90 protein-coding genes, 1 tRNA gene and 3 pseudogenes (1 of these 94 running past the window's edge) are annotated in these 115,343 nt (G+C 65.9%); 41 read left to right on the plus strand and 53 right to left on the minus strand.

Translation table 11 applies throughout. From position 1 onward, the window contains the following. Positions 1 to 24: 24 nt before the first annotated feature. The 3 genes from NBRGI_RS45215 to NBRGI_RS15675 are packed head-to-tail and all read right to left on the minus strand — an operon-like array spanning position 25 to position 3,220. Positions 25 to 1,170 carry a lipase family protein gene (locus NBRGI_RS45215; RefSeq protein WP_051727803.1) on the minus strand — a complete coding sequence of 382 codons (1,146 nt, stop codon included), beginning with the start codon at positions 1,168 to 1,170 and terminating at the stop codon, positions 25 to 27. After that, positions 1,170 to 2,408 (minus strand): cutinase family protein, encoded by a 1,239-nt coding sequence (locus NBRGI_RS15670; protein ID WP_235210970.1) that lies wholly within the window; start codon positions 2,406 to 2,408, stop codon positions 1,170 to 1,172. Before NBRGI_RS15670 ends, NBRGI_RS45215 begins: the two co-directional genes overlap by 1 nt. Continuing rightward, complete coding sequence (locus NBRGI_RS15675; protein WP_051727804.1) at positions 2,405 to 3,220, minus strand: hypothetical protein; 816 nt, start codon at positions 3,218 to 3,220, stop codon at positions 2,405 to 2,407. Before NBRGI_RS15675 ends, NBRGI_RS15670 begins: the two co-directional genes overlap by 4 nt. Positions 3,221 to 3,950: 730 nt before the next feature. Between NBRGI_RS15675 and NBRGI_RS15680 the strand changes: the two genes are divergently transcribed. Beyond that, positions 3,951 to 4,745 (plus strand): MmyB family transcriptional regulator, encoded by a 795-nt coding sequence (locus tag NBRGI_RS15680; RefSeq protein WP_081878088.1) that lies wholly within the window; start codon positions 3,951 to 3,953, stop codon positions 4,743 to 4,745. A 477-nt stretch (positions 4,746 to 5,222) separates the two neighbouring features. Here the strand turns inward: NBRGI_RS15680 and NBRGI_RS15685 are convergent, their stop codons facing one another. The 3 genes from NBRGI_RS15685 to NBRGI_RS15695 form a co-directional block, all read right to left on the minus strand. Continuing rightward, positions 5,223 to 6,194, minus strand: coding sequence for an MmyB family transcriptional regulator (locus NBRGI_RS15685; RefSeq protein WP_158439885.1), 972 nt, complete (start codon positions 6,192 to 6,194; stop codon positions 5,223 to 5,225). Positions 6,195 to 6,589: 395 nt separating this feature from the next. Next, complete coding sequence (locus NBRGI_RS15690) at positions 6,590 to 7,942, minus strand: cytochrome P450 (protein WP_029896955.1); 1,353 nt, start codon at positions 7,940 to 7,942, stop codon at positions 6,590 to 6,592. 333 nt (positions 7,943 to 8,275) lie between these two features. Continuing rightward, positions 8,276 to 9,160 (minus strand): class I SAM-dependent methyltransferase, encoded by an 885-nt coding sequence (locus tag NBRGI_RS15695; protein WP_029896957.1) that lies wholly within the window; start codon positions 9,158 to 9,160, stop codon positions 8,276 to 8,278. A 642-nt stretch (positions 9,161 to 9,802) separates the two neighbouring features. Between NBRGI_RS15695 and NBRGI_RS48710 the strand changes: the two are divergent. Next, positions 9,803 to 10,702: pseudogene (locus tag NBRGI_RS48710) on the plus strand (recombinase family protein); the annotation flags it as partial. Between the two features lie 748 nt (positions 10,703 to 11,450). On the opposite strand, the gene NBRGI_RS15710 reads toward NBRGI_RS48710, so the two are convergent. Further along, a tRNA-Leu gene (locus tag NBRGI_RS15710) sits at positions 11,451 to 11,535 on the minus strand. A gap of 114 nt (positions 11,536 to 11,649) precedes the next feature. Next, entirely contained in the window at positions 11,650 to 12,519 is an 870-nt protein-coding gene (locus NBRGI_RS15715; protein ID WP_029896961.1) for an NAD(P)-dependent oxidoreductase, read from the minus strand. A gap of 145 nt (positions 12,520 to 12,664) precedes the next feature. Between NBRGI_RS15715 and NBRGI_RS15720 the strand changes: the two genes are divergently transcribed. Further along, positions 12,665 to 13,024, plus strand: coding sequence for a winged helix-turn-helix transcriptional regulator (locus NBRGI_RS15720; RefSeq protein WP_029896964.1), 360 nt, complete (start codon positions 12,665 to 12,667; stop codon positions 13,022 to 13,024). Between the two features lie 60 nt (positions 13,025 to 13,084). Here the strand turns inward: NBRGI_RS15720 and NBRGI_RS15725 are convergent, their stop codons facing one another. Next, entirely contained in the window at positions 13,085 to 13,477 is a 393-nt protein-coding gene (locus NBRGI_RS15725; protein ID WP_029896966.1) for a hypothetical protein, read from the minus strand. 147 nt (positions 13,478 to 13,624) lie between these two features. On the opposite strand from NBRGI_RS15725, the gene NBRGI_RS15730 reads away from it, so the two are divergent. The 3 genes from NBRGI_RS15730 to NBRGI_RS47460 all read left to right on the plus strand — a co-directional run bounded on the left by NBRGI_RS15730 (position 13,625) and on the right by NBRGI_RS47460 (position 16,967). Beyond that, positions 13,625 to 14,320: a response regulator transcription factor gene (locus NBRGI_RS15730; protein WP_029896968.1), complete on the plus strand. Its 696-nt coding sequence runs from the start codon at positions 13,625 to 13,627 to the stop codon at positions 14,318 to 14,320. Between the two features lie 194 nt (positions 14,321 to 14,514). Further along, positions 14,515 to 16,482 carry an ATP-binding protein gene (locus NBRGI_RS15735; RefSeq protein WP_235210971.1) on the plus strand — a complete coding sequence of 656 codons (1,968 nt, stop codon included), beginning with the start codon at positions 14,515 to 14,517 and terminating at the stop codon, positions 16,480 to 16,482. 176 nt (positions 16,483 to 16,658) lie between these two features. Beyond that, positions 16,659 to 16,967, plus strand: a complete 309-nt coding sequence (locus tag NBRGI_RS47460; protein ID WP_148310832.1) for a hypothetical protein — start codon at positions 16,659 to 16,661, stop codon at positions 16,965 to 16,967. 73 nt (positions 16,968 to 17,040) lie between these two features. Here the strand turns inward: NBRGI_RS47460 and mug are convergent, their stop codons facing one another. The 3 genes from mug to NBRGI_RS48715 all read right to left on the minus strand — a co-directional run bounded on the left by mug (position 17,041) and on the right by NBRGI_RS48715 (position 20,293). Next, positions 17,041 to 17,706 carry a G/U mismatch-specific DNA glycosylase gene (gene mug, locus NBRGI_RS15740; RefSeq protein WP_235210972.1) on the minus strand — a complete coding sequence of 222 codons (666 nt, stop codon included), beginning with the start codon at positions 17,704 to 17,706 and terminating at the stop codon, positions 17,041 to 17,043. A gap of 63 nt (positions 17,707 to 17,769) precedes the next feature. Next, entirely contained in the window at positions 17,770 to 19,917 is a 2,148-nt protein-coding gene (locus NBRGI_RS15745; RefSeq protein ID WP_148310833.1) for a hypothetical protein, read from the minus strand. A gap of 37 nt (positions 19,918 to 19,954) precedes the next feature. Next, positions 19,955 to 20,293, minus strand: a complete 339-nt coding sequence (locus NBRGI_RS48715) for a hypothetical protein (protein ID WP_029896975.1) — start codon at positions 20,291 to 20,293, stop codon at positions 19,955 to 19,957. 506 nt (positions 20,294 to 20,799) lie between these two features. On the opposite strand from NBRGI_RS48715, the gene NBRGI_RS45220 reads away from it, so the two are divergent. Both NBRGI_RS45220 and NBRGI_RS43840 read left to right on the plus strand, forming a co-directional pair. Continuing rightward, entirely contained in the window at positions 20,800 to 21,405 is a 606-nt protein-coding gene (locus NBRGI_RS45220; protein WP_051727805.1) for a TetR/AcrR family transcriptional regulator, read from the plus strand. A gap of 400 nt (positions 21,406 to 21,805) precedes the next feature. Continuing rightward, a complete protein-coding gene (locus tag NBRGI_RS43840; protein ID WP_036559342.1) occupies positions 21,806 to 23,368 on the plus strand; it encodes an alpha/beta hydrolase in 1,563 nt (520 codons plus the stop codon). A gap of 41 nt (positions 23,369 to 23,409) precedes the next feature. Here the strand turns inward: NBRGI_RS43840 and NBRGI_RS15770 are convergent, their stop codons facing one another. Next, positions 23,410 to 24,522, minus strand: coding sequence for an alkaline phosphatase PhoX (locus NBRGI_RS15770; RefSeq protein ID WP_235210973.1), 1,113 nt, complete (start codon positions 24,520 to 24,522; stop codon positions 23,410 to 23,412). Between the two features lie 437 nt (positions 24,523 to 24,959). On the opposite strand from NBRGI_RS15770, the gene NBRGI_RS15775 reads away from it, so the two are divergent. Both NBRGI_RS15775 and NBRGI_RS15780 read left to right on the plus strand, forming a co-directional pair. Next, positions 24,960 to 25,295: a histone-like nucleoid-structuring protein Lsr2 gene (locus NBRGI_RS15775; RefSeq protein WP_029896981.1), complete on the plus strand. Its 336-nt coding sequence runs from the start codon at positions 24,960 to 24,962 to the stop codon at positions 25,293 to 25,295. Positions 25,296 to 25,697: 402 nt separating this feature from the next. Further along, entirely contained in the window at positions 25,698 to 26,705 is a 1,008-nt protein-coding gene (locus NBRGI_RS15780; protein WP_051727806.1) for a methyltransferase, read from the plus strand. Positions 26,706 to 26,792: 87 nt separating this feature from the next. On the opposite strand, the gene NBRGI_RS47465 is transcribed toward NBRGI_RS15780, so the two are convergent. Further along, positions 26,793 to 27,308 carry a hypothetical protein gene (locus tag NBRGI_RS47465; RefSeq protein WP_148310834.1) on the minus strand — a complete coding sequence of 172 codons (516 nt, stop codon included), beginning with the start codon at positions 27,306 to 27,308 and terminating at the stop codon, positions 26,793 to 26,795. Between the two features lie 198 nt (positions 27,309 to 27,506). Between NBRGI_RS47465 and NBRGI_RS15790 the strand changes: the two genes are divergently transcribed. The 3 genes from NBRGI_RS15790 (at position 27,507) to NBRGI_RS15805 (ending at position 32,187) form a co-directional block, all read left to right on the plus strand. Then, on the plus strand, positions 27,507 to 28,061 hold the full coding sequence (locus tag NBRGI_RS15790; protein WP_051727807.1) for a GNAT family N-acetyltransferase: 555 nt from the start codon (positions 27,507 to 27,509) through the stop codon (positions 28,059 to 28,061). 468 nt (positions 28,062 to 28,529) lie between these two features. After that, positions 28,530 to 30,683: a DUF6461 domain-containing protein gene (locus NBRGI_RS15795; RefSeq protein WP_036559345.1), complete on the plus strand. Its 2,154-nt coding sequence runs from the start codon at positions 28,530 to 28,532 to the stop codon at positions 30,681 to 30,683. A 508-nt stretch (positions 30,684 to 31,191) separates the two neighbouring features. Then, positions 31,192 to 32,187 (plus strand): aldo/keto reductase, encoded by a 996-nt coding sequence (locus NBRGI_RS15805; protein WP_029896992.1) that lies wholly within the window; start codon positions 31,192 to 31,194, stop codon positions 32,185 to 32,187. A 17-nt stretch (positions 32,188 to 32,204) separates the two neighbouring features. Here NBRGI_RS15805 and NBRGI_RS15810 read toward each other — a convergent pair whose 3' ends face one another. Further along, the gene (locus NBRGI_RS15810; protein ID WP_081878090.1) at positions 32,205 to 33,767 is read right to left on the minus strand and encodes a condensation domain-containing protein; all 1,563 of its coding nucleotides are present in this window, start codon (positions 33,765 to 33,767) and stop codon (positions 32,205 to 32,207) included. Between the two features lie 192 nt (positions 33,768 to 33,959). On the opposite strand from NBRGI_RS15810, the gene NBRGI_RS15815 reads away from it, so the two are divergent. Continuing rightward, positions 33,960 to 35,741, plus strand: a complete 1,782-nt coding sequence (locus tag NBRGI_RS15815) for a non-ribosomal peptide synthetase (protein WP_029896996.1) — start codon at positions 33,960 to 33,962, stop codon at positions 35,739 to 35,741. On the opposite strand, the gene NBRGI_RS43845 is transcribed toward NBRGI_RS15815, so the two are convergent. The 5 genes and pseudogenes from NBRGI_RS43845 to NBRGI_RS15835 all read right to left on the minus strand — a co-directional run bounded on the left by NBRGI_RS43845 (position 35,716) and on the right by NBRGI_RS15835 (position 40,957). After that, positions 35,716 to 36,414, minus strand: a complete 699-nt coding sequence (locus NBRGI_RS43845; RefSeq protein ID WP_036559348.1) for a hypothetical protein — start codon at positions 36,412 to 36,414, stop codon at positions 35,716 to 35,718. The genes NBRGI_RS15815 and NBRGI_RS43845 overlap by 26 nt on opposite strands. Beyond that, positions 36,401 to 37,642 (minus strand): condensation domain-containing protein, encoded by a 1,242-nt coding sequence (locus tag NBRGI_RS15825; RefSeq protein ID WP_029897001.1) that lies wholly within the window; start codon positions 37,640 to 37,642, stop codon positions 36,401 to 36,403. Before NBRGI_RS15825 ends, NBRGI_RS43845 begins: the two co-directional genes overlap by 14 nt. Positions 37,643 to 37,693: 51 nt before the next feature. Continuing rightward, positions 37,694 to 38,047, minus strand: a complete 354-nt coding sequence (locus NBRGI_RS15830; protein ID WP_029897003.1) for a thioesterase II family protein — start codon at positions 38,045 to 38,047, stop codon at positions 37,694 to 37,696. Between the two features lie 31 nt (positions 38,048 to 38,078). Further along, positions 38,079 to 38,444 (minus strand): annotated as a pseudogene (locus NBRGI_RS49905) (thioesterase II family protein); the annotation flags it as partial. Further along, positions 38,441 to 40,957 carry a type I polyketide synthase gene (locus NBRGI_RS15835; RefSeq protein WP_081878093.1) on the minus strand — a complete coding sequence of 839 codons (2,517 nt, stop codon included), beginning with the start codon at positions 40,955 to 40,957 and terminating at the stop codon, positions 38,441 to 38,443. The pseudogene NBRGI_RS49905 and the gene NBRGI_RS15835, both read right to left, overlap by 4 nt. A gap of 374 nt (positions 40,958 to 41,331) precedes the next feature. On the opposite strand from NBRGI_RS15835, the gene NBRGI_RS15845 reads away from it, so the two are divergent. From NBRGI_RS15845 to NBRGI_RS15855, 3 genes are read left to right on the plus strand one after another with little or no spacing between them, the layout of a single operon-like run. After that, a complete protein-coding gene (locus tag NBRGI_RS15845) occupies positions 41,332 to 42,042 on the plus strand; it encodes a thioesterase II family protein (RefSeq protein ID WP_029897008.1) in 711 nt (236 codons plus the stop codon). Next, positions 42,033 to 42,857: an SDR family oxidoreductase gene (locus NBRGI_RS15850; RefSeq protein WP_029897010.1), complete on the plus strand. Its 825-nt coding sequence runs from the start codon at positions 42,033 to 42,035 to the stop codon at positions 42,855 to 42,857. The genes NBRGI_RS15845 and NBRGI_RS15850 overlap by 10 nt, the downstream gene beginning before the upstream one ends. Before the next feature lie 15 nt (positions 42,858 to 42,872). After that, a complete protein-coding gene (locus NBRGI_RS15855; RefSeq protein WP_029897011.1) occupies positions 42,873 to 45,617 on the plus strand; it encodes an amino acid adenylation domain-containing protein in 2,745 nt (914 codons plus the stop codon). Between the two features lie 27 nt (positions 45,618 to 45,644). Here the strand turns inward: NBRGI_RS15855 and NBRGI_RS15860 are convergent, their stop codons facing one another. Together NBRGI_RS15860 and NBRGI_RS15865 are read right to left on the minus strand one after the other, a co-directional pair. After that, positions 45,645 to 46,826 carry an MFS transporter gene (locus tag NBRGI_RS15860; RefSeq protein WP_029897013.1) on the minus strand — a complete coding sequence of 394 codons (1,182 nt, stop codon included), beginning with the start codon at positions 46,824 to 46,826 and terminating at the stop codon, positions 45,645 to 45,647. Between the two features lie 213 nt (positions 46,827 to 47,039). After that, positions 47,040 to 48,350 (minus strand): helix-turn-helix domain-containing protein, encoded by a 1,311-nt coding sequence (locus tag NBRGI_RS15865; RefSeq protein WP_029897015.1) that lies wholly within the window; start codon positions 48,348 to 48,350, stop codon positions 47,040 to 47,042. 246 nt (positions 48,351 to 48,596) lie between these two features. Between NBRGI_RS15865 and NBRGI_RS15870 the strand changes: the two genes are divergently transcribed. Beyond that, a complete protein-coding gene (locus NBRGI_RS15870; protein ID WP_029897018.1) occupies positions 48,597 to 49,421 on the plus strand; it encodes a hypothetical protein in 825 nt (274 codons plus the stop codon). Positions 49,422 to 49,635: 214 nt separating this feature from the next. Here NBRGI_RS15870 and NBRGI_RS15875 read toward each other — a convergent pair whose 3' ends face one another. Beyond that, the gene (locus tag NBRGI_RS15875; RefSeq protein ID WP_036559383.1) at positions 49,636 to 50,499 is read right to left on the minus strand and encodes a helix-turn-helix transcriptional regulator; all 864 of its coding nucleotides are present in this window, start codon (positions 50,497 to 50,499) and stop codon (positions 49,636 to 49,638) included. Positions 50,500 to 50,641: 142 nt separating this feature from the next. Between NBRGI_RS15875 and NBRGI_RS15880 the strand changes: the two genes are divergently transcribed. The 4 genes from NBRGI_RS15880 to NBRGI_RS15895 all read left to right on the plus strand — a co-directional run bounded on the left by NBRGI_RS15880 (position 50,642) and on the right by NBRGI_RS15895 (position 55,128). After that, positions 50,642 to 51,127, plus strand: a complete 486-nt coding sequence (locus NBRGI_RS15880; RefSeq protein ID WP_148310836.1) for an acyl-CoA thioesterase — start codon at positions 50,642 to 50,644, stop codon at positions 51,125 to 51,127. Positions 51,128 to 51,147: 20 nt separating this feature from the next. Continuing rightward, a complete protein-coding gene (locus tag NBRGI_RS46430; RefSeq protein ID WP_081878096.1) occupies positions 51,148 to 53,367 on the plus strand; it encodes an alpha/beta fold hydrolase in 2,220 nt (739 codons plus the stop codon). A gap of 87 nt (positions 53,368 to 53,454) precedes the next feature. Then, positions 53,455 to 54,033, plus strand: coding sequence for an NADPH-dependent FMN reductase (locus NBRGI_RS15890; protein ID WP_029897027.1), 579 nt, complete (start codon positions 53,455 to 53,457; stop codon positions 54,031 to 54,033). A gap of 447 nt (positions 54,034 to 54,480) precedes the next feature. After that, positions 54,481 to 55,128, plus strand: a complete 648-nt coding sequence (locus NBRGI_RS15895) for a TetR/AcrR family transcriptional regulator (RefSeq protein WP_029897029.1) — start codon at positions 54,481 to 54,483, stop codon at positions 55,126 to 55,128. Between the two features lie 273 nt (positions 55,129 to 55,401). On the opposite strand, the gene NBRGI_RS15900 is transcribed toward NBRGI_RS15895, so the two are convergent. The 6 genes from NBRGI_RS15900 to NBRGI_RS46435 form a co-directional block, all read right to left on the minus strand. After that, entirely contained in the window at positions 55,402 to 56,772 is a 1,371-nt protein-coding gene (locus NBRGI_RS15900; protein ID WP_029897031.1) for a cytochrome P450, read from the minus strand. A 23-nt stretch (positions 56,773 to 56,795) separates the two neighbouring features. Next, a complete protein-coding gene (locus NBRGI_RS15905) occupies positions 56,796 to 57,908 on the minus strand; it encodes a terpene synthase family protein (protein ID WP_235210977.1) in 1,113 nt (370 codons plus the stop codon). Between the two features lie 473 nt (positions 57,909 to 58,381). After that, positions 58,382 to 59,797 (minus strand): family 2B encapsulin nanocompartment shell protein, encoded by a 1,416-nt coding sequence (locus NBRGI_RS15910; RefSeq protein WP_148310838.1) that lies wholly within the window; start codon positions 59,795 to 59,797, stop codon positions 58,382 to 58,384. After that, positions 59,794 to 60,843, minus strand: coding sequence for a terpene synthase family protein (locus NBRGI_RS47470; RefSeq protein WP_148310839.1), 1,050 nt, complete (start codon positions 60,841 to 60,843; stop codon positions 59,794 to 59,796). The genes NBRGI_RS15910 and NBRGI_RS47470 overlap by 4 nt, the downstream gene beginning before the upstream one ends. Before the next feature lie 219 nt (positions 60,844 to 61,062). Continuing rightward, positions 61,063 to 62,493 (minus strand): family 2B encapsulin nanocompartment shell protein, encoded by a 1,431-nt coding sequence (locus NBRGI_RS15925; protein ID WP_029897041.1) that lies wholly within the window; start codon positions 62,491 to 62,493, stop codon positions 61,063 to 61,065. A 78-nt stretch (positions 62,494 to 62,571) separates the two neighbouring features. After that, the gene (locus NBRGI_RS46435; protein WP_081878098.1) at positions 62,572 to 63,612 is read right to left on the minus strand and encodes a polyprenyl synthetase family protein; all 1,041 of its coding nucleotides are present in this window, start codon (positions 63,610 to 63,612) and stop codon (positions 62,572 to 62,574) included. Positions 63,613 to 64,090: 478 nt separating this feature from the next. On the opposite strand from NBRGI_RS46435, the gene mvk reads away from it, so the two are divergent. The 3 genes from mvk to NBRGI_RS15945 all read left to right on the plus strand — a co-directional run bounded on the left by mvk (position 64,091) and on the right by NBRGI_RS15945 (position 67,507). Continuing rightward, complete coding sequence (gene mvk / locus NBRGI_RS15935; RefSeq protein WP_051727811.1) at positions 64,091 to 65,080, plus strand: mevalonate kinase; 990 nt, start codon at positions 64,091 to 64,093, stop codon at positions 65,078 to 65,080. 127 nt (positions 65,081 to 65,207) lie between these two features. After that, positions 65,208 to 66,269 carry a hydroxymethylglutaryl-CoA reductase gene (locus tag NBRGI_RS15940; protein WP_029897045.1) on the plus strand — a complete coding sequence of 354 codons (1,062 nt, stop codon included), beginning with the start codon at positions 65,208 to 65,210 and terminating at the stop codon, positions 66,267 to 66,269. Between the two features lie 2 nt (positions 66,270 to 66,271). Further along, the gene (locus tag NBRGI_RS15945; RefSeq protein WP_063726277.1) at positions 66,272 to 67,507 is read left to right on the plus strand and encodes a hydroxymethylglutaryl-CoA synthase; all 1,236 of its coding nucleotides are present in this window, start codon (positions 66,272 to 66,274) and stop codon (positions 67,505 to 67,507) included. Positions 67,508 to 67,674: 167 nt separating this feature from the next. Here the strand turns inward: NBRGI_RS15945 and NBRGI_RS15950 are convergent, their stop codons facing one another. After that, positions 67,675 to 68,856, minus strand: coding sequence for a helix-turn-helix domain-containing protein (locus NBRGI_RS15950; RefSeq protein WP_029897049.1), 1,182 nt, complete (start codon positions 68,854 to 68,856; stop codon positions 67,675 to 67,677). 489 nt (positions 68,857 to 69,345) lie between these two features. On the opposite strand from NBRGI_RS15950, the gene NBRGI_RS15955 reads away from it, so the two are divergent. Both NBRGI_RS15955 and NBRGI_RS15960 read left to right on the plus strand, forming a co-directional pair. Beyond that, positions 69,346 to 70,056: a creatininase family protein gene (locus NBRGI_RS15955; RefSeq protein WP_029897051.1), complete on the plus strand. Its 711-nt coding sequence runs from the start codon at positions 69,346 to 69,348 to the stop codon at positions 70,054 to 70,056. Between the two features lie 244 nt (positions 70,057 to 70,300). Next, positions 70,301 to 71,407: a terpene synthase family protein gene (locus NBRGI_RS15960; protein WP_148310840.1), complete on the plus strand. Its 1,107-nt coding sequence runs from the start codon at positions 70,301 to 70,303 to the stop codon at positions 71,405 to 71,407. A 90-nt stretch (positions 71,408 to 71,497) separates the two neighbouring features. On the opposite strand, the gene NBRGI_RS15965 is transcribed toward NBRGI_RS15960, so the two are convergent. From NBRGI_RS15965 to NBRGI_RS15975, 3 genes are all read right to left on the minus strand, one after another. After that, the gene (locus tag NBRGI_RS15965) at positions 71,498 to 71,956 is read right to left on the minus strand and encodes a helix-turn-helix domain-containing protein (protein ID WP_148310841.1); all 459 of its coding nucleotides are present in this window, start codon (positions 71,954 to 71,956) and stop codon (positions 71,498 to 71,500) included. A gap of 69 nt (positions 71,957 to 72,025) precedes the next feature. Then, on the minus strand, positions 72,026 to 73,609 hold the full coding sequence (locus NBRGI_RS15970; RefSeq protein WP_029897058.1) for a fatty acyl-CoA synthetase: 1,584 nt from the start codon (positions 73,607 to 73,609) through the stop codon (positions 72,026 to 72,028). A 7-nt stretch (positions 73,610 to 73,616) separates the two neighbouring features. After that, a complete protein-coding gene (locus NBRGI_RS15975) occupies positions 73,617 to 75,047 on the minus strand; it encodes an aldehyde dehydrogenase family protein (RefSeq protein WP_228832380.1) in 1,431 nt (476 codons plus the stop codon). Between the two features lie 282 nt (positions 75,048 to 75,329). Between NBRGI_RS15975 and NBRGI_RS43850 the strand changes: the two genes are divergently transcribed. Continuing rightward, on the plus strand, positions 75,330 to 75,623 hold the full coding sequence (locus NBRGI_RS43850; RefSeq protein ID WP_370627768.1) for an EthD family reductase: 294 nt from the start codon (positions 75,330 to 75,332) through the stop codon (positions 75,621 to 75,623). 72 nt (positions 75,624 to 75,695) lie between these two features. Here NBRGI_RS43850 and NBRGI_RS15985 read toward each other — a convergent pair whose 3' ends face one another. Then, positions 75,696 to 77,300, minus strand: coding sequence for a sigma-54-dependent Fis family transcriptional regulator (locus tag NBRGI_RS15985; RefSeq protein ID WP_029897061.1), 1,605 nt, complete (start codon positions 77,298 to 77,300; stop codon positions 75,696 to 75,698). 124 nt (positions 77,301 to 77,424) lie between these two features. On the opposite strand from NBRGI_RS15985, the gene NBRGI_RS15990 reads away from it, so the two are divergent. Then, a complete protein-coding gene (locus NBRGI_RS15990) occupies positions 77,425 to 78,414 on the plus strand; it encodes an amidohydrolase family protein (RefSeq protein WP_029897063.1) in 990 nt (329 codons plus the stop codon). 45 nt (positions 78,415 to 78,459) lie between these two features. On the opposite strand, the gene NBRGI_RS15995 is transcribed toward NBRGI_RS15990, so the two are convergent. Further along, the gene (locus NBRGI_RS15995) at positions 78,460 to 79,611 is read right to left on the minus strand and encodes a hypothetical protein (protein WP_148310842.1); all 1,152 of its coding nucleotides are present in this window, start codon (positions 79,609 to 79,611) and stop codon (positions 78,460 to 78,462) included. Between the two features lie 218 nt (positions 79,612 to 79,829). Further along, the gene (locus NBRGI_RS16000) at positions 79,830 to 81,668 is read right to left on the minus strand and encodes an FAD-dependent oxidoreductase (RefSeq protein ID WP_158439887.1); all 1,839 of its coding nucleotides are present in this window, start codon (positions 81,666 to 81,668) and stop codon (positions 79,830 to 79,832) included. 544 nt (positions 81,669 to 82,212) lie between these two features. Here NBRGI_RS16000 and NBRGI_RS16005 point away from each other — a divergent pair. Continuing rightward, the gene (locus tag NBRGI_RS16005; protein WP_148310843.1) at positions 82,213 to 83,136 is read left to right on the plus strand and encodes a hypothetical protein; all 924 of its coding nucleotides are present in this window, start codon (positions 82,213 to 82,215) and stop codon (positions 83,134 to 83,136) included. A gap of 168 nt (positions 83,137 to 83,304) precedes the next feature. On the opposite strand, the gene NBRGI_RS16010 is transcribed toward NBRGI_RS16005, so the two are convergent. Genes NBRGI_RS16010 through NBRGI_RS16020 form a run of 3 tightly spaced genes read right to left on the minus strand, consistent with a single transcriptional unit; the run spans position 83,305 to position 87,220 of the window. Beyond that, positions 83,305 to 84,741 carry an aspartate ammonia-lyase gene (locus NBRGI_RS16010; protein WP_029897072.1) on the minus strand — a complete coding sequence of 479 codons (1,437 nt, stop codon included), beginning with the start codon at positions 84,739 to 84,741 and terminating at the stop codon, positions 83,305 to 83,307. Beyond that, the gene (locus NBRGI_RS16015) at positions 84,738 to 85,778 is read right to left on the minus strand and encodes an asparaginase (RefSeq protein ID WP_081878101.1); all 1,041 of its coding nucleotides are present in this window, start codon (positions 85,776 to 85,778) and stop codon (positions 84,738 to 84,740) included. Before NBRGI_RS16015 ends, NBRGI_RS16010 begins: the two co-directional genes overlap by 4 nt. Continuing rightward, entirely contained in the window at positions 85,775 to 87,220 is a 1,446-nt protein-coding gene (locus NBRGI_RS16020) for an amino acid permease (RefSeq protein WP_029897075.1), read from the minus strand. Before NBRGI_RS16020 ends, NBRGI_RS16015 begins: the two co-directional genes overlap by 4 nt. 168 nt (positions 87,221 to 87,388) lie before the next feature. On the opposite strand from NBRGI_RS16020, the gene NBRGI_RS16025 reads away from it, so the two are divergent. Further along, positions 87,389 to 88,066, plus strand: a complete 678-nt coding sequence (locus tag NBRGI_RS16025; RefSeq protein WP_029897077.1) for a FadR/GntR family transcriptional regulator — start codon at positions 87,389 to 87,391, stop codon at positions 88,064 to 88,066. Positions 88,067 to 88,192: 126 nt separating this feature from the next. Here the strand turns inward: NBRGI_RS16025 and NBRGI_RS16030 are convergent, their stop codons facing one another. Beyond that, positions 88,193 to 89,368 (minus strand): ROK family protein, encoded by a 1,176-nt coding sequence (locus tag NBRGI_RS16030; RefSeq protein WP_029897079.1) that lies wholly within the window; start codon positions 89,366 to 89,368, stop codon positions 88,193 to 88,195. Between the two features lie 58 nt (positions 89,369 to 89,426). Beyond that, positions 89,427 to 90,608 (minus strand): xylose isomerase, encoded by a 1,182-nt coding sequence (gene xylA, locus NBRGI_RS16035; protein ID WP_029897081.1) that lies wholly within the window; start codon positions 90,606 to 90,608, stop codon positions 89,427 to 89,429. Between the two features lie 184 nt (positions 90,609 to 90,792). Between xylA and NBRGI_RS16040 the strand changes: the two genes are divergently transcribed. After that, positions 90,793 to 91,353 carry a hypothetical protein gene (locus NBRGI_RS16040; RefSeq protein WP_029897083.1) on the plus strand — a complete coding sequence of 187 codons (561 nt, stop codon included), beginning with the start codon at positions 90,793 to 90,795 and terminating at the stop codon, positions 91,351 to 91,353. 418 nt (positions 91,354 to 91,771) lie between these two features. Here the strand turns inward: NBRGI_RS16040 and NBRGI_RS16045 are convergent, their stop codons facing one another. From NBRGI_RS16045 to NBRGI_RS16060, 4 genes are all read right to left on the minus strand, one after another. Then, positions 91,772 to 92,650 carry an alpha/beta fold hydrolase gene (locus NBRGI_RS16045; RefSeq protein WP_081878102.1) on the minus strand — a complete coding sequence of 293 codons (879 nt, stop codon included), beginning with the start codon at positions 92,648 to 92,650 and terminating at the stop codon, positions 91,772 to 91,774. Positions 92,651 to 92,792: 142 nt separating this feature from the next. Beyond that, positions 92,793 to 93,764, minus strand: a complete 972-nt coding sequence (locus NBRGI_RS16050; RefSeq protein WP_029897087.1) for a helix-turn-helix transcriptional regulator — start codon at positions 93,762 to 93,764, stop codon at positions 92,793 to 92,795. 113 nt (positions 93,765 to 93,877) lie between these two features. Continuing rightward, positions 93,878 to 95,005: an FAD-dependent oxidoreductase gene (locus NBRGI_RS16055; RefSeq protein ID WP_029897089.1), complete on the minus strand. Its 1,128-nt coding sequence runs from the start codon at positions 95,003 to 95,005 to the stop codon at positions 93,878 to 93,880. A gap of 278 nt (positions 95,006 to 95,283) precedes the next feature. Continuing rightward, on the minus strand, positions 95,284 to 96,915 hold the full coding sequence (locus tag NBRGI_RS16060) for an alanine--tRNA ligase-related protein (RefSeq protein WP_235210974.1): 1,632 nt from the start codon (positions 96,913 to 96,915) through the stop codon (positions 95,284 to 95,286). Between the two features lie 72 nt (positions 96,916 to 96,987). Between NBRGI_RS16060 and NBRGI_RS46440 the strand changes: the two genes are divergently transcribed. The 3 genes from NBRGI_RS46440 to NBRGI_RS45230 all read left to right on the plus strand — a co-directional run bounded on the left by NBRGI_RS46440 (position 96,988) and on the right by NBRGI_RS45230 (position 99,158). Beyond that, positions 96,988 to 97,404, plus strand: a complete 417-nt coding sequence (locus tag NBRGI_RS46440) for a hypothetical protein (RefSeq protein ID WP_235210975.1) — start codon at positions 96,988 to 96,990, stop codon at positions 97,402 to 97,404. Positions 97,405 to 97,639: 235 nt separating this feature from the next. Continuing rightward, positions 97,640 to 98,092: a hypothetical protein gene (locus tag NBRGI_RS16075; protein ID WP_029897096.1), complete on the plus strand. Its 453-nt coding sequence runs from the start codon at positions 97,640 to 97,642 to the stop codon at positions 98,090 to 98,092. 418 nt (positions 98,093 to 98,510) lie between these two features. Further along, positions 98,511 to 99,158 (plus strand): TetR/AcrR family transcriptional regulator, encoded by a 648-nt coding sequence (locus tag NBRGI_RS45230; protein WP_051727817.1) that lies wholly within the window; start codon positions 98,511 to 98,513, stop codon positions 99,156 to 99,158. Positions 99,159 to 99,285: 127 nt separating this feature from the next. On the opposite strand, the gene NBRGI_RS16085 is transcribed toward NBRGI_RS45230, so the two are convergent. Beyond that, positions 99,286 to 99,957 carry an SDR family NAD(P)-dependent oxidoreductase gene (locus NBRGI_RS16085; protein WP_051727818.1) on the minus strand — a complete coding sequence of 224 codons (672 nt, stop codon included), beginning with the start codon at positions 99,955 to 99,957 and terminating at the stop codon, positions 99,286 to 99,288. Positions 99,958 to 100,359: 402 nt separating this feature from the next. Here NBRGI_RS16085 and NBRGI_RS16090 point away from each other — a divergent pair, with 402 nt between their 5' ends. Both NBRGI_RS16090 and NBRGI_RS16095 read left to right on the plus strand, forming a co-directional pair. After that, positions 100,360 to 100,911, plus strand: a complete 552-nt coding sequence (locus NBRGI_RS16090) for a hypothetical protein (protein ID WP_029897102.1) — start codon at positions 100,360 to 100,362, stop codon at positions 100,909 to 100,911. Continuing rightward, positions 100,874 to 105,238, plus strand: a complete 4,365-nt coding sequence (locus tag NBRGI_RS16095; protein WP_029897104.1) for an AAA family ATPase — start codon at positions 100,874 to 100,876, stop codon at positions 105,236 to 105,238. The genes NBRGI_RS16090 and NBRGI_RS16095 overlap by 38 nt, the downstream gene beginning before the upstream one ends. Positions 105,239 to 105,329: 91 nt before the next feature. On the opposite strand, the gene bfr is transcribed toward NBRGI_RS16095, so the two are convergent. From bfr to NBRGI_RS16110, 3 genes are all read right to left on the minus strand, one after another. Next, on the minus strand, positions 105,330 to 105,812 hold the full coding sequence (gene bfr, locus NBRGI_RS16100) for a bacterioferritin (protein ID WP_014985862.1): 483 nt from the start codon (positions 105,810 to 105,812) through the stop codon (positions 105,330 to 105,332). Positions 105,813 to 105,871: 59 nt separating this feature from the next. Next, positions 105,872 to 106,063: a (2Fe-2S)-binding protein gene (locus tag NBRGI_RS16105; protein ID WP_029897107.1), complete on the minus strand. Its 192-nt coding sequence runs from the start codon at positions 106,061 to 106,063 to the stop codon at positions 105,872 to 105,874. Between the two features lie 119 nt (positions 106,064 to 106,182). Further along, the gene (locus NBRGI_RS16110; RefSeq protein ID WP_029897109.1) at positions 106,183 to 107,634 is read right to left on the minus strand and encodes an FAD/NAD(P)-binding protein; all 1,452 of its coding nucleotides are present in this window, start codon (positions 107,632 to 107,634) and stop codon (positions 106,183 to 106,185) included. 150 nt (positions 107,635 to 107,784) lie between these two features. Here NBRGI_RS16110 and NBRGI_RS16115 point away from each other — a divergent pair, with 150 nt between their 5' ends. Both NBRGI_RS16115 and NBRGI_RS16120 read left to right on the plus strand, forming a co-directional pair. Then, positions 107,785 to 108,930 carry a LuxR C-terminal-related transcriptional regulator gene (locus NBRGI_RS16115; protein ID WP_036559360.1) on the plus strand — a complete coding sequence of 382 codons (1,146 nt, stop codon included), beginning with the start codon at positions 107,785 to 107,787 and terminating at the stop codon, positions 108,928 to 108,930. A gap of 68 nt (positions 108,931 to 108,998) precedes the next feature. Then, positions 108,999 to 109,916 carry a hypothetical protein gene (locus NBRGI_RS16120; protein WP_029897113.1) on the plus strand — a complete coding sequence of 306 codons (918 nt, stop codon included), beginning with the start codon at positions 108,999 to 109,001 and terminating at the stop codon, positions 109,914 to 109,916. On the opposite strand, the gene NBRGI_RS16125 is transcribed toward NBRGI_RS16120, so the two are convergent. From NBRGI_RS16125 to NBRGI_RS16135, 3 genes are all read right to left on the minus strand, one after another. Continuing rightward, positions 109,917 to 112,925 carry an MMPL/RND family transporter gene (locus NBRGI_RS16125; protein WP_029897115.1) on the minus strand — a complete coding sequence of 1,003 codons (3,009 nt, stop codon included), beginning with the start codon at positions 112,923 to 112,925 and terminating at the stop codon, positions 109,917 to 109,919. Beyond that, complete coding sequence (locus NBRGI_RS16130) at positions 112,922 to 113,335, minus strand: MmpS family transport accessory protein (protein ID WP_029897117.1); 414 nt, start codon at positions 113,333 to 113,335, stop codon at positions 112,922 to 112,924. Before NBRGI_RS16130 ends, NBRGI_RS16125 begins: the two co-directional genes overlap by 4 nt. Positions 113,336 to 113,642: 307 nt before the next feature. Then, entirely contained in the window at positions 113,643 to 114,299 is a 657-nt protein-coding gene (locus NBRGI_RS16135; protein WP_029897120.1) for a hypothetical protein, read from the minus strand. Between the two features lie 18 nt (positions 114,300 to 114,317). Here NBRGI_RS16135 and NBRGI_RS16140 point away from each other — a divergent pair, with 18 nt between their 5' ends. Further along, a complete protein-coding gene (locus NBRGI_RS16140) occupies positions 114,318 to 114,554 on the plus strand; it encodes a hypothetical protein (protein WP_029897122.1) in 237 nt (78 codons plus the stop codon). Positions 114,555 to 114,631: 77 nt separating this feature from the next. Here NBRGI_RS16140 and NBRGI_RS45235 read toward each other — a convergent pair whose 3' ends face one another. Beyond that, on the minus strand, positions 114,632 to 115,084 hold the full coding sequence (locus NBRGI_RS45235) for a hypothetical protein (protein ID WP_148310845.1): 453 nt from the start codon (positions 115,082 to 115,084) through the stop codon (positions 114,632 to 114,634). Positions 115,085 to 115,188: 104 nt separating this feature from the next. Between NBRGI_RS45235 and NBRGI_RS43860 the strand changes: the two are divergent. After that, positions 115,189 to 115,343 (plus strand): annotated as a pseudogene (locus tag NBRGI_RS43860) (bifunctional salicylyl-CoA 5-hydroxylase/oxidoreductase); it runs 2,184 nt beyond the window's last position.

Here is a 115,343-nt window from a genome sequence, read left to right on the forward strand (position 1 = left end):
TTGCGGTGGGTGCGGGCAGGCGATTCAGGTGGTCTCGGGTGCAGCGGACGCGGGCGTCGTCGCTCGGCCGGGCGGTGTGGGCCGTCGTTGCAGGTAACTGGCCAGGCGGGAGATCGCTTCGCCAGCGCCGTCGGCCGCGGTCCCGAGGTGGCTGTTGTGGTACTCGCGCCAGCTCAGGTCGACACCGAGTGTGCGGTAGGCGCCGAAAAGTTCTCGTCCCATCGCGACGGGAACGAGGGCGTCTTGCGTGCCGTGGTAGAGGTGCACCGGCACTCGTGGTGCCACACGGGCGCTTTGCTCGTTGGCCAGGACGTACCGCCACATCGCGTCGTTCCAGGGGTCGGGGCGTTCACACCACTGGCCCAGCGGCTGATGGCGGTAGTCGACCTGGATATCGGCCGCGTCCAGCTTCGAGGCCCGCTTGATAACCTCGCGCCCCGATGCGAGCAGGATGTGGTCGACCGGCAGGTGCCGGTAGGCGCGCCCGAGCCCAATCAAGCCAGCCAGGGCGAGCCCCGCCCACGGGCCACCGTCGATCTCGGAGATCAGCGCGCCAGGGTCGGCGACCACGGCACCGGCGGCCACGCCGCGCAGATCCAGCTCCGCGGCATAGTCGAAGTGGGCCTCCCCAGTCCAGATCGCCGTACGACCGCCATCACCGAATCCCCACACCGCAAAGGGGCTCTCGGTCGCCTCCAGCTCCGGCATATCACGGACTGCGCGCGCCAGGTCCAGCACAGCTCGCGCGCCCGCGTGACCCGCCAGGAACTGGTAGGGGCCGAGGTCGGTCATGCCCAGGCCCGGACCGTCCGGTACCGCGACGGTCCAGCCGCGCTGCAACCCAGCGGTAATGAATCCGGCCTCGGGCTCCTCACCACGCACCAGCAGTTGCGACGGCGCGCACGGTCCGGCAAGGCCATGAAAACGCGGGCAGTACACCAGGGTTGGGCCGGCCCCGGCTATCTCAGTGGTTGACGGGGTGATGACGATCCCTGAGGCCGGCAGCGGCGCGCCGAGGCCGGTGCGGGTGGCGTAGACGATCTGCCAGGCGCTACCGGCACCTTCTAGTCCCGCCAGGTCCACTTCTCGTCGGCGCAGGATCGTTCCAGGAAGATGCTCGATTCCGACTCTGCCGCTGTAGAATTCGTCGCGCATGTTCGGTGTGCTCATCATCGGCTCCCGGCGATGTCGTGGGCGAGGGCGATCATCCAGGCGATGCCCGAGTTGAGTTGGCCGCTGGAGGCGTAGCCGGTGTGGCGGGCCACGGTGTCGGCGTAGCGCAGCCAGACCGCGGGGTTGACCAGGTCGGCGTTGTCGGCGACGAGTTGTCCCCAGGCTGTAGATAGTTGACCGGCGAGTTTGGGAATCAACGCGATCGGATTCGCCGCGATGGTCGCGGTGATCTCGGTCCACCGTGCCTCGGCAGCACCGCGTTCGGCCGGTGCGGACAGGCGCGGGTCGGCGGCTTCGATCAGCCGGTCCGCCAGCGACAACTGCGGGACGTAGTCGACATTGCCGCCGCCGACCTGAAAATCGTCAAGGACGACCGTGGTCCAGGCATCACCGAGCGCGGCGGAAAACACCGCTTGCAGCGAGCCCAGAGCGGCAACGGGGTCACGCAGATCGGCCTGGGCCGCGATTTCCGCGCCGACCCGCAGCAACGTCGCCCGGCCGGGGGCCGAGCACGCGAGGTCGCCATCGGTGCAGATGTCGGCCACACGGCCGGACAGCGCGCCGTAGCCAGTGTGGCCCTCGGAGATTCCGCCGCCACCGGCGGGGGGATTGGTGATCTGCACGCCCGCGACCGCTTCACCGCTGGTACCAGGCGCAGGGTCCGGTGTGATCTGGCCGGGACGGCCAGGAAAGATCGGGGCGTCGGGGGCGCGATCGGGGCTCGAGTACAACGCGATACCCGCGATCTTCTCCGGCGCGATCGCTCCCGCACCGGCGCCGACGTCGGCGGCGAAGCTCGATATCGCCTGCGCCCCTTGCGAGTATCCGATTCCGGCAATCATCGTCGCCGGGCAGGTCTCGGCGATCTGGGTCACTGCCGCGTCGACCTGACGGCGGGCTTCGGCGACCGACACCGCATATGGAGCCGAGCCGCCACCGGGGACCGCGCCGCCGAAACCAGCCGGATAGCCGATATAACTACGCTGCACCAGATCCGGGACAGCGGCCAGCACCGGAGCCACCAGCGAGCCGAGCATTCCGGTGTCGGCCAGCGGATCCGCCCCCGGCGAGGATTGCCCGGTCCCTTGGACTCCCAGCACGTACAGCGCAGGGCAACCTGGCCCGATCGGCACCGCCGAACTCACCGGTGCCCACATGGTGGCGGCGACTCCGGCAGCCGCCATCGCCGCCACCGCGTAGGCCGTACTGCGCCTTTTCGTTGCAGTCGCGGTCATGGTTGCCCAACCCCTACGCCTGCACCGAAGCCCGCGCCGACCGTGCCACCGGCGACTGCTCCGACAGCGGCGGCTGGGATGCCGACGACTGCTGCTCCGGCCGCGGCACCCGCCGCAGCCCCGAGGGCGGTGCCGGCGACTCCGGAAGTGACTGTGCCGATCACCGGTACGGGGATGACGGTGCCCAGGGCGGCGCCCGCGATGCCACCGATCGTGCCACCGATCAGTCCGCCGACAACCGCGCCCGCGGCGGCGACCGGTACACCAGCGATCGCCGCGCCCGCCGCACCGCCGATACCCGCACCGGCCAACGTCGCGCCCCCGACACGATCCGAACGTCCTGCCTCGATACCGATCGAGTCCAGCGCGGTCGCGAGCTGAGCCTCGGCGCCGGCGGCAGTGGCGTTGATGGTGTCCGCGCATTCCGGGGGAAGCCAGTCCGGGCGCGGAGTCTGCCATTGCCCGATCCGAATCATGTTCTCCGGGGCCTCGATTGGTGCAACGGGAGCGACCGGTTCGGGCAGGTGCAGCTCTTCGATCCGAATGGGTTCCACCGGTTCGTCGACCGGTGGAGCCGGGCGGGCGGAGGTACCGTTGCGCACCTCCGGGGGCTGCGAGTAGTAGACCGGTGGTGCAGGCGGCGGTTCCGGTGGCGCGGCCGGTGGCGGTGGTGGTGGCGGTGGTGTCGTGCCTGGTTGCGAGGGGCTGGTCACGCCCGGCTGATCGGCAACCGCCGCCGGCGCGGTCACCGCGCCAGCCGGTCCCGCGACCGCGAGGAGCATCGCGAGCGGCACCGCACCTGCCAGGATCATCGGACCTATACGAATGCTGTTGTTATGCAGCGTGTTCCGGCCGAGCGGTGACACCTCGGCGCGAAGGGAACTGAGGTAGCCGAGGCTCGAGCGTTTCCTTGATCGGGGCATGACGAATAGACCCTTCGTCCTGAAGGTTGGTAATGGGGATTAGTAGGCGAATGCGACGCAATGCCGCCACCCGCACCTCCCAGTCGCGAATGCTCCCGGGAGGTCCGCCGCTTCTCAGGGCGTGTGTCAGATGAAAGGAAGGATCAACGCCAGCGCTTGATAAGCAACGGACAATCCGTTGCTCAGCAAGGACAATCCGGCGTTAACCCAACCCAGAATCATGAAGGGGTCCAATTCAACTTCCTCTCAATCGGTTCGGACGAGCACCCTTATCCAAACTCCGGAAGCATCCCTATGACCAGCCTTTGCACCCATCTCATTGCTGTTAACTGCAATCGTGTCACCTGGCGAAACTGCCCTCTACCAGCGTGCATAAACTGCATTTGACACTACGACTGTGAAAAAAACAATTTCCCCGAAACGCCATCTCGGAGTTCATCTACGCCTCGCGGGCGCCTTCAGTCACCCCGGCAGCGAACGTTCTGCCAACTTCCAGCTGGCAGTTCTTGCCGGTTTGTAGCCAATCTGGTAGGAACGAACCCATCCATCGGGGGGCAATCGAATAGCGTATCGCTGTCCGCTTTACGGCGGAAGACACCGAATAGGGGGCATTCGCAGCATGGTCTGGGATCCGATCCTTCTACCCAACAAGCCGTGGCGTCAGCCGCAGATACCGACGCTGGGCGCTACCTGTCGGCATTTCCGCGAAGGCAGGCGGATGTCACGTGAGGTCGCGTCCCGAACCTGCGGCGTGGCCACCTCGTGGCTGTACAGGATTGAGATGCAGCACCAAATGCCGAGCATCGAGGTTCTCGACCAGATCATCAAGGGCTACCGCCTCGACAGCGCGCAGGCCAAACACCTCCACGAACTCCGCGTGCCAGGCGAAAGCCTCGAACCCTCACGCGATCTCCGTGACCGTGTCACCGCCAATGCTGCGCAGATGGCGCATCTGCGCGACCTCGAGTCCCTGGGTGTTCTGGCTGCCTACGTCGACCCTATGGCCTCTATCTTGGCGTGCAACAACCTTTTCCGGGCCGCATTTCCCGGTGTCGAAGAGCTGGGATCGTATCCGGTGTGGGTGTTCAGCGATCAAGCCAAGGAGGTGCTTGTCAATTGGCCTCGCGAAGCCGATCATGCTGTCGAAAGCACTAAACGCGCCCTCGGGCGCTACCGCGACGCTCGGCAGAGCCAGGACCTACTGCGGCACCTCAGGAACACCAAAGAGTACCGCAGCCGGTGGGCGGCGAGCATCAAGATCGCCTACGGCCGTGACACCAACGCTCTTCTGTACCTCCGGGATTCGGTCAGCAAGGTCGTCACCGCTTACTCCATGAGCCACTCCATTGAGTCTCGCAGCGTCCTGCTCTACGTCGGCTTCCCCAAAGACGATGCAACACACCGCCTCTCCTGAACCGCAGCACCTGGCCCAGGTATCAGTCAGCTCGGATCGACGCTGTCGAGAATTCAGTTATCAGCTAGCGATCCTCACTCCCAACGCTTCTCGCCGCCGGGAACTCCGGACCACGTCAGCCCCTCGCACACCCCCTTTGGTCACACATCGCTTAGGCAGGGCTGAGCGATCGACGAGCAGGCTCACTCCGCCCGGAGACCTCCTCCTCCCCACACCCACCGATGACAAGGAGCGCCGACATGACACGAAATCGTAGTAACGGCGGGCACAGCAATACCTCCGATCCGCATATTCTCGAAGACACGTTTCCGGTGTCCGTCGGCGCCCGCGCTTTACGGAAATCAGTACGCTGTTACACCGAGCAGCTCAAAACGGGGCGTTTTCCGGGTCACCAAGCAGGCCGAACATGGTTCCTCACCGCTAGCGACATACGCGTCGCGATCGAAATATGCAGGCCCTCAAACAAATCCGCCAAACCTAAAGCAACCAAGGCCGGTCGACCCCCGAGTTCACGCCCCCCTCAAAGAGCTGTAAAAAGTCGTCGTAGCGAGATGCCCCCGACCGGGAGATCGCCGTCGACCGCGAGCAGTCAGCCCTTATTCCGAGGGTTGGACCCCTCATCCACTGCGCTGCGACGTCTGCAGCGCATGGGCCTACTTTGCGAATCACATTGAGCAGCATGATGTCCGAGGTCTCCTGCACCGCCGACATTGTCACGCTGTACCCCACCACCGCATCGCCCCCAGGCGCGCGGAAGTAACTCAGATCGGTGCTGTCGCGCCCATAACTGATGTCAATGTTTTCGACCCACATCCGACGAAAGTCGTTGTTATCACGCAATGTTCGCACGAGAGCCTTCGCCTGTTCGGTATCACGGTGGCGGGCAAGCACACCCTTTGCCGTAGCCACCGCGCGGGCCGCCTCATTTTCCCAGTCAGCGCACACTTCTTTCGCGACCGGGGTGAACATCCACAGCAGAATCGAGCCCACTTCATCGATCCCTGGCAACAACGATCGCAGCAGGTCATTGCATGCGAGCACGGTGAAAAGTGAGGTCAGATAGGCACCTGGCATTCCCCGACTCTGCATATCGCGCAGATCGGCCGAGAACCCTGGCTCCGATTTCACCCGTCGCCGCAGTTCCTCGTCCGGCTCGAGATCTTCCGAGGGCAGACGCAGTTCCGTCAGGTAGCGCGCCTGATTCTCATCAAGACCGTAGCCGTGGATGAGGATGTTGAGCTTGTCCTGACTAGGCTTGTATTTCCCTCGCTCAAGTTCGTAGATGTAGCTGGCCGTGATGTCCTGCTTGCACCGTACGTAGGCCTGTGCCCGCGACAGTTTCTGGTGGTCACGAATTTGCCGCAAAGTTGCTCGGAAGTCCGGGAGGCGTACCTCGACAGAAACGCCACGGTTATCACCCCGTCGACGGCGCTCCGATCTATCAGCCACAACGGCATCCCTCCATTCCACACGCGGTCCTGGGTAGTCGCACCTCAACTGCGATGACTCGGCCATGGACTGCATACCGTGCTTCATCCAGACGGTGCCTGACCCCAGCCGAAGCACGCCTCGGTATGTGCACCCCGAGGCGAACGACGCGCGTGCTGGCAACTTGTGATTGCCCTCGATCGTGAGTATCCACGGCCGCAGTCTCCTCCATGCGCATAGTGCGGCGAACCGAAGAGAATACCACGGAGTACGCCAGCTTGACCGGAGATGACAGCAAACATCAACGCGAGCAGCGATACTCATATCGACGACCACGGCTGCGCGACTCAAGGGCTTCTGTCGCCCGCACGCCTGTTTGCCCTTTGATTGCCGTAAGCCGTCGGGATCGGCCAGGGTCAGACGGTCTGCGGGGTTCCTACGGAACGGGCGGGCAGCGGTGTACGTGCGGTTGCTTTCATCCGCAGTTGCCTGGGCTGCGGCACAACGGCCGGGGTGGGCCTGGTGTCGGTGCCGGAAACGATTTGCAGCTGCCAGCGAGCGGCGATGGTTGCCAAGGCCAGCGTGGACTCGACCAGCGCGAACTGATCGCCGATGCACTTGCGCGCACCAGTGGCGAACGGCAGCAACGCATTACGTGGGGGTGGTGTGCTCAGCGCGGGATCGAATCGGTCAGGGTTGAACGTTTCTGGGTCGGGATACAGATCTGCGCGGTGCTGGATGGCGTACGAACTGTAGACCACAGTGGTGCCGGCGGGCAGCGAATGCTTTCCGAGTTCGGTGTCCTCGGTCAGGATCCGAGTCTGCAACCAGCCCGGCGGACGCAGGCGCAGGACTTCGGTGATCACCTGTCCGGTGAACGGCAAGTTCGGCAAGTCCTCGTGCCGGGCGGCGCGGCCGGCCAGAACGGCATCCACCTCGGCATGCACACGATCGGCGAATTCGGGATGCTGATCGAGCATGATCAACGCCCAGGCCAGCGTGGCGGCGGAGGTGTCGGTGCCCGCGAAGAAGAAGGTGAGGACTTGATCGATGATTTCGTCGTCGCTCAACTGCCCACCCCCTTCGCTGTCTTGGGCGAATACCACCGCCGAGAACAGATCACCCCGATCGATCCCTTCGGCGCGGCGCTTGGCCACCAGCTTTCCCAGGATGGCGCGTGCCTCGGCAGCTGCGTCGATACAGGCGCGGTTGCCGAAGATCGGCACCCGGCGCATCCACGCCGGCATCATCACCTGCCGCACGACTCCGGCGAAGACGGCCTCGACGTCACGGATCAGCCGCTGCTGCGTAGCATCTGAAATCGCCCCGTCGAACAGCGTCGCCGCGATCACCTGTCCGGCAAAGGCATGCAGCTCGGCTTTCACATCAACGACCTGGCCGTCCCGCCATGAATCGACAAGCTCGGCGATCTTCTGTGCCATGACCGGCACATACCCCGCTATGCGTTTCGCATTGAACGCTGGCTGCAGCAGGCGTCGTTGCCGACGATGCTTGGCATGCGGGCAGGTCGCCAAACCCTCCCCCACCAATGTTCTTCCGCTGTCGAAGACCGCCCCGCCCTTGTCGAAAAGCTTGTCGTGCAGCAGCACCTGCCGGGTCAGGTCGAGATCGCAGACCACCACCGCGGTCACCGGGCCCAGGCCGATACCCACCAGGTCTCCGTGTGCGGGCAATCCCGCCATGAAGCCGAGCGGGTCGCGCAGCAGCGACAGCGCATGCCCCAGCACCGGTAACCGGTTCGGTGCCATGGCAATCGGGTCGGAACCGGTCTGCCCGTCTGCACGGCGTGCTCCCCCGCCGATCACACGCCTACCCCCAGGGATTTGGCCGATCACCTCTGTTACTCGATGACGAATTCCGGACAGCCCGCTCATGCCTATCTCCCTCCCTAGCAGATCGACTTCCCACCCCAGTGTTCGCCGACATCGCACGAACCACTACCACCCTCTCGGGTGGTCTTCACCGATCAGCGCCCGACGTCGAACGGTGCTTCCACGGCTCGAGCGAAACCACCGAGGCCCCGCGCGCATCCGTCCACGGTCCCAGGCCGAAGAGAGCCAAACGCAGCGGCTCGGCGCTGGTTAGGACTGTTTGACTGCGGACAAGTATTGGATCTTGTTGACCAGTCGACCGAGCGGGTCACGCCCAGCGGTGAGTGGCCGGCCATACCGTTCGGCCAGTTCGTCGGATGACGCGATGGTCGCGGTCCAGCCTTGCTCTGTCAGCCACTCAGCCGGATCCAAGCGGTCGTCTGTGTAGAACAGCTCGGTGAGATCGACCTTGGTGTCGCGGAGCTGCTCGGCCCGCTGCTCGGCGAGCTGCTTGAAGTCATCGCCGATCTCGACGGCGTCGCTGGCCACCCTGCTGCCAGGTGCAGAAAGCTGGTCGATGAGCGCGAACAGCGCATCCTGCGCCGCACCGGGCAGATACGGAAGCAAGCCCTCTGCCGACCACACCGTCGGCGCAGCAGGATCGAAACCCGCGCCGATGAGCGCAGCAGGCCAGTCTTCCCGTAGGTCGATGGCAACATCCCGACGATCAGCTTTAGGCGTGGCGTCCACCTCGGTGAGTACCTCGCGCTTGAACTCCAGCACCTTCGGCTGGTCGATCTCGAAAACCACCATGCCCTGCGGCCAGTCCAGACGATAGGCGCGCGCGTCCAAACCGGCGGCCAGGATCACCGCCTGCCGCACCCCGCTCTCGGCCGCGGCGAGAAAGTGATCGTCGAAGAACTTGCTACGCAGTCCGATGAATCCGGTACTCAGCGAACTCTGTGCCCACAGTGCCGGTTCGGTGATCAGCCGATTCGTCTCCGGATCACCGGATGCCGCGACGAACAACGCGGCGAATTTATCCTGAATCAGCGCGTCGGCCTGCCTGGCCTCGGCCGCGCGCGACGCCGCCACGAACAGCGCGGTCCGTCCGACTCGGCTGACGACATCCCAGTTATCACCTTCGGACCGCATGCTGCTCCCCTCGTTAGCAAGAACAAGATCCTACGACCGAGCACCCTGCTTCGCAGAACACATGACGAGTCCTGACCGCGCTGCCGGCCCCTGGTGGCTATTCTCCGATCGCAGTGTGAGACGCAGGCTGCGATGTAGTGGCAGCGATCGCGAAGATCAGGTTTCATGGAGGCGGGAGAATCAGGCTGGACGGACAGAAAGCGACTGCCCATGTATCCACTCTCCCGCCGCCCGTCCGCTCCTCCCGTCCCACCCAGCAGCGCGGACACAGTGCACGGCCGCGCATCTTCACCCTGCGATGGGCCTCAGCAGACTCTCGAACTGAGGCTGTCGTGACGGACGACGAAAGGCACGGTCCGGGCAATGACGGCATCCGAAGCAACAACGAGGTCGAAGTCGTCTGCCCCGACACCCTGCCAGTGCTCGATTCACCAGCAGCCAAGGCACTCATGCAGCTGATCCTCCGGCACGCCCACGAGCACCGAGGCACAACGAATAGGATCGGTCGAGCTCAACGCGTCGATCTCGAATCCCTGCCCGACACTACAGATTTGAGCGAGCAGCAAACAACTCGCGCATCGACAGGACCCGGCCGAACGCAGGCGCCGGACACGTTCCCGAGGACCGGAAGGCGGCGTAGCAATGATCCGATTCGCATTCGCAGGACGAGTATCAACCGAAGACCAGCAAGACCCCAACGCCTCCCGCAACTGGCAGCTCGGCCGGGCGACGGCTCTCATCGACCATCACGGCGAGATCGTCGCCGAGTTCTTCGACGTCGGACAGTCCCGGTCCATTCCGTGGAAGCGTCGCCCGCAAGCCTCACGGTTGCTCGACATGCTCGCACGCCCCGACCGCGGGTTCGACGCGGTCGTCATCGGCGAACCCCAACGCGCCTTCTACGGCAACCAATTCGGGCTGACCTTCCCCGTCTTCGTCCACTACGGCGTGGCACTGTGGGTCCCCGAAGTCGGCGGCCCCATCGACCCCGAGTCCGAAGCACACGACCTGATCATGTCGGTCTTCGGCGGCATGTCCAAAGGCGAACGCAACCGCATCAAAATCCGCGTCCGCGCCGCCATGGCCGCCCAAGCCCAAGTAGAAGGCCGCTACCTCGGCGGTCGACCACCCTACGGATACCGCCTAGCCGACGCCGGCCCACACCCCAACCCCAGCAAGGCCGCCGACGGCAAACGCCTGCACATCCTCGAACCCGACCCCGCCACAGCGCCGGTCGTCCAGCGTATCTTCCGTGAATACCTGTGCGGATTCGGATACTTCGCAATCGCCCAACGCCTCACCGCCGAAGACATCCCCTGCCCATCAGCCTACGACCGCAAACGCAACGCCCACCGCTCCGGCATCGCGTGGTCGAAAAGCGCTGTGCGCGTGATACTCACCAACCCGCGCTACACCGGTCACGAGGTATGGAACAAACAGCGAAAGCAGGAATCCCTTATCGACGTCGACGACGTCGCCCTCGGTCATCAAACCCGACTCACCTGGAACCCCACCAAAGATTGGGTCCGCTCCGACCAACCCTCACACGATGCGCTCATCAGCACAGAGACCTTCGAACAAGCCCAACTACGACTCGCCGCCCGAAACCAGCGATCAGTCCGCAGCAGGGTACGCATCCAGCACCCCTACGCCTTCAAAGGACTGATCCTCCACCAAACCTGCGGACGCCGGATGCAAGGCAACTGGAACCACGACCAAGCCCACTACCGCTGCCGCTTCCCCGCCGAGTACGCCATCGCCAACAAGATCGACCACCCCAGAGTGGTCTACCTACGCGAAGACCAGATCATCGGCCCGATCGACTCCTGGCTCGCCCAAATCTTCCGCCGCGACCAGATCGAGCACTCCCTCACCATGCTCGAAAACGCCCAACCCGACGCCAGCGCGGCAGTCACCTCTATGCGCGCTATCCGCCAATCGCTGACCGACTACGACCGCAAACTCAACAACTATCGCGCGGCCCTCGAGGCTGGCACCGACCCTCAACTAATCGCGACCTGGACCCGACAAGTCCAATCTGAACGAGAGGTTGCCGCCGCACAGCTCACAGCCATGGAGGCAGAGACTAAAGCACGCCCTACCTTAAGCCGCAACGAGATCCGCGAACTGGTGAAGTCCTTCGGCGGCCTCATCAAGATCCTGCGCGCCGCTGATCCCACCGACAAGCTCGAGGTCTACCGACAACTCGGCCTCAAGATGACCTATAACCACGAAACACGGGTGGTGGTGGCTGAAGTTCAGCCACCACCACCCGTGTGCGTAATGGTCGTGTCCGGAGGGGGACTTGAACCCCCACGCCCGATAAAGGGCACTAGCACCTCAAGCTAGCGCGTCTGCCATTCCGCCACCCGGACCGGTGGTGCTCAAGAAGATTATCGGATGTGGGCGCGTGGACCAAATCGCCCTTCTACCTGGCGTTTCAGGTGGGATTTGGGGGCCGGCGGGAGTGGCGGCCCCGGTCGGGTGGGTCAGTGGAGTTCTTCGACGGTGCGGGCCAGGTCGGCGGCGCCGTTGCCGTCGGCCACTTGGCGGTCGATGAGGGTTTTGAGGGGGGCGATGAAATCGGTGGTGACGCCGGCGTCGCGGGTTGCGCGGGTGATGGCGTCGATGGCGGCTTTGTGGAACGAGATGGATTGGGTGGGGTCGGTGTAGTTGCCGGAGTCGATCAGGGCGCCGAATGCGGGCAGGGATTGGGTCATGGCGCTCACCCAGCGCATGGCGCGTTCGGCGAATTCGGTGGCGGGGACGCCGACGGAGCGCATCATGGCGGCGCCGTGCAGGAAGCCGCCGAACATGGTGTACATGCCGGAGAGCAGGGCGAAGTCGTAGGTTGAGGCGAGGCCGGCGTCGTCGCCGAAATACTCTGCGGTGGCGAACAATTGAAGGGTCTGAAGGTTGTCGTCGTAGACGGTGCGGGAGCCGCTGTAGAGGATGGACGCGCCCGGCTGACCGATCATCGGGGGTACGGCCATGATGCCGCCGTCGAGGTAGTCGATGCCGTGTTCGGCGGCCCAGGCGGCCAGTTCTCGGGCCTCGTTGGGGGCGGTGCTGGTCAGGTTGACGAGTTGTCTGCCGCGAAGCTTTTCGGCGACGGGGTCGAGGGTGTCGTGCACGGAGGCGTGGTCGAACAGGACGGCGATGATCGGGCCGCCCGCGTCGACCGCTTCGGCGACCGTGGCGGCGCTGACGGCGCCTGCGGCGGTGAGGTCGGCGTCCTTGCCGGGGGTGCGATTCCACACCACGGCCTGCTTGCCGCCCTCGAGCACGGTTGCGGCCAGGGCCTGGCCCATCGCGCCCAGACCGAGGACCGTCACCGGGGTGTTCGTGGGTTCCGCCATTGCGGGGTCAACTCCTTGGAAGTTCGTGGACTGAGTGGTCAGCGCGCTGAATCCAAGGCTGCTCGTTGCCTACGGTGGCGACAAGTACCTACTATTTTGTCGGGTACTTACCGCTGGGTATGTGAACAGGTAGTGAGGTCGGACGATGGGCGAGAAGAGATCGGGGCCATACTTCTGTGGCATCGACGCCGCGATGGACGTGATCGGCGGCAAATGGAAGTCGCTGATTCTGTGGGAGTTGGCGAACCACGGCGTCCGGCGCTTCGGGGAACTGCGTCGCGGACTGCCCGGCGTCTCGGAGAAGATGCTGATCCAGCAGCTGCGCGAGCTGGAGCAGGACGGGATCGTGGACCGCGAGGTTTATCGGGAAGTGCCGCCGCGCGTCGAATATCGGCTCACGGAACTCGGTGTCGCGCTCAATCGCGCACTCGAGCCGCTCGGCGAATGGGGTAAGGGACGGATCGATCGGATCGGTGCGGAGCGTGTGCACCCGGTGGGTGCTTGATGGTCGGTCAGTATCGACCGCGTCGGACCGGTCGGGGTTTCCCGTGCGGTTCACGGCTACTCAGCCGAGATACTTGTCTGGGCAACGACCGAAGTCGGCGCGAACGCCCTGTCGGAGAAGGGTATCGGGGAGTATCGCGTAGAACTTTGCGAGGCGACGCTCGCCGAACCATCCACGCGGCAGGCAGCCGATGCTGAATGAGCAGACCCGTTCATCCTCGTAGAGCCGGACGACGTAGATTCCGGCCGGTGCGCCGTTGCTGGACCTGAACGTCATGGTTTCCACATCTATCTCGGGCCGAATCTGTGGTGCCGCGGATCGCGGCCGGAGCACGTCGCTGCCGAGCGCAAAAGCCCCTTCGGATGGATGCCAACTCGCGTTACCGAACAGACCGAGCACGATGGGTTGTACTGTGCCCAAAGGGGAGTCGGTGTCGAGCCAAATTCCGGACATGGTATTCACCTTTCGCGTCACGATGATTCGAACTCGACGCTACGAGTGACCCCAGCGTGTTACCAGACGCGAATTTCGAGTGTCACTGTTCGTTCATGTCACGCCGGATCGCTGACGCGGGGCGGCACGAACTGCGATGATTTTCCGATGACCGATCCTGTGGATCCCTCCTTTGAGGGCCATGTGAGCAGCACGGCAGGCGTCCGCATCGGTGTTGTCGAAGATCACGAGTTGTTGATCGATGGTCTCCGGCAAGCCCTGGGCACCGCCTCCGACCTGATGATCGTCGCGGCCGCTGAATCGGTCAGTTCCCTACTATCCCTTACGGTTTCGATGGACATGGTGGTGCTCGACCTGTCTTTGCCGGATGCGTCGACACCCCTCGACAACATCGAACAGTTGCGGTCGGCAGGAATTGGCAAGGTGTTGGTACTCACCACCGGTGATCGCCCTGATCTGGTTCGCGAGGCTGCTCGCGCCGGAGTACTGGGCGTTGTTCGTAAATCCGAGTCCGCGCAAGCGATCTGTGACGCGGTGCGATCGGCCGCCGGCAATCAGCCTATAGGCACCGTCGACTGGGCTGCGGCCATCGACTGCGATCCGTCCCGCCCGCGCCTGGCGCCGCGGGAAGAGGAAGTACTGGCGTTGTATGCGGCCGGCGAGTCCGCAGACGAGGTCGCGGCATTGATGAAGATCAGCAAGAACACCGTGAATCAGTACCTCACCAGGATTCGAGTGAAGTATGCCGCGGCAGGCTCACCTGTGGCCTCTAGGGCCGATCTCCGCTATGTAGCACGGCGCGACGGTTTTGTGTCCCGGCTGTGGTGGCGCCGAAGGAAATGAGCAGTCCGGCACGGAGAGGCGGCCGGACCGACTACGAACAAGTCCTGCGCTCGCTTGCTCTGCTCATTGCCGTCGGATACCTCGGGTACGCAATACTGCTCGCGGCCCGGGTGTATGCCAACTCCGTTTTCGTCGCGCCGTGGTGGACCGTCACCGCGGTACTGCTGACGCTGGTTCTCCCGCCGATTTCGCTGGTGTGGTCGGCGCGATTCGCCACAGCGAGGACCATTCGTCACGTCGGCGCGATCGTCGCGGCGCTGTTCTTGATCGTGGCGCTCTTGTGGCCGTGGGCTTGGCGTGGAGTTGCGCTGCCGGGGTCGCACTGGATGGCTTTCATTCCGGGGTTGGCAGCGATGGCGGCCGCGCTGGCATGGCGCTGGTGGATCACCGTGTCCTATTTGCTCGCGGCCACTACGGCAGCGCAATGGCTCAACCAACATCGGGAGACCGCGGCCAATTTCGCGTTCGGCCTGGAGATGCTGTACTCCTACGGATTCTCACTCGTTTTCGTCGCCATGATCCTCAAAGGTCTCCGGACGGCACGCGACCTGGATCTGACCCGGGCAGCCACCGAAGAGCAAGTTGTTGCCACTGCGGCGGCGCAAACGCGGGCGCGCCAACGCCTCGTACACGCGTCGCTCGTACACGACTGGGTGATCGCAACGCTGCTCGCGGCCGCCAAACTTCCGCACAGCGAACAACTCCGGTGGCAGGCAGAGCGAACTCTCGCGAAAATGGATTCGATACCGCTGGTCACAGCGCAGGGAGCGATCACCGCCGTCGACGCCGTCGCCACCATTCGTTCAGCTGTCGCCGAGGTTGCCGCGACGGTCGACATGGAGGTGCTGACCAACGGCACGGGTGGCGATTTCGATGCCGACGCAGTGCGTGCGGCGGCCGAGGGAGCAGCGGAAGCAATTCGAAACAGTTTGCGCCACAACATATCCGAAGTACGGTGCGAAGTGCGCGTGATCATCGAGGCGCAACGATTTCGGATTCTGGTCACCGACGACGGAGCCGGGTTCGATACGGCCGAGGTACCGGCAGACCGGTTTGGCGTGCGCGGGAGCATCGAACAGCTCAATCACCTCGCGGGCGGGAAGGTCACGATCTGTTCGGTGCCGGGGCGGGGAGTGCGAGTGACCTTCGAATGGCGGCGGCCCGCGACAAGCGACCCGCCGGACATCCGGGTCTTTCTCGGTATCAGAACACCCGGCGCGGCGGTTGTCACCGTGCTCTATCTGCTGGGTATCACGGCGCTCGCCATCATGAGCACGCACGGCCCTCTCGGCCGGCCTGCCATCGCGGGACTGCTGCTGTATGCCGCGATGGCAGCGACATTCCTCACAGCACCACGAGATCCTTTGGCGCCGTGGGCAGTCGGAGCAGCCGCATTCGGCCCGCTCGGTGCCGCCACCGCGTTGTGGGACATGGATCCACTGCACTCGCCTGAGCAACTGTGGCCCGCGTCGGCGACCGCCGCGATCTATGCGCTGCTGATGCTGCGAGGCCGTGCCACCGTTGCGTGGCTCGGCCAGGGATCGGTCGTGGCGATCAGCGCGGTGTGGGCCCAATCGCACGGATTTCCGCTATTGCCGTTGATTATCTCGCGATTGGCGGACTTTGCGCCTTTGATCGGCTGTGCGGCCTTCGCAGCCATGGTCCGGCCTCGACTGCACGCGATCGTCGGGCTGCGTCACCGCGCACTGCAGTTGATGAGACAGGAAGTCGCCGCGCACACCGCGGTCAACGAACGCCAAAGCCAGCTGAAGCATCTGGACACGATCACCCGGCCATTGCTGTCGAAGATCGCGGGGAACGAACCGCTGAGGAGCGACGAACGCCGCAACTGCCTGCTCGTCGAGGCTCGCCTCCGTGACAGCCTGCGGGGTGGCATCCTGTCCGCACCCGCACTCGCACAATCGATTCAGGATGCCCGCGAGCGCGGGGTAGAAGTATTGCTGTACGACGATCACGGGGCCGACGGTTGCACGCCCGCGGACCACGAATCGATCTTCGCGGCCGTCGTCGCCGAGCTGGCCGAAGTCGGCGTGGGGCAGGTCGTCATCCGCATACCGCCACCCGGCCGGGACATCCTCGCGACCATTGTCATCCGAACGCCTGGCGGCACAAGGCGACGCGCAGTGGTGCGCACGCCATGAGCACGAGCGGAAACTCCGGATCATAGCCGCCCAAATACTTTGCGATGCAAAAGATGACACCAATAACTGACACTCGCGGTGCAGGTGCATCGGCCGCGATTCTGGTGATCTGCGCAGTGCAGCAGCCCGAACGGCAGGCAAGCCGCTCGAGCCGCATCCAGTGAAGGGAAACCATGATGCGTACCAGGATTTCAACCTATGGCGGCCTGATGTCGGCGGTGCTGGCCGTGTCCGCGGTATTCGCCGCCCCTGCGGTAGCTACCGATAGTGGCGTGGATATGCAAAAGGCCTGCGACACCCAGCAAAGAATGCCGTTGATTGCAAAACCTCTGGACCCGAACAACGCTCGGTCGTGGCGGTGCACTGCGACGCTGGTCTCCGAGCCCATCGACGTCGCCAGAGCATGCAGGGACCAGTACAGTCCCCAAGCGGTAGCTATTGTCCTCGACGAACGCAACGCCTATTCGTGGCGCTGCCGCCATTGACACAGGCGGACGTGCCCTGCCACCAGGAGCGCGGCAGGGTACACGCTGTTCGAGGACTGCAGCTGGGAGCTGGTCAACCGTTGTCGATCGCCTCGCGCAACGTACGGAACTCCGCGGCGAGGGCGTCGAGGGTGTAGTGGGCGTTGAGTCCGCTGGGGTTGGGCAACACCCACAATTCGGTTTCCCCGATCCGCTCGGGTTGGGGGCCGACCGTGGTGCGCGGGCGGCCGAAAGCCGTGCGGTAGGCGCCGATACCGAGTACGGCCAGTACCCGGGGTTGGTACTGCTCGACCCTTTCGACCAGGGCGCGTCCGCCGGCGCGCAGTTCGTCGGCGGTCAGTTGCTCGGCCTTGGCGGTCGTGCGTGCGGCCACGTTCGTGATGCCCAAGCCGAGGTCGAGTAGTTCTCGCTGTTCGCTGGGCTGCATCAGGCGTGGCGTGAACCCGGATCGGTGCAGGGCGGGCCAGAACCGATTTCCCGGACGAGCGAAGTGGTGTCCGGTGGCGCCGGACCACAGGGTGAGGGCGACAGCCATGCCGAGCGCGGTCTTCGCCTGCCGATGCCGGTGCCACCACCCGATCTTGTCGCGGGCCCGGGCGTTGCCTTCGACACAGCGATCTGTCCCGATCTCGTCACGTTCGGGATAGCCGAACGTCATGGGGGCCGAGCGAATATCGAGCAGCCCGCTGAGCGGATCGGTGGCCAGTCCATCGGGACCGGTACTTCGCGAATCGAACACGGTGCCAACCTTTTCGGTAGTCGTAACGGAATCAGGACTCGATGCCGTTGCGCCACTGGCGCATCAGCTCATCGAAAACTTCCGGAAGAGATCACTCGGGACGACCGGATCGATCAGCACCGCAGTAGTGATCGCCGGTCTGCTCATCGGTCGAGATGCAGCAGGCAAGCGGTTCGCCGACCTGCCCGGCGCAGGACACAGCCGAGGACACGGAGTCGGATTCGACTGCGGCGCAGGCACTTGACTCGGTGCGGGCTGCGGCTCCGGACGCGACCGTGGCGCAGGGACCTGCTCAGGGCAAGGTCGCGGCGCAGGTCGTGGACTAGGCTGTGGTTCGGGTGCGGGGCACGATCGCGGTTCGGGTGCCGGGCTCGGCCGGGGTGTGGGTGCCGGGCTCGACCGCGGTTCGGGTGCCGGGCACGACCGCGGCTCGGGCACCGGGCACGATCGCGGCTCGGGCACCGGGCACGATCGCGGCTCGGGCACCGGGCACGATCGCGGCTCGGGTGCCGGGCTCGGCTGCGGTTCGGGTGCCGGGCACGATCGCGGCTCGGGCACTTGACTCGGCGCAGGACAGGGGTTGGGCGCCGGGCGCGGCTGCGGTGCGAGCATCCTTTGCAGTGCGGCGACGAGTTGGTCCGAGTTCGGGTCGTCCGGTACGTCGTCGAGGAAGTGGGTGCCGGTCGGTGCCATACCCGAATTGCCTTGCGGGCAATTACGATCCAGCGCAGCCCGGATGGCAGAGATGACGGCTCCACGGGCACCGGGGTCGAGTAGTACCGCGACGGCAGCGGCGCCGAGCAACAGCAGCGGGATCGCGAGGAGGCCGAGCAACGCCAGCGGCGGCCCCACCACCACGATCAGCGCCGTGGCGGCGAGCATCACCGGTAGCGCAAGCAGTGCGAGCAGCACCCCGCCCACGACGGCAGCGAGCAAACCGCTTGTCAGCGCGGCGAACACTCCCCCTGCGACGGCAGCGAACACCCCGCCGGCAATGGCAACAAGCACGCCACCGACGACGGCAGCGAGCAAACCGCTTGTCAGCGCGGCGAACACTCCGCCTGCGACGGCGGCGAACACCCCGCCCGCGACGACGAACAGTGCCGCGCCGATCGCCGCGGACAGGCCGACCAACGCGCCGCCGAGCAGCGCACCAACTACGTCGAGCAGGCCAACTACGGTGAGCACGGCCAGCACCTCGCTCACCCCGGTAACCAACAACCCGCCGAGCAGTAAGGCGGGCAGGGCGAGGGTTCCGGCCACGGCGAACGCCACCGGGACCGCGATCTCCGCGAACGCGATCAACGCTCCTGCGGCCGCCACCGCGAGGGCCGGACCAGCGACGAGGACCGTGCCGAGCAGCACCTCTCCGATCGCCAGCGCGGTAGCCGCACCGCCGATCAGCAGCAGCGGAACCGCGGCGAGCACGGCGCCCACGGAGAACTCGACCGCGGCGGGCCGCCTGTTGTCGGAGGCCGGCGCACCGAGCGTGTCGCGGAACTGGGTGAACGCCACGCCGATCGCGGCAGCCGGATCGGCCGCCATGATCAGCAGCGGCGCGAGGAACGCGAGCGCGGGCACACCACCGCCTACCGGTGCCGCGAACACGCCCAGCACCGGGGCGGCGATGGTGAGCAGACCGGACGGCAGCGGTCGAGCGATCGAATCTTCTTGCGCGACAGCCGGTACCGCGATCACGCTGCGCAAACCCGCGACCGGATCCGGTCCGTCCTCGGGGACGCCGAAAAGCGTGTGGGCCTGGTCGATCAGGTGGTCGACTGGCGGTAGCGAGTTGTCACGACGAGCGCCCGCCAGTTCGGTAGCCTGCTGCGCGAAAGCCAACAGCTCGCGGACCGGCCCGGGCGTCGGATCGGGGACACTCCGCTGTGTCCAGGTGACCGATTGGTGCAGCGGCGCGATCGGCGCATCGGCAGCCACCGCTGCGACGGCGTCGAGCGCGTCGTCGAGCGTGGCCTGCTGACCGGGATCGAGCAGCCCGCGCGCCAGTTCGCCACCAGCGGCGGGCAGCGTGTCCTGCACAGTGCCGAGGTCGAGTCCAGGCGGGATATCGAAGTCGTCCGCGGTCGCCTGCCCGGCGCCGAGCACAGCGGCAGCCAGGGCAGCGAAGAGGACGGAAACGCAGATGCGTCGGCGCTTGCGTCGGTGCTTCGCTGATTTCTCGGCCTGTCTTGTCTGTCGATTCGTGACCACGCGCATCACCTTGTGCCGCCCTCTCGTCGAAAAATGTTCAGGTCGAAGCGATCTCGGATGGTGCGCACGTCGCGGTGGACCAGCCGCCTTGCGCGCCGATGGTGGCGCCGATGTGGGTGTGCGGGATGCCCAGCGGGTCTCGGCAGCGGATGAACGCATGCTGCCCGGCTCCCGCGCCGGGCACGCATCGGACGGTCAGTTGGCCGGGTACCGAGGTGTCCGAAGCACAGCCCGCTTCGGTGTAACCCGCGGCGACCTCACCCGCGGCGGAACCTGTGCCGGTTATCGCGAAACCGGCGGTAGCGAGCGCAGCCGCAAACCACAGCAATGGGCGTGGCCGCGCATTCGGAGCCGACCGGAAATCCGAAACGGTCATGAAAACCTCCTGGGGGTGGCACATCGAAACGATGTCGAATCAAGCGCACTTCCAGCAGACAGCACGGGAAAATAATTGGCAACCACAATTTGGGCGGATGAGATGCGCCGCGACCTTTCGTTAACCTGCAGGAAACCCAGCGCCGCCGGTCGACTGAATAATTCCCCCTCGAATTCGGCATGCTGTGATCCGGGACACCTGCGGTGTGTTATCAATACAACCGGCAAGAAACTCGCGCTCTTCACCCTGTCCCCTTCTGACATTCCGACAGCAGCTGGAGCTGAGGCAACGGTTGTCGTGTCGACTACAAAACGGATCGCGACCGCCGTTCCGGCATTGCGCGATCAGATTCGGCAACGATCCGCGATACTCACATTTCGATCGTAGATATCGTTCGATGACACTTCGAAACGACTTCGGCGCAGTCGCGCAGATCTCTGCGCAGACCCGTGTCGTGCGTCGCGGCAGCTGCGGCGCCGTGACCGGAGTGGGGCAGAATTTCGGGTATGGATGAGCCGACCACGCCACGGGCGCGTAAGCGACGCGACCGCGCACGTACCGAATCCGACCTCTTCGATGCTGTCGAGCGGCTGTTGGAGCGCGACGGAGTGCTGGCCGGATTGAACCTGAACGAGGTTGCCGCCGAAGCGGGAGTGAACCGCGCGCAGATCTACCAGATGTTCGGCAGTCGTCAGGAGTTGCTGCGTGCCACGATGATGCAGCGGTTCGCCGAGCTCGTGCCGCAGTTTCCCGGACATTGGGACCTGCCGTTCATCGAGCGTCGACGCCGTTTTCTGCAGGCCGCACTCAGCGGGACATGGCTGCCGTTCGCGGTCCCGCTCGCGCTGGACGGCGACGAGAAACTCACGCTCTTTCCCGAGCCGGACGAACCCCGCGCCGCGCTCCAGCGGGACCGGGCGTATGGAGTCCTGCCCGAGAACGTCGACGCCGAGGCGTTGTACCTATTGACCGCGGCGGCCGCTTCGGGCTACGCGATCTTTCGCGAGACGGCCGCACGCGACCTCGGCGTGCCCGTCGAGGAACTCGACGAGCGGATCACCGCGGCCTACGAGTACTTGCTCGAGCGGGTCACCGAGGCCGAAGACCTCTGACACGCCCGAACAACCCGGGCACGAATCACCGAAGGCGGCCCGCAGGCCGAATACGTTGCCGACAATCGGCACCAGGCACCGCCGAGATTTCAACCGACGGCGTGCCGTGGGAATGACATTTCGAAAGTAGATCAACGCAATCTCGTGCGTCATTGCGGCCATAAGAAATAACGACGAGCCGCGCTTCTAACATTTCGCTAGTATGTTCACCAACGTCAGCGTTACTTTCATTCTGTGAGCAATAGTGAATTTCTGGAGGTAACTCCAACGATTTCGGCAAATAACTGTTCGTTTGCCTGATGAAGATGCGAGACGCAGCTGGAATTGTGTTCCTGGAGCAGGTGCGCGCCGACTGAGGCATTCGATCCTGCACGCGCTATCAGTGAGGAGAAACCGACACATGCGGACACTGCGAGTCATCACGTTGGGGATCGTCCCGATCACTGTCGCCGGGCTGCTCGTCACGGGTTGCTCGACAGAGCAGCCGGGAGTCGCGACCGCGAGCGGACGCGACGCCTTCTACACCCAGCCGCTGGCCTGGGCGCCCTGCGCGGAAGCGGAATCCGGAGCTTGGTTCCCCGAGGTCACCGACGATCGAACCTGTGCACGTGTGCGCGTCCCGCTCGACTACCGGGCATCGGGCGAATTGACACCGGACACGGTTCGAACGGTGTCGTTGCCGATCGCCCGGCTGTCCGCCACGGAGCACAAGCAAGGCACCTTGGTGCTCATCAGCGGCGGCCCCGGCGAGCCGGGGCTGGAAATGCTGGATATGGCGTTCCCCGAACGGATCCGCACGAACTACGACATCGTGGCCTACGATCCGCGCGGGGTGGGACGTGCGCTGCCCGCCATCTCTTGTGATCCCGACAAGGAGGAACTCGCCGAAGAACACGATTCGGTGGGCGCCACCGAGAGTGCCCGGCGCGCGTTCGTCGAGTCCTGTGTGCGTGGGACCGGCCCGGAGGTGTTGCGGCACATGGGTTCTGATGAGGCCACCGACGACTTGGACGTATTGCGCGGGGTTCTCGGTGAGCAGCAGCTCAATATCCTTGCCGCCTCCTACGGTACGCAGGTCGCGGCCATGTACATCGACCGTTATCCGCAGGGTTATCGCGCCGCCGCGCTGGACGGCGTCGTCGACGTCACCGAGACGCACACCCAGATGAGAGTCGCCCAGGAGAAGGGATTTCAGAACACCTTCAACCGGGTCGCGGCGTTCTGCGCCGACCGATACCGCGACGAATGCCCGTTCGGCGACGATCCGGCTCGGGCCGAGAACGTCTTTCATGATGTCCTGCGTGCGGCCGAAGCCCATCCGGTCCCTGCGGGCGACGCCGAGCCGATCGAGCCCGGCGACATCCTGAAGGCGCTGATCGCCGGCTACATGTGGCCCACCGGCTGGGTACCGTTCCTCGACGCGCTGACCGCGATGCACGAGGGCGACGGCACTCCGATGCGCAGACTGGCAGACCGAGCCCAACCCGATGAGCCGCCGCGCCAGGCGGCGCCGTCGGCGGAGGCCACGAGCAACGCGCTCGAAGCGATCACGTGCGCGGATTTCGCCCGGCCGACCGCGGACCGGGCGTCCCAACAGGCCGATGAGGCAGCGATTTACGACGCGGCCACCTACGACGACTACGAACCGCGACCGTCTGAGTTCCCGCTCGACATCTGCGCCTTCTGGCCGACCCCGGGTACCGCGAAGGGGTTCCAACCGCGCCGGGCTGCCGGGTCTGCTCCGGTGCTGTTCATCGGCACCCGGCACGATCCGACCACTCCGCTCGGCAACGCGGAACGGATGGCGAAGTTCCTGGACAGTCCGCTGCTGATCCGGGAAGGCGACGGTCACACCTTCGTTTTCGGTGACGTCAACAGCTGCATAGACGACCGCGTGGTGAACTACTTCGCCAACCCCGATGCGGCACAACAGATCGTCTGCGCCGAGGAACCCGAGCGGTGACGGCGGGCCGACTTGTCCGGAGCTGAACGGCGGCAGTGCTGTCAGCTCCGGAAGGGCCCGGTCACCTCGTAGGTGATGCCGTCGCTGCTCGAGCCGCGGGTGCCGCGCTGGGAGGAGAAGTAGAGGCGGTTGCCTTGCGGATTGAAGGCCGGTCCGGTGATCTCGGACCGGCTGGACCGATCCACTTGGAGGAACGGGGCGACCACGCCGCCGGAGATGATGCAGATCTGCATATCGCCCCCGTCCTCGGCGACGAACAGGTCACCGTTGGCCGCGCCGGTCACGTTGTCCACCCCGGAGAGCGGCGCACCGCCGCCGGGTTCGTAGATGATCGAAAGCTTGTTGCTCGCAGCCTCATACGCCCAGACCCGGTTGTCGCCCTTGGTAGTGAACCAGCATGTCCCGTCCGCGTAGTAGCAACCTTCGCCGCCGTTGAACGGCTTCGACTCGGGTACCTGTCGCCGAGTCGGCGTGGACGCCCCCGACCGATCCGGTACTTCCCGCCAGCTCACGGTTCCGGCGTTGTCGACCAGCACCTCGAGTTTGCCTGCGGCGAGGTCGGGCCAGACCGTGGGAACGAAACGATAGAACCGGCCGTCGGAGCGGTCCTCGGTCATGTACACGACTCGGCGTTGCGGGTCGACGGCGCACGCCTCATGGGTGAACAATCCCATTTCGGGTCTGCGCACCGCTGGCTCGACACCCCAGGGGTCGGTTTCGAATACCGCCCCGCGCTCGACCTCTTCGCAGGACAACCAGGTGTGCCACGGCGTGGCACCGCCCGCGCAGTTGCGGTTGGTCCGGGACAGCGTGCGATGCGCGCCGACGATCGACCCGTCCGCGGCGAACTTGATCGCACCGACTCCGCCGGTGGCGTCGATCTCGCTGTTGGACACGTAGATCCAGCCCGAGCCGTCGGCGAAACACGCGCCGCCGTCCGGCGCGGCATGCCAGGTGTAGCTCGACGAGGCCACCTGCCTGCCCGAGCGGGCGACGATCCGGCTCGTGAAACCCTTGGGCAGGAACAAGCCGTTGGCGTCCGGCCGCTTCGCCAACGGGCCGTACGGGGACTCGCCGGCCTCGGCGCCGGCACTGAAGGCCGCCAGCCAGGACGCGCCACCGAACGCGGCGGCGGATCCGCCGACCACACCCACCCGAAGAAAATTACGACGATGCACGACCGTCCTCCAACGCGAACGCGGCCCGGCAGGGGCCGGCAAGTGCGGTCACCCACGAATCCACGGCGCCGTGACGATCCATGCACGGTTGACCAGGTCGTCCACAATTATGCTGGTACGCAATATTTTTCGCATCCCCAGTTGCCGGTACGCACACTGGGCGAGACCCGCACCCCTTGGAAGAACCGCACTCCTCCCCCGGTGGCGATACTCGGCATCGCAGCGGGGGTGGCCGGGATACCGAGCAAAGTCGGCTGGGCGCTGTCGAGAGGCGCGTTCGAACAAGCAGCAGTGACGTGCGCCCGGTAATTTCGGACGGTTGTCGGCGTGCCTGGCGCGCGGCGTCCTGGATTCTTCTCGTGTTCGGATTAGGCTGGCGTCTCCCGGTTTCGGACTGAACAGAAGGAGTTGTTGTGGCGCGCAAGGTGACTGTCGAACTCGTGGACGACTTCGACGGCGAATCCACAGCCGAAGATACCGTCCGGTTCGGCATCGACGGGGTCGACTACGAGATCGACTTGTCGGCGAAGAACGCCGACAAGTTGCGTGCGGCACTGGCACCTTGGATCGACGCCGCTCGCCGAGTCGGCCGGGCGCCGCGGAGCAAAGAGGGTAAGGGGCGCTCGGTGCGGGATCGTGAGCAGACCGCCGCGATCCGGGAGTGGGCGCGGCAGAACGGAGTCCAGGTATCCAGCCGCGGCCGGATCGCCGCCGACGTCGTAGCCGCCTACGAGAAAGCAGCCGCCTAGCCCGCGAGTTCGAGCGCGCGCGGTCCGACCGCGCGCGAACACGCACCCGACTGCGTCGGCGCGCTCGATCGACTCGACGACCACCGCCACCGAGTACCGACGTCAGTTCGTCGCACGCCTCGGCGCAGGGGACCTCCTCCCCTACCGCGGGCGGCACCCCATAGCCGCCGATGGGCGACTACACCGACCGATGCCCGATACCCGCCGAAGCCCGATCCGGTTGCGACCATCCGCCGTACCCTGTCGACCCCGACCGAGCCGGTCGCGGACTCGAACAGGTGGCGCGGAACATCCGCTGCGATCGAACCGCCTCGGCTTGCTACTATGCCTGGCATGAATTTCTTCTTCCTGCGCTGAGGGATCCGTCGGCGAAACGAGGATTCCCGTCGTCGGCGAGGCGGGGTGGCGTACGTCCTGCGGCTCGGCCTCGGCACCGTCGTCGAACTCGGTCATCGCGAAATCCACTGCGACGCAACATCTTCGGATACGAATATCCAGCGGCTGAGGACTGCCGACGACGCCTTCGTGCTGGTCGCCACCGGTCCCGACATCGGCCGGACCAAGGACTCGGCAACCGCCCTGACCGGTCTGGTCACAGCGCTGGATGCGTCGAGGCTGAAAGAGGCCAGATACCGGTGCGGCGGCCCGCTCGGGTTCGGCGTCGGCATCGAGGTATCGGCCTCGTTTCTGGGACGGCGGAACTTCAACCGCTACGACATCGAGGACACGGTAGGCCTGACGCTGTCCGAACATCTAGGCCTCCGGTACCATTCGCGCCGCGGCGGCAGCCGTCCGCCGGATGCCTGTAGTTCTTGGCGGGTGGTCCTGGACGGACAGCGGGCCCGCCTCATGCTCCGCATCGCCGCCCAGCCGTTGCACCGAAGGGACTACAAAAGCCAGACCGTGCCCGGCAGTCTGCACCCACCGGTCGCCTCGGCCATGGTCCAGTTGGCCGAGCTCCGCGCCGATGACCGAGTGCTCGATCCCTGCTGCGGCGCAGGGACACTGCTACTGGAGGCGATGCACTGCCAACCGGCCGCCACCTACCGCGGATTCGATATCGACCCCGCCGCAGTGCGGGCAACCAGGGCGAACGCCACGGCCCAGCTCCCGGCCGGACCTGCCGATGCCGCGAATATCCCGCTGCCGCAGGGCAGTATCGATCGCATCCTGTGCAATCCCCCGTGGGGCGGCCAGGCCCCCGCGCGGGGACTGCTCGCGCATAGCTCGGCACCACTGTGGACCGAGCTACGCCGACTGATCGTCGCGGACGGCACCGCCGTGGTCCTGATCCCCGACGCCCGGGAACTCGCCACCGCCATCCGCGCCGGATTCACGCCCACCTCTGTTCAACAGGTCCGGATCTCGGGCAGACATTCCTTCATCGTCCGCGCTACCCCGACGACCTGACTGGAACCGCACTCCGCCGGCGAGGCAGCAGCGCTTCGCCAGAGAAGAATCGGCGGCGCGGGCGCGCAGAGTGAAGGACGGCAATGCTTACACCCTGCGGGCATGGGTACTGCTGTCATGCACTCGATATGATGACGCCCGATGGCCCCAGACCCCGGCACGTGGCTGACCCGGAGGTCGATTCAGATGGCTACACAGCGCGATCAACCGCCCGGCACAGACCCGGCCGAGACCACGCAGCGGCTGGAGAATCACCGCCGGGATCTCTGTGCGCGACTGCTGCTCGTGCAACAGCAGATGGGCGAACTGGCCGACAGACGAACACAATTGATCAACGACCGCGACGACAGGCCGCCGGACGGAGACTGCGGTCGGGCACCCTTGGTTGCCGACCTCGCACTCCTCGACGCGCGCCACGAGCAGCTGATCGGCGAGCATCGCCGACTGTGGCTGCAGTTCATGCAATACCGGCGCATGATCTGGAATGCTCGCGAACATCTCGGGGGCCACGCAGACCACAGGCACGGACGCCGACGTCGAACTCCGGACCGCGCCACCGAAGACCTCGTGCGTGAACAGCGACTGCTCGAACGCGTCGGGCACATACTGCGCGGCTCGGACTCATGTCCGCCCGGACCGATGCGATGAGCCGGCCGAGCCAGCTGCCCGAGAGCTACGGCCATCGCGTGGGTCCCGCCGACACCTTCCGGCACCCGCAGGTGAGTCCACATTCGCGCGGAATCAGCGCCCGTTACCGCCTTTGCCACCAGACACGCCAAAGATCCAGGCAAGATCGTCAGCATGAGAGAGGAACTACCAAAGGCGTCCATCGAGATGATGCCGCCGGAGGCGGCGGCCGACACCGCACTGACCACTGAGCTGACCGACCTGATCAATCGGGTGTACAAGGTAGCCGAAGACGGCTTGTGGCGTGACAATGCGAGCCGCACAACGACATCCGAGTTGACAGGGTTGATCGCCGCCGGTCAGATCGCAGTGGCACGCGAGGAAGATCACCGGGTCGTCGGCGCCGTCTGCATCCAGCAATTGTCCGACGACATCGGCGAATTCGGCATGCTGGTGTGCGCGCCCGAGCGGCGCGGCACCGGAATCGGCCGGGCCCTGGTCGATTTCGCCGAGCGTCACTGTGTCGATCAGGGCGCTCGGACGGTACAACTGGAGCTCCTGGTACCCCGCAACTGGACGCATCCGGTAAAGGAATTCTTGCACGGCTGGTATCAGCGCCTCGGGTACGTCCTCGAACGTAAAGGCGAACTGGAGGAAAGCTACCCCCACCTGGTACCGCTGCTCGCCACCCCGTGCGATTTCCTCATCTTCCACAAGTCGATGCGCTGACCTCCGCGCAAGTCATGTTGTGCCCGAAACTCCCTGCCGTACAAACGATCATGAGGAAATCAGGGAACCGGCTTCTCGACCTCTCGAGCTGAGCGGCCGCCGCCATCTGTGCTGCGACAACTCGTGGCTGCACAGTGTGCGGCGATCGGGGCACCCGTGGCTCGTGCACGAGCTCGCTCGGCCGCGTGGGCAGCGGTTGGTCCGGCCGCTGCTGGGTTTGGCGTTGGTACTGGCGCTGCTCATCGGAGGGCTGTGCGCGTTCAGCCCCGCACCACGTAAGGAGCCCGTGCCAGTTCGCCGGACGGTTTGCCTGCCTGTCATTGTTCAGCCGCCACCGACGACCGCCGGGCCGAACCAAGCCACGTGCCCTTGATGGCTGCCGGCCGGCAGAGATCAGCGTGGAGCGACATCGAAGGCGCGGTGGGTACATTCGAGGGCGCACGAGTGGCGCAACCAGGGCGGGGAACCATGATCGAGATTCCGGACGCGGTCGTCGATGAGCTCGGATCGGCCGTCGCCGAGACGATGCGGACGGTGCGGCCGCGGATACCGACCTCCCCTGCGGCGACGCTGGGCCGATTACGGCTGTCGAGCGATGAGTTCGGGGCGTATGCCGTCGGTGCGAACGGGATTCGCGGTGAGCTGTCGCGGCTCGGGCAGTTACTGCCGGAACGGATACTCGGCGCGCTCGAGTTGCTGGTCGCCGAACTCGTCGTCCCGGTGGTACCGAGCCTGGCCGCGCTGCTGCCCATGCCCGACGATGGGCAGGCCGTCATGGTGGGTCACATGATGGGCGCCAGTGCGACGACGACGGCGATCGACGAACTCGAGGCCTTCCGGCCCGGCGCACTGGCGCTGGTCGTAGCGCTGGCCGCCCGGTTGAGCGAACACTGCGACGTTGTCGCACAACTGCGTTCGACTGCGGGGCGCGACGCCGGCAGCGCGCTGGACGAGGCCGCGATCGCGGCGGCTCACGGCGCGTCCCACTTGGCGCTGGGGGTGGCGGTGGCGGCGATCGTGCTGCGCAACGTGGGGTATGGCGATGATCCGGCGACGGTGGTCGGCGGCGCACTGACCGCGGCGTCGCCACTGCTGCGCGCTGCCCCGATGCCGGCCGCATACGACGCCGCGCGGATCGCGAAGATCCGCGCCGGGTATCTGTATCCGCGTTATTCCTCGGGTACCGTGCAGGCTCGCGACCATCGGTTCGCGCTGACCGAGTCGAGCTTTCCCGACACCGCCGATTTCCGCGACAACGGTCTGGTGGCCGTGAGTCCGGCGGGGCCGGTGGTGCGGACCGGGACCGCCGATGCCTTCGTTCGGGTGACGGTCGAAGTGTTCGACACGCCACCAGCCGAGGTCTACGCAAGCGAATGGGACGAGGTGGTCGAGGTCGCTTGGACCGCGACCCGGGGCCTGGCATCGATACTCGGTGCGCCGCAGTCCCCTGGCTACGGTGGCCACGGTTCGCTGGTCGAGCAGACGCCGCCGTGGCCGGGCACCTACCGGGTCCGGGTGCACGCTACCGGCCGCGACGACGCCGATGGCGCGGAGTCCTACAAGCTGACCGTGTGGCCGTCACCAGACACCGAAACGGTGGTGCACAAGCGGACCGATCGACTCGGACACCGTTTGCGCGGTGAGGCCGAACCACTGCTCGTGGCCAAACCCGAGGACGCCTACCGCTGGGTGGAGAAGTCCGCGCTCGCGGACGCCGGGACCATCACAGTTGTCGCCGCGAGCGATCCCGAGACCGTGGTGCGCGCCTTCGGCGCCGACCCGGCCAGCCCCGAGCGAATGGAGGAACTCGAGGAACGAGCGATAGAGCGTGGCGATCCGTGGATCGCGGTGGCGTCCCTCACCGACGCGGTGCTGGCGGTGGAGTACAACGGTTATCAAGGCAGTCAGGGCCCGGAGCTCCGCGCGCTCTCCCGCGGTACTCGCGCCGCGTCGCTGTACTGGAACGTCAACGGTCTGACCCGGTTGTCGTTCGCCGCTGACGGCCGGATCGTCGCCGCCTTCGAACTCGGTGAGCAGCAGCGCGATCACACGCTCGAACCGATCCTGGGCGACCTGGATTTCGATGATCACCGCAACCGGATCGCCAAAGGGCTTGTCGCGATTGAACGTTTCACCGGTAGCGCGTTCGCCGAGAGTGATCTCGTACGGGTGGCGTCGGCCGGGATCGGCTTTGCCGTGCTGCCGTTGCTCGGCGAGCTCTACCCGGTGTCGCGCCGATCCGACGGATCTCGCGCCGGTCGCGGGCACGGCCCGCTGGGCGCGGACACCGACCTGCTGACGGAGCTGCCCGCCGCACGCCAGCACGCAATGGCGTGGTGGGCCGTCGGCCGAACTGCCGAATACGTACAGTTGGTCGACGACCCCGACGTGGTCGCCTGCGTCGAGACCCGAACTCTGACTGCGGAAGCCGAACTGCGCGTACGTCGATCGACCGTCGGTGACCGGACGAACTACTGGTTCTGGTCCGCGCTGCACCAAGCCACCAACCCCGACCCTTTGGCCGCCGCGATCGGTGCCCTCGACGCCGCCCGCTACGCGTGGGGCCCCGCCGCCGCAGACTTCGTCGCCGAAGCCCGGATCGCCCTCAGCGATCTGCGCTAGCCGATCGCCCAGCCCCGCGCTCTCGAAGCCATACCCGGCAGCCGGAGTCGAACCCGCGGTAGGGCACCATGACCGCTTCGTGCCGACCGTCGGAGCTCAGCACGATGTCCTTCACGTCGCCGTCCTCAGCGGACCGGGCCGCTATGAACGACAGCGGCGGCTTCTCTTCGAATATCTTCTCGGCCAACGATTTATCCACTCGCGCCATCTGTGTCCGTGCTCCCCGCGTCCGGAGGTGGGCCGCCAGCCTATCGGCGCCCGCCTGCTGTCCACGAGCCCCGAAAATCCTGGGAAACCCTCTGACACATGGCCGACGGTCATCGCCCGCTCAACGAGCCCCTGCGTAACAACACCGTATCCGGCATACGAGAACGACGCAGGACCAGATCCGGCCCCTACATTCACCTTTCGTCCAAAACTCTGTGGCAATCGCTTGCGAGCACCGCCGCGCGCTTGCCACCATCGGGGTGTTGTCGTTGCGACATTGATTCGATCGAGGAGGAACATCTTGAAGTATGTCAAGTTGGGCTCGACCGGCATGGATGTGTCGCGGATCTGCCTGGGCGCCTTGAGTTTCGGCGTACCAGGCCACGGCGTCCACAGCTGGACCCTGGACCTCGAACAAGCACGGCCGATGATGCTGCACGCCCTGGAATCCGGCGTGAACTTCGTGGACACCGCCAACGTCTACTCTGCCGGGACCAGCGAACAGATCGTCGGGCAGATCCTGCGCGAATACGGCCACCGGGACGAGATCGTGCTGGCGACCAAGGTGCACGGGCGAACCCGCCCCGGCCCCAACGGCGTTGGGCTGTCTCGCAAGGCGATCATGGCCGAGATCGACAACAGCCTGCGCAGGCTCGGCACCGACTACGTCGACCTGTACCAGATCCACCGGTGGGACCCGGCGACGCCGATCGAGACCACCATGCAGGCGCTGCACGACGTGGTGCAGGCGGGCAAGGCGCTGCACATCGGCGCGTCGTCGATGTGGGCGTGGCAGTTCGCCAAAGCCCAGTACACCGCCGAGCGCAACGGCTGGACCCCCTTCAGCACCATGCAGAACCATTACAACCTGATCTACCGCGAAGAAGAGCGGGAAATGCTGCCCCTGTGCGCAGACCAGGGCGTCGGCGTCATCCCGTGGAGCCCGCTGGCCCGGGGACGGCTCACCAGGGAGTGGGACAGTGTCAGCGCCCGCAGCGAAACCGACGCGTTCGGCAAGACCCTCTACCGCGACACCGATCGCGAAATCGTCGACCGGCTCGGGCAACTGGCCGCGAAACGGGAGCTGCCGATGGCGCAGCTGGCGCTGGCCTGGATGCTCGCCAATCCCACGATCACCTCCCCCATCGTCGGCGCCACCAAGATGAGCCATCTCCAAGACGCCATCGATGCCCTGGACGTGGAACTCGACGACGAAGAGATCAACTACCTGGAAGAGCCGTATCAACCGCACAGCGTTGTCGGACATCCCATCACCGAGCTGCCGGGCCAGCACTGAGGCGCGCACGACACGGCTCAGCTTTCCCGGATGACCGGCTCGTTCAAGGCCTTCGGGAATCGGGCCAGTAGATCGGTGAACTGGTCGGCCAGTTCGCGGGCGTGTTCGGCGCTGAGCTGATCCCCGCGATAGGCCACCAGCCCGATCAGGTGTCCGTCCCGTTGCGCCATGGTCACCGTCAGGCCGAATTTTGCGTTGTCACTGCGCAAAGTGTCGTTCAGTACCGGCGTCAGCCGGGTCCCGCCCAGCTCCGTGGCGTGGCCGTCCAGCAGGTTCATGTTCAGCGTGACGTTCACGTAGGGCGTGTGCCCGAACCGCCGGGTCGGATTCAATCGGGCGACCACGTCGTCGAACTCGACGGACTGGTGCTCCAGCGCACCGAGCGCCGCGCCGCGCATCCGCAGCAGCACGTCCAGCACGGTGCTGTCCGCCGACACCCGAGAGCGCAGCACCGCGGTGTTCAGACAGGGGCCGAGCAGATCGGCGAATCGGGACTGATTCCGGTTCGCCGTCGGCGACCCGATGGTGACATCGTCGAGGCCGGTCCACCGATGCAGGGTCACCATCAGCGCGGTGGCGGCCACCATGAACCAACTGACGCCGTGCTCGGACTGCGCCGCGCGCAGTGAATCCAACAGCCCTGCGGGCAAAGGAATCTGGAACGCGCCGTTCGGCTCCGGCGTACTCGGCGCGGGCAACGGCGTATCCGCGGACGCACCCGCCAGGGTGGTTGCCCAGTAGTCCAGATCGGCGTGCCAGGAATCGCTGTCCCGCTGTGCCGCTTGGTGAGCGGCGAATTCTCGATACTGGACGACCGGGCGCGGCCGCTGCGCTGCGAGGTAGTGCCGGTCCAGCTCCGCGAGCAGGACAGGAATCGATTCTCCGTCGATCACCAGGTGGTGCAGACAGAGCAGCAGTGCCTGGCGGCCGGCGCCGAGCTCAGCGAGGGCGACCCGCAGCAGCTCGCCGGACGCGAGATCGAAAGGTGTGCGCATGGCTGCGGCCTGCCAGTCCGTCATGCCTTCGGGGGCGTCGCGCAGGTCGAGCAGTTCCAGCGGCGGTACCCACGGTTCCCGCAGCCGCACGGACAGCGCGAAGTCGTCCTCGACGAATCGGGTTCGCAATATCTCGTACTCGGCGACCAGTCGACCAAGCGCGGTGCGCAGCCGGTCGGGGTCCAGCCGACCCGCTACCCGCCAGGCGAGCGGCACGTGATTGCGCACGCTCGGATCGATCAGTTCGGCCAGCCAGATACGCCGCTGGAAAGCGGTCATCGCCAAGGGCACATCGGTGACAACGGCATCGGGCGGCGCTGTCGTAGGCGCCGCCGAACCCAGCACGTGTTCGGTGAATTCGGCCAGCCGGGAATGCTCGAACAGCGTCCGGATCGGGATCCGCACCCCGAACTGCTCGCCTACCGCGCTCAGCAGTGCACCGGCCATCACGGAATGCCCGCCCAGGGTGAAGAACGAGTCATCCGGCTCGATCCCGTCCTTCGCCAGCACCTGCTCCCATACGGCGGCCATCCGGCGCATCGCCTCCTGACCGTCGGATAGCGGGATACTCGAAACGGCGTCCATGAGCGTGGCGTCTCCTCATCTCGCGGCGGGCGAGAGCCGCGGTGCGGTCCTGCGGTCATCCGAGGAATTTCCTCATGTTCAGTTATGCCAGTCCAGGCCGCTCGACCGTCCCTGACGTTCGACAGGATGACTCGGCCACCGGCCCGTGATCGGATTGAGGCTCGGTAATCGATCCACCCCCGGGGGATGAGAATGTCGAACGAAAACCTGCTGCACACCTCGGTTCTCGGTCAGGCGAACGAGGCCACGGCCTGGCTCGACAGTGCCGGACAGCCACTGACCTATCAGGAGTTGATCGAGCGGTCCGGACAGCTCGCGAGGCGTCTCACCGCCGCAGGCGCCGGTCCCGGCCGCCGGGTCGCGCTGTTCCTGGAGCGCGGGGCCGACATGGCGATCGCGATGCTCGGCGTGCTGCGCGCCGGTGCGGCTTTCGTGCCGCTCGGCCTGCAGGAACCCGCCCCTCGGCTGGCGCTGATCCTCGCGGACTGCGCACCGGCGGTGACGCTGGTACACGACGCGACGGCGGACCGGTTCCGGCAGCACCGTGTCCGCACACTCCACGTCGCCGGCAACGGCGAGGGCGAACCGGCAGACGCCGGTACTCCGGACGATCCCGCCTACGTCGTGTACACCTCCGGATCGTCCGGCACGCCCAAAGGCGTGGTCGTCGAGCACCGTAACCTCACGCCGCATCTGGCCTGGCTCGCCGAGCGACTACCGCTCGGGCCGGGCGACCGGCTGTTGCAGGTGGCACCGTACACATTCGACGCGTCGCTGACCGACTTCTTCTGGCCGCTCGGCGCGGGCGCCACGGTGATCTCACTCGCCGAGGGCGAACATCTGGATCCCCTCGCCATCGCGACCGCGCTCGTCGAGCACGAGATCACCGCGGTTCGGCTCCCCCCGGCGATACTGTCGCTGCTGCTCGACGAACCGGAATTCCGCAAGGCCACCAGCCTGCGGTACCTGATCAGCGGCGGGGATCGGCTGCCGACCGCGGTGGCCCGCCGAATCACCGAATTACTGCCCGGGGTAAGGCTTTTCAACCGGTACGGACCGACCGAAGCGGCTGTGGCGGTGACCTACCACGAGTTCGATGCCGGTACGGACGACGGGGCGGAGGTACCGATCGGCCGTGCCGTCACCGGGGCCGAGCTGCGTATCTCGCCGGAGGAGGAGTTGCTGATCGGCGGCGCCTGCGTCGCGCGTGGCTACCTCGGCGACGCCGCGCTCACGGCGCAGCGTTTCGTCCGGCTGCCGAACGGGGGCCGGGTATTCCGGTCCGGTGATCGCGTCCGGATGACCGCTGCGGGTGTGCTGGAGTTCCTCGGCCGCAACGACGATCAGGTGCAGATCAACGGACTCCGGGTGGAGATCGGGGAAGTACAGTCCGCTCTGCGCGCGCATCCGGACGTCGCGGACTCTGTGATCCTGCCCCAGGATCAGACGCTCACCGGATACGTGGTGGCCGCGGCGAACCGACGGCCGGCCGAGGAGATCCAGCACTACCTGCGGGACCGGCTGCCGGGCCACATGGTGCCCACCGCGATCACGTTCGTGGATCGGTTGCCGATGACCGACCGGGGCAAAGTAGATCTCGCGGCCTTGCGCGCCGCGCACGCCACGAGCACGGCGCGCACCACGAACAGCCCCGCCCCCACGGTGGGCCCGGTGCGAGATGTGGTTCGACGGGTGTGGTCGCAAGTGCTGGGCGGCGTCGAATTGCGGGAACACGACGACTTTTTCCACCGCGGCGGCCATTCGCTGCTCGCGGTGCACGCGGTGGGCCGGATCCGCGCCGATCTGGGCCACCACGTACCGATGCGGATCATGTTCGAAAAGACGACCCTCGGCGAGTTCACCAAGGCCGTAACGAAAATCGTCGGCTCCACCGAGACGGCACCACGGGCACAGGCGGGCCGCGGTGCCGGCGGGCAGTCGAAAGACCTTATCCCGGAACAGGTCCGGGAATGAGGCCGAGATGCTCGGGGCGCACCAGGTCGAACTTCAGCGCCTGCGTCACCAGGGTGACCCGCTTCCACGCCCTGGTCATGCCGCGCGGCGCCACGATCCCGAGTTTCGTTGCCAGATAGTCGATGTGATAGTTGACCGCCGAGCGACCGAGCGGCCGAGCGGCGGCGGACAACCGGGCCGAGACCTGCGCCGGGGTGGGTACCGCCGACACGCCACAGTCCCGCAATCCCGGCTCGCACAGGCAGACCAGCACCTGGAAATATCGGCTTTCCTCGTCCAGCAACGGAATTCCGGCACCACCCGGCTCGGCGATGGATCCGTGTTCGGGGGCGTAGACAGTGAAGCTGTTGCCTCCGGCACCCACGCTCAGCGTCACCCGGCTCAGCTCGAAAGGAATCGGCACCCCGGCCCGGCCGGGCCGCACCTTCACGTATTCCCCCGCACCCTCCAGATTCTCCACGCAGTAGGTGCCCACCGTGCCGCAGTTCGACATCAGCCAGTAGTCACCGAAGGCATGGATCCGGCCCGCGGTCAGCTCCTGTTCGGCGCCGACCGCGAGCTTCCCGCCCTGCCAGCCGAACAACACGCTGTCACCGTTGGGCAACTCCACGACCGGTGACTGCCCGTCGAGACAGATCAGCAGTGACCGGTCGGTGCCGTCAGCCCGCGACATGACTTGTGCCCACGAAGGATTCGCGGATGACGTGCGCGATTCCGGTAGCGGCGGCGGTGGGCACGATCGTCGGATCGTGATCGATGCGCAACGACAACTCCCCCTCGTCGTGGACGGCCATGACAACCACCGGGTCCTCGACCCGGTTGCCCGACGGATATCTGAACGTGCCGGCCACGCCGTCCAGCACCGGCACCGGACGATGCGTGCGATCGACGACGGTCAGCACGAGATCGAGGTGGCCGGTCCACGGCGCGTGGGACGCCCTGGCCGCCCGCACGACTTCGTCGAACGGGGTATCCACGAATTCCAGATCCTCCCACCAACTCTCGCGAACACTCTCGCCCTGCGGGTTGGCCAGCACCGTGTTGATGAAGCAGCCGACCACCCCCGCCTCGTCGTGGCCACCCCAGGTGTAGGCGACAGGCGCGGTTCCCGGTATCCGGGCCAGCGCCGTATGGCAGGCGGCCAGCAACACCGAGAACGGCCGATCCGTGGCCGATTCCGGCAGCGCCACGTGCTGCCAGGCTGTGGCCAGCCCGCCCGGTTCACCCGCGTCCCGGTCGCGGCCCCAGCGCCCGGGCCCCGCGTCACGCACCCGGGACATCCAGTGCGCCAACGCCTCCGGCGCGCTGGCCGCGTGTTCCTTCGCCAGCCGCCGCTGCACCACCTCCCGATAACGGTTCAGTTCCGTGGCGGCGACCGAATCCGGGACCTGCGCCGCGCTCTGATAACCGGACATCAGCTCGTCCAGCACCAGTCCGGTGGATTCACCGTCACAGACGAGGTGGTCGAATCCGATGGCCAGCAGATCCCGTTTCTCGTCTCGAGCCAGCAGCACCCGGAACGAACCACGCCGCGCGGGCCAGTCGGCCAAGGCGGCCCATACCGCGCTGTCGATGTCCGAGGACACGATTTCCTGCACGATCGGATCCGCGGGTACCGGACCTATGCGCAGCACGGGCACGCCGCCGACCGTGTCCGCCACCCCGCGCAACGCCGGATGCCGCAGCAGGACCGAGCGCGTCGCCCGTTCCAGCCGGGCGACCGACAACAGGCCGGGCGGGAATTCCATGAAGACCGGCAGGATCCTGACCCGGTCGAGTGGGTCGGCGGACCGGGTGTGATGAAACCGCCGCTGGGCCCCGGTCAGCGGCATCAGCTCGTCGGCTCCCTGGTGGACGTTCGCGAAATGTTTGAGATAGGTCCTGGTGATACTCCGATGCAAGACTGACCTCCACTCTCTGTTGTTCCAGCGCCCCGGCGCCCTCCCGGCCATTCATCTGGTCACGCCTCGCTCGGCTCGAATCAGATCGCCGCGTACGGTGTCGCTGAGCAGCCTGCCCAGGCCATCGGGGTCCGTCCGGGTGTGGAAATGACCTCCTGGCCGCCGGAGCGACTCGAAGGCCCCGTCGGTGTGTTCCTGCCATCGCGCCATCAAGTCCCCGCCACTCGATTCCTCGGCACCGGCGATGGCGGTGACGGGGCAACGCAGCCGGGGTCGGGCGGCGTGCTCGTAGGTCTCCAGCACCTGGAGATCCGCGCGATAGCAGGCCAGGGCGGCGGCCCGCAGATCCTTGTCGGACTCGGTCGCAGCGGGCAGCGGCCCCCCAGAGTTGTTCGATCCGGGCATGCAGCTCGGCGTCGTCGAGCAGGTGTAACGGCTCGGCCCGCACGCGCAGTGGCGGCGGCGGACACGAGGAGACGAAAAGCCGTAATGGCCTCGCCCCCAAGGCTCTTGCCACCTCATAGGCGACGAGCGCGCCCAGGCTGTGACCGAACAGCGCGAACGGTGAGGTGAACTGCACCCGCTCGAGGATCTCGCGTACCAATTCCGGCATCGATGTGAACGCCTGCGCCCCGAGATTGTGCGCCCTGCCCGGCGGCTGGACGGCCACCAGTCGCAAGCCGGGCGTATACGCGGCCCATCGCGCGTACTCCCCCGCCGCACCGCCCGCGTGCGGAAAGCAGTACAGGGTGGCTACCGCGGTGGCCGGTGCCGGGCGCTCGATCACCCGTACTCCGGTCACGACGCACTCGCCGAGTCGCGCAGGTGCTCCTCGATCAACGCGGTGAGCTCGCGCACCGATGGCGCGAGATACATTTCCCGCACCTCCAGTTCCACCGGCAGCAACTCCCCGAGCTTGATCACCAGGTCGGTCGCGACCAGCGAATCCCCGCCGAGATCGAAGAAACTGTCCGCCGGGTCGACCTCCGGCAAGCCGAGGAATTCGGTGAACAGCATGGCCACCGTCTGTTCCGTGCTCAGACCGGCGTCCGGCGTGGACGCTCGCGTAGGGGCAGCGGTCTGCGCCGTCAACAGATAGGGCTGCCGCTGGAACGGGTAAGCGGGCAACGCGACCCTTCTCACCTGTTCGGTGTGGGCGGCTGCCCAGTCGATCGGCAGCCCGGCCAGCCACAGCTCACCCAGTGCGGCCAGCGGATCGGTGACCGGGACGACGATGTGTTCGGGCGTCCACAGGGGATGCTCGCGCAGGCGGGCGGACAACCCCGCGTCGTCGATCGCCAGGAACAGCCGGCCCGGCGTATCCAGAGCCGACCGGATCTCGTCGTCGCTACAGTCCGGATGCAGGGTGAGGTCCGGTTCCACTCCGAGCGCCCGCCAATGCCGCAGGACCTCCGCATCGGCCGTCTCCCGCACCAGCAGCGCGACAGCTCGGGCGTCTCTGGCGTGGTCACCGGTGACCAGTTGCTCCGGCACAGCACCGCTGAGCACCCGTAGCGCGTCCTGCCGATCACGCACCACCGCGTACCGACGGTGTCCGTGCAGTCGCCTGCCGACCTGCAGCGTCCACGCCACATCCGCCAGTTCGAGCTCGGGATGATCGGCGAGCCAGCCGGCGAGCCGCGTCGTCAGCTCGTCGAGGGCCGCCGGGGTGTGCGCGGACAGCACCAGCACCTGGGCCTGCGCGGTCACCGTCCGAGGCGGCGGCACCGGTGGCTGCTCCAGCACGACGTGCGCGTTGCCACCGCCGAGCCCGCGCGCGGTGACACCGGCCCGGCGCGGCAGCCCGGTGGGCGCCCATGGCGTCGGCTCGGTCACCACGGCGAACGGGCCCGCCGTGAAGTCGATGTCCGGATTCGGCTCGGAGTAGTGCAGGCTCGGCGGAATGACCCCGTGTTCCACGGCCAGCACCGTCTTGATGAACCCCGCGATACCCGCGGCGGCGTCGGTGTGCCCGATATTTCCCTTCACCGAGCCGAGCAGGCACGGCTGCTCGCGTGAGATCCCGTCGGCGAACGCCTGATTCAGCCCGGCGACCTCGATCGGGTCGCCCACCCGGGTGCCGGTGCCGTGCGCCTCGACGTAGGTGATGGACGAGGGTGTGACGCCTGCCGCGTGCTGTGCGGCGCGCACCACCTCGAACTGCCCGCGAACGCCCGGCGCGGTGAACCCCGCACGGTCCCTGCCGTCGTTGTTCACCGCGGAACCACGCAGCACGGCATAGATGTGGTCCCCGTCGGCGATCGCCTCGGACAACCGCTTCAGCACGGTGATCCCGCACCCCTGGCCACCGATCACCCCGTCCGCGGCCGCGTCGAACGGGCGGCACGCACCGGTGGGCGAGGTGATACCGCCGATTCGGTAGTTGTCCAGCGCGGCGGGCAGCCGCACCGAACTGCCGCCGGCCAGTGCGAGATCGCATTCCCCGGCGAGCAGCGCCCGCGCGGCGTAATGCACGGCATACAGCGAGGTCGCGCACGCCGCCTGCACGTTGGTGGCCGGTCCGCGCAGGCCCAGCTTGTAGGCGATGCGACTGGCCAGATAGTCACTGGTGCTGCCGGTCAAGATGTCCCAGGTGGTGATCGAGCCGTCTTCGAGTTGCTTGGCCCGCAGGGTCTCGGTGTAGGTGGACAGGCTGCAGCCGGCGTAGATGCCGATCAAGCCCGGGAATCGGTCCGGGTCGTACCCGGCGCCCTCGATCGCCTCGACCGCGCATTCCAGCAGGACCCGATGCTGCGGATCGATGAGTAGCGCCTCGCGCGGGGTATATCCGAAATAACTCGCGTCGAACCATTCCGGCTGCTGCAGCAATCCGCCGGCGGGCACATATTCCCGCTTACTGCCGCCGGGACCGGCAATACTTTTCGGCGAGAAACGGCTGACACTGTCCACACCGGATATCAGATTGCTCCAGAACTGACCGATATCCACCGCATCCGGAAAACGACAGGCGAGCCCGATGACGGCTATATCCGTTTCACGCCGATCAGCTACCGGGTAAACGGCGTCGGAACTGCCTACTTTTTCGTCGGCAATTACCTGAGACGGCTCTTTTATTGATCCGTCAAGGAAAGCGGCGCACGATCGGATAGTGGTGTGGGTGAACAATTCCGTCAAGGTCGGGCGGATACCGACGCGCTGCGCGATCTGCTCTCGCACCAGCTGCATGAGCATCGAGTACCCACCGACTTCGAAGAAGTTGTCGAGCACGTCGACCTCGTCGAGTTCGACTACGTCACACCAAATTTCGGCGAGAATACGCTCCGTCTGGGTGACCGGGGGCTGACGGGTACTCATGGCATCACATCCTGATGTCGTCTGCTTCCATGATCATTCGATACTGCCCGGCGATGCGCTGGTATTGCCCAGCGGTTGCCATGCTCAGTGAATATCGCCCAGCGTGGAGGAACCATCTCGCACCCAGTTCGACAACTCCGGCAGCGTTCCCGATCGACCCGATCGTGATCGCCCCATTACCAGCGAGCCTAACCACGCCCAACACTCGGGACAACAGCTTCGTCTGCAATATGTCAGGTATCCGTCCGCCATTGTTTACGCCTTTACAGTGACTTGGCCGCCGAGTACGCTGCGAACTGGCACTGGGGGTTTGTCGAGATACGTCGAGATACGTCCTGAATGACGAGGTCCGACGAGGAAAGATAAGGGTAGCCATGGGTACACATCAGCTGTTTCTCGCCTGTCTGCCTTTCGCGGGCAGTGGTGCCGGATTCTTCCGAGACTGGGAAAAACTGGACATACCGGAGGTCACCGTGCTGCCGGTCCAGTTGCCCGGACGCGAGGAGCGATTCCCGGACGACCCGTTCACCGAGGTCGCCGACGCCGTCGCCGAACTGACTCCGAAGATCCTGGCCGATGCCGACGACCACGCGCCTATCGCGTTGTTCGGGCACAGCCTCGGCGCAGTGCTCGCCTACGAGATCGCCCGGGAACTCGAGCGGATCGGTCACCCCGGACTACGGCACCTGTTCGTCAGCGGATCACCGGGTCCACACAACGGACGGACCGAACGAGCGACCGGCCTGGCCGACGCGGAATTCCTGGCCGGGGTACAACGATTCGCCGGTTACCGGCATGCGGCCTTCGACGATCCCGAACTGGTCGAGGTCCTGCTTCCGGTGCTGCGCGCCGACGTGCAGATGCACGAGAACTACCGGGCCACCAGCACCGAGCCGCTCTCGGTGCCGATCACCGCCCTGCGCGGCGAACGGGACGAACTCGTCTCCCGCGAACAGGCCGAACAATGGACCACGGTGACCCGGGGTCGGTTCACCTACCGGGAACTTCCCGGCGGCCATATGTATCTGGTCGATGAGCCGGAACAGGTGCTACGCCTGATAGCCGGGAGCTCGGAATGCGACTGACCGGCAAGACCGTGGTCATCACCGGCGCGGCCCGCGGCCTCGGCCGCGCCTGCGCGCTCCGGTTCGCCGAAGCGGGCGCCGACCTGCTGCTGCTGGACATCACCAGGGATCTCGCCGACGTGCCTTATCCACTCGGGTCCGCCGGCCAGCTGAAACACACTGCGGCCCTGTGTGAACGCGCGGGCGCCGCGACCGTGACCGCCGCCGTCGACGTGCGAGACACCCACCAGTGCGCGCTGGCGGTAGATCAGGCGCTGGACCGGTTCGGCACGGTGGACGTGCTGGTCAACAATGCCGGAATCGCCTCGCCCTCCGGGAAGATCGCCCACGACATCACCGAGCGGGAGTGGTCGCTCATGCTCGACGTCGACCTCTCCGGCGCCTGGCGGATGATGAAGATGGTCGCCCCGGTGATGTGCCAGCGCAGATCCGGCAGCATCATCAACGTGTCCTCGACGGCGGGCACGGTCGGATATCGGCATTTCGCGAGCTACGTGGCGGCCAAGCACGGGTTGATCGGACTGACCAAGGCCGCGGCCCTGGATTACGCCCCGATGCGAGTACGGGTGAACGCGTTGTGTCCCGGCTCGGTCCGGGACGACCCCGTGCTGGAAGGCCGGATGCTCGCCGAGATCGCCCGATCGCTGGACGTTCCGGTCGCCGAGCATGAGCAGATTTTCGTCCAGGATCAGCCGATGAACGCGCTGATCGATCCGTCCGACATCGCGAGCGCGGCACTGTGGCTCGCGGCGGACGAATCCCGCCAGGTCACCGGCAGCGTGCTGACCGTGGACGGCGGCTTCACCTCCCGATGAGCAGGAGGACCACCCGTGACAATCTCGACCCTCAATGATCCCGCCGCCGGATGCCACAGCCTCGTGCTGCGACTCCCCGGCGCCGCCGATCCGGCGCGCCTGCTGTCCGAGGCAGTGTCCGATCCGGTCCAGGTCTGGCAGACCTCGGTGCCGGTCGGCGCGGACGAGCCGCCGGCCGCCGACCGCAGGCGCGCCGAATCTCTGCGGCCGATTCACCCGGACGGCCCGCCACTAAGAGCCGTAGCCCTGCGGTACGCCGACGGGACCGTGGATCTCGTGCTGGTGGCCGTCCGTGCGGTGATCCCAGCGGCCACTCTGCGACGAATCGCCCGGCTGCCGTTGGAAGGGCCCGGCGATGACGCGGCGCGGCGCCCCGCCGAAGCGCGGCCGGGCTTCCGGTACAACGGCGAAATCGCTTGGGGCTTAGGCGATCCGGAGCTTCGCGGAGTCGTCGGCAGTGCGCAGATCGATCTCACCGTCCTCGGCGGGCAAGCCGAACGACTCTTCCTTCCCGCGATCGCCCTGGCCCTGAGCCGGTACGGCGGCGGTAGTCGGGTGGCGTTGGGTGTGCTGGACCTCGACGACGACGCGGGCGAACATATCCGCGTCCACTCGGTGGACGAGCCTGCGGAGTGGTCGTGCGTCGAGTTCCTCCGGCGGTTCGATCAGACACCGGTCACGCCGCAGGAGCCGCCGTCCGTCGGCGTCGTCCTGAGCCCGGCCTTCGCGGAAGGCAGCTATACGGCGTGCCTGACGCCGATCTTCCCGCTCACCGTCCAGCTGGATCGAGGCTCGTCGCGCGCGATCTGCCGGTTCGATCGGGGCATCGTGAATGCCGCTGTCGCGCAGCGGTTCTGCGCGCACGTGGCGCATCTGGCCGAACAGCTTGCGGATGGACCACCGGATCGGCCGCTGGCCGGGCTGGAACTGTTGGCGCGTAACGAACAGGCCGAACTCCTGCGCGCGGATGACGCACCGCACGTGCGGGGACGCATCGATCGCACCTTCGAGGAGATGGCGGCCAAACAACCGGACGCCGTGGCGTTGCTGGCCGGCGACGAGCAGCTGACCTACCAGCAGCTGAACGATCGGGCGGACGCGGTGGCGGCAGGCCTGTGCACGATGGACATCGCACCGGGCAGCCTGATCGGCGTCTGTCTGGAACGGGACGCCGATCTGGTGGTCACTCTGCTCGGCGTGCTCAAGGCGGGTTGTGCGTATGTGCCGATGGATCCGCGCTATCCGGTGCAACGCCTGCGCTTCACCGCGGAGAACGCGGGGATGCCCGTCGTCATCACGTGCGCACCGGAGTTCCCGCAGGTTCCCGGTACGCGGCTGCTGACTCCCTCCGCGCTGAGGGAACTCGGTGCAGGTCAGGCGTCGGCGGATGCCCGATCCGCCGACGAGGGTGACGACCCCGCCTACGTGATCTACACCTCCGGATCCACCGGCACACCCAAGGGTGTGGTCGTGCCCCATCGCAACGTGCTGGCGCTGTTGCAGGCCACGGCCGAGGATTTCGCCCTCGGCTGGGACGACACCTGGATGCTGTTCCATTCCAGCGCTTTCGATTTCTCCGTGTGGGAGATCTGGGGTTGTCTGCTCACCGGCGGTCGCCTCGTCGTCGTGCCCTATTGGACCACCCGCGATACCGAGGAGTTCTACGCCCTGCTGACCGAGCAACGGGTCACGGTGCTGAACCAGACGCCGTCGGCGTTCGCCCAACTCGTGCACACCGATCACCGTGTCCGCGGGGACCTGGCCCTTCGATTGATCATCTTCGGCGGTGAACCACTCGACGTGCGCATGCTGGCGCCCTGGTTCGCCCGGCACTCGGCCACCGATTGCCGGGTGGTCAACATGTTCGGCATCACCGAGACCACTGTGCACGTAACCGCGCAGACGATAACTCCGAAGCAAGTCGTGACGGGCTCACGCTCGGTCGGCCGTCCGCTGCCGGGGTGGTCGGTGTCCATCCGGGATGAACGGGGACGGGTCCTGCCGCCCGGTCCCCCGGGTGAGATCTACGTGGGCGGTGTGGGAGTGGCCAGCCACTACCTCGGCCGGCCCGAGCTGACCGAGCAACGGTTCATCCTCGATGAGCTGACCGGGGAACGGCTCTATCGCAGCGGCGACAAGGGGCGGCTGCACCCCGACGGCCGCCTCGACCACCTCGGCCGCCTGGACAACCAGGTCAAGGTGCGCGGGCATCGCATCGAACTGGATGAGATCCGCACGGTGCTGCTGGGTGCACCCCGGGTGTCCGCCGCGGCCGTCGTGGTCAACCGGGAACAGCCGGATGATCCGGCGAGCAGCCGGATCGACGCTTATGTCGTCCTCGAGTCCGCCACGACCACCGCACAGGTGCTCGCGCATGCCAGAGCGATACTGCCCGACTACATGATGCCCGCGACGATCACCGAGGTCGCCGAGATTCCACTGACGATCAACGGAAAACCGGATATCGCCGGGCTGCCCGAGCCCCGCATCAGGTCGGCCGGAACACTCGTCCCGCACGAGCCCGCCTCCGGCGGAATCGCCGACGACATCTTGACCATCTGGCGCAAGCAGCTGAACACCGAGGTGAGCCTGCAGGACAATTTCTTCACCCTGGGCGGAAACTCGTTGCTGGTCGTCCGGGTGCTCACCGAGATGCGGGAGCGAAACCTGCCGAAGGTGTCACCGAAGCAGTTCTACCGCCATTCGACCGCGGCGGAGTTCGTCGAGCTGGTCCGGCAACTGAGCGAAGCCGGCCATTGACGTCGATCGCCGCTGGATATCGGGCGTTCAGCTGATCCGGGCCACTCGGGCCGCGGTCACCGCGACCGACAGCCCCAGAACGACACAGGCTGCGCAGACGAGGAACATCGCCTGATATCCGGCGGCATCGGCAACCAGACCGAGGGAGCCGCTGCCCACCGCGACGCCCACGGTGAAGCAGGCCCCGAAGGTCGACAGCGCCGTGGCGCGCTGTCGTTCGCTGACCGAACGCACCACGATCACCCCCAGCACCGGGTAGATCTGCCACATTCCGACACCGATGAGTACACCGCCGAGCGCACCGGCAACGAGACCGTCCGACACGCCGAGGAGCGCGAGCCCCGCGGCCTCGACGACGAACAGGCCGGCCAGCGCCACCGGTCGCGTGGCCTCCCAACGGACCCAGGTACTCGCTATTCGCAACAGCACCACGGTCATCGAATACGCGGTCACCACGGCCGCTCCCCCGGCGATACCGAGGGAATTGAACTTCGCGACCGCGAAGCTGGAGACGGCCGCGAAACCGAACGCGCTGAAGATCAGCGCGACGCAGGGCAGCACGGTGCCCAGCAGCGCCCGGCCTCGCTCGATGCCGGTCCGCTCATGCTTCGCGGAGATCCGCACCTCGGGTACGTACAGCGCGATGGGGATGACGAGCAGGGGGACCAGCCCGGCCACCACGAACGTGGCCGCCGTGCCCACCAGGTGCTCCAGCAAGGTACCCAGCGGAGCGCCGAGACCGATGGAGACATAGACGACGGTGCCGCTCAGACCGAGCGCCCAGGTCTGTCGATCCTTGGCGACCAGCTGCACCGGCCAGACCCCCGTCGCAGCCAGCATCACGCCCATCCCGACCCCCACCAGCAGACGCAGGGCGATCAGCTCGGTGATCGATCCGGCGAGCGGATAGCAGACGGTGGCCAGCGTCGTCAGCACCGTTCCGCCGATGGTCAGGGCTCGGGCGCCGAGACGGTTCATCAGCGCGCCCGATACCGGGCGGACCAGCAGCGAAGTCACCGCGTAAGCGCCGATGACCGCGCCCACCTCCGCCGGGCCGCCGTGCAACCGGCCGGTGACGTAGCCGGGCAGGATCGGGATGGTCAAAGAGAATGGCAGATAACCGATCCCGCTCGCCAGCGAGATCAACAGCGCGTAGCGAAAAGAGCGCTTGTCGGTGGTCTCGAGATCAGGCTCCAACTCGGTCCGCACAGTTTCACTCCCCCGAATCCGGGCGGCGATCGCCCACCGACAACCCGTTCCGACGCTGTCCTCCCAGCGTTGCCGCCACCCCCTTGGTCACCTGCGGTCAGCCTTCCCGATCAGTACCCATATAACCACGCCCCGGGTCCGCGCAGCACAGCACGGCTTGCCCGCACCGCTTCCAGTTCACAAGCGCCGCAGGCAAATCGGTCATCTCCGGACTCACCGGGGCGATTCATCGATCCGCTCCCTGTTGAAGTAGGCGAGGGCGAGGGCCAGTGTGGTCAGCGTGGTCAGCGTGGTGAGTGTTGTCGAGAGCAGGGCGGGTGGAGAATTTCGTAACGTGAGAGCTGCGGCGGCCGTGGTGACGGTCGCCGCGACGCCGGTGATGGCGGTGACGAGGTGGCGAGGGCGGGCGGATATGCCGAGGATGGCCCGAGGCTGTCGATTGGTGGTCGGCAGCGGTTGGGTGATCAGTGCGTACACCGACAGTATTGCCGTGAACGCGACGTAGCCGAGGCCCGCCGCCGGTGGGAAGCCCTGAGTATCGGGTGAGGTCTTCAACAGCAGATAGCCGATGTCGGAGGCCGCCGCGGCCAAGAGCGCGGTGGCGAGGAAGGCCGAGCCGACGATCCTGCGACCACAGATCAGTGGTCCGAACGCGGCCAGGCTCAGGGTGATGTCCGTGGCGGGGTAGAGGGCGAACACGAGCGTCAGGGTGGACCCGACGTCGCGGTCCAAGGCTACGAGCAACCACAAGACCGCCGCATACGCCCCGCAGAACATGCAGAAGTAGGTGACCGCGTTGTCGATATCGCTGCGCACGCTGGCGATGCCGAGTCGCCTGGCGCGGATCCACATCGCCGCGGCCAAGAAGACCGGCATCGCGAGAAAACCGACGTCGTGCAGATGCCCGGGGGGCATGTCCTGACCCTGGATATTGCGAGCCACGAACCACGCCACCTGCCCGCCGGTCCAGGCGGTGACCGCGCCGAGCAACAGCCCGAAGTAGCCGGTGTTGAGGCGATCGCCACGTCGCCGGAACAGCCACACCCGCACCAGAAGGATCGCCACCGCTGAGCTTCCGAACACTATCTGCGACAGGTCAGTGATAGCGAGCGCGTGTTCCCCATTGGTGTCGATGGCCTGGACCACGGCGATAATGACCATGCTCACGCACAGCATCAAGCCCAGCAGCAGCAACCCGATCCGCAACACCGGCGCCGGCGGTTCGTCCTGCTCGGTCGCGACGGCCGGCCCCGATTCGTCGGCAGCGGGGGCCGGCGCGGACGCGCATTCCCACAGCTGGCGCACGCGGGCCGCGTCCGCTCCCAGCACTCGGGCGACCTGCTCGACTATCGGCCAGGACGGCAACGGCGCGCCGGGGTTGAAGACCCGTGCGATGGTGGTGTGGCTGTAGCGGGTCTCGGAAGCGATTGCTCGTAAACTCGGCGCTCCCCTGGATTGGCGCACCCTTGCCAGGTAGTCCGCCAATTCGTGATGTGCGTCATTATCGTCGTTCAGGGGTGCCATTTCACCAGTGTAATCCCGAGTAATCCACGTTTGAGCTGCGTAAACCAGCGCCCGGGCAGGTTGCTTTCCAGCGATTGGCAATGTTGAAGTCTTTGGCATATCGCACAAGCAGTTCCTTGCAGTCGACCAGCGGCGACACACGCGCCCTGCGGTAGCTGGGAATTAGCCACACCTGAGGAGTATCTCTCGATGAAAAAAGTTCTGTGTGTTGCGACCGGTAGCGTTTGTATCGCTGCGGCCACGTCCTTGGTCCTTCAGACGGCCACGGCCAATGCCGACGTCATCATCTACAACAACCCCCCAGCGGCGGCACCGGCCAACCCGATGCCGCCCCTGATGAACCTGCCGGTGGCCCCGCCCTCGTGGTCGAATCTCGATGACGGCCGCACGACCCTGCCCGGCAAACCCCGCACGACATCGAATACGGAGAGCGGCGAGCTGTCCGAGGCCGAACTCGACCAGCTGCACGACGACGCGGTCCGCGACGGCGCCGTCGACGGTGCGGCCACCGGCGGAGTCAACGGCACCGCCCTCGGCGCCGCCGACGGCGCCGTGATCGGTGCGGGAGTCGGTGCCGCCACCGGCGCCGCAGCCGGTCTGGTGGCCGGGCCGGCCATCGGCGCGCTCACCGGCATGGGCCTGGGCTGCGTCGTCGGTCTGCCGGCACTGCTCATCGGATGCCTGCCCGGTGCTGTTATCGGCGGCATCATCGTCGGTGTGGCCGGGACCGTGTACGGCCCCGTCATCGGTGCGGGCGCCGGCGCCGCAGTCGGCGCCGGCGTGGGTGCTGCGATCGGCGGCGCGATCGGTGGGCCCATCGGCGAGATGAACGGAGCCAACACCGGCGCGGCAACCGCGGACTCCCAGGCCAATCTGCAGCGCTCCCGCCAGGCCGGCCAGGGAAAGCCCGTTGCGACGCATGTTGTGGACGCTGCGGCGGTGACCGCGCCCGAGGCGCTTGCCCCGGTGGCCGCTCCACTGCCCGTGCCCGCTGAGATCAGCGCCATGATTCCCCGCGATGTCGTCGACATGATCCCGACGGACGCGGCCGCCCTCATCGGCCTGCGCTGACCCCACGCGCCGAAGACAAGGAGGGGAGGAAGGGAACCACCACTGCGGTGGTTCCCTTCCCACGCTGAACACACCCTGGTGACCGTCTACCCGACACCGGCCACCGCGCGATCCGGACGCCGCCGACGACTGAAACCTGTTGCTACGCCGACGATTTCCTGCATGCCCGAAGCTCTCGGCCGAGTATCTTTCGGCGTTGTGCAATCGGCCGCGGTCAGTGCAGGGGTGCGAGGGTGTCGCAGTAGGCGAGCAGCGCATCGAGCCGCCCGCGGTTGTCGTCGTCGACGGGGGTCCACACGGTGAGGATCGTGTCGGGGGTGGCGGGTAGTTCCATGCGGGTCAGCGTGAGCGCCAGCTCCCCGGCGCCGGGGTGGCGGTAGATCATGGTTTGGGTGGGTGGGGCGGCGACGTCGCGGGTGGCCCACAGGCGGGTGAATTCCGGGCTGGCGGTGGCGAGTCCGCGAATCAGGTCAGTCCAGGCCGGATCGTGCAGGTGGTGGGCGAAGTCGGCACGAAACGAGGCGACCATGTGCGGCAGTCCGGCGTCCCGGTTGACGAAGCAGCGGGCTTCGGCGGGAGTGGTGAACAACTCCCACAACACGTTGCGGGAGCCCTCGGGGGCGGTCAGGCGCGGCCATAGCGCCGCGGCGGCGGCGTTGTGGCCCAACAGGTCCCAGCGGGTGTTGATCGCCGCGGCCGGATACGCGGTGATGGCGTCGAGGATCGATTGCACGGTGGGGGTGAGCGCTTCGGCGCGGGTGGCGGTGGCCGGGATCGGGACCTCGGCCAGACGGTAGAGGTGGGCGCGTTCGGCGCCGTCCAGGCGCAGCGCGGCGGCGATGGCGTCGAGGACCTGTGCGCCGACATTGATCCGGCGGCCCTGTTCGAGCCAGGTGTACCAGGTGACCGACACCCCAGCCAGTCCGGCGACCTCCTCGCGGCGCAATCCTGGTGTCTTGCGCCGCAATCCCGGTGCCAGCCCGACCTGGACGGGGGACAGCCGGTCGCGGCGGCTGCGCAGGAAGGCGGCCAGTTCGGTACGGCGAGGCGAGGCGGAGACGGTCACGGCGTCCATCATCGGCCACACCCGGCAGGGATGCCAGACGGTTGCCGGGTGCTGGCGACACCAGTGTCACCAGTGTCTTGGTACCGGTGCCGCGGCCCCGGCAAGCTGCGATCCGCACCATTCGACATCCCCTATGACGAGGAGTCCACCTGTCATGACCGAAACAGACACGCCCGCAACAGCGTCCCCGCAGACGAGGTCCTCGGACGCGACCGGCACCGAGCAGTTCACGTTGCGGTTCGCGGTGCGCAGCTACGAGCTCGACACCAACCATCATCTGGCCTCGACGGTGTATCTGCAGTACGCCGAACACACGCGGTTCGCGTGCGGGCAGGCCGCGGGGCTGTCTCCGCAGCGGCTGCTGGCTGACGGGCTGGGGCCGATCAACCTCGAAACCACCGTGCGTCACCACGCCGAGTTGCGCGCCGACGACACTGTCGATGTGACGTGCGTGTTCGTGTGGGGTCCGGGCAAGACCCATCGCGTCGAACACACGCTGACCAAACCCGACGGCACCTTGGTCGCCGAGGTGCACAGTGTCAGCGGCTTGCTGGATATGCGGACCCGACGCATGGTCGCCGACCCCGCCCGAGAATTGCGTTCGCGCGCCACCTACCCGGCGCTGCTGGGGCTGGCGTGAGCCGGTCCGCGCCAGCAGGAGTGGACAGCAGCACGCGACACCGGCTGGGACTGATCGATCACGGTTTCGTGCCGCGCAAACTCACCGTCAGCTATGTGGCGATCTGTACCGGGACGGTCGATATCGCGCTGCTGCACACCGCCTTCGGGTTGTTGTGCCGCAAGTATCCGATGCTGACCGGCACGATCGAGATCACCGGCGACGAGTGCTGCCTCCGGATTCCCGGCGACGGCACCAGCGCGGCCGGCACCGAGACTGTGGTGGGCCCGATCGCCGACTGGCTCGCCACCGCGGCACGCTCCCCCCTCGATCCTGCCCACAGCCTGGCGAAACTCACCATCGTCAGCGACCGCGACCGGACTGCGGTCGCGCTGCAGGTCAGTCACGCGATCAACGACGCCACCCTCGGCTTGGAGCTACTCGCGTATTTCTGGCACACCGCCGCCACCCTCGCCAGGACCGCCGCGCTCCCGGGCACCACTCCGGTCTACCCGCACAGCCTCGAACAGGCCTACCGTGCGCGGGGCTTGGCCTTGCCCGAGCTCGATCTCCCAACGTCGGGCGCGGTACACAGCATCCCGGCCGCCGACCGCGGTGAGGGGGCAGGATTCGCGCCCGCGCCGGAAGGACGGATCGCCCTGTCTCGAGCCGACACCGCCGCGCTACGCGCGCACGCGCGGGCAGCGGGCGTGACGCTGCACGCTCTGCTGACGGCGGCGATCGTGCGCGCCGAACGCGCGATCCTCACCGAGTTCGGCGACGCCACCGATCTGCCGATGATCATGTTTCATCCGGTTGACCTGCGCACTCACCTGCGGCCCGTGGCGCAGGCCGACGAGGTCACCAATGCGCTGGGGTTCGCGCCGACGGTCACCGTCTGCGAGCCCGGCACCGACCTGGAAGTCCTTGCGGCCCAGGCCAAGACGCAGATCGTCGCCGGAATCCAGACCGGCGCGGCACTGACGGTTATGCGGGCCGCGGCGGGGATCGCCGCACACGGCGGCCCGCGCAAGGGTGTCGGGAACTTCCTCACCAACTGGGGCGTGGTGCCCGACCTCGCCGTCCCGGCCGGGGTCGAGATCGTCGACTTCCACGGCTTCGCGACCTCCGAACCGGTTTCCTGGGTCGGCTATTTCGTCTCCACCTTCGCCGGGCGCGCCGCCCTCGAGCTCGCGTTCTCCCCGCGATTCCATACACCCGCGCAGATCGCCGCACTGCGCGCGCTGATCTGCGCCAACCTCACCGAGCTGACGGTCCGCCGGCCCGGTCCCGGTAGCCGGCGCCCGGGGCGCGTGCAGGGCGTCGAACGTCGCGGACCCGGCAGATCGCTGGTTTGGCAAACACCCCCAGTTACGTTACAGTCACTCACTGTAACGAAAGTAGGTGGCTCTCCCGCACCAGAGCGGGCGAGACCACCCTCGTTTGAAGGAGAGACATCCATGAGCAACCACTTCGCCGCCTCGATCAAGGCCGCCCTTGCCGCCCTGGTGCCGGGCGCGCACACCGACCGTGCCGAGGATGGGGCGCCGAAGCCGACAGTGGTGCTGGTGCACGGCGCGTTCGCGGACGCCTCCGGCTGGGCAGCCGTCGCCGCGCGGCTGCACCGGCGCGGGTTCCCGGTGATCGCGGTCCCGAACCCGCTTCGCGGCCTGGCCCACGACAGCGCCTACCTCCAAGGCTTGCTGGCCGGGATCGAGGGTCCGAAGATCCTGGTCGGGCACTCCTACGCCGGCGCGGTCATCTCCAATGCCGCCCCCGCCGTCGCCGACGTCACGGCGCTGGTGTTCGTCGCGGCGTTCGTCCCCGACACGGGCGAGGCACTCGGCGGCCTCCTCGAAGCGCACGCCGACGCGTCGGTGCCGCCGCTGCCGCAGCAGGTGTTCCAGTACACCCGTCCCGACGGGTCGACCGGGACGGAGGTGTGGCTGGACCACGCCCAGTTCGCGAACGCATTCGCCGCCGACGTCGACGCCGCCACCGCCGCCTACCTGGCGATCTCCCAGCGCCCGGTCGCCGCCGAGGCGTTCGGTGAACCCGCCACGGCCGCCGGATGGAAGACCATCCCCTCCTGGGCGCTGGTCGCGACCAAGGACCACGCCATCGCGCCGCGCCTGGAACGGTTCATGGCCGACCGCGCCGGCGCCACCGTCAGCGAGGTCGATTCCTCGCACGCAGTCATGCTCAGCCACCCCGACGCGGTTCTCGAGGTGATCGAGCAGGCGTATCAGGGCACCCGCTGACCCGCGTTCTCTGCCGGGGGCCGGGGAGGGAATACCCCTCCCCGGCCGCCACTACGTCCTTCCCCGCTGATCAGGAGTACCACGACCATGTCCGACCTACGGTTTCTCGCCCTGTCCGGCAGCCTGCGCCGCGGCTCGCACAACTCCGGCCTGCTGGCCGCGCTGCCCGCGCTCGCCCCCGCCGGAGTGACCATCGACCTCGACACCGACCTGGGTGCCCTGCCCCACTTCAACCAGGACCTCGAAACCGACCCACCCGCGGCGGTCGCCGAATTGCGGCAACGGGTGGCCGCCGCGGACGGGGTCCTGCTCGCCACCCCCGAATACAACTCCGCAATCCCGGGTGTACTGGGCAACGCCCTGGACTGGCTCTCGCGCCCGGCCACGGACCCCGCGCTGGGTGGGAAACCGGTCGCGATCCTCGGTGCGTCCCCGTCGCAGTTCGGCACCGCCCGCGCCCAGCTGGTCCTGCGCCAGATCCTGCACCGCATCGGCGCACCGGTGGTCGCCGGGCCCGAGGTGACCGTCTTCCGATCCCACCTGCGCCTCGACGCCACGGGCACGTTCGTCCCCGACGAGATCACCCGAACCCTGCTGCGCCAGCTCTTGGACGGCCTGATCGAGCTGGCCGAGCGGACCCGCGCAGTGCCCGCCCGCAGCGCCTGACCCGCTTGCTGTCCGGCCACCGCACCCGCGCGCTCGCGCCCAGAGGAGGAAACCCATGCCGCACCCATTCATTCCGCCGTTCGCCGTGGTCCGCCCGGGTGAACGACGGCACGTGCCGCTCCCCGGGTTCGGCGCGGACTTCGAATTCGACACCCCCCTGACCCACGGCGCGGTGTCGAGGGCGGAGCACCCCTTCGCCGTCTGCCAGATCACTCCACCGCACGCGCCTACTCCACCGACGGTGCCGACATCGCCGACCCGCATGCCCGGTTCGCCCTCGTCGTCGAAGCGGGGCTCGACGGCGAGCGAATCACCACCGCGTCGGCCGCCGGCACCAGGCCGCCGAAGGCCCGCGCGAGCATCCACCGCGGTCTGCCGCCCCGACACCGGCTGCACCCGTTGAAGGAATACAGTCGTGTCCTGTAACGAAACACGATCGGGGAGGCCATGACCCAGCGCAGTGCAGCCACCGACCACCCGCAAGGCCGCCGTTCCGGCCCGCGCGGCGGACGTCCCCGCGACCCCGCCGTGGACGAGGCGATCCTCCTCGCAACGCGCCGCCGCCTGGTCACCGACGGCTACATCGGCATGGCCCTGGGCGATATCGCCGCCGACGCCGGAGTCACCCGCCCCACTCTCTACCGGCGCTGGCCAGGCAAACTCGAACTCGTCATCGACGCCCTCGACTACGGCCTGCGCGCCCAGCTCGCCGCCACCCCACCCTTTCCGCTGGACGATATGACACCGGAAGCGGCGTTCACCGAGGCCATCCGCCGCGTCGACCCGTGCTACTACAACCCCGACGCCATCATCCTGCAGGGCGGATTCATCAGCGAAGCCGAACGCGTGCCCGAACTCCTCGCCCACCTCGTCACCCGCGCCGTCGAACCCCGCGTCTCCCAGGTCGAAGACGTGCTGCGCCGGCTCATCGACCGCGGCGCAGTCCGCGCCGATACCGACACCCGCACCGTAGCGACCATGGTCTTCGGCGCCTTCTTCGGCGCGTTCCTGCGCGGCGACGACACTGCCACCCGCGCCCGGCTGCCCGAACAGCTCGCCGCCACCCTCTGGCCCGCCCTCACCACCCAGCCCTGACCGCCGCCGCCGGGCGAGCCGATCACCACCGAGTTCGATGGAATTCTGTGGTGACCGTGTCCGTCTCGACCGGCGAACAAATCCTGAGCGCCCTGGGTGGTGACGTCGAGCGGACGCAAACCGGATCACCGCCGGATCCTTCGTCGTCGACACCGCGGTCGGCGTCCGTATCGGCCCGGGACCCCTCGTCGAAGCTCTCGCCGCCGAGTCCGGACTACGACGCTGCGGTCACGAGCCTGCCCCTTCCCAACAGCAGCAGCCGCCACCCCGGAGTCACGGTGACCGCCTATTTGACGACCTGCGAGATCGGGGTATTGCGTACATGTGCAGGTTCTGTGGCTGCAACGTCGCGCTCAGACCGGCGCGAACCTTTTGGCCGGGTACGTGTTCCAAGCGCCAGCGGGCAGCGATAGATGCGAGAGTCAGAGTGGCTTCGGTCATGCCGAATGTGTCGCCTATACATTTTCGCGCACCTGCGGAAAAAGGCAGTAGCGCATGTCGAGGTGGTTGGAGACGCTGCGGTTCCCAACGGCCGGGATCGAACGCTTCGGGATCGGTGTAGAGGTCGGGCCGGTGGTGAATGAGGTACGGACTGTAGACGACGGTAGTTCCGGCCGGCAGCAAATGGCCACCGAGACGAGTATCGGTGGTGACTATTCGGGTGAGAAACCATGCGGGTGAGTAGAGCCGGAGCGTTTCTGTGATGATTCGTGTGGTCAGTCTCAGGCGCGGAAGATCGGCGTAGGTCGCTGTTCTGCCGCCGAGGACCGTGTCGGTCTCGGAGAGCAACTGCTGTTCGATCTCGGTGTGGCTGGCGAGCAGATGTAGCGCCCAGGCGAGCGTGGCGGCAGTGGTCTCCGTGCCGCCGAGAAGGAAGGCTACAAGGGTGCCACAGACGTCGGCGTCGTCGAAACTCTGCCGACCGTCTGCTGCTGCGGCATGCGTGCAGACCAGCGCCGAGAGCAGATCACCGTGGTCTGCGTGGTCGGCGAGGCGCCGAGCAACGATCTGACCGCAACAACGGAACAGACGAGAGCGAGCCTGCTCGCAGGAACGGCTTCTCGGCATAGGGAGCGGGGCTGAGAAGGTAGCCACCAACGTTCGCCGGTAGACCCAGTAGAAGAAGGTTCTTACGTCCTCGACGATCTGCTCGTGTTCGGTCGCGGTCAGCGCATCCGAGAATAGTGCGGTTATACTGACTTTCGCCGTAATTCCCATCATTTCGGTCGGAACGTCCAGCTTCTGCCCGGGGAACCAAGAGTTGATCGCCGATTCGATGCAGCTACTCATGGTCCGGGCATAGCCGGGTAGCCGTGAGGGATGAAAAACAGGCTGGGCGAGGTGACGTAGCCGACGGTGGCTGTCGTGGGGGGCATTGAGAATTGAATTTCCACCCATGAACTCCCGTGTCCGCTCCCAAACAGGCCCACCTTTGTCGAAGACCTTGTCCCGGACGAGCACTTCTCTGGTCATTTCCGAGGTACAGATGACAACCATGGTGTGGGAGCCGAGCCGGATACGGACCAGGCCACCGTGCACGGGCAGTGAGTTCATGAATTTCAGCGGATCGCGACATAGCGGAATCAGGTGACCGATCAACGGCAGCGCCGCAGGGGCAGCCGGGATCGAGCTCAGATCCTTCATGGCATCTCCGAGAACGCGAGAAGTTAGATGAAGTTCCACCACCAACGGATGGACGCGGGCGGTGTGATGCGGGTAAACAGGCGTGTAGGTGAGACGTCATGGATGGCGTCGTCAGATAGTCGGCCTGTGGAGACGGGGTGTCCAGTACCGTCGAGCGACGCATAGTAGCGGGGAAGCCGCCGCTGCCATTCCAGCGTTCCCCTGACCATATGGGACAGGTGCTTCACGTAGTCGCGAAGGGCCGGGTGGCCTGCGGTAGCTAATTTCTGTTCGAGTGTGACGAACAGCTCGGTAATCTCCTCCACCAGAGCACAGGCACGGTAAATCGCTTCTTGCCGAGAGCAACGATTCTCAGCAGCGATTATACCGACAACATTCGACTCGAGACTACGCTGATCACGTTCACGCGCGTAAGACGGAATATCGGTCGAGACATTGAACAACAGCCCGGCAGCGTCGGTGATCGCCCGCACCTCAGGTAAATTCCTGGTCGTGAAGTCCAAGCATGTTCCCCCGATGACCTCAATGAGTGGAATCGTGACCAGATAAGCTCCGTCAGAACCGCGCGCGATCATGTGCTCGTCCAGGCTACGCATATAATTGCCGGAACGATCGGAAACACCACAGCCCGCGCCCAATGCCCACTGGAAATGTGCCATAGAAACCAGCATTGCATGTTCGGCACTTGTACGAGCCCGCACCCGGGCCATGATATCACCCAAAGCGGCAGCGAAGCTGTCGAAAGCACGATCACCTATCGGCCCACGCTCAGGATCCATCGAGTATTGCATAAGGTTCAAAACCACATGGTTGTAGGCAGTCGGATCCCACGCATACGGGCCGTCGTCACAATAGTAATCATCGAACAGCAGCGCCCACATCAACCAATCCGACATCAACTGCACCCCCTCCTCATCGGCAGTCGGGCCATACATACATGCCAGATCACCAGTACACATCCTCCGGGCCGAGCTCAGCAAATCAGCACCGACTCCCATCCTCCGAAAGAACTCTTCCGAACCCAGCTGAAAACTCAGCCCGTCCCCATATGAAAACAACTCCAACGGACACCAAATAGGAGGAATATTTAACGCACCACCTAAACCATCACCAGCCGACCTTTCCCGAAAAAACACATCGTCCAAGGCCGCGACCAAGCCGGAAGAGCGCCACCGCGGGACAGCCAACGCATGCGACGAACTCGCGAGACCCCGCCCAGGCGGCGAGGAAACCACGCGGTGCATCCGATCACTGAAGCCATCGATCGTCCTACTATCGGACCCGGCCGAACACCTTTCTGGCTCCGCTCCGGCTAGATCGACACTTTCAGACTCAGTCGGACCCGGCCACGTGGGTCCAAGCAAACGGAGCAGCTGGTTTGGTTGCCCGGTCCCGCTCGCTCCGGCAGGATCAGTAACGTCGCCTATTCGCGCGAGAGCGTTCGTAGCGTCGACGCCGCCGAGTGCAGTCGCACAGTCTTCCACCCGATGCTCGACAGCCTCCGAATGTGCGGGGTCGATCCCGAACAAGCGCCCGACATCCGCGGCCACAGTACCGATCCCGGTGAAACCGTGGACAACAGGAAGCGATGGTGTTGACATGTGTTCTCCTAAACGATCCCTACATCGACATGTTCGAGCAACGCGATAGCATCCGGCACAAGAACCGCGGCAGAGAAATAGCCGGTAACCAAGTAGCTGGCGACGGCATGCTCATCGACGCCCATGAATCGCATCGTGATGCCGGCGTCGTATTCGTCGGGCATACCCGTTTGATGCAAACCCACGACGCCTTGATCGTCGGCGCCGGCGCGGACTGTGATGATCGACGTACTTTGACGGTCTGTGATCGGTATATGGAGGCACGGAAAGAATGGGACACCGGCCCAGACCGTCACGGGGCGATCGTGGACCCGGATGACATCTGGCACGAGCCCACGTCGATTGCATTCGCGACGGAATGCGGATATGACCCGCGGGTGGCCGAACATATGGGTGGCGTCCCGGCACACTTCCAGAAGTGAATCGATGTCGTCGGGTTTCGGCGGGCCTGATCCTGTCGAGATACGTTGATCGTTGTCGACATTGTGAAGCAACCCGAAGTTTCGATTGTTTATCAACTCCCATTCGCCACGCTCTCGTATTTCCTCGACCACGAGCCCGAGTTGCTCATGGAATTGATTCATCGGATCGTTGTACAGGTCCTGCACACGGGTATGCACACGCAGAATGGATTGAGCCAGAGACAGCTCGTATTCTCGTGGATCCACGTCGTACTCGACATATGTTTGCGAAATCGCCGGTTCGCCTTCATGGCCAGAGGTGACATCTACGACGGCTTCACCTTTAGCATTGACCCGCAGGGCAGAATTTGTCATGAATGCGGTTATATGCTGCCGGAGGTCGGCATGGTCTTCGAATACGTCCAGGAATTCATTCCACGGGATGATGACGATCGTGGATGCGGTGGTTGCACGGACCGTGGCCGACCAAACGGGGTCGTCTTGGAGTAATGCTTCGTCACCGAGGTGGTCACCGTCGGTCAGTATCCCTACCAGTTGAGGGATTCCGTAGGAGTCGGTGATGGTCCGTTCGAGACGTCCGTGGACGACGGCAAGGGCGAACCGGACCTCCTGCCCCTGTGTGACAAGTGTTTCACCACTTGGTACAGTCCGTGGACGACACCTGCTGGCGAGCTTTCGAAGAACATCGAGATTGCCATATCCATGCAATACGGGTATTTCGGTCAAGGATTCCGGTATGACCTGAATATTTTCAATGCCCGTTTGAACGAAGGCGACACAACCGCGACTACGGCGGAGAGTCCGCCGGCGGTTGACCCGGTACACGCCACCGACTGCCTCGACCCACGGCAGCTGATCGAGTAACCACCGGTCGGTGATGCCAGCCATCTGTGGCGATGTTTTAGTGGTATCGGCCAGATTACGGGCTCCGAGCGTGCCCAAGGCCTGAGCGTCAACCATCCGGGGAATGTCGGCCGGGTCATAGTCCCGTACGGTGATCATGACAGCCTCGCTGTTCGGAGTGTGCACTCATGGCCTGGATCTGACGTATCGGCAGATTTCGGACCGAGACGGTCAGGGTCAATGGTCAAGGATCCGCTTCGCATACCATTCCATCCGAACCCCGTACCGTGATAACGCGTTGTCTCCAAAGACCATCGAAGATTGCCCGCACACAGGGCGGTCAATGCAGTCAAATACATCTGCATCTGAGGCATGTGGCAATAGCGCCGTCGCAATTGCGCATGAGCTCTGATAATCTCGGCGTCGACGTCCCGGATCAGCGTTCCGGTAATATCCAAAGCCGTCTGCAGCGGACGACAGTGCACATAGGACAGAATCGCTACGACATTGAACAGATCACCGTGAGAGACTTCCTTGCGGAAGGAAAGAAGATCGTTGACCAAAAGAGCATGCATGCAGACGGCACGCTGCGCGCGAAGGATATCGGGGTCGGCGCCGATTATATCCGAAAGATCGATACCGAGAACATACTCCACACACACCACCAGGGGTTGAAAGCCAAAGCTGAGCTGCCGTATAGCAAGGTAGCTATCGAAATCCGGCAAGTTGCCACTGTTGGTGTACTCACGCTCGGCGAGTATTCCCCGGAAGCAGTCCTGCCACCCATCGCGATAGCGTCGGAAGACCCGCTCCGGCATGTGCCCTTCTAGTGTTTTCCAAATATCACAAAAAGCGGGCCCGTACGGATGGCCGGTTGTCCGGTCCGAGGCGATCTCATCGAACGCCGCGTGCTGCTGTAAGGCTAGATCGTCCACCTCGAACATCAACGAGTTCATACAGGATGAATGCACGATTCGCTGGGGCAGCCCAGCCGGAAATATCAGCGCATCGAACATCGGGTAGCGTCGTTCGAAAAACTGCGTCATTGCCGCTGCATCGACGAATGGGAGAAGGCGCCGGCACCAGGCGGCGTGACGTTCATATATCGCGGGATACTCCGGGTTGATGTGGGCCTCGGTGTGGCATACCGGCTCCGGTATCCGAAAGGAACGCAGGCCTCTGGTCGCATGAGTGTTTGCGGTCATGGTTTGCTTCCCCTGGAGGAAGGGCCCCCGACCGCGGCCGAACCGGTGCAGGTGGTGGTACCACGAGGAAAGCACTCGGCGCGGCCGGTGCCGCTACATCTCCGCGTGCTGATCATCTGGACCACGACCCTCTCCTTACTCGGCCGCGTCGAAATCGGAGGGTAGCTCGATATTCATTTCAGCGGCCACAGCAATCAGCGATTCGGTACCGGTACATTCTCATCCGCGGGGAGCGGCAACGCTGACATGCTCCATGATTCCGATTGCATCAGGGACCAATATCGCGACCGAGAAGTACGCCGTGACCAGGTACGACATGATCGCGTGTGGATCGACCCCCATGAAACGCACGTTCAACCCGGGCTCTACCTGGTCAGGAATAGAATCCGGCCGTAACCCCACTACACCCTGCCGGTTTTCACCGACGCGCATAGCGATGATCGAAGTCACTTGAGAGTCGTTGACCGGGATCTTCGGAAGTGGGAACAACGGCACACCTCTCCAGGACGGCATTTTTCGTCCTCCCACATCGGTCGTTTCCATGACGAGACCACGATGATTACATTCACGAGCGAAGGCAGCGATGGCCTTGGGGTGGGCGAAGAGCAGATCGGTTCCGCGCCGCATGGCGAGTAGCTCGTCCATATCGTCCGGGGTAGGCGGTCCGGAGTGTGTGGCGCAGCGCTGATCGTAATCCGTGTTGTACAGAAGCCCGAAGTCGTGATTATTGACCAGCTCCCACTCCTGCTGTTCACGTATTTCCTCTATTGTCAGCCGGAGTTGCTGCTCGATCTGATTCATCGGGCTGTTGAACAGGTCCGCTACGCGAGTATGGACACGTAGCACGGTCTGAGCCAGTGACAGTTCGTACTCGCGCGGCGACAGCTCGTACTCCACGAATGTGCTCGGAATTTCTGGCTCGCCCTCGTGCCCGGAAGCCAGCTCGATTATTGCTTCGCCCTTGGAATTCACACGGCGACTCGCCAGAGCGAGTGTCGATGTAAGGTGATCCCGCAGACTGGGCGATTGCTCGCGCAGTTGAATGAATTCCTGCCACGGCAAGGACAACAATGTCCCAGAAGTAACGGCCCGTACGCTGGCGGTCCACAGCGGGTCTGTCTGCAGCAGCGCCTCCTCGCCGAGATGGTCTCCGTCGGTCAGCATTCCGAGGAGCTCGGTATCGCCATAGCTCCCGGTAGTTGTCCGTTCGAGTCGTCCGTGCGCAAGGAGAAACAGTTCCTGCACCGGCTGCCCCTCTTCTACGATGATATCTCCGGGACGGAACTTTCGCGTGACGAGCAGCTGCGCCGCACGATGCAGAACCTCCAAATCCTGATACCCACGCAAAATCGGTATTTCAGTGAGTGTCTCGGGAACGACCCGAATCTGGTTCGCGCCGGTTTGCACGAACGAGACGCGGCCCCGTCCTCGACGTACGGTGAGACGGCGATTTACGCGATACGTGCCGCCGGCCACAGAGACCCATGGCAACTGTCGCAACAACCAGCGCGACGTGACGCCGGCCATCTGAGGAGGCGTTTTCGTGGTCGTTGCGAGGTTGCGTGCCGCGCTCGTACTGAGTGACAGTTGAACTGCCTGCTCTTCCGGGAGGTCAGGCTGCTCGAAAGAGAGGTCAGGCTGCATGGTCATTGCGGTAGTCTCCTCGAATCATGGATAGGGACTCTTCGGTCGATTGCTCGGTCGCATACTGAACGATGTTTTGACCACTCAGTTTTTTCGATGAGTCATGAGTTTGGACAGTGCATCTAGTTCAGCCGATACGCAGCAAGCCGGAAGACAATGAAAAGCATCAATTACCAGTCGGTCGACTTCATTTTGGGCCCACTGCCGACCGCCCGCCGCTTCAACAAGTTCGGCGGCAAGTGCGGCCTCCCGAACGGATAGCGGCCCAGTTCTGGCATAGAGCTTTTTCAGTTCTGCCGCGGCATCCGTCCCCGATTGCATGGCCGCCACCACCGGTAGGGTGTAGCGCTGTCTGACCAGGTCGTCAGCAGGTTTGCCAGTGACAGTCGGATCACCCCAGATGCCGATCAAGTCATCGACAATCTGGAACGCCACGCCCAGCTCACGCCCGAATCGATCCATCATCGCCACGGTGTCTTCGTCGGCACCAGCGCACAGGGCGCCCAAGGCACACGCACAGCCCATCAACGCGGCTGTCTTTCCTCTCGCGATACCCTCGCAATACTCGATTGTGGGCACGGGCTCAGGCGCTGTCCGACAATCCTCATGCTGTGCACGGCACAGTTCGATCACTGTTGATTCGAGACGGCGCAAAGCCGATCCGGCGACCGCGAGCGGGAGCTGGGCGGCGAGTACCTGTGCCGCCAACGCGTGCAGACCATCACCGAGCAGAATCGCATCCGACACGCCCCACACCGCCCAGACTGTCGGCCGATTCCGACGGGTGGCATCGCAATCCATCACATCGTCATGGATCAGAGTGAAGTTATGGATCAGTTCGACCGCCGCTGCGGCGCTTGCAGCCGCGCTGGGCTCGCCCCCACACGCAGTGCAGCTACAAACCGTGAGCGCAGGCCGTACAAGTTTTCCCGCACCACCGCCGCTGCCGGGTCCGCCAGTGGCGTCCGACCAACCGAAGTGATAGCCGGCCATACGATTCAACGGCGTCGGCAACGAACTCACAGCCGTCCGCAGTTTCGGCTCCACGATTCTTCGGACCTGATCGACGACCGCGGCGGATCGGCCCGCGGACGAATCCGAGGTAGTGCCGGTAGTCAAATTCATTACATCAACCCAACCTGTGGCAAGAAACAACGCGGAGATAAGTCGAGGAATGCTCCGGTCTTGTATCCATGCACCGTCCTCCGTCGTCGTCGCGGGATGGCTGTCTTGACGACCCTTCTCAGGCTCACGCGAACAACGCCGAGCAGAGCCGCGCCCGGCGCATGACGGTCATGCATCCCATACATTGCAAGGGATTCCGCGTCTACGGCCTGAGCCTGTCGGATAAGCGTGAACGTTCGAGTCGACGGCGACGGGGTGCCATCGAAACGCTCGCCCGGCGGCTTACCGCAGAGCCCTTTATGCGTGCAGAGCATCGTCGCGATGCGTGAAAGGCTCTTCTGTCCTCGCGACGGGGAGCGCAGGGTTGGTTGCAGATATCTTCGAGCACTGCGTAGATCGGCGGCATCGCCGGCCCATCGAGTAGTCCGCCGCAGCGATGCCCAGACGACGCAGAATCGCCTTTGCGAATGAGAGCGTTATGGATACGACCGAGCCCGCCTCCGGCACCTTGATCGGCACCGGCGCCGCCTGCGGTAAGGCCATTCTGATCGGTGAGCACACGGTCGTGTATGGACGACCTGCTATCGCGATCCCGTTGGCGCCGTTGCACATCGCGGCTACCGCCCGGGTGTCGATGGCCACGGAGTCGTGCCTCACTGCTGCCACACGCCACGCCGACGGCGGAAGAGTTGATACGTTTTTCGCCTCCGGATCCGAGGCGTTGTCGACGAGCTCGGACGGCGGTGCTGTCGCGACGGCATTGCGTCGATGGGGTTTCCACCATGCGACAGCAGCGGTGACACTCACCGGTGACTTACCACCAGCGCGCGGGCTGGGGGCGAGCGCGGCCTGCGCGACCGCAGCCGTGCGCGCTGTCGCGGACGCGGTCGGTGTAACTGTCGACGGGAGGGCGCTTTACGAACTGGTGCAGGTCAGTGAGCAGCAGGCGCACGGCCGCGCCAGCGGTATCGATGCCGCCACGGTGATCGCGGCACAACCGATCCGATTCCAGGATGGAGCAGCACATCCACTGCTCACGCGTACGGTCGCGGTGACAGTGCTAGCCGACACCGGAACGCCGAGCATTACCCGGCAAGCGGTGCAGGCGGTCGAGTCGATGGTGCGCCGCTGCCCGGCGCGCGCTCGCAGACTGTTCGATGAGGCCGATCGCCTCATCGATGATGCCCTCGCCGCCATGGAGGCCGCGGACATCGCGACTTTGGGCGCACGGATGACTGGGTTTCATTGTCTACTACAGGAATTCGGGGTCAGCACTGCGGCGCTCAACCGGCTGGTGGACGCTGCCTCGAGCGCCGGTGCACTGGGTGCCAAGCTCACCGGCGGTGGGCTCGGCGGATGCATGCTCGCGTTGACCCGACCTCACGACACCGAGGTGGTGGAGCAGGCGCTGGTGTCGGCGGGTGCCCGCCGAACATGGACGATACCGATCGGGGAGCCTTCTTCGTGACCCCACGACACGCTCGGTATCTAGCGAAGGGCTTCTGGGACAAACATCCTGGGCGCTGCCGGTCGTTCCGCCCTGGGCACTCCTCGGTGCTCGTCGTCACAGACCGGTCCGGACAGGAGGTTCTCCCGTGACCGCGCTCCACTCCGAACACGCCGAAGTGCCGTTGGCTTGGCAAGGCCCGATCCGAATCACCGGCAACACCGTCCACGACGAAGTCGAGGTACCTCTGGCTACCTTCGAAACCCCGCTGTGGGCTTCTGTGCGCCGTGGCGCCCGCCTGTCGATGTCGATCGACAACGGCATCGTCGCCACCGTTGTCGATGACCGTATGACTCGCTCGGTCCTGCTCGAGGCCGATGACGCGAGCGTCGCGCTCGCCACGGTAGCTCACATACACGACCATTTCGCACACGCCCGGACTGTCGCAGCCGGCGGCAGCCGACACACCGAGTTGATCGACGTGCACCACCAGATCGCGGGAAATCTGCTGTTCCTGCGATTCGAGTACCGCACCGGCGACGCTGCCGGACACAATATGACCACCGATGCCGGCGATCGACTCATCGCGTGGATCCTGGCCACTGTCGAAGGCTTGCGCTATATCTCGGTATCCGGCAACTACTGCACCGACAAGAAGGCGACCGCGGTCAACGGCATCCTCGGACGCGGCAAGAACGTCGTCACCGAAATCAACGTCCCCGCAAGGCTTGTCGACCAACGCCTACACACCACCGCAGCACGCATCGCCGAACTCAACGTCCGCAAGAACCTCATCGGTACCGTGCTCGCCGGCGGCATCCGCTCCGCCAACGCCCATTACGCGAATATGCTCCTCGCCCTCTACCTCGCCACCGGACAAGACGCCGCCAACATCGTCGAAGGGTCCCAAGGGATCACCCACGCCGAGAACCGCGACGGAGACCTCTACTTCTCTTGCACCCTGCCCAACCTCATCCTCGGCACCATCGGCAACGGCAAACAACTCGGCTTCGTCGAGAACAATCTGGTCAGACTCGGCTGCCGTGAACCCCGTGCCTCCGGCGACAACGCTCGCCGCCTCGCGGTCATCGTCGCAGCGACGGTGCTGTGCGGCGAACTCTCGCTGATGGCCGCACAAACCAACCCCGGCGAACTGATGCGCGCCCACACCCGTTTCGAACGTACCCCACACCGAACCGATCCGAGGTGACCATGTCTGCCCCACCCATCGGCATCCACGACCTGTCGATCGCCACCACCCACTACGTCATCGACCAGGCCACCCTTGCCCGACACCACCGAGTCCCGATCGACAAGTACCACCGCGGCCTCGGCCAGGAAGCCATGAGCGTCCCCGCGGCGGACGAGGACATCGTCACCCTCGCCGCAACCGCCGCCGCACCGATCCTCGCCCGCCACGGCACCGACAAATTGCGCACAGTCTTGCTCGCCACCGAATCCTCCGTCGACCAAGCGAAAGCCGCAGGCCTGTACCTACATCCGCTGATCGGCTTGCCCCACACCTGTCGCGTCGTCGAACTCAAACAGGCCTGCTACTCCGCCACCGCGGCCTTACAACTGGCCACCGGCCTGATCACCCGCAACCCCGCCGAACACGTCTTGGTCATCGCCACCGACATCGCGCGCTATGACCTCGATACCCCCGCGGAAGCCACCCAAGGCGCCGCAGCGGTAGCCATGCTCGTCACGACCGACCCGGCCCTGGCCGAGCTGCATCCCCTCACCGGCGTCTACTCCACCCATGTCAACGACTTCTGGCGACCCAATTACCGCACCACAGCAATCGTCGACGGCAAGCTCTCCATCACCGCCTACCTCGACGCGGCCCGACACGCCTACACCGACTACCGCAGTCGCGGCGGCCGCGCGCTGGACGAGTTCGCCGCCGTCTGCTACCACCAGCCATTCGCCACCATGGCCTACAAAGCGCACCGGCATCTGCTGCAAACCCACGACTTCACCCCCACCGCAAGCGATCTCGATAACGCTCTGGCCGATACCACCCACTACAACCGGATGATCGGCAACAGCTACACCGCCTCGGTCTATCTCGCCCTGGCATCCCTTCTCGACCACAGCGACGACCTCGCCGGCAAACCCATCGCCATGCTCAGCTACGGATCCGGATGCGTCGCCGAATTCTTCACCGCCACACCGGTGGCGGGCTATCGAACACATCTGCACAGCAACGCCAACCACAACATTATCCACGCACGCAAACCCATCGACTACCACCGCTATCGCGCGCTGCTCACCGCCCCACCCAACACCCAGGGCGACCATGTGCTACCCCGGGAAACCAACGCCCCCTACCGACTGGCCGCCATCAACGGTCACACCAGAACCTACAAGGCAGCTGACACAGGGAAACAACCTGAACGCGACCGGATGGGGCGCACCAGGCTTGTGCCCGTCGACCGCCGCTAGCCCTCCGCCTCTCATATTCCGAGTAGTTGTCCCGGCGAGAACTACCATGGCGCAGATGTCTTTTCGTCGCCGGGACAGAATATTTTGGACATCCCGATCGATTCCCGGCTGCAGGGGTGTACTAGTTATTTGGACAGACCCGGCCGCCAGGGGCCGTAACAGTTCAATCATCTCAGTGTGTTTCGCATAGCAAGGCATAGATGTCTCGCATGATCGGGTGCATTTTGCGCATGTAGTTGCCGGACCACGCGGTTCAGCTGGTCTTCGGCTCGGATGGAATGTGTTTCGGCGATGATATGCAGGGCATGCCGGGCAACATCGATCGCTTTATCGGGTCTCGACGTGCCTGCCAAGGCAGCGGCGAGGAGCGCCAAACCGCGGCCGAGGTCGCGCCGGTTCTCCGTTTTCCACGCAGATAGTTGCGGCTCTAATACCGCCACAGCTTCGTCAGGAAGCCCCAATTCGAGGAAGCACTCGGCGGCCTCCATCCCGATATATTCGAGGGTGCAATAGTTCGCCAGGTCGTCCCCATCGCCGTTCGGGGACGAAGCTTGCTGCCGTGCTTGCTCGAGGGCTAGCGTGGTGTCTTTCACGTTGCCGAGGCGGGCGTGGCCCTGGGCAAGTTGCCGTAACGCCGCCGCGCGTTGGCGAGGACTGAGGCGGGTGGTCGTGTTCAACGCTGCTCGGGCAAGGGCAATGGTGGCATGCGGCTTACCAGCGTCGGCGGCAAGGTTGCTCTGCCTCATTTTGACGTACGACATCAGTTGCCCGTTACCTGTCTCACGAGCTAGATCGGCAGCAATCGTCGTGCACCTGATGGCTGCGCGCAAATCGCCGGCATCTTGGTGCAGCCAGCCCAGAAATTCTGCGAATCGAGCATGGACGAAATTCATTCGGTTCTGGGTTCGGCCATGACTGGTGCGTTCGAGGCGCTCAACGAACCGCAGTTGCTGGGTGACGAGCGGAACCAAGGGTTGTGGACCGGCCAGATTGTCGGTGCGCACGTACTCCTCCAGCGTGGACAACAACGAATCGATGATCAGGGTGTCGGCAGCCGGGGGCGCGGGTAGCGTACCGCCGCTGAGCCGCAACGGATTCAATGCGGACGGCATGTCCGGGGGATCCTCGATGTCGAACCACAGCAGCTCGGGCGGAATGCTGAGCGCACGGGCGTAGTGGATCAGCTTGTCGAGATCGCGTACTTTATTGCGGCCGTTCTCGATTCGGCTCAGTTGGCCCTGGGTGATGCCGAGCCATCGGGCCAGCTGGACTTGCGGGACCGGGTGCTCGCCGTGGCGGGGGTGGTGCCGCCAAGTATTGAACACCGCGCCGATATCCTTGCTCTGCAAGGCCGTTCGCAGGCCGCTGGTACGCCAGTCCGTGGCACGAAGTCGGGGTGGTCGGCCCACTGTCCTGCCGCAGGGGCTGCACGACATCCCCTTGTTGTCGCGCGCCAAGCCCGCTCCGCATCGGGGGCAATTCCGGCGCCGGTTGTCCAGCATGACCGTCTCGCTTCCGTCGGGAATCCGTGTGGGGCAGCCGTTGTGGACGATGGCCAACGTTCCACTGCTTTCAACCACGTCACAAACATCACGGAATCATCCAAACGAATCAGGCGGACGGTGGCTCATTCGTTGAGCTCAGTGATGCAGCGATCGACATTCAATGATAGGCGAGGCTGCTCCGGCAGAGCCTCAAATGCCCGCTGCGCATGGAATCTATTCCGCCGACGCATATCTCGGCTCCCCGAGAGTGACGTCGGTATACTTCCCCTCAGATCCCATTTCTGATCGTGGGGCCCGCGGTCCCCGAGCCTGGACGCACTGGGAGTAGTCACCGTGACCTTTGCATTCTGCACCGCTACCTCACACGATGAGACAGTCCGATGTGCCAGGATCGCAGTGCTTCCGGTCGGAAGCTTCGAGCAACACGGCGGACATCTGCCGTTGGCGACCGATACGCTCATCGCGTGTGAGATCGCCAGCCGAATCGCCGCGACCTACAAACTGTTTCTTCTGCCTCCGGTCGCAGTAGCGTGCTCGCATGAGCATGCCGGGTTTCCTGGCACAGTATCGATCAGCGCGATGACACTGGTTGCGACAGTCGACGATGTCGCGGAGTCCCTGGCCAGGTCGGGCATCCCCAGCCTTGTGCTGGTGAACGGACACGGCGGTAACCACGTGCTTGCGAATGTCGTCTGCGAGCACAACACTGCCGGTCGACAGATGATGCTGTTCCCGACGATGACGGACTGGTGCACCGCGCGAATCCACGCGGAGATGGCAACGACCGACCTCGACGATATGCACGGCGGCGAGCTGGAGACCTCGATCCTGCTCCATGCGCACCCCGAACTCGTCGCAGACACCTACAAAGACGCCGACCACGAAGCACGCGATCGTCCGCATCTACTGATCACCGGAATGGCCGGCTACACCACCAGCGGAATCATCGGCCGCCCATCCCTCGCCACCGCAGCCAAAGGCCGAGCCGCACTCGACAGCCTCGATGAATCATTCGCCTCCCATCTGAAAGAACTAGCCGGCTAAGGATTCAAGATCTTGGGACCGCAGCCATAACCCCTATCACAACTACGAGAGACTCGCTCTCCGGATAGCGTTTGCCGCCCCGAGACGGCCCGAAACCAGCGCCACAAACACAACAATCCACGCTCGACTCATGAAATCCTGACCCCATTGAACACGGGAAGAGCAAACCCGCTACTTCGATTTTGCAATAGAAGTTTTCCCATCTATGCGAATCGATCGATTACCGTTGCCGACAGGAGTGCCGATGCCAGCATTTGGAACTGCAGACGACGCAACCAGGAATGCGGTACGCATACCGCCGATCTGGTGTCCCTTGCCCCTGCATACCAGGAGCGGGGCAGAGAAATTTCAGCAGCGCACAGAACAGCTCTATCAGGATATGGGCTTCGACTCCACATCGATGAATACTGTACGTGAAATCTGCGCCGGCGAACTGGCCTGCATGTGGGCGGCCATGGGCGACGAAGAAGGGGTGCAGCTACTCAGCGATTGGCTACCTTGGCCGTTTCTTTTCGACGATGCCTATTGCGATGGAGGGCCGCTGTCCCGCGATCCCACGGCGTTCAATCATCGGGCCATGCGTCTCATGTATACGGCCATTTGCCCTGAACAAACCTCACGTGGACCCGAATTTGTCGACCTGCTGTCAAAGGTGCTGACGGAAATAATGGGACGCGTGCGCAGCCGCGCCGCAGAGGGCGTTTCGGCCGTGGCTCTTGCCCACTATCGCTGGGCGCTCGGCGCCGCATGCGGGGTGTCGGACAGGTCGACTGCTTATGTCCGGAGTTTGGACGAACATATGATCGTCCGCCCCGCCGATGGTGCGGATCTCATGTGTCTCTACCTGACCGAGATCGCGGAGGGCACATGGTATACCCCAGCCGCTATGAGCGACCCCGCCATTCGCGCCATCACCGATGCCGCCAGCGTCGCGTTCTCTGTCTTGACCGACCTCGGCTCCTACGGCCACGAAGGTGCCCAGAACAGTCTCGAATCGAACATTGTCCACGTCATCGCGAACGAGCGCGGGATCAGCGTCCAGGATGCCATGCATGAAGCCTGTGCTCTGATGGAGGAGGTCATGGAGCTATTCGCGCGCTTGAAGAACAGACTGTCACACCAGGATGACCCCCGTCTTCAGCGCTATCTACAACAGCTGTCGAATTTCGTGCGCGGAGCTCTCGAATGGCAGCGCCGACTGCCGAGATATGCACGATTCTCGGGGCGCGTGGAACCTTTGATTGCCACTGGCCAACTACTGAGTGACCCGATTCATGAGCTTTCAGAGCACAGGATTTTCCCGAAAGTCGAGCCGCCCCCATCAATTCGATGGTGGTGGGATTTCGTGTAGACAAGAGGGTTGCGTCGAATTTGCGGGTGCCCCGATCATCTTCGCCACCGTGGTGCGGTGGCATCTATCTGGGCAACGCTGGCCACCGTGCTACCACTGCGCGGTGCAGTGCTCCGGGGGCAGGCCCTCGGCACTGCGCAGATGATCGGCCACCTCGATCAACATGGCGATCGAGTCCATGGACAACGTTGAGCACAACCGAACGAGCCGGTCCATGACCGGGTTCGTCAGCCCATCGCCGAGCACGCTGTCCGGTTCCGCCGCGACGTGCGGCAGAACTACCGCAGCAGTCAGATCGCCCGCCTGCACACCGAAGTAGTCGGCCAACACCGCCAGCAGCGCATCGGACGGATTGGTCCTGATGCCGTTTCTGAGCTGCGAAAGATACGGCACCGACACCGCGTACCCGCGTTGCTTCAGCGCCTGCGCGAGCGCCCGGTTCGTCAGTGGCCTGCCATGCGTCTCATGCCACCGCTCGAAGAGCTGGTCGAGCTGTGCGGCAACACATTTCGGCGCTTCGACGACCATCTTTCCACAGGTATCTCCCATAGTGCGTCCTCCATCGGCAACGACAGTGCGGCAGCGGCCGGCAGGCCGCCGCCGCACCGCAACGCGGAGCTACTGAGCCAATCCCCCGAACTGCGCGCGGAGTTCGCGTTTGACGATCTTTCCGCTCGGATTCTTGGGCAGCGCGTCCACGAACACGACATACTTCGGCCGCTTGTACGGCGCCAGCACCGTTTTCGCGTGGTCGAGGACCGCGTCCACGGTGACCTCATGTCCGTCTCTGGCGACGATCACCGCGGTCACCGCCTCGATCCAATGCGGGTGCGGGATACCGAACACCGCGACCTCGGCGACGCCGTCGACCCCGTACAACGCCTCCTCGACCTCACGGGAAGCGACGTTCTCTCCCCCGCTCTTGATCATGTCCTTCTTGCGGTCGACCACGCTCAGGTAGCCGTCCGGGCTCAGCACGCCGAGGTCGCCCGAATGGAACCAGCCACGCCGGAAAGCCTCGGCTGTCTTGGGCGCGTCGTTGTGATAGCCCGCGGCGACGTGCGGGCTGCGATGCACGATCTCGCCGACCACGCCGGCGGGCACCGGATTGCCGTCGTCGTCCACCACCGCGGTCTCGACGTTGATCGCGGGCCGGCCCGCGCTGCCGGCATGGTCGATCTGCTCGTCCGGACGCAGAATGGTCGCCATCGGGGCGAGTTCGGTCTGGCCGTAGAAATTCCACAACCGCACGCCGGGCAGGCGACGCCGCATCTCGTGCAGCACCTCCACCGGCATGGGCGAGGCCCCGTAGTACCCCTTGCGCAGACTCGACAGATCCGTGGTGTCGAAGGCGGCACTGCGCAGCAACGAGATCCACACCGTAGGGGGCGCGAACAACTTCGTGATGCGGTGGCTCTCGATGCTCGCGAGCAGCACCTCCGGGTCGGGGTTGGGCAGGATGACGCTGGTCGCCCCGAGATACACGTCCACCGCGAAGAAGCAGTCCAACTGCGCGCAGTGATACATCGGCAGCGCGTGCACCTCCACATCGTCGGCGCTCATCTCGCCGTCCACCGCACAGCTGACGTATTGGCTGATCAACGAGCGGCTGGTGTGGATCACCCCCTTCGGGCTCGACTCGGTGCCCGAGGTGTACATCAACCGGATCGGATCGTCGTCCGCGATCGGGACGTCGATCGGCGTGGTGGACCCGCTGAGACACCATCGGCTCGCGTCCGACCAACCCGCGGCCGGTTCCCCACCGAGCTGTCCGCGCAGGGCGATCGGCAGACCGGCTCGAGTTATCGCCTCGGCCGCGGTCGGCACCAGGGCGTCTTCGGCGAGCAACCCCGAGGCTTGCGAGTCGGCCAGGATGTAGGCGACTTCCCGGCTCGTCAGCATGAAATTGATCGGCACCAGCACCACCCCCAATCGGGCCGTGGCGAAGGTGAGCACCGCGAACTCCCACCGGTTGTGGCTCAGCAGAGCCAGCCGGTCACCCTTTTCGATACCGCGATCGTCGAGCGCGTGCGCGGCGCGGTCGACCGCCGCGTCGAACTCGGCGTAGGTGAAGCGTCGGGCCCCATCGATGACGGCGAGTTTGCCCGGATACCGGAGAGCAGTGCGATGCAGCAGATCTGCGACGCCGTGGCGCCGGGCACGCGCGAGGTCGGCCGCGGTGGTGCCCGCTGATACGTCCAATGCTTCTTCAGAGCGCAATGTTCACCGCTTTGGTCTGCAGGTAGAGATCCAGGGCGCCGCCGAGCTCGCGTCCCCAACCCGACTGTTTGAACCCACCGAACGGCAACGCGCTGTCGAAGGCGTTGTACTGGTTGATCCAGACCGAGCCCGCTTTCAACGCTTTGGCGGTGCGGTGCGCCTTGGAGAGGTCGCGGGTGAAGATGCCCGCTGCCAGCCCGTAGATCGAATCGTTGGCAGCGGCGATGGGGCCGTCCTCGGCGGTGAACCGCTGGGCCACCACGACCGGACCGAAGATCTCGTCGCGAACGATGCTCTGCTGCGGGTGGACGTCGACGAAGACGGTGGGTTCGACGTAGTAACCCGTGTCGCCCCAACGCTTTCCGCCGGTCAACGCCCGCGCGCCGTCGGCGTGCCCCTGGGCCATGTACCCGACCACCCGGTCGAGCTGTTCCTGCGAAACCAACGGCCCGAGCTGGGTCGCGGGATCGAGACCTGGTCCGATCTTCACCGCCGCGACGGCGTCGGACACCGCGCGGGTGAACTCGTCGAAGATCGAGTCCTCCACGAAGAGCCTCGTTCCGGCCACACACGACTGGCCGTGGTTGAACAGCAATCCGTTGACCGCGCCGGGCACCGCCACCGCCGGGTCCGCGTCGGCGAACACGATGCTGGGGCTCTTGCCGCCGAGCTCGAGCGAGACCTTCTTGAGGTTGCCGCCCGCCGCGGCGAGCACCCGCTTGCCCACCTCCGTCGAACCGGTGAACGCGATCTTGTCCACGTCGTGGTGGGCGGCCAGCGCGGCACCGGCATCACCGAAACCGGGCACCACGTTCACCACACCCGGTGGAAACCCCGCCTCCTCGAACAGGCTGCCCAGCAGCAGTGAGGTCAGCGGGGTCTGCTCGGCGGGCTTGAGCACCACAGTGTTCCCGGCGGCCAGGGCCGGCGCGATCTTCATCGTGGCCATCAGCAGCGGAAAGTTCCACGGCGTGATCTGCCCGCACACGCCCAGTGGCTCACGCAGTGTGTAGGCGTGGAATTCACCGCCCGGCGCGAACGGCATCGAGACCGAGACCGTCGTGCCCTCGATCTTGCTGGCCCACCCCGCGCAGTAGCGGAAGATGTCCCCCGACCAGCCCGCATCCACCACCTGCGCGACACCCGCCGACTTGCCGTTGTCGAGCGACTCCAACTGACCGAAGATCTCGGCCCGCTCGGTGATCAGGTCGCCGACGCGCCAGATCAGCCGTTCGCGTTCGTTCGGCTTCATCCGCGCCCACGGGCCGTCCTCGAACGCTGCTCGTGCCGCTCTGACCGCACGGTCGACGTCCTCGCGCTCCCCATGGGCGACGGTCGTCAAGATCTCGCCGGTCGCCGGATCGTGCGTCGCGAACACCTTGCCCGACGCCGCAGGCACCCACTCGCCCCCGATCAGCATGTTCCGGGAGGTACTCACAAATTCACCGACCGCGGGCAGTACCGGGAATTCAACGGCGATGGTCACATTCGTCTCCTCGACAGTCGGGGCGAGCATCCGCCCGCTCGATCGCTCCGAGTGCAGAATGCGACTCCCGCCGGGGTGTGCGGTGACCCAATTCTGGACACGCCGCGCCCGGCGTGGCGACCGGGGCGAGGCGCGGACCGCTGTTCACATCTGCGACACCGCGCGACAGGAGATCGGGCCAAGCTTCGAACTGGACCACACCAGTGAGGAGATCGCATGTACCGATTGACCGTGCTCTACCCGCCCCCTGCCGACGCCGACCACTTCACCAGCTACTACCTCTCGACTCACTTGCCGCTGGCGGCGAAATTGCCTGGCCTGCAATCGATGCGGTACAGCCTCGAGGTCGCCGCGGTGGACGGCGAGAGCCCGTACTTCGCGGTGTGGGAGGCGGAATTCGATTCACTGGCGGCCATGGGGGCGCGATCGCCTCTCCGGAGGGGCAGGCCGTGGTTGCCGACGTCGCGAACTACGCCACCGGCGGGGCACAGATCATCCACTACCCGCTGACCTGAGCGGACCCGCGTCGCCGTCCATCTGACAATCGTCAACGCGGTTTGCGGGGTCCGGCAGGGATCCCGCTCACCGCGCGGAGGTCGGCGGCGCGATACCGTACCGGCGGATCGCGCGATACAACGTGGTTCGGCTGATGCCCAGCCGCTTGGCCGCGACCAGTTTGTTTCCCTCAGCGGCACGTAATGCGTCGACGATGGCGTCGTGTTCGGCCCGCTCGATCGGCGTCAGCTTCCGGATCGGGGCTCGGCCCCGGTAGCGCTCCGGCAGGTCGTGCACCGTCACGTCCCCGATGCGTCGCGTACTCACCACATGCCGCACGACCGCGTGTAGCTCCGTGAGGTTTCCCGGCCACGCCTGCGCGGCGAGCGACTCCAACGCAGCGGTCGTCCATCGCAATTCCCGCGGCGCACCCAGCTCCGCCGTCATCGACAGCACCAGGGCGGGGACGTCGCTCGAGCGGGATCGCAAGGGCAGCAAGTCGATTTGATGCACGCAATGTGCCCGCACGGTGCCGTGGTGGGCGTCGAGCCTGCTCTCGGGCACGCTGGTCAGCACCACACGCGCCCGGCTGCCGGTCAGCGCTCGCGCGAGACATCGTGCCGTCGACTCGGTGAGCAGCTCGGTCGACTCGATGATCACGACGTCGGTATTCGCCAAGGCATCGGTCACCCGCCCGAGCCATGCGGCAGGGTCGAGCGTGACGGTGTCGCTCGCGTCGAACCAGGTCGTCGCGCAGTGACCGGCAATGTCGCGGGCGGTGCGGGTGCGCCCGGTACCGGGCTCGCCGCAGATCGCGACGTGCCCGTCCTGCAGCGGATCGGCTACCGGCGGCTCGGCTGTGCCCCGCTCGAAGATGAACAGCACACCGCCGCCGACCGGATGCACCGCGACACGCACCGTGCGCCCGGAGCTGAGGCTCAGCGTCATGCGGGTCTGCGCGCGCGGGGTATCGCCGGCGATACCCCGCAGTACCGCGTGATCGGCGGGCTCGAGCGTTTCGATCGCGATCTTGTTGGCCACGAACAACTCCCCGCTGACCGCCGCGACCGCGACGGTGCGATCCCGCAACACCGCCGATTGAAAGCTGCCGAAAAGCCGCTGTTCGGAAAGTTTGGCATCGGAGGTCAGTCGCTGCTCGATCCGCCGCACCGCGGAGAGCACGAACGGTGCCAGCAACTGGTTGGACTCGGTCGCCGAGCAGGTGATATCGAGGACACCCTCGAGCCTGCGGGTCACCGGATGGGTGATCGGGTGCCCATAGCAGTTGAACTGCTTGAGCTCGTCGATATAGTGCTCGCCGCCCTGCACCGCCACGCCGACGCCGGCTTCGGCGGCCGTGGCCAGCGAGTTCGTACCGATGGCCGCTTCGTCCAGGCGGCGGCCGGTGATCAGGCCCATCCGTTCGAGCCGGGTTCGAGAACGCGTGTCGCCGCTGGCGAGGTCGGCCAGCCGCAGGTCCCGGTCGGCCAGCACAACGGCTACCTCGGCACCGCCCAGGACAGCGCCGAGATCTTCGAGGACCGGCGATGCGGCTCGGGCCAACCGGCTCTGCGGATCCATCTCGTCGATCCCTGCGCTGCGCACCGGCACCCCAGGGTCCAGGCCCGCCAGTTCGGCGCGCCGCCATGACGCGGCGATGATCGGCCGTAACAGGGAACGCTGGCTGCTCATCCGACCTCCTCTGACACCTCGCGAGCCCACCGCGTACGGTCGACCGGATTCGAGTGAGACGTAGTGTATCGGTAAAAATTGCGACAGTGCGCGATCTTCACGGTGATCATCAGGAGGAACGACCTTGGTTACCAAAATCGCCCTGGAAGAGCACTTCGGCGCCACCGATCCCGACATCGTCGAGCAATCCGCCGAGCATTTCGACGCGGGCGCATGGCCCGCGCACCGCGCGATGCTGCTCGATATCGACGAGCGCAGGCTGCGGCATATGGATGAGACGGGCATCGAAAGGGCCGTGCTCTCTTTGCTCTCGCCGGGAATTCAGTCGATTCACAAACCGGACAAAGCGGTAGATTGGGCGCGCAGGTTGAACGACTACGCTGCGGATCAGGTCGCTCGGCATCCGGACAGGTTCGCGGCATTCGCCGCGGTGCCGATGCAGGACCCGGCTGCGGCCGAGGCCGAACTGCGCCGGGCCGTCACCGAATTGGGCCTGGTCGGCGCGCTCATCAACGGATTCTCGCAGGTCGGCGACGAATCCACGGTCGCATACCTCGACGACATCCGTTATGCCGGGTTCTGGCGCACGGTCGCCGAACTGCACGTTCCCATCTATCTGCATCCTCGAGATCCGCTCCCGAGTATGAGCGCTCAATACGACGGCCATCCGTGGCTGTACGGCTCCGCGTGGGCATTCTCGGTGGAAACCGCGACCCACGCGTTGCGGCTGATGGGCAGCGGACTCTTCGATCGTCATCCCGACCTCACCATCATCCTCGGGCATCTCGGCGAGCTGTTGCCCTTCAACATCTGGCGCACCGATCACCGCACTGCGGTGGCACCGCGCGGGCTCGCCGTCGAGAAGTCCTTCGGCTACTATCTGCGAACCAATTTCTACCTCACCACCAGCGGCAACTTCCGTACGCCCGCGCTGCTCAACACCATCCAGGAGGTGGGTGCGGACCGCCTGCTGTTCTCGGTCGACTACCCCTTCGAAGACATGCACGAGGCCGCGGCCTGGTTCGATCGACTCGAGCTCAACGAGCGCGATCATCACAAGATCGCCTACGCCAACGCCGTCGAGTTGTTCGGTTTCGCCGACAAGCAGGCGTGAGTGTGGTGCCGATACCGGCACCACACTCACCTCCCTCGCGGCGGACTAGTTGCCCTGCGGCTTCAGCTTGTAGTAAGCCCACCGGAAGTGCTCATAGGTCCCGAAGGATCCCGGCACGGTGTGCACCGGCATTTCTGTGCCATCGAGCCAGCCGGCCGAGACGTAATCCGTCGAGTCGGTGTAGAACGTCTTTTCCATCTGAACCTCTTGTCCGGGTGCGCATTTGACTTTTATCCACCCGGGAATGGTGTGCAACGTGAACGGCGGCGTCAGCTGCCCGACCAGCGGCCGTCCCGGTTTGTAATCACCGAATTCCAGCGTCGTTTTCGAGCAGATTCGCGTCCCTGACGGACGCGCGTCGATCAGCGGTCCCGAGTACCGTCCGTCGTTGCGCATGATGCCGTAGAACTCGCTCGCGCCGCCGTCGGGCTCCATCACCGGCGCGTATTCCCAGCCTGCCCAGGACTTGTTCGGATCCAGTATGGAATCCACCACGCTGCCGAACATGCGCATGCGCCAGTAACCCGCACGCCAGCCGGTGATATCGATCTGACGGCCCGCGATGGTGACCGAGCCGGTCGCCCTGCTGTTGAGCACGATCTCGTCCATCAGCGAATCGGTACCGGGATCACCGCCGACCTTGATCAGTCCGTGCGGCCCGGCCACCGGTTCGGTAGCGGTGAAGTCGGCGGCGGCCAGTGGCGAAGAGCCCTTCACCTGCCAGCTATTGGTCTCCGCCGCGTAATTGATGCTGTAGTTGGACCCACGCATTCCCGGTTTGCCGTCGGCCGTCGCCCAATCCGCCCAACCCCCGCCGGGCAGCCCGTCCTTGAACGACAGGATCCCGTTCATGAACGGGAGTTGCGGCCCCTTCTCGTAGGACAGCTGCCCGACCGCCCACATGAACGGCCCGCCCTTGCCGATCGCTCGCTCACCCCAGAACGGCTCGGCTTCCACCACCACGATCATCCGTTGCGGGTTCTGCGGATCCTTGAGCCACCACCAGGAGATGCCGACATCGCCGAACTCGTTGCGTTCGAGCTGCGAATCCTCCGGAGTCGCAACGCGAACGGGATAGTCGTTCGGATCGAGGTCGTAGGAAGTAGGCTCCCACTCCGGCGGCACCGCCACCGCGGTGCCGGGCGAGCCGACCACCGCGACGGTGATGGCGAACAAGGCAATCGAAGTTCGCGCCACGGTCGCCCACCATCCGCGACGCCGCCGCGGCCCAACCGCAGCCCCAAGGGAAATTTCGTTGCGGGGCAACAGGTTACGATGATATCGAACAGATCTGATGACATCGAACATACCGGACCACTTTCTCTCCCGAAGCCTCGACTTCCAGGACTTGTTGAGCGGGCCAGACCGCGCACTCCGGCCGACCCGAATGGTGAATAATTCGAACCCCATACCGGCTAACCGCCGCTCGGCATCGGCGCAGGGGCGATGACGTCGAAGACATTGGGCAGGCCCGCGCCATAGCGCCGGTCATCCTCGGCGCGAATCCCCTCGAGCAGCTTCGGCGGCGAATAGTCCGGCAACCAGCAACGCCCCTCGCGCGCGCCGGCTTGGTCGAGAATGCCGTTGACAGCGATGCGGGCGGTCTCCATCGCGCTTTCCTGCGAGTCGACCGCGGTGGAATTACGGACCGCGCCACCGGCGAGGAACAGATTGGGAATCGCGCCGACCGGGGCCGGCCGCGGGCTGCGTCCCGCGTTCCCGAGCGCGTCTCCGGCCCGGGTATCAGTCACCTGCCAACCCGAATTCGCCCACCGCAGTGTGGTGTGCGGGGTCCAGCCCACGAAGTTTCCCGGCCGGAACGCATCCGCCATACCCGCATACCTGATGAGGAATTCGCGCAGTTCGACCAGGGTCTCTTCCTGGGTCAGCTGCAGCATCGGCTTGCCGTACACGAGGCCGGGCACCGAGAACAGGGAGGTGGAGAAGATCTCGATATCGAGTGCGGCCCCGGCCTCGCCGGACCCGTACCGGCGCAGATCTCGCTGCCAGATGGCGTTGACGCCGCCGAGGAACATGTACCACTGATCCTGTGGTGCTATGAATCCGAGAGTGACGTCCAGCTCGCGGAAGAACAGCTGGAAGCCGGTCTCGTAGGCGGGCACCACATTCCACGCGTCACGCAGCCCACTGTCGGCAGCGAGCAGATCGGGGGTGAACAGGCTCTGCATCCGGTCGCCCGGTATCGCCACGACGAAATAGTCCGCCTGCACCTCGATCGCCCGGCCCGCCGGATCCCGGACCGTAGCACCGGCGATCCGGCCGTTGTCGAGGGTGAGCTCGGTCAGCGTGTGCTGCAGGTGGAACGAGGCGCCATGCGATTCCAGGTACCGCGCCCACGGATCGAACCACACCTCGGTTTCCGGACCGTCGAAGCAGATCCCGGCCGGAAGGGCCGACGTCGCAGCGGGATTCAGGCCCCAGTAATACCCCGGCCGCCCTTCCGCTGTTCGGAAAATCGGCTCGATGAAGAAGTCCTTCAGCGCATTCGCCGATCCGCCTTGGTCTTTGGCGTCGCTGCCGAGGCAATGCTCTATACCCCAGGGGATCCACGCGGCATTCGGCGACATCTGGTCGGTGCGGAAGAACTCGCGCAAGGTCATGCTGTCGAGCTGGCCGCGACACCTGGCCGGCCCCGACGTGATCCAGGCGGCTGTCTTACTGGCCAGCAATGCCGCGTCGGCCGGAGTGTAGCCACCGAGCTGAGCGAAAGCCTCCAGGAAGTATTGCGGGTATTTCTCGATCGGCATGCTGCGGATCGCGGCGGCCGTCAGCGGAAGTGGGGCGTTGAGCCTCGTCTGGCCGATGGCGATCGGAACACGTTGTCCCTGAGTGCCCGCCGGAACTCCGGGATTCTCCGGAATGAACGCGGCGCGATCGAACACGCTGCCGCCCCGGCCGTCCGGAATTCGCTTGAGCGTTTCGGGCAAGATCGCGTAACTCGGCAGGATGAAATGCTGGGCACTCATCTCGAAGGGATACAGAGAGCTGCCGGGCGGGTTCGTGTAGGCCCGCACCATTCCGCCGAGCCGCTCGTTCTTGTCATACACCGTGACCTGGAAACCACGCTCCGCCAATTCGTGTGCCGCCGCCATTCCCCCGGGTCCGCCACCGAAGACCGCGACCCGCCGCCCACGCGCCGGGTCCGCGCCCGAGCGCCCAGGTCCGAGCAACGCGGAGACCGGGCCCACCATGGCCGCAGCCGCGATCCCGGTCAGCACCCGTCGTCGAGGCAATACCGCAGGACGCGAAGCGCCGGGCGCCGCCGTACTTACTGGCAGCTCACCATGTTCTTCCATACAGTGCAGGCCTTTCCCTATGCAGCCGTCATGTTCTGCCAAAAGCCGTTTCGTCCGTGAACCACACCTCGTTCGGGCGATCGGCGATGGGCCGGCATGTGTCCGGTGACACATTCGACCACTGGACGTTCAAGGCTTTGTGTTCAGAATCAGGACACTTCTTTTCGGCGCAAAGATCGCTCTCGCCCCGATCGCGACCGGGGACTATCGCAGACCCAGGAATCGCTCGGCATTCCCGCCGACATAAGTGCCCCGCTTGGCGGACGGAAGGAAGTCGGTCGCCGATCGGATCGCCGACTCACCATTGAGCGTCCGTTTGGCCGGTCCACGAGTTCGTGGAGCCCGACCGTACTGGCTACCCCACCGCGAGCGCCCCGTGGTCGAGTTCTCGGACGCGATCGAGACGGGCAGCGAGCTGCATTGGGCCGATCAACACGTTCTCGACACCGAGTTCGACGTCCGATCCGGCGTGGGTTGGTCCTTGGCCGCTGCCGCGACGACGTCGAGAACGGTGGCGGTGTCGTTCTTGATTTCGCATACCGTGACCGACGGACAAGGAATGCTCGCCGGGCTGGCGACAGCGCTCGGTCCGGATCGACCGCCGGCATCGCTGCTCAGGAGTCCGACTCGGCGCGCGGATCTCGCCGATGCAATAGGGGCCGGCGGTCGGGCACACGCCCGGGTGACGTTGGCGACAACGACTCAGATGGGGCATGACTTCAACCCCCTCGCTATGGCGCTCAACGGTTTACGTGCCGCCCGGCGCCGCAGGCAGGCCCCGGTCTCGCCGCCGCCGCACATCACCGTCCTGGTTGTCGACAGCAACGAACTCGCCGCGGTCGCCGCCCGATATGGCGGCACCGCGACAAGCCTGTCGATCGCCCTGACCGCCAACACCACCCTGGCCCTCGACGACAGCGGTGATCAGCGGATCCGGTTGCAGATGCCGGTCTCTCGTCGCGCACACGACAGTCCACGCGGAGGAAACGAGGTCGCCGCCACCGTAGTGGATTTGGGACCCTCGCATGGCCGGTACACCGACCTCGCCCGCATTCGGTCGATCAGCAAACAGGCATACGCTCACGCCGCTCCGGTCGTCATGGGAGCGATCGCGGACTGCGACGCGGCGCTATCGAGCGTCGGCGCTATCCCAACGGTGGTCGCGAACGCCTTCGGAACACCCACTGCGATGATCCCGAGGTCGCTCAGACGACGGATGCCGTCGAATCTGCCGTTGAGCGCACGCCCGTCGATCATGGTGTTTCGGACTTTCACCGATTTGACAACCACCTTCACCTTCGTCGGTTCCCACGACAGAATCGCGTCCGTCGCAGCCGCCGAATTCACCGCATGGGGCATCTCGCCCGTTGCGCAGTGGCAGAACACGAGACCCGACACCCGATAACGGATCCGTCCGTGGCGCCCCAGGGGCTCATCCGGCTACGTGGCGCGCGCCGCATCGCTGGCACCTGTTCTGGCGCAATCGAACCGACGGCGTCGCGTCGAGCAGCGCACAGGAAGGCCCGCCGCTCGGCAAGCCCGGCCGAGCGGCGGGTTGACTACGCATGCCGGGCTACGGAACGGAGTAGACCGATGCCTCACCCTCGACGACCGGGGTGGGCAGACCGGCAAGGCGGTGCGGGGCGAGGAGTTCGGCGACCTGCTCCGGGGTGAGCAGGCCGAGTTCGACCGCGATATCGCCGACGAACTGCCCCGTCAGCAGAGCCTGTTTCGCGATGGCGGCGCTCGCGGCGTAGCCGATGTGCGGGGCGAGGGCGGTGACGATGCCGATCGAGCGGCGGACACCGGCTTCCAGGTGCTCCTGGTCGGCGGTGATACCGGAAACGCATTTGGTTGCCAGCGCGTCGGCCGCGGCGATGAGATGGGTGGTCGTCTTCAACAGGCTGTAGGCGATGATCGGCTCGAAGGCATTGAGCTGCAATTGACCTGCTTCGGCGGCCATGGTGACGGTCAGGTCGTTGCCGATGGCTTCGAACGCGATCTGATTGACCAGTTCGGGAATCACCGGGTTGACCTTGCCCGGCATGATCGACGATCCGGCCTGCCTTGCGGGCAAACGGATCTCACCGAAACCGGTGACCGGGCCGGAGGACATGAGCCGCAGGTCGTTGCAGGTCTTGGACAGCTTCACCGCGACGCGCTTGAGGATGCCCGATACCTGCACGAACGCCCCGGCGTCCTGGGTGGCCTCGATGAGGTTCTCGGCCGGAGTCACCGCCTCGCCGGTGAGCTCGCTCAGATAGGCGCAGGCGAGCGCGGAATACCCTGGGTGGCCGTTGATTCCGGTGCCGATCGCGGTGCCGCCGAGATTGCTCTCGCACAGCAGCGGGATGGCTTCTTCGAGTCGCAGGCAGTCCTCGCGCACCATGAGCGCGAAGGTGCCGAATTCCTGTCCGAGGGTCATGGGGACCGCGTCCTGCAACTGCGTGCGACCCATTTTGATGACACCGGCGAACTCGCCGGCCTTCTGCTCGAAGGCGTCCGCGAGGCGGCGCAGCGCGGCGACGAGATCCCGGATATGGCGCACCACCGCAACATTCACCGCGGTCGGATACACGTCGTTGGTCGACTGACCGAGGTTCACATGATCGAGTGGATCCAGTTCGCCGTAGGTGCCACGGGCGTGGCCGAGCAGTTCGAGGGCACGGTTGGCAATGACCTCGTTGACGTTCATGTTCGTCGAGGTGCCCGCCCCGCCCTGGATGGGGTCGATCGGGAATTGATCGTGCAACTCGCCCGCGCGTATTTCCGCACAGGCGCTTTCGATCGCCGCGGCACGGCGGTCATCGAGCACTCCCAGCTCACGATTGGCGCGGCAGGCGGCGAGTTTCACCGAAGCGAGTGCGACGATCAGAGCCGGGTAGTTTCCGATGCGGTCGCCGGTGACGGAGAAGTTCTCCAGCGCGCGAGCGGTGTGGACGCCCCAGTAAGCCGCGCGTGGCACCGCCACCGCGCCCAGGGAGTCGCTTTCGAGTCGAGTGTCGGTCACCGGTAGCTCCAAGAGTTCGAGTCGTTGTCGGCCGCACTGGACGAGACATCCGGTGCGGCAGGGTTATTCGCGAGTTCACCGAGTAGGTTCGTCACCATCCAGTGCCGCAGCTCGACACCGCCGAATCCGTGGTCGACGAGGTAGGAGAGCTTGGCCAGTGCCGCTTCCCTGGTCATGTCGCCGCCGCTCAGCGCACCGGCGTCGAGTAGTGCGCGTCCGGGTTGGTATCGGCCGAGATCCACTGAGCCACTGTCACATTGACTGATCACAACCACCGGGGTGCCACGTCCGGTCGCGCCGCGAACGGGCTCGGCCAGGTCGGGCGCGGTGCCCGCCCCGTAGCACTCGAGCACCAGGCCGCCGCGGTAATGCCGAAGAGCCGCGTCCAGCAACTCCGCGTGCAGGCCGGGAAATACGGTGAGCAGACCCACCGGCGCACCCGTCCCGTGCCGGACCGGAAGCGCGGGCGGCACCGGCGGCGGCGTGCATTCGCCGATGGTGGTGAAACCGTCGTAGTCCTCGATCGCCCGTTTGGAGGCCCGCACCGCCGGATGCAGCCTGGAACCGAAGGCCAGATAGGTGCCCGGCGCGGGCTGCCCGACGATTGTCGCCAACGCCAGGTGCAGGTTGCTGCGCGCGTCACTGCCCGGCTGTCCGAGCGGAATCTGCGCCCCGGTCAACACCACCGGGATCGCACTGTCGCGCAACTCGAACGCCATCCGCGCGCCGATGTAGGCCATGGTGTCGGTGCCGTGAACGACGATCACGCCGTCCGGTTCATCCGAGGCGATACCCGCTCGAACCGTCGCGGCGATGCGGCACGCCGTACCCGCCTCGGCGAGCGCGCTGTCGATAACCTGATCGAACTCGCGGTAGCGGACATCGACGGAAACCCCTGCTGCCGACTCGAATTCGGCGACCATCTCCGAGATCTCGGCCGCCAGACCCGAGCGGGGCCGCATCCCGGCCCCACCGTCGACCATCCCGAAGGTCCCACCGGTATAGAGAATCCCTACACGGACCCGCTCGGAACTCATGAACGATCCACCGGCGCAAGCACATCGGCGGCGAGCCTGCCTCGCACCCGGAACCACCCGACCACCATCGCGACCACCACAGCCAGGAACGCCACCACGGTGATCCGCCCGATCTCGTCATCGAAGCACATGAGTAGCACGACACCGGCCAGGAACACCAGGGTGGCGATGTTCAGCACCGGAGCGAACGGCAGCCGGAAGGACGGCCGCACATACTCGCCGCGTTCGGCTCGGCGCACAAAGATCCAGTGGCACACCATGATCGACACCCAGGTGCCGACGATGCCCAGCCCCGCCAGGTTCAGCACGATCTCGAAAGCCTTGTGCGGCAGCACGAGATTCAACACGACGCCGGCGATCCCGACCACACTGGTGATCAGAATGCCGCCGTAGGGCACGCCGTGGCGGTTCATCCGCGCCGCGAAGCGCGGTGCGGTGCCGGCCACGGCCATCGAACGCAGCGTGCGCCCTGTCGCATACAGTCCCGCGTTCAGACTCGACATAGCGGCGGTGAGCACCACCAGGTTCATGACGTCGCCGGCATGCGGAACACCGATGGAGCTCATCACCGTGACGAACGGGCTCTCGCCGGCGGAGTACGCCGTCCACGGCAGCAACAGCGTGAACAAGATGACCGAGCCGGCGTAGAACAGGATGATCCGCCACATGATCGAGTTCACCGCCCGCGGCACCACGGCCTTCGGATTCTCCGACTCCCCCGCCGCGACTCCGATCAGCTCGGTACCGCCGAAGGCGAACACCACACCCAGGGCAATGGTCAGCATCGGGGCCAAGCCCTTGGGGAACAGCCCGCCGTTGTCGGTGATCGTGGAGATACCGGGGACGTTCCCGTCGATCGAGGTACCGGTGACGATCAATCCCACGGCGACCAGCATGAAGATCACGATGGTCGCGACCTTGATGAGCGCGAACCAGAATTCCAGCTCGCCGAACAGCCGCACCGAAACCACGTTGAGCGCGACCACCACCGCCAGCGCGATGAGCGCCAGCACCCACTGCGGCACCGGCACGAACATCGCCCAGAAGTGCGCGTACAACGCCACCGCGGTGATGTCGGCGACCAGCGTGGTCGACCAGTTCAAAAAGTACAGCCACCCCACGGTGTAGGCGCCGCGCTCGCCCAGGAACTCCCGCGCGTAGGAGACGAAGGCTCCCGAGGAGGGCCGATACATGACCAGCTCGCCGAGCGCCCGCACCACCATGAAGGTGAAGATGCCGCACACGATGTAGACGATCGCCAGCGACGGGCCGGCCAGCGCCATACGCCCGCTCGCGCCGAGGAACAGGCCGGTGCCGATGGATCCGCCGATGGCGATCATCTGCATATGGCGTTTGCGGAGCTGTTTGTGATAGCCGGCATCGCCGACGTCGACTTTGGCTGCCGACGCGTCGGGCGCCGGCAGTTCGTCGTGGTGCTGCATGGGAACCTTCCTCGGCCGAATCCAGCCCGCGACGGTGGCGACACCAACCTGTCTGGCTGTAAGACAGGCAGACAGTAACGCGGGTCACAACGTACTGTCAACGCGCCCCCGACATGCGGTGGCCCGACCACTTTGACGCCGTATGACCCGCTCTGGATACTTGGTCGCGTGACGGTCGACGAGGGACAGGTGCAGCGCATCGGCGCTACGGAAGCGGTCTTCCGGCGACTCAAGAGCCTGATCCAGGGCACGCAGTACGCGGTCGGCGACCGGCTGCCCGGCGAACTCGCCCTGGCCAAGGAGTTCGGCGTGAGCCGTCCCGTGGTGCGCGAGGCACTGCACGCCTGCGCCACCCTGGGGCTCACCGAAACCCACACCGGCCGAGGCACTTTCGTGATCTCCAAGAAAGAGAGCCCGCGGCTGACCTTCGCAGGTGTGCAGGCCACGGATCTCATCGAGGCCCGCCGGCTCATCGAGATTCCCGCCGCCGGGTACGCCGCCGAACGCCACACCCCGCAACAGCTGGCCCACCTGTTCACCCTCTTGACCGAACTGGCCGACGCCACCGACGCTCGCGAATGGGTGCGCCACGACGGCGAATTGCATACGGCCATCGCGGCCGCGAGCGGAAACGCCATGCTCACGACCTTCGTCGCCGACACCCGCCGCGCGCTCGACCCGCAGTCCGAATTCCTCAATGTCACCCAGGATCGTCGCGCCGACTCCGATCGCGAACACGAGGCGATCGTGCGGGCCATCGAGGCGGGCTCGCCCGAGCAGGCACGGGCGGCGATGGCCGAGCATCTGGAGCGCGTGGCCGAGACCATCGCCCGCATCGGCGACTGACCGCCTACCGCCGACCGGCGGGGTAGAAACCGCAAACCGGCGGATGGTCGATCCGCCCATCGCGCCGCGACGCTGGATCCATGACCTCGGTACAGCCGTCGCAACTGACAGCGATTCCTCGATGAGTCAGGGCCGGCTCGGCGCCGCGGCCAGCAGGAGTTCGGGTTCGAGGCAACTGCGGCGGGTGATGAGCGCGGCGGCGCCGCGGACGACGGCGTTGCGTCCCAGCGGCGAGACGGTGAGTGTCACCGGGCGATCGGCGGCCGCTACGACGCCGGTATCGAGTTCGGCGCGAACCCCGGGCGCGAGATCGTCGAAAAACGTTGCGTAACCGCCGCCGAGCACGACGGTTGCGACATCGCAGATGTTGATCAAGGACGCGAGCGCGGTACCCAGGGCCGATCCGGCGCGGTCGACGGCGGAACGGCTGCGCGTGTCGCCCTGATCCAGGGCGCTGCGCAATGTGGCGAGTCCCGGCGTGCCCGCGGCAGCGAGAATCGCCGCCAAGCCCGCGTATTGCTCGACGCAGCCGCGGCTGCCGCACGTGCAGTCTCGGCCGCCGCGCTCGACGACGACGTGCCCGAGCTCACCGGCGAAACCGCCACCCCCGCGAAACAGGCTCCCGCCCATGACGATTCCAGCGCCGATACCGACATCGCCGGACACGTGGACGAAGTCGTCGCCGACCAGGCGGTGCGGCCACACGTGCGCGAGGGCGGCGAGATTGGCTTCGTTGTCCACCGCCACCGCGGCTTCTCCGAGCGCGGCGGCCAAGCGGTCACCGATCCGGATTCCGTTGAGGCCGGGCACGTTCGGGGCGTCCAGGACCGTTCCGTCGCGGACGAGGCCGGGCACGGCCAGCCCGACGCCCAGCAGTTCCGCCCCCGATTCCGTCATCGCCGCGCGGACGAGCACGGCCAGCCGCTCGATTAGATCCTCGGTCTCGCGGTGCCGGTTGTCGAGGTCGAGATGTCGTTCGAGCACGGTGGACCCGTCCAGTCGCTGCACGGTGACCCCGAGGTGGGACACGTTGATCTCCGCGCCGATCGCCACGGGAGCAGCCGCCGAAAAGCGCAACGGCCGTGACGGCCGGCCACGGCCGGTGTTGACCACCGGGTCCTCGGTCAGAATCCGTTGCCGCAGTAGCGGTTCCACGATGCTGGCAACTGTGGCCTTGGTCCGGCCGGTGCGCTTGGCGAGCTCCGCCCGCGAGGCCGGGCCGTCGAGCACGGCCAGCAGCACCGCCCGCAGATTTTCGGTGCGCACCTGCCGCAAGTGGGCCGGGCCGGGCCGCGAGCTCATCGCCCGAGATACCGTGAGCGGGTCGCGGATTCGATCCCCGGCGACCGGTGTCGCCCGTTCACCGCGCGCCCAGCAGATGTTCCAACGCCAGCTGGTTCAACCGGACGAACCCGTACCCGCGCGCTCCGGCACGAGCAGGATCGAAGTCGGCCGTAGCGGGATCCGCCAGCAGCTGTGCGTACCCCTCCCCCGCGGCCAGCGTCGGGGTGCGCAGATCGGCGACGCCTGCTACCGACAGTGCCTGCTGTACTTCGGGATCCGCCCGGAAGGCGCTGGCGCGCTCCTTCAGCAGGAGGTAGGTGCGCATATTGGCGGCCGCCGAATCCCACACTCCGGCAATGTCTTCGGTGCGAGAGGGTTTGTAGTCGAAATGGCGCGGACCGTCGTAGGCAGGTGCGCCGTCGGGGCCGCCGTTCTCCAGCAGATCGACCAGACCGAAGGCGTTCATCAGGTCGCCGTGGCCGAATACCAGGTCCTGGTCGTACTTGATGCCACGCTGGCCGTTGAGATCGATGTGGAACAGCTTGCCCTGCCACAGCGCCTGCGCGATCCCGTGCGCGAAGTTCAATCCCGCCATCTGTTCGTGCCCCACTTCGGGATTCACGCCGACCAGCTCGGAATGGTCGAGGGTGGTGATGAACGCGAGCGCGTGCCCGACGGTCGGCAGCAGAATGTCCCCGCGCGGCTCATTGGGTTTGGGCTCCAGCGCGAAGCGCAGGTCATAGCCGCGGTCGCGCACGAATTCGGTGAGCAGGTTCAGGCTTTCGCGATAGCGGTCGAGCGCCGCCCGCACGTCCTTCGCGCTGTCGTACTCCGCGCCCTCGCGACCGCCCCACAGCACGTAGGTCCGCGCACCGATGTCGGCGGCCAGCTCGACGTTGTGCAGCACCTTGCGCAGCGCGAACCTGCGCACACTGCGGTCGTTGCTGGTGAAGCCGCCGTCCTTGAATACCGGATGAGTGAACAGGTTGGTGGTGACCATCGGCACGACCATTCCGGTGTCGGCCAGCGCCGTGCGTAGCCGGTCGATGCGACGCTGCCGTTCGGCGGCGGTACACCCGAACGGGAACAGGTCGTCGTCGTGGAAGCTCAGGCCGTAGGCCCCGAGCTCAGCGAGCCGATGCACCGCCTCGACCGCGTCCAATTCCGGCCGGGTGGCGTCTCCGAACGGATCCCTCCCCTGCCAGCCCACGGTCCACAACCCGAACGAGAACTTGTCCACAGCAGTCGGCTTCGCCATATTCATTCCTATTTTGTTCAAGTATTGAACTAAGTGTACTGCCCACCGTGCCGGCGGATGGATCTGATCGGTCAATCGATCGCGCCGGTACTACCGCGATAGCCCTACCCGCGGACCGGCCGACGCGGGCATTCCCCACATGAGTGCATTGACGTGGTTTGTCACCACGGCGGAGCCTTGTCGCATGAACTACAAGCCGCTGCTTTTCGGCGTCATTGCCGCCGCTCTGTTGATTCCTGCGGCGCCGGCGAGCGCCGCCGAACCCATCTATTCCTCAGGGACTTTCGAGCCCTGGCGGGACGGCGCCGTCGCCGTCACCTACGACCAGAAGCTAGCCCCCGCCGGCAGTCGTGCCATGGTCGTCGCCGTCAACGATGACGAGAAGACCACGGCCGTCCTGCTCGTCAGCGGGCTGCTCCCCAACCGCGTCTACGGCTCGCACGCGCACCTGAAGCCGTGTGGCGCCAAGCCGGCTGATTCCGGTTTCCACTACCAGAATGTGCAAGACCCGAACGCCAAGGACACCATGTCCATGGACGCCCGATATGCCAACCCGCAGAACGAACTCTGGCTCGACTTCACCACCGACAAGGACGGCAAGGCCGCGCAGATCGCCACCGTCGAATGGCCCTTCCGCAAGGGACAGCCCGCCTCGATCGTCTTGCACGAGAAGCGAACCGACACCACCGACGGCAACGCGGGCATGGCAGGCGCGCGGGTCGCCTGCTTGAGTGTCCGCCACTAGTCACTCGTTCACCTGGACGTCCGGACGGTCATGCTCGCCCTGGAGCTGATGGGACTCCGCGCTCGCGGGAATCCCACTTCAGTCAGCGGTGCGCCGCCGCGCCCGTGCAGGCGGACGCGGCGGCGACCAGCGTGAGCCCGGCAACACGAAAGGGCTCGCCGACGAGCTACCCACACCCCGCCACGCCAAACAAACGGGGCATGCTCGCCTGCGCCGAGGCATCGGGGATCGCCCTCGGTCGCCGTCCGACCGAATGGGAATCGCCGGCTTCGGGACGGGCCGAAGGGCAGCCCACACTCGCGGGTCGCTCGAAGTTCGCACACGCCAACGTGTTTCGCCGGACATTGCACGCGTGGCCGACGCGGGCGTGCACAGCCGCTGTGCCCTCCGGCCCTGTTCGGAGTTCACTGTCGCGGTCTCAGGTGCGTGGGTCTGTCTGCCGGAGGTGTTCGAGGACGAGGCTGCGAACAGGTTCGACGTCGGCCAGGAGGCCGTGCCCCGCACCGGGGAGAATCACCGTGCGCGCCCCGGCACGCCGCGCGACCTCCGCGGCCGCCACCGAATCGTGCACCTGGCTCGCCCCGGCCAGGGCGACGAGGGTCGGGACCGGCAGGTGCGGCAGCCCGTCCGGCAGGTGGGGATGAACGATCGGCGAGGCCGGGAAGTGCGCGGCTCCGCGCGCGAGCAGGTCGAGGTACGCCTCCACGTGCGCGGGCCCGCTGCCGGGAGGGCCCGGTGCGAGCATCGCGCGGGCATCCTCGAACGTAGGGTGCGGGTCGCGGTTGCGACCCAACTCCTCGAACTCGGGGCTGAGCCCGGCGAAGACCAGCGGCGGATCGAGCAGGACCAGTCGCCGAACCCGCTCGGGATGGGCGAGCGCGAACCGGAACGCGAGGTGCCCGCCCAGCGACTGGCCGCACAGGTCGGCGGCGCGTAGCCCGAGCAGATCGAACGTTTCCGCGAGCCAGTCCACGAGATCGTCCATGCTGTTCACGGCCGCGCCGGTGTGTCGACTGCGGCCCGGCTCGCCGATGGTGTCGACGGCCAGCACGTGATGCTCCTCGGCCAGCGAACCGATGACCGGATACCACATTCCGGCCGTCCCGCTGTATCCATGGAGCAGGACCAGCGACGGCGCCGCGGTCGAACCTGCGGACGTGACTCGTGTCGTTCCGTACCGACCCGGAAGATCTACCGTCTCGGCCGGTACCGGCCAAAACGTCATCACCGCGTCGTAGGCCGCGAAATATTCTGCTTCCAGCTCGGGAGTGGCGAACACCCCTGGTCGACTCGTCATCTTTCGATACCCCTTTCCAAGTCAACTGTATTATGTCACTTGTATGGAAACGAAGGAAAGGGGGTGCCTGCCGAAATGCGCAACGTTCCAAGCCAGTTCGGTGGAGACCGCCAACGAGCCAGCTGACCCGTGGCGGGGTCGGTTACCGACGGGCCGCGGTGTCGGACGGCAGTTCGCCGAAGCGGTCCCGGTAGTCGCCGGCGAACCGGCCGAGATGAGCTATCCCCCATCGGTAGGCGATCGCGCCGACTTGGTCGGTGGACCCGAGGATGTCCGCGCGGATCCGTTCGAGGCGCAGGTTGCGGATGTACGCCATGGGCGTCACGCCGATCCGGTCGCGAAAGGCGCCGGTGAGGGTCCGCGGGCTGCAGTCGGCGGCCGCGGCGATCTCGCGGAGGCCGAGCTGCTCGGTGAGGTTCGCTTCGATGAACGCCAGCGCCGCGCGCAATGCGCGGGGATATGCGGGCTGCGGACCGTCCAGCAATTCGCCGGTGTGCGAATGCGGTTGAGCCAGCAGCAGTGCGGTGACGATGCTCCGTAACTGACTGCGTTGCAGTTCCACGCGCTGGAACAGCGGATCACCCGAGTCCAACTGCGCCAGTAGCGAATACACGAGCAGCCGCACCGCCTGTCCCTTCGGCTTGCCCAGATCGAGGGCGAAGTCGAACCGCACCGTCGACAGCGGCGGGTGTCCGGTCAGGGCGGTGAGTTCCTGGTCGACCAGCGCGGCGTCGATCCGCAGGCCCAGAAATCGCGTCGCGCTTCCCAGCGGACGCAACTCTTGGGTGTCACCGGGATTCACCACTCCCGCCGTCGACGAGTCGAGGACCGCACGCAGTCTTGCGCGCGATGCCGAGATCGCACCGGAGACACCGATATTGACGAAGTAGGACCGGCGCCCGGCCGCGCTGTCGACGCGCACGTCGAGCGGCGAGGCGAAGTAACCCACCGCGAAATCGGGCGCGGTGACGCCGCGCACCTCGTGCTCACCCTCGCGCAGGTCGGCCAAGGGCGAGGTGATGATCGATCCGCCGAACAAACGGGTGGCCGCGTTGAGCAGATCGACCGGGTTCCGCGAACTCGTGATGCGGAAATCGCGCAGCGGCGCAGTCATAACATTCACCTCCCTCGGGAGGACCCACGCCACCTCTGGTGCGGCCGACTCCGACGATCAGTATGCCAACACCTGGCGCGCGGTCGCGATGACGACGGTGCATGCGGGTTGGCTCACGCGGATTCGGCGAGCTGCCGGTGACCGGCCTCGATCAGCGGATATGCCTCGTGGTGGCGCTGCTGCTGCTCCAAACCCGAGATCGTCACCGAGGTGTGGACCAGCGCACGGCACCGTGACGCACGCCGGTCGACGAAGGCCGCCAGCCCGGCGCCGACCGTCGCATGCCGAGTCAGTTCTTCGGCCGCCACCAAGCCGTCCTCGATGGCAAGCGCTGCGCCGCTGGCCATTTGCGGAGCCGGGGCGTGCGCGGCGTCGCCGATGACGACACCGTTCCCGCGGTGCCACGCGCCGGTCAGCACGGCGGTCCGGACCGGGCGGCGCACGACCGAATCGGACGCGGACACCAGAGGCCGGAGCTGCGTGACCCGGCCCGGGAAGACTGCCAGCAGCTCAGCCAGTCGCTGCGCGAGTTCGGCCTCGGGCAGGACGCTCGGCGGCACCCCGTTCTCGGTCAGGAACACATACGCCAGGCGATCCGAGATGGGCACGAGCCCCGCGGTATCGAGCGGCCCGGCGAACTGGTGAATACCGTTGGCCCACAGCGGACGCGGCACCAGCGCCCGCCACACCATCTGGCCCAGGTAGTCGATCGAGGTCCGCAGACCGAGCAGCTCGCGCACCGACGAGCGAATTCCGTCCGCACCGACCAGCAGCGCGACCCGGCGGTCCGTGCCGTCCGACATCCGCACCTCGACCCGGCCAGCCGCCTGCCGCACCGCCGTCACGGTCGAGCCGTGATGGATCGCCGCCCCGCGCCGTTCAGCATTCATGTACAGAATGCGGTGCAGCGCAGCACGGGAGATGCCGAGCATCGCCGGTCGCTGCTCGCCGATCAGCCGCGGCAGTTCCACCTGCTCGGCAGACCTGCCCTCGACGTCGACATGGATAATCGCGCTCATCCCATAGCCTTCGGACAGACACGCGTCGACCAGGCCCAGTTCCGCGAGCGCCCGCAGCGACGGGCCGGTCAGACACAAGCCCCACCCCGCGGTCGATCGATCCGGATGGGCCTCGGCAACCTCCACCCGCCACCCCGTGCGCGCCAACGCGATGGCCGCCGTCAGACCCGCAATCCCCGCACCCACGACCAGCACCGACCGGGAACCGTCTTGACTGTCCATATCCGCCTCCTGCACAACCGATTTCGCAGGAACAGTAGGAGACGTGCCGCACCCGCCTTATCCGGATCGAGCAGCAATCCTCCGCTCCCGGCAAGGATTCCGGACGAACATCGCTGCAACACCCTGAAGTCCACCTGAGTGCCGGGCAGTGCCCACTCCGAGAACGTTTCTCGGGTTCCACGCCATCTCAGGTCGGCCGTCGCGTACCAGAGCACAGCGAAGATGACCTATGGCGTTCGACATCCGATACCGCTGAGTCGGCCCGACACAGCCACGAGTCAACTGACATCGGCTTCGATATTCAGGTACACCAACAGATCGCGAGGCAGGCCATGGGTGTCGTGCAGATAGCGGTAGTCGTCCTCGGTCAAGAGACGTCCGGTGAAACGGCTGTGGGACAATATCTTTCGTCCCCGCTGGAGCAGCCGGACGAATTTGCGTTCCTCGTCGAGCAGGACGGCACGCACATCGTGTGGGTGAACAGATTGCCGGAAGTGCCCGAGGGTGTGTTCGATCAGCTCAATCGGTAGATCGGACAGGGTTCGGGTCGGATCGTCGCGCCACAGCGTGGTCAGGACGCGGCGGATCAAACGGCGGAGTACGTACCCGCGGCCGGACGGGGAGGGAGTGACCCGATCGCCGAGGACAACAATGCTGGATCGCAAATGGTCGGACAGCAATCGCAGCGACCTTTCGTCCAGCGGGCCCCAAAGTCGGGGCAGAGTGTTCAGCCAGGGCAGGAAGACGTCGATCTCGAAGACGGACCGCGTGTTTCGCAGGATGCGCACCAGCCGTTCCAGACCCAGCCCGGTGTCGATGCCAGGACGGCGCAACGGTTCGAGGATGCCGTCGGGATGCCGGAAGTATCGCATCATGACGTGATTCCACACTTCCACCCACCGGTCATCGGATGTCGGTGTGCCCTGCGGCATTTCGTCGCCCGTCCAGACGAAAATCTCGGCATCGGGTCCGCAGAGTCCGGTCGGGCCGTTGGACCACCAGTTCTCGTCGGTGGTCGGCTTCACCGGTAAGCCCAGTTCATCGCATGTGCGCCACGACTCGCGGTCAGGCTCGACCTGTTCGTCACCGCCGAACACGGTCACGTGCATCCGGCTGGGCTCGATACCGAAACCGTCACGCAGCAGCTCGAATCCCCAGCGCAGGCTTTGCGAGCCGCCGTAGTCCCCGAGTGACCAGGACCCGAGCATCTCGAACACGGTGAGGTGAGTATCGTCACCGACCTCCTCGAGATCGGTGGTGCGCAAGCAGCGTTGCAGGCCGGTGAGCCGCTGGCCCAGCGGGTGGGGTCTGCCCAGCAGGTATGGAGTCAGCGGGTGCATTCCGGAGGTTGTGAACAGCACCGGATCCCCCGGCGAGGGAATGAGCGATCCGCCCGGCGTGCGTTCGTGCCCGCGTTCGCGGAAGTAGTCGAGGAAGGTTTGCACAGTCTGGTCTGTGGTGATCATGGTGGTTGCTCCATCGATGTGAAATCGACCGGAAACGACCGCACATGGCAAGTCCGGCAACAAGACCGACGCATACCAGCGGACCGTTTCCGGTCGCCGGCAGGGGAAAGAGGTCAAGCGGCAGCGACCGGCGAGCTGAGAGCTCGCGCGGCCGCGGCAGAGATTCCCGAGTTGACCTTCATAGAGGCACGGTAGCAACCACGCCATGCAGAGCACGACCGATTTTCGGCCCTCCGCCGTCCAGCATCGGCGGTTCGATCCTGGCGTGCACAGGTAGTCAGCGTAGGCAGTAGCCTGCTGCTGCCAGTCATCGACAACGCCAGACCCTGCCCGCTGGTTTTGGCGTCGCGACCGGGTAGCTCGATCGAGAATCGAATGATGACATCGTCTGGGGGATCCGCTGGCAAGTCGAGGGGGCTCGACCTCGATGCCGTTCGCTGGCATATCGGCAGGGAAGATCAGTTGCGCGCTGCGGTGTCGACGCGAGCAGGCGCGGTATTGAGTACGAACGCGCTGGTGATTGCCGGTACGGCCCTGTCGTTTTCGTTGCGGGACGCGCGCCGCCCGAATCTGGCGATGCTGTGCACGACACTGGGCGCGCTGCTGTTGGTGGCGGGGTCGGTGATATTCGCGTCGATGGCCTTGATCACGTTGCGGCGCACCGATCGTCAGTTCTTCGGACCGAGAGCGGACGCTTCGGCTGTCTACTACTACACCGGGATCAGCGACCAGTGGTCTACCTTCGACGCGTTCCGGGAATCAGTCATGAACCAATCCCAGGAGCAACAGTTCCGGGGCGCACTGGTCGAGCTCTGGCGCGCCGCCAACCTGCACCGCTACCGATACCGCAAACTGCGCACCGCGGCCTGGCTACTCCTCGGAGCCCTCGGCATGCTGCTGGTCACGGTGTGGATCGCCGCCGTCGCCCCGTAATCTTGCTGTGCGCGAGGCGAGAACGCTCGACTCCGCTGCTGCACACCGGTCGCTACCGCCCAGATTCGCGTCTCGTCGACCGCGCGCGAAACAATGTTCCGGCTAGCAGTCAGGCGCGGGCGAACGCGTACGCATGCAGATGTGCGTATCAGCAGTCCTGGCCTGGGTCTGAGTCACGTTGTGCCGCAATCATTCTGTAGACCGGAGCCGATTCGCGCGGTAGCGTCACGAGGTCATGGCCTTGGTTGACCCCACCTATATCGGCGTGATGTCTGCGGCGATCTCCCTCGGTGGTGCGGCGCTGACATGGCGCAACGCGAGGGGCGCGAGAATGCACACCGGCTTCGAGCTGGCTCGATCGCTGTACGGTTCGCTGACATCGCCTCAAATGTGCGATGCCCGTGATGTTTTGGGCTTCGAAGGTGTACTCATCGGCAGAGAAAGCCTGCTCGGCCAGAAACGGATGAACGGCACCGAACCAGCGGTCCGCTACCTCGACAACGCGATTCGATGGCATGTGCAGGAGTGGGCGAAACGCTGGCCCGAACTCCGTCAGCAGATAAAAGACCATGTCAGAGATCTAGACGATCATCATTCGCTCACGAGCTTTATCGGTCTGGCTGCCGCTGTATTGCACGATTCCCCAGAGGTTGCCGAACTCTTTGAACTGCTTGCCGACCCGCAATAGTCGTCGAAAACTTGGCACCTCTCGCATATGCCCACATTCTGCCGAACACGTCGGCGAGCCGGCCAGGGAATTCAAGCAATTGTCCCGGCCGACAATGCATCCCTCGGGTACGCCGCGAATATCCGCCGGACCTCATCTTCCGAACGGCATTGCCGCCGGCGTCCGACGAGTTCGCACATCCGACTGCTACGCTTCTCGGCGAAGAAAACCATTCCGGCGGACAACCGCCGCAGGCGGCAGGAGACGACACCGGATGAGTCCGCGATCAACCGGACGCCGATCAGAGCGTCGTGCGCCGACATGGACCAGCGGTCACATCGTCCCAGCCCACTGACCCGGCGACCCTGACACGTCCGCGTCAGCCCACCCTTCAACTTACCGCGAATAAATTAACATAACTGAGAGTAAATCGGACCTGATGGCAGACGACAATCGCTTGCAACGCACCTATCGCTCCCCGGTGCGCGAGGAGGCTGCGCGGCGCACCCGGGACATCGTGGTGCGAGCCGCGATGCAGGTGTTTGCCGAACGCGGCTACGCCGGTGCCACCATCGATCAGATCGCGACCTGCGCCGGCGTCTCCCGTCCGACGGTGTTCGCCGCGGGCAACAAGGCCCAATTGTTCGCGCTCGCCCGCCAATACGTAGACAACGACGGTGACGTCGCCGAAGCCGATTCGACGATGGCGCAAATCCTCACGATCGCCGACCCCCGTCGCCTGCTCGAGCAATTCGCCGAGCACACGGCCGCGATCATGCAGCGAGCACGGCCGTTGCAGGGAGTGCTCGAACAGGCCGCGGGCACCGAGCCCGAGCTGGCGGAACTCCTGCAATCGACGCAACAACAACTGCTCGACACGGCCGGTAGCGTCGTGGCCGCCGTCGCGGCGACCCGATCGCTGCGCCGAGGGATCTCACGCCGCACAGCGACCGACGTGCTCTGGTTACAACTCCAGTACACGAACTATCAGCGCTTGGTCGACGAACGCGGCTGGAGCCACCGGGAATTCGAGCGATGGCACGCCACGGCGATGATCGCCACCCTGCTCGAACCGCGCCACGAATAACCAGCCGCGCCGCCGCTGCGGGACAGCGCCCCGGAAACGCCGAGGCGAGCGAATTGCACTATAAAGCAACCCCTTTCGCCGAACTCGCGACTCATGCCGACGGTTGGCAGCGCTCCGCCGCGCCCGCTCAGCCAGTCATGGTCAACAACGCACCGTGCACATGGGCAGCCCGGCGGGAAACGAGAAACCGGATGGCCTCCGCGACCTCCGCAGGCCCGTTACAGTCCTGCGGCGCCTCGCCCGGACGCAGTTCCCGAGGCGGGGCGAGCAGGTCGCCGGGATCCACGAAATTCACCCTGACGCCGCTCGGCCCGTACTCGGCCGACCACCACCTGGTCAACTCGACCAGAGCCGCCCGCGCCGCCCGCGCCCCACCATTGTCCGGCGTACCCGTCCGAACACCGAACCCACCGACGTTGACGATCGCCCCGACGCCACGCGCCGCCATCGATGGGGCGAGCGCACCCGCCAACAACAAAGGCACCCGCACATTCAGATTGAACACGGTGTCGAACACGTCCTCGGTCGAACCGTAATCAGCTTCCCCGGCATTGTTGACCAGCACCCGCACCGGGACGCCGGACAACAATCGGGGTATCTCCCCGATCAACCGAGGCGCCGCCGCAGGATCTTCGAGATCGGCCACCAGATCGACCGCCCGGCCCCCGGACCACTCGATCAATTTGCAGGTCTCCGCCACAGCGGTGCCGTCACCACCGCAAGCCAGCACCGAATATCCATCCGCTGCCAGCCGCAATGCGGCTTCCCGCCCGATCCCACCCGACGAACCGGCAACCACTGCCCACTCCCCCCGGCTCCGAACATCCCCCACCAAGGCTTCAGCCATCCGACGTCATCTCCTTTTTGCTTGCGCCGCTTGGTGACTCCGTCCGCCACCACCGGCGGCACAGGTGCGCGAAGGCTGGGGCAGGAGAACAGGTCCGCCCCTGAATGTTGCTTCGTTAATATTAACCTGTCAAGACTGAAGCTGCCCGGCACGCGAGATGACCCACGGGCCCTGAGGACGTCCGGGACCAGTATCCCCGTCTGACCGCCGCGGAGCCGCGTCCCGGTCCGCCCTCGACCCTCCTGAAGTGGACCGACACGATCACGAGACATCGGCCTGCGGTGATCATGCCGCGTTTACTTCCTTGCCCTCGAAAAGGTTCTGCCCGTACACCTCTCAGGTAGCATCGGCCAGGTGGAGGAATTTCTGTCGCTGGCGGCGTTGGGTACGGTCGCGTTGTCCGAGGGCGTCAGATTTCTCTACGACCAGGCAGGTGAGTTGCTCCGGCGGCGACGCGCACGTGCGGGTTCGGACACGGAGTCGGAGACGGGCACGGACCGCGAGACGCCGCCGATCGTGACCGAACCCGAACAACTCCCCGCGCCGGACATGGCACAGGTGCAGCGATTCGAACCCGAACTGCGTGCGTTGCGCGGCGATCTGCACGAATACGCGGCCGGTGTGGATCCGGTCGCGCCGTCGGACGAACGCTTGCTCCACCTCGTCGACGCACTGCGTCGGGTGCTGGAGACGATCCACGGTACGCCGCTCGTGTTCGCGGGCGAAGGGCGAGAATCGGCGCAGGTGCGCGGCAGCATCGACGCGGACCAGGTAGCAGGCTACGTGGCCGCGGTGCGCGCCGACCGCGCCGAGGGCACGATCGAGGGCCACACGCGGGTTCGCGAAGTGGTTGCGGGAGGGCAAGCCATTGGAGTCGATCTCGGAGCCGACCGCCGGGAGCGGTGACCGCGGGCCGCGACCGTTCGCCGAACTGATCCGGGACCGGGTCGGGCCGGACTTCGTCGAGCGTAAATGGTTGCGGGACAGGGTAGCAGCGGCAGCCGAGACCAACAGGTACGTCTTGGTGACCGGCGAGCCGGGAGCGGGCAAGACCAGCCTGCTCGCCGGACTGTCGCACGCCCGTCCCGACTGGCTCCGCTACTTCATCCGTCAGGACAGCCGAACACGGTTGGCAGGCGGGGACATCCAGTCATTTCTGCTGTCCGTCGGCCACCAGCTCGCCCGCGCGCGGCCGGAACTGTTCGAGCCCGAACGCCTCTCGGTCGTCGTCCGCCAGCACATCGAGACGGTCGCGCACGGCGGTCGATCGATCGGCATCCGTATCGAAGACCTGACCGTCTCGCCCTTCCATCGCACCGCCGTCCTCGAGGTGGAACAGCGGATCAATAACGTCGCGGGGACGGTGACCGGTGTCGAAATCGGTTACGCCGCTGTCGAACCCCGGCTGCTGGAGCCGGATAATCTGGCGCATCTGGCGTTGATCGCGCCGGCCGAAGTTCTGCTCGCGACGGACCCCGCCGCCAGGGTCGTGATCGCGCTCGACGCGCTCGACGAACTAGCGGACGACCAAGCCGCACCGAGCCTCTTGCGCTGGCTCGCCGACGGACCCGAACTGCCACCGAACATCTGTGTCCTCATGACTTCTCGGCCACATGCCGGACTCGGTCGACTGCGATCCGCGCGTATCGGACAGCTCGCTGAGATACCCATCGATCCGGGCTCCCCAGAGGTGGCCGACGACCTCGTCGGCTACGCCCGGCGGGTACTCGGCACCGAGCCGATCGCGGCGGCCGCACGCGCACAGGGCTATCTGCTCGATCAATTCCACCGTGATGCCGTCGGCCGCGCCGACGGAAACTTTCTCTACCTGTCCACCTATGCGCGGGCACTGACCGACGCCCTCGCCGAGGATGCGCCCCAGACCGCGCGGCTGCTCGAGGTCGTCGGGCTGCCACCCGGACTCGCCGGTCTGTACACGTATTTCATCGACACCCTGCGCACCGACCTCACCCGGCTCGGCCAACTCGAGATCCGCGATCCCCGCAATGCCGACGACACGCTGACACCGGCCTGGGAAGGGGTGGTGCAGCCGATTCTCGGCGTGCTCGCGGTGGCCGCAGACCCGTTGACCACGGATGAACTCAGCACGCTGGCCGGCGTGCGGGTCTGGCCGAGTTCGGTACGCAACATCCTGGCCCGACTGCGCTGGCTGCTCGACGTCCGCGACGATCGAATCACCCTATATCACAACTCGATCGGCGAATTCCTCACCAGCGAGCCGATCCGCCGGCAGCGACCCGAGTACGCGGTCGACGCTCAGGAGTGGCACGAGCGCATCGTCCGCCACTACCGCGGCCGCGCCGCCGCCTGGGCCGCCGTCGACTGGGACAGTGTCGACCGCTACGGGCTCATTCATCTCGGCAGGCACCTGGCCGGCAGCCGCGCCGCCGTCGCATCGGAGCTACCCGACCTCGTCTGTCCCGGGCTGCGGCGCGCCATCCGAACCACCCTCGGCAGCGACCGCCACTTCCTCGGACTGGTCGAACTCGCCGCAGAGCGAGTTCTCGAAAGCCCCTCGCTGACAACGGGATTACCGGCGATCCTGTATTTGGGCGTGGTCCGCCGGCAAGCGCTGCGCTCGGTGCACGACGTGGTGCCCGGCGTTCTCGGCCTCCTGGCTCGGATGGGGCGCACCGAGGTAGCGATCGAGCATGTGCTCGCAGTGCCGCCGTCGTATCAGCAGTTCCTGGGCATGCACGAGATCGTGCGGCAGACGCCGCGAGGTGCGAGCGACGCCCGCCTACGCGACCTGTTGGTGCAGTGCGCGTTGACGGTACCGGCAAGCGAGATCGGCACGCTGCAACCGGCCCAGTACCCGCTGCGATGGGCCGCGACGGCTATCGCGCCGTACGATCTCGACCGCGCACTCGTGCTGTGGGAGCGAGCCCGGCGACCCAACTCCGGCTGGCGCGAAGACCACCCGCCGGACGACTTGTATCGCGCGGCCGCGGCGATCACTGACGACCGCGCGGCACGGGCACTCGTCGCCGCGATCCGGACCGATCGAGCCGGTGACTACCTGGATCTCGCCGTCCGCGCCGACACCGGGGACGTGCCGGAACTGCTTCGCCTGGCCGAGTCGAGTCTGATCGAAGCCGGCACGGCGGGCCGTTTGCATTGCCGCGCCAGGCTTTTCCGGGCCTGGCTGCCGCACGACGCGGCCCGTGCCGATCGGCATCGGGCGCAGTTGCTGGCGGAGGTCGAGCAGGGCAGCGACGACGCGGGCGCGCTCGGGCGCGGCTTGGTCGACGCCGCCACCGAATTGGCCGACACCGATCGGGCGACGGCTCAGCACCTGCTCGGCCGCCTCTCGACCGTCCCCGTCAACGGCCACACCGAAGAGGCGTTTCTGCGTGCGGCACGCCTGCAGGCGAGCTGGGGCGCCGTATTCGAGAGTGGACGGCTGCTGCACCAACTCTACGAGTGGAACAACTCCATCTGGAGCCGAGTCGAGCGCGCCTCGGTGGTAGCGGAGTTCGACACGGCCGACGCGGTGGGAATGCTCGAGGACGCGCACACCGCGATTCCCGCACACCAGCCGGATCTGGACGTCATCAGCCGAATGCACCGAGAGAGCCAGTTGCGGAGTGTCGCATTGGGTTTGGCCGAGTTCGATCTCGGCCGAGCTGCAGCGGTAGCCAGGGAGCTGACGGAAACCACCTGGTCTCGAATGAATACGGACCGCTACAGCGTCCTCGCGCTGCTCGCGCATCGTCACCTGGACGTCGGCGACACCGAGCAGGCGACCGTGCTGCTGCACGAATGCCTCAACCATCCCGGCGGGGTCCGCCCGCTGGTCGACGCCCCGAAAACGGTGCCGTTCCGACTTGCGGACAGCGAGCGGGCCGACGTACCGGGTGCGCGGGAATTCGCCCTCGTGTATCTGCACAATCACATGCGCGACTGGGCGACGCTGTGCCGCACCCGCTTCTACCACTCACCGGGCGACGTGGTCCGCGCGCTGGCGCCCGGACCGAGAGCGATCGCAAACCCCTACAGCTGGGCACGCACCACCCGGGTCTTCGCCCAACACCTCGCTCGTCATGATCTGCCGCGGGCGATCGCCCTGGTCGACGCGCTGACCGACGACGGAGAGCGGGTCGTCGGCTTGGCCACGATGTTCCAGTTCGCCGCGAGCGTCGCCGTCGACAGCACCGACGAAACAGCGAACAACATGTGGGCGCAGTTCGGTACGGCGCTCGCCCGAATGCGGCGCTACGAATGGGTTTTCGATGACGAGCTCGATGCGACTCCCTTCGCCTACGTGCGCCCGGACCATCGCACGCGATTCGACGCCGCCTTCTGGCTCATCCCGTACGAGGCCGATTCCGCCATGGCGTTGCTGTCCCAGAGTGGAGCGCGATATCTGACCGACGCCTTCGCGATGGTGTTCGGCTACGAGGGTTCGTCGGGATACATGATCAGCGCGGTGCATGGCAACCCACCGTTCCCGCCTTATCGGCAGTTGCACGCCGCGACGCTGTCCGTGCCCTCGCACGGAACCGGATTCGACGAGTTGCTGTGGAGCATCAGCAGCGCGATGGCCTGGGTCCATGAACACCTGATCATCTCGAGTACCCGACAGCCGACGGTGTCCGCGCCGATGCCACGCATCCCCGACCCGCTCTACGCCGCGCTGGTGGACCTGCTGTTCCATCCGCCGGGCAGGGACCCATATCGGGACTTCACCGATCGAGTCCGCGAGCTGATGACCGGCGACCGACTGCCCGCGGTCGCGGGCCTGGTCGCGTTCGCCGCGGCGCTCCTCCCGGCGGGCGACGCACTTATTCGCGAACTCAGCATGGAGATTCTCGCCGAGGCGCGCCGCCGCGATCGGGCCACCCGTGTCGTCACGCTGCTCCAGTTCGCGGTATCGCAGACCTGTGCCGCGCTGGTCGACCCGGTCGAATTGCTCACGGACGCAGCCACACTCGACCTCGACCCGGATCTGTCCGTATACCACGAGGTGATCACCGAACTGTTTCCCGTGCTGCTGGACCGGGCTCCGGCGTTCGCTTTGCGTCAGCTCTATGCCGCCCTGCGCGACAACTGGGCCCTGGCGATGGCGCTACTCGAGCGTGGCGCCGAGCCGCTTCTCGCGGCCCTCGGTGTCGACGTGGTCGAAGTCCTGCATGCCGAAATCCGCCGAGCGGTGGCCTGCGTCGCCGACGACGGTACGGCGCCGACACTGGTGGACGGCGTGGATCTTTGATCGCTCCGGCGGTTGCGTGTCCGCGACGATGGTGGTGGCCTGCCGACGCGATTGCTCGGCAGGCCACCGCCGTCGACTACCGCGCCGCCGCTCAGTCCCCTTCGGGAATGTCGGTGTAGCGCTGCAGGTACAGCTGCTCGCCGAGCTTTTCCAGCAGGGCGAGTTCGGTTTCCAGATAGTCGACGTGGTGCTCCTCGTCTTCGAGGATCGCCTCGAAGATGCGGGCGGAGGTCACGTCGCCGCGGGAACGCATCAGCTCGATGCCGCCGCGCAACCGCTCTACGGCTTCGAGCTCGATCTGCAGGTCGGCCTTCAGCTGTTCGGGCACGGTCTGGCCGATGCGCAGCGGGTTCAGCTTCTGATAGTTGGGCAGCCCGTCGAGGAAGAGGATGCGGTCAGTGAGGATCTCCGCATGCTTCATCTCATCGATGGACTCGTAGCGGGTGTGTTTGGCGAGCTTGGTGAAACCCCAGTTCGCCTGCATTTTGGCGTGCAGGAAGTACTGGTTGATCGCGGTGAGTTCCGCGGTCAGTTGCTCGTTGAGCACATTGATGATGTCCTTGTCGCCTTCCATGGCCACGGATGGTGTCACACGTCACACCGGGGCTTTCCAGGAAGGATTGCCTATCTCGCTCAGGCGGCGGGCGCCTCGGACCGGACCGCCGTCCGGGCTTGCCCGATCGCGTCGACGAGCCTGCGGGTGCAGCTGCCGCAGCCGGGCTTCCAGCCGCACACCGCTTTGACCTGCTTCACCGTCGCGGCACCCGCGGCGACGCAACTGTGCACGTCCGCCTCGGAGACGGCGTTGCAGATACAGACGTACACGGTCGACCCTCGCAGGTAGGCTTCAACTAGTAAGCGAGGCTAACCTAACGAGGTAAGCCTCACCTAATTGGTAGCACCTTTTGTCCGCAAGATCCAGTTACCGATCCATCCTGTGACGTTCAGGGCACCAGATGCCGGACGAGGCCGGCTGCTTCCGCGGCGAGCCCCGGCGGGTTCGTGGCGATGAACATCGCGTCGGCGGCCAGATTGCCCAGGACGTGCCAGGTCGGGTCGGGACGACCCGCGACGAGCAGACGGCGGGAGCCGGATTCGGTGCGCACTCCCCCGGCGGTCGCGGATTCGGCTGCGCCGCAAGCCAGCAACGCACTGATCAGCGGCTCGGTCTCGGTAGGCGTGGTGTAGGCAGGCGGGTTGACCGCGTTGACGACCGTCTGCGCGGGCCACTCGATGTCATCGTGCACGGTGAAACCGCCGCCGGTGCGCGCCTCGATCTTGCGCAGTCCGGCGCGCAGGCGCAACTGTCCCGAATCCAGCAGCCGCAAAACGATTTTCGCGTTGTGCGGCACCATCGGTGAACTCAGGCTGCTGATGGTGCGAAAGTGCTCGGTGCGCAGCATGGTGCGATCCGATTCCGGCAGCAGCGGCCAGACGATCGGGCCGAGCACCCGGATCGCCATGGTGAGCAGGCGGCGGCCCTGATGCGGGTCGTCCAGCTCGGTCAGCTGCCGGCGCAACCGTGCCACCGGGTCCTCGGCGGCACGGATCTGCGTGGCGAACGAGTCGAAATCCTGTCCCAGCTCGGCGAGTTCGGCGCGCATGAGTTCGACCAGTTGCGGCAGCCGCACCACACCGGCGGCGGCCAGTCGCTGCCCATTGGCGGCGGTGAGGTGTTTCGGTGAGAGCGGAAGGGGTCGCTGTTGCACGAACGGCAGGACGCCGCTGCGCGACAGCAGGCTGATCGGCCCCGTGTGGCCGTTCGCCGTGAGCGCCACGGCTGTGTCGACCGCCGTCAGCCCGCTGCCGATCACCGCGACGTGCGCGTCGGGTGCTACCTCGGTGATCGTGTCGCCCAACGGATATGGCTCGTTGACGTAGCCCGGCGCACCGGTCAGCCCGTAATGGTCACGGGGTCGACCACTGCCGACGCTGAGCACCGCGCGGTCCACCGGATGCGCACCGGTCGCGGTGTGCAGCAGCGCCTGGTCGCCCGCCGCACGAGAGAAGCCGACGACGCGCGCGTTCACCACACTGACCCGCCAGCCCCTGCGCCGCAGGCGGTCGATCGCGCTCCGGGCGGTCTGCTCCAGATACTCGCCGTACATGCCGCGGGGTACCAGCGGCTGTCCGAGGCCCTCGTCGAAGTAACGGGTCGCCTCGTGGCGCCCCTGTAACCATCGCTCATAGTGCGCGCGGTCGGTGGCACGCACCGACATCAACGCCGGCGGCGCGTTCACCCGAACCGCCTCGACGTCCGCCTGGTACGCCCGCCCACGCCAGACCGCGGTGGAGCCGTCGAACACCGTGATACTGCCTGCCGTGCCCGAAGTGGCCGCGAGCGCGTCGAGCAGCGCGACCGCCGCCGCGCCCGCACCGATGATGCCGAGATCCATCCTGTTTCCTTCCGATCACTGGGACCGGACCAGCCTCACCCGGACCGGGTCACCCGGGACATCCCTCGTTTGCGGGGTTCCCGCTGCCACTTCGCCACCCCCGCAAATGAGGGATGGCGGACCGACGGCGGACACGGCATGGTTGCGTGCATGAGTGTGGCGTCGGTCGACATGGGCGGGCTGCTGGCGGGAATCGAAGAAGCCACGGACGCCCACGCGCTGTTCGCGCGGACATCGACGCGGCTGCGGCGGATCGCGCCGTTCGACGCGGCGGTGTGGGTGGCCACCGATCCGATCAACGGACTCACCACCGCGCCGGTGCGGGTGGAGAACCTGCACGAGGGTGGCTGCGGAACCTATTGGGAGTCGGAGCTTTTCTCCGAGCACGTCAACCTGTTCCGTGAACTGGCGCGGGCGCCGGTCCCGGTCGCGGGACTGCGCGCGGTGACCGGCGACGACCCGGGCCTGAGCCCGCTGTATCGGAACTTCATGTGCCCGCGCGGATTCGACGACGAACTGCGCGCCGTGCTCCGGGTCGACGGGCAGCCGTGGGGCCAGCTCAGCCTGTTCCGAGAGCGTGGGCGAAAGTCATTCCAGGACAAGGAAATAGCCCTGATCAGCGCGCTGTCGACGCCAATAGCACGGCGGTTGCGCAGCTTCGCGCAACCGTATGCCGCCACCGCGGCGAGCGGGCAGCCGGAAGCGCCCGGCATGCTGCTGTTCGACCAGCACGGCGGCCTCGTATCGATCAACGACGAGGCGCGGCAGTTGCTCGCCGAGATGCCGCCCGGCCCCGCGACCACCACCGCGAACGGCATCGAGATACCACTGCCCGTATGGATTCTCAGCACGGCGGGCCGCGCCCGCATCACCGGTGAGAACTCCCGGATCCGCATTCGCACCACCACCGGACGCTGGCTGGTCTGCCACGCCTCGTGCCTGCGCGACCTGACCGGTGCGCCGGGGATGACCGCGCTGGTGATCGAACCCGCCACGCCCTCCGAGATCGCGTCGCTGGTGGTGGCGGCCTACGAGTTGACCCGGCGCGAGCTCGACGTCACCGAGCTGATCGCGCGCGGCCGGTCCACCGGTGAGATCGCGAGCACCCTGTTCCTGTCCGCGCACACGGTCCGCGATCACGTGAAGGCGATCTTCGAGAAGGTCGGCGTCACCAGCCGCGGCGAGCTGATCGCCAAGCTGTTCACCGACCACTACGAGCCGCTGGCGACCACCCGGACGGTACGGGTCTTCGACGGGGCGCAGGATGAAGCCGACGCCGGGACCGCGGGAAGATAGTTCGCCTGGCGAACGTTATGGTCGGTTGTGCACACGACGACCACCTTTCCCCTACGGAATCCGATCACATGCTGATCGGGCTGATCGCGGCGTTGCTGGCCTGTCTGGGTTACGGCGTGGCCTCGGTGTTGCAGGCGTACGCGGCGCGCCAGTCCGCGGCGGCGGCGCTGGCGCGGGGTGCGGGCGGGCAGGTGACCGAGACCGGGGCGCCGACCGTGGCGGCGACGGTGGCAGCGGTGCTGACCGTGACGTTCATCCTGGGCAGCGTGCTCGATGTGGTCGGCTTCGTCGGGAACGCGGTGTCGGCACGGCTGATTCCGTTGTTCCTCTCGCAGACGATCATGAGCGCGAACCTGATCATCACCGCGGTGCTCGGCATCTTCGTGCTGGGCATCCGATTGCACCTGCGCGATTGGGCGGCGATCTGCTCGGTGATCCTCGCGCTGGCCGCACTCGGCGCCGCCGCAGGGCACGAGGGCGGCGGTAGCGACGATCCGGCACTGCACTGGGGTGTGCTGATCGTGTCGATCCTGTTGTTCACCGGCAGTCAGCTGGTGGTGCGGCGACTGGGCTCGCGGGGCGCGGTGGCGGCGGGCCTGGCCGCGGGAATGCTGTTCGGGGCGTTGGCGATCGCCGTCCGGATCGTGCACGGGATCGATCCGTTCGACGTACCCGCACTGCTCGCCGACCCGGCCGCGTGGACGATCGCGATCGCGGGCATCGGCGGCTTCTATCTGCATACCGTTGCGCTGCAACTCGGTTCGGTGAACGGCGCGACCGCCGCGCTGGTGGTCGGCGAGACGGTGGTGCCCGGCATCGTCGGTGTGCTGCTGCTCGGTGACACCTCGCGGCCCGGCCTGGAATGGCTTGCCATCCTGGGCTTCTTCCTCGCTATCAGTGGTGCGGTGGCCGTGGCGGTGTTCGGCAACCTGTCGCAGCAGGCCGCTGAAACCGCCCCCGCGCCTGTTGCGGTCGGCAGCCGATAGTCACTGACCGCCGCGTGCCGCGTCCAAAGCCGTTGTGGCCGGGCGTATCCCGTTCACCTGGACCGGAACCGCGCGCGGCCGAGACTGTTTCGGCTCCGGCTTCCGCAGGATGTTGATCGGCCACCAGAACCAGCGCCCGGTGAGCGCGGCGATCGTCGGGACGACGAACGAGCGGACGATCAGGGTGTCGAGGAAGAGTCCGATGCCGACGGTGGTGCCGATCTGGGCGATGTTGTGCGCGTAGCTCACCAGCATCGCGAACATGGTCACGCCGAAGACGAGACCCGCGGTGGTCACCACGCCGCCGGTGTTCACCATCGACCGGATGATTCCGGTGTTGATGCCCGCGTGCAACTCTTCTTTGAATCTGCTGACCAGCAGCATGTTGTAGTCCGCCCCCACGGCTACCAGGAAGGTGAACGAGACCGGCGCCACCGACCAGTGCAGCGGATTGCCGACGATGTGCTGCCAGATGAACACGGTCAAGCCCAGCGCGGACAGATACGACAGCGCGACGGTGCCGATCACCGCGATGGCGGCGACCAGGCTGCGCAGCAGGATCAGGACGACACAGAACACGAAGGCGAACGCGGCCACCACACTGGTGACGAAGTCTTCGTGCACGAACGCCTCGATATTGAGCAGCGTGCCGCCCGGCCCGCCGATGCTCACCGTGCTGCCCGCCAGCGACGTGCCCTTCATCGCCTGCAACGACGCCGGAATGATCTGCGCGCTGAGGTCCATCGCCTCCCGGCTGAAACCCTCCATCTGCGGCGTCACGATCATTCGCGTCACCTTGCCGTCCGCGGAGAAGAAGAACGGCAGCGCGTTCTTGAACAGCGGGCTGTCGAACGCTTGACTCGGCAGGAAGAAGAATTCGCCGGGATCCGCGGTGGTGAAACCGCTGGCGACCTCGTCGAGGAACCGGGTGATGTCCGAGATCTGCGGGAGCAGGATGTCGAGCGTGCCCTGCAGCGGCGCTATCACGCTCTTGACCTGCGCGACAAAACCTTTGAGGCTGTCCACCTGGGTGGCGAGTTGCGGCAGTGCCTGCGAGGCGGTGCGCAGACCGTCGACGAGTCCGTCGACGGTGCCGTCGAGCCGGTCGGTGTCGTCGAACAGCGAGAACCCCGTGAGCGCGGCTCGGCAGGCCTGAATGTCTCGGCAGTTCGGTATCGAGTTCACGAACTCCCTTGCCGGACCGACGGTCTCGCGCAGTGTGTCGAGCTTGTCGACCACCCCGGAGACGGCCGTCTGCATGGCGGCGGCACTGTTGTTCACCTGGCCGAATCCCTGCTGTCCGGTGGCGAGGGCGGTTTCGAGTCCCTTGATGGTGAGATTCAGCTGATCGATGCGTCCGGCGAGGGTGGTCAGGTCGTCGAGGCGCGGGGTGAGCATGTCTTTCATCTGGGTGAACCGGCTGCCGATGTAGCCGGCCTGACCGGTGAGCGTACCGAGCTCGAGTGGGGTGGTCAGCGGCCGCGTAATGCCCTGCACCGCACTGACTCCCGGTACCTTCACCACGGCGTTGGTCAGCTTCGCGAGCGCCACCAGATCGGCGGGATTGCGCAGATCGTGGTCCGATTGGACCAGCAGGATGCTGGGCGCCATGATGTTCGGCGGCAGATGCCGGTCGGCCGCCGCGATACCGAGATTCGCGGGCGAATCGCTCGGTTGGGCGATGCGCTCGTTGAAACTCGGCTGAAAGCTCGGCAGCACGAGGATGGCGAGCACGAGCACGGCCAGGCTCGCCACCAGCACCGGGCCGGGCCAGCGCACCACGGCCGTCGCGATCCGCCGCCACCGGCGCTGCGAGGACTGCGCCCGCGGTTCGAGAAAGCCGAGCCTGCTGCCGAGCGCCAGCAGCGCGGGCCCCAGCGTCAGCGCGGCGGCGAGGGTGACCGATACCGCGATCGTGCACGGCAGGCCGGAGGTGCTGAAGATCGCGAGGCGGGTGAACGACATGCACGCCGTCGCACCCGCGACGGTCAACCCGGACGCGATGATGATGTGCAGAACCCCGTGCAGCGCTGTGTAATACGCCGTTTCCGGGTCCTCCCCCGCGCGCCTGGCCTCCTGGTAGCGGCCGAGCAGGAAGATGCCGTAGTTGGTGCCCGCGCCGAGCACGATCACCGCGAGCAGCGCGGAGGCGAAGATCGAAACGCCGATCACCTCGTGCTCACCGAGATACGCGACCACGGGCCGGGCCACCGCCAGCCCCATCCCGACGGTCAGCAGCGGCATCGCGACGGTGATCGGCGACCGGTAGACGCACAGCATCACGCCGCCGACGAGCACGGCACACATGATGATGAGCAGCAGAATCGAATCGTTGATCGAGACGAGTTCGTCGTTGACCACCGCCGACGGTCCGGTCAGGTGGACCGTGATGCCGGCGGGCGGCGGGTTGTCGGCGATGATGTCGCGAGCCGCCTGGGTGGATTCCATCGCCAGCGCGGTGCCCATGTTCCCGGCCAGGTTGAGCAGCACGTAGGCGGCCTTGCCGTCGGCGCTCTCACTGGCGGGCGAGAAGTCCGGACTCGACCACAGGTCCATCGCGGAGTTGACGTGCTTCTTGTCCTGCGTCAGCCGATCCAGCAGCGTCAAGTAATACCGATGCGCGTCACCGCCGAGCGGGGCGTCGCCTTCGAGCAGCACGTAGACGAAATTGTTCGTGCCGGCGCCGCCGAACGAATCACCCATCTTGACGATCGCCTGCACCGACGACGCCTCGTCCGGCAGGAAAGAGCGTGCATGCCCGTTGACCACCGTTTCCAGCTGCGGCACAACGAGATTCAGTCCGCCCGCAAGCAACAGCCAGATCGCGATGATCGGCACCGAGAACATGTAGAGCAGCCGCGCGAACAACGGCCGGCCGGGAACGCGTCGCAGCAGCGCCCGGTCGAACGGCACCGAGAACTCGTGGCGCGCTGTGGGAAGCAGCGCACGCAGACGCTCCCGCAGTGGTTCTCGCGACCCTTTCCCGCGCCGCCGCACGAAGTTCGTCATGACACCGGCACCGTGCAGTTGACCGCGGCGAACGGGCCGCTGGCCGCCTGCGTATCCCGGGCCTGCCCGTTGATCACGATCCGGCACGAGACCTGGTCGGAGTCGGCTTGCGCGACAACGCCGGTCGGCAGGGCGAGCTTGCGGGTACGCAGCGAGGTGCGCCACGGAAGTTCGGTCGACACTTCTTCGACCTTGCCCTGCTCGTCCAAGTAGGACAGGTGCACCAGTGCTCCCGGTGGGCCGTCGATCTCGTAGTCGATGACTTTCTCGCGCAACTGGCCGAGTACCGGGGGCGGGCTGGAATGCCCGATCGCCAGATCCTCGATCTCGCTCAGCCGCAACCGCGCGATGAAGAGGGCCGTCAGGCCCAGAACCAGGAATACCACGCCGTATACCCAGGCACTCTTCATGACTTTCTCCGCTATCCGTTCGAGCGTCGAGCCTTACTTCTCCGCAAACACGCGGCACTGCTGCGCCGGTCCCGTTCGCCGACCCGCCGACGGCCCTCGATTCGACGGCCACGGCCCGCCGAGGTGGGCGGATTATTGCCGTGACGCACGGTAACAGAAACCTTTCCGGTTCAGCAATATGCCATAGGACATACTTATGGCACGCCTGCTACCACTGGATTTGTCCCGACGTTCACACAGCGCGGCGACTCAGCGGCACGAAATCGAACGGATCACGCAGCGGGCACGATGCCCGTGCGGCGGATGGTCAGGACTCGGGCGCGGGTGGTGTCCGCACCGCGATCTCGCCGCCCAGCGTGTAGCCACCGGAAAGCTGAAGGTTGTCGCCGCTCCAGAAGCGGCCCGGGTCATACCAATTGGGGCTGCGATGGGCCGGCAGCAACCCCATCGCCTGGTAAGTCGCGGCGACGATCTCCGCGCAATACGCGCTTTCCAGCTCACGAGCGGCAGCCCTGCGCGATTTGCGCAGCGGCAGCCTCGCCCGGCCGCGCAACCACCGCCCGGCCAGGCCGGCGGTGGAGGGGAACGGGGTGCCGTCGAGCCGGGCGATGGTGCGCAGCAGGCTGTCTTCCATCTCCCGCGTCGCCGGCCGGTCCAACTGACGCAACCAGGCCTGCTGACCGTAGCGATGCGCCCACACCAGCACCGCATCGCGCAGATTGTGTAATTGGACGCCGCGATGCGCCGCACCCGACCACATGTCCGGCAGCGACCGGCCGAGTTCGGCATGCCAGATCAGCGCAGGCAGATCATCGAGCACCACCGACATCCCGACATGATTCACCGGACTGTTCGTCGTCAGCCGAATCGCCCGGTCAGCGGCCGAATGCCCACGGAACAACCAGATGTCGCCGGTCCTGGTCAGCTCGAGTGCCCGATCCAGATCGATGCCCGTCCCCGTCATGGCCGTAGCCTATGCGCTATGCGGTGGTGGAAGGCAGTGGGATTGGCAGGTGCGGCCGGAGTGGTCGCCACCGGCGTGGTGGTCGTGCGCGCCGAGCGACGTCGTCGCGCCTATACCCCCGAACAGGTCCGCGAGCAACTGCACGTGCGCTTCGCCCAAGCAACCGCGGCCGAGAATGCCGCCGAAACCCCCACTCCGCCGGCCGAACCCGCCACCGGCCTGCGCGCCCGCCTGCGCCGCCGCTTCCGCCGCTAGGCGCCGCGGCTCCCCTGGCTCACTATCTGTCGCTTGGTCTACACGCCGAGCGGCGTTGGCCGGTTCTCGCAGCTGTCTTACGTTCGGGCTTGTCGGCTGGCTGCTGATGCATTCGACCGCCGCTGTCGTGGACCTGCGACACGCTCAGCATGTTTGCGACGTTCGTACCAGTTCGAAAACCACGCCACTACAACGCCGACAGCACCCACCGGCAGGTAGTACCCCCACGCGGCGAACACGGAATCTGTTGTGGGTAGGGCGATCAATGGGCCGATCAGCAAGATGCCCGCGATGAGCCAGGACAGTCCGCGCCCGGCCCGCAGCGCGGGCACGGCGCACAGCACCACCGGCACCGCCAGCAAGAGCACCAGGCGCGCTCCGTAGTGGGCGACCATCGGATCGCCGCACGCCGGGTCCAATCCGATGACCTCGCACGAAGAGATCTGGTACAGCGGCTCGGACGCGACGAAGACGCCCCACGCCGCGGTCGCGCCCGCCAGCACCAGCCATGCCGCTCTCGCCGATCTCATGCCGCAATCATCGCATCCACCGCCACAGATCCGTGGCCGGAAACTACTTCAGATCTAAAGCTTTAGTTGTAAAGTACTGCTACCGCGACTTCAGAGGAGAGCAGATGAAGGTCGTGTGCATCGGCGGCGGACCCGCCGGCCTGTACTTCGGGTTGCTGCTGAAGCAGCTCAACGCCCAGCACGAGATCACCGTCATCGAACGCAACCGGCCGTATGACACCTTCGGGTGGGGTGTGGTGTTCTCCGACGCCACGATGGA

The sequence above is a fragment of the Nocardia brasiliensis IFM 10847 genome (genome assembly GCF_000710915.1).
Taxonomy (GTDB): domain Bacteria; phylum Actinomycetota; class Actinomycetes; order Mycobacteriales; family Mycobacteriaceae; genus Nocardia; species Nocardia brasiliensis_A.

What these genes read in the sequence shown, in the direction of transcription:
- NBRGI_RS15795 (WP_036559345.1), top strand. Translation starts at nt 28,530, where the DNA reads ATGATCGAGATTCCGGACGCGGTCGTCGATGAGCTCGGATCGGCCGTC.
- NBRGI_RS15670 (WP_235210970.1), bottom strand. Translation starts at nt 2,408, where the DNA reads ATGACCGCGACTGCAACGAAAAGGCGCAGTACGGCCTACGCGGTGGCG.
- NBRGI_RS16120 (WP_029897113.1), top strand. Translation starts at nt 108,999, where the DNA reads ATGCTGATCGGGCTGATCGCGGCGTTGCTGGCCTGTCTGGGTTACGGC.
- NBRGI_RS15845 (WP_029897008.1), top strand. Translation starts at nt 41,332, where the DNA reads ATGGGTACACATCAGCTGTTTCTCGCCTGTCTGCCTTTCGCGGGCAGT.
- mvk (WP_051727811.1), top strand. Translation starts at nt 64,091, where the DNA reads ATGGATACGACCGAGCCCGCCTCCGGCACCTTGATCGGCACCGGCGCC.
- NBRGI_RS47460 (WP_148310832.1), top strand. Translation starts at nt 16,659, where the DNA reads ATGCGTACCAGGATTTCAACCTATGGCGGCCTGATGTCGGCGGTGCTG.
- NBRGI_RS16040 (WP_029897083.1), top strand. Translation starts at nt 90,793, where the DNA reads ATGAACTACAAGCCGCTGCTTTTCGGCGTCATTGCCGCCGCTCTGTTG.
- NBRGI_RS16055 (WP_029897089.1), bottom strand. Translation starts at nt 95,005, where the DNA reads ATGGACAGTCAAGACGGTTCCCGGTCGGTGCTGGTCGTGGGTGCGGGG.
- NBRGI_RS16050 (WP_029897087.1), bottom strand. Translation starts at nt 93,764, where the DNA reads ATGACTGCGCCGCTGCGCGATTTCCGCATCACGAGTTCGCGGAACCCG.
- NBRGI_RS16115 (WP_036559360.1), top strand. Translation starts at nt 107,785, where the DNA reads ATGAGTGTGGCGTCGGTCGACATGGGCGGGCTGCTGGCGGGAATCGAA.
- NBRGI_RS15695 (WP_029896957.1), bottom strand. Translation starts at nt 9,160, where the DNA reads ATGCGGTCCGAAGGTGATAACTGGGATGTCGTCAGCCGAGTCGGACGG.
- NBRGI_RS16060 (WP_235210974.1), bottom strand. Translation starts at nt 96,915, where the DNA reads ATGCCAGCGAACGGCATCGAGGTCGAGCCCCCTCGACTTGCCAGCGGA.
- NBRGI_RS15790 (WP_051727807.1), top strand. Translation starts at nt 27,507, where the DNA reads ATGAGAGAGGAACTACCAAAGGCGTCCATCGAGATGATGCCGCCGGAG.
- NBRGI_RS15925 (WP_029897041.1), bottom strand. Translation starts at nt 62,493, where the DNA reads ATGACCATGCAGCCTGACCTCTCTTTCGAGCAGCCTGACCTCCCGGAA.
- NBRGI_RS43840 (WP_036559342.1), top strand. Translation starts at nt 21,806, where the DNA reads ATGCGGACACTGCGAGTCATCACGTTGGGGATCGTCCCGATCACTGTC.
- NBRGI_RS15690 (WP_029896955.1), bottom strand. Translation starts at nt 7,942, where the DNA reads ATGGCACCGAACCGGTTACCGGTGCTGGGGCATGCGCTGTCGCTGCTG.
- NBRGI_RS45220 (WP_051727805.1), top strand. Translation starts at nt 20,800, where the DNA reads ATGGATGAGCCGACCACGCCACGGGCGCGTAAGCGACGCGACCGCGCA.
- NBRGI_RS46435 (WP_081878098.1), bottom strand. Translation starts at nt 63,612, where the DNA reads ATGAATTTGACTACCGGCACTACCTCGGATTCGTCCGCGGGCCGATCC.
- NBRGI_RS15830 (WP_029897003.1), bottom strand. Translation starts at nt 38,047, where the DNA reads ATGCCCGGATCGAACAACTCTGGGGGGCCGCTGCCCGCTGCGACCGAG.
- NBRGI_RS16045 (WP_081878102.1), bottom strand. Translation starts at nt 92,650, where the DNA reads ATGACGAGTCGACCAGGGGTGTTCGCCACTCCCGAGCTGGAAGCAGAA.
- NBRGI_RS15675 (WP_051727804.1), bottom strand. Translation starts at nt 3,220, where the DNA reads ATGATCCTGGCAGGTGCGGTGCCGCTCGCGATGCTCCTCGCGGTCGCG.
- NBRGI_RS15850 (WP_029897010.1), top strand. Translation starts at nt 42,033, where the DNA reads ATGCGACTGACCGGCAAGACCGTGGTCATCACCGGCGCGGCCCGCGGC.
- NBRGI_RS16135 (WP_029897120.1), bottom strand. Translation starts at nt 114,299, where the DNA reads ATGACGGGGACGGGCATCGATCTGGATCGGGCACTCGAGCTGACCAGG.
- bfr (WP_014985862.1), bottom strand. Translation starts at nt 105,812, where the DNA reads ATGGAAGGCGACAAGGACATCATCAATGTGCTCAACGAGCAACTGACC.
- xylA (WP_029897081.1), bottom strand. Translation starts at nt 90,608, where the DNA reads ATGGCGAAGCCGACTGCTGTGGACAAGTTCTCGTTCGGGTTGTGGACC.
- NBRGI_RS43850 (WP_370627768.1), top strand. Translation starts at nt 75,330, where the DNA reads ATGTACCGATTGACCGTGCTCTACCCGCCCCCTGCCGACGCCGACCAC.
- NBRGI_RS15875 (WP_036559383.1), bottom strand. Translation starts at nt 50,499, where the DNA reads ATGATGGACGCCGTGACCGTCTCCGCCTCGCCTCGCCGTACCGAACTG.
- NBRGI_RS45235 (WP_148310845.1), bottom strand. Translation starts at nt 115,084, where the DNA reads ATGAGATCGGCGAGAGCGGCATGGCTGGTGCTGGCGGGCGCGACCGCG.
- NBRGI_RS15815 (WP_029896996.1), top strand. Translation starts at nt 33,960, where the DNA reads ATGTCGAACGAAAACCTGCTGCACACCTCGGTTCTCGGTCAGGCGAAC.
- NBRGI_RS16020 (WP_029897075.1), bottom strand. Translation starts at nt 87,220, where the DNA reads ATGCAGCACCACGACGAACTGCCGGCGCCCGACGCGTCGGCAGCCAAA.
- NBRGI_RS15835 (WP_081878093.1), bottom strand. Translation starts at nt 40,957, where the DNA reads ATGAGTACCCGTCAGCCCCCGGTCACCCAGACGGAGCGTATTCTCGCC.
- NBRGI_RS15985 (WP_029897061.1), bottom strand. Translation starts at nt 77,300, where the DNA reads ATGAGCAGCCAGCGTTCCCTGTTACGGCCGATCATCGCCGCGTCATGG.
- NBRGI_RS15945 (WP_063726277.1), top strand. Translation starts at nt 66,272, where the DNA reads ATGTCTGCCCCACCCATCGGCATCCACGACCTGTCGATCGCCACCACC.
- NBRGI_RS16110 (WP_029897109.1), bottom strand. Translation starts at nt 107,634, where the DNA reads ATGGATCTCGGCATCATCGGTGCGGGCGCGGCGGCGGTCGCGCTGCTC.
- NBRGI_RS43845 (WP_036559348.1), bottom strand. Translation starts at nt 36,414, where the DNA reads ATGTCGCGGGCTGACGGCACCGACCGGTCACTGCTGATCTGTCTCGAC.
- NBRGI_RS15965 (WP_148310841.1), bottom strand. Translation starts at nt 71,956, where the DNA reads ATGGGAGATACCTGTGGAAAGATGGTCGTCGAAGCGCCGAAATGTGTT.
- NBRGI_RS45215 (WP_051727803.1), bottom strand. Translation starts at nt 1,170, where the DNA reads ATGAGCACACCGAACATGCGCGACGAATTCTACAGCGGCAGAGTCGGA.
- NBRGI_RS15890 (WP_029897027.1), top strand. Translation starts at nt 53,455, where the DNA reads ATGTCCGACCTACGGTTTCTCGCCCTGTCCGGCAGCCTGCGCCGCGGC.
- NBRGI_RS16030 (WP_029897079.1), bottom strand. Translation starts at nt 89,368, where the DNA reads ATGAGCTCGCGGCCCGGCCCGGCCCACTTGCGGCAGGTGCGCACCGAA.
- NBRGI_RS15730 (WP_029896968.1), top strand. Translation starts at nt 13,625, where the DNA reads ATGACCGATCCTGTGGATCCCTCCTTTGAGGGCCATGTGAGCAGCACG.
- NBRGI_RS15810 (WP_081878090.1), bottom strand. Translation starts at nt 33,767, where the DNA reads ATGGACGCCGTTTCGAGTATCCCGCTATCCGACGGTCAGGAGGCGATG.
- NBRGI_RS16015 (WP_081878101.1), bottom strand. Translation starts at nt 85,778, where the DNA reads ATGAGTTCCGAGCGGGTCCGTGTAGGGATTCTCTATACCGGTGGGACC.
- NBRGI_RS15715 (WP_029896961.1), bottom strand. Translation starts at nt 12,519, where the DNA reads ATGGCGGAACCCACGAACACCCCGGTGACGGTCCTCGGTCTGGGCGCG.
- NBRGI_RS45230 (WP_051727817.1), top strand. Translation starts at nt 98,511, where the DNA reads ATGGCAGACGACAATCGCTTGCAACGCACCTATCGCTCCCCGGTGCGC.
- NBRGI_RS15725 (WP_029896966.1), bottom strand. Translation starts at nt 13,477, where the DNA reads ATGTCCGGAATTTGGCTCGACACCGACTCCCCTTTGGGCACAGTACAA.
- NBRGI_RS16125 (WP_029897115.1), bottom strand. Translation starts at nt 112,925, where the DNA reads ATGACGAACTTCGTGCGGCGGCGCGGGAAAGGGTCGCGAGAACCACTG.
- NBRGI_RS15975 (WP_228832380.1), bottom strand. Translation starts at nt 75,047, where the DNA reads ATGCTGATCGGGGGCGAGTGGGTGCCTGCGGCGTCGGGCAAGGTGTTC.
- NBRGI_RS15900 (WP_029897031.1), bottom strand. Translation starts at nt 56,772, where the DNA reads ATGAAGGATCTGAGCTCGATCCCGGCTGCCCCTGCGGCGCTGCCGTTG.
- NBRGI_RS15895 (WP_029897029.1), top strand. Translation starts at nt 54,481, where the DNA reads ATGACCCAGCGCAGTGCAGCCACCGACCACCCGCAAGGCCGCCGTTCC.
- NBRGI_RS16075 (WP_029897096.1), top strand. Translation starts at nt 97,640, where the DNA reads ATGGCCTTGGTTGACCCCACCTATATCGGCGTGATGTCTGCGGCGATC.
- NBRGI_RS47470 (WP_148310839.1), bottom strand. Translation starts at nt 60,843, where the DNA reads ATGACCGCAAACACTCATGCGACCAGAGGCCTGCGTTCCTTTCGGATA.
- NBRGI_RS15960 (WP_148310840.1), top strand. Translation starts at nt 70,301, where the DNA reads ATGCCAGCATTTGGAACTGCAGACGACGCAACCAGGAATGCGGTACGC.
- NBRGI_RS48715 (WP_029896975.1), bottom strand. Translation starts at nt 20,293, where the DNA reads ATGACCGTTTCGGATTTCCGGTCGGCTCCGAATGCGCGGCCACGCCCA.
- NBRGI_RS15880 (WP_148310836.1), top strand. Translation starts at nt 50,642, where the DNA reads ATGACCGAAACAGACACGCCCGCAACAGCGTCCCCGCAGACGAGGTCC.
- NBRGI_RS16130 (WP_029897117.1), bottom strand. Translation starts at nt 113,335, where the DNA reads ATGAAGAGTGCCTGGGTATACGGCGTGGTATTCCTGGTTCTGGGCCTG.
- NBRGI_RS15680 (WP_081878088.1), top strand. Translation starts at nt 3,951, where the DNA reads ATGGTCTGGGATCCGATCCTTCTACCCAACAAGCCGTGGCGTCAGCCG.
- NBRGI_RS15720 (WP_029896964.1), top strand. Translation starts at nt 12,665, where the DNA reads ATGGGCGAGAAGAGATCGGGGCCATACTTCTGTGGCATCGACGCCGCG.
- NBRGI_RS15910 (WP_148310838.1), bottom strand. Translation starts at nt 59,797, where the DNA reads ATGATCACCGTACGGGACTATGACCCGGCCGACATTCCCCGGATGGTT.
- NBRGI_RS15865 (WP_029897015.1), bottom strand. Translation starts at nt 48,350, where the DNA reads ATGGCACCCCTGAACGACGATAATGACGCACATCACGAATTGGCGGAC.
- NBRGI_RS16140 (WP_029897122.1), top strand. Translation starts at nt 114,318, where the DNA reads ATGCGGTGGTGGAAGGCAGTGGGATTGGCAGGTGCGGCCGGAGTGGTC.